Here is a 112,242-nt window from a genome sequence, read left to right as displayed (position 1 = left end):
CGGAACTTCATCCTCGAAGAGATGTTCGAGAACGGCTACATCGATCAGGCGACCTATGATGTGGCGGTGAATGAGCCGCTGCGCACGGTGCAGAATGGCGACTATGAAAGCTTTAAGTCGGACCTGCCGCCGCGCGATTACTTTACCGACGAAATCCGCCGCCAGCTGAGCCAGAACTTTGGCGAGGAAGAATTCTTTTCCGGCGGTCTGTCGATCCGCGCGACAATTGATCCCGAGATGCAGGTGGAAGCCGCCCATGCGCTGCAACGCGCGCTCGAGCAATATGATCGCGGGCAGGGCAAGTGGCGTGGCACCGGAGAGACGATCCCGGTTGAGACGCTGACCAGCGCGCCCGCGTGGCGCGAGGCGCTATCCAAAGTCAACGTGGCCCGCGATATCACGCTGGGCAATCGTTGGTATCCGGCGGTGGTGCTGGAGGTGGCGGAACAGACCCTGACGCTGGGTGCGGATGGGGTGAACGGCACGGTCGAGGTGCCGCGCGAGGACATCCAGTGGATGGCTGGCGATTTCTTTGAGAACTTCACCCCCGGCGACGTGGTGCATGTGCGTCAGATGACCAACGACAGCGACGGATCGCTGATCCGCTGGACCCTGCGGCAGGTGCCAGAAGTGCAGGGCGGGTTCATGGCAATGGACGTGAATACTGGCCGCGTTTTGGCGATGCAGGGCGGTTTCAGCTATCAGCACTCTGTCTTTAATCGCGCCACGCAGGCGCAGCGTCAGCCCGGTTCGTCGTTTAAGCCGTTTGTCTATGCGGCGGCGTTGGATTCAGGCTATTCGCCCGCCACAGTCGTGGTGGATGCACCGATTGAGATCAACACACCCCAGGGTGTCTGGCGGCCAAAGAACTATTCCAACCAGTTCTACGGGCCCACGCCGCTGCGCACCGGCATTGAAAAGTCACGGAACCTGATGACCATCCGACTGGCGCAAGAGGTCGGCATGGATACGGTTGCGCGCTATGCGGAAAAGTTCGGTGTTTACAACGATATGAACCAGGTGCTGGCGGCCTCGCTGGGGTCGGAAGAAACCACATTGTTCAAGATGGTTGCGGCCTATGCGATGTTTGCCAACGGGGGTGAGCGGGTGGAACCGACGCTGGTGGACCGGGTACAGGACCGTTACGGCCACACCGTGTTCCGCCACGATCAGCGCATTTGCGTGGATTGTAACGACCAGACCTTGCCCGCGGGCCAGCGCCCACAGATCACATCGGACCGCGAACGGGTGATGAACGAAATCACCGCCTATCAGCTGACCAGCATGATGGAAGGTGTTGTGGATCGCGGCACCGCGAGCGGCACGGTCAACCTGCCGGTGGCGATTGCGGGCAAGACCGGCACAACCAACGATGAAAAGGACGCGTGGTTCGTGGGCTTCTCTTCGACCATCGTGGCGGGCTGCTACATCGGTTTCGACACGCCGCGCCCGATGGGCCGGGGGGCCGGTGGCGGCGGCATCTGCGGCCCGGTGTTCACCGATTTCATGTCCGAGGCGATCCAGAAGTACGGCGGCGGCGAGTTTTTTGTCCCCGCAGATTGTCAGTTCATCAAGATCGACCGATTTACTGGCGCGCGTCTGCCTGACAGTGCCGGCGGCGAGAACGTGATTGCAGAGTGTTTCCGCCCCGGAGAAGAGCCTGTCTTTGGCATCACATTTGACGGTGGCTTTGCGATGGGGTCCGATCTGTCGCTGTTCGACGAGGTGCCGCGCGCGTCCCGTCAGGTGACCACCTCGACCGGGAGCACAGCAACAGTTGGACCCCGCGCCACCTTCGGTTCGCTGTCCTCGGGCGGGCTTTACTAGACAACGCGATGGGCAGATTGCCCACCCAACCTTGCCCGTGCCAATGGCGCGGGATATGACCCTTTGACAATCAGACAATCCAGGACCCGGGCCCATGCGCGCTGAGACCGAAAATACCGTTGAGGCCATCGAGAACTCGCTGCAATTGCTGGCGCAGCGGATGGACCACGAGACCGCAGCCCACCGGCTGGAGGAATTTAACGCGCGCGTCGAAGACCCCAACCTGTGGGATGATCCGGCGGCAGCGCAAAAGCTGATGCGCGAGCGGCAGATGCTGGTGGATGCGCTGGACAGCTACAACAGCATCAAGACCGATCTGCAGGACAATATCGAGCTGATCGAATTGGGTGAGATGGAAGAAGATGCCGAAGTGGTGTCCGAGGCCGAAGCCGCGCTTGAAACGCTCAAAGCCAAGGCCGCCAAGAAAGAGTTGGAGGCGCTGCTGAACGGTGAGGCCGACGGCAATGATACCTTCCTTGAAATCAATTCAGGGGCGGGTGGCACCGAAAGTTGCGATTGGGCCGCGATGTTGGCGCGGATGTATGTCCGCTGGGCGGAAAAGAAAGGCTATAAGGTCGAGTTGCAGTCAGAAAGCCCCGGCGAAGAAGCGGGCATCAAATCGGCGGCTTACAAGATCAGCGGGCAGAACGCCTATGGCTGGCTAAAGTCCGAAAGTGGTGTGCACCGGTTGGTCCGGATTTCACCGTTTGATAGCGCGGCCAAACGGCACACGTCCTTTACCTCGGTCAAGGTTTACCCGGTGGTGGATGACAACATCGAGATCGAGGTGAACCCCGCAGATATCCGCATTGATACCTACCGGTCATCGGGCGCGGGTGGGCAGCACGTGAACACCACGGATTCGGCGGTGCGGATCACACACCATCCCACGGGGATTGTCGTGACATCATCGGAAAAATCGCAGCACCAGAACCGCGACATTGCGATGAAGGCGCTGAAATCGCGGCTCTATCAGATCGAGCTTGATAAGCGGTCCGCATTGGTCAACGAAGCGCACGAAAACGCAGGTGACGCGGGCTGGGGCAACCAGATTCGATCTTATGTGTTGCAGCCTTATCAGATGGTCAAAGACCTGCGCACGCGGTTTGAAACCTCTGACACATCCGGCGTGCTTGACGGTGACTTGGACGGTCTGATGGCGGCCACGCTGGCGATGGACGTGAGCGGCAAGAGCCGGGCCGAGGCCACCGCCGAGGATTGATGCAGATCAAGGACGCGCCCCGTGCCATGCCTAATCTGATCCTATGACGTCGCACGACATCACAGACCCCGCACCGCTGCCCCGGATTGGGCGGGTGACGCTGAACGAACTTTGGGCCTGCCTTGCGATGGGGGTGGCGGATTTTCGACGCGCGCCGGCCTTTGGCCTGTTTTTCAGCGCGGTCTATGTCTTTGGCGGCTTTGGGATGTTGTGGATCGGCGCAGGGCATGTGACATGGACGCTGGCCACTGCCCTTGGCTTTCCACTGGCCGCGCCCTTTGCTGCCGTCGGTCTTTATGAAGTGTCGCGCCGGTTGGAGGCGGATCAGCCGCTGGTCTGGTCAGAGGTGCTGGGCGTGGTCTGGGCAGAACGCGGGCGGCAAATCCCGTGGATGGGGGCGCTCATCGTCTTTTACTTTCTGTTCTGGACGTTTCTGGCGCATATCATCTTTGCGCTTTTCATGGGGCTGTCGGCAATCACCAATATCTCGACCGATCTGTCCGTGCTTTGGACAGCAGCGGGCCTGCGGATGATCGCGGCAGAGGTGGTCGTGGGTGCGGTATTGGCGTTCTTGTTGTTCTCGCTGACTGTGGTCAGCCTGCCGCTGTTGCTGGAGCGCGAGGTCGATTTTGTCACGGCGATGATCCTGTCGGTGCGCACGGTGAACGAAAATCTGGGTGTGATGCTGGTCTGGGCGGGGGTGATTGCCAGCCTGACCTTTCTGGCGTTGGTGCCGTGGTTTCTGGGGCTGGTGGTTGTTCTGCCGGTGCTGGGCCATGCCACATGGCACTTATACCGCCGCGCGCTTTATGATGCGCCGCGCCGCGGGATGCCGACATAGGCCAAAGCTGCTGATAGGGCCGCCAGTGCGGCAGAGACCCAGGCAATCGCCGCAAAGGCCGCACCCATTGCCGCCACATGTGCCGGGTCATCCAGCGTTTCGCCGTAGCTGAACGCGCCGCCCGCACGGGCATAAGCAAAACCAACAAGCGCGCCCATTGCCGCCACCGCCACAAGCCCTGCGATCCGGCTGATCGCGTTGTTGACGCCTGATGCTGTGCCTGACTGGCTATCGGCCACAGCGCCCATCACTGCGGTGGACAAGGGGGCCACCACCATCGACATGCCGAACCCGGTCACCGTCATCGCGGGAAGCACGGCGAACCAGTAGTTCTGCAACGGGACCACAAGCGCCAGCGCGGTATAGCCCGCCGCCACGGTGACGCCCCCCATCGCGATGACCGGACCGGGGCCGATCTTATCCGACAATCGCCCGAAACGGGTCGAGAAGGCCGAGATGAAGATCGACAGCGGGGCAAAGGCCAATGCGGCCTCAATCTCTGATATCTGCCAACCTGCGACGGTGAGCATCGGCAGAAAGAACAGGATCGCAGACAGCCCAAAGTAAAGCGCAAAGGTCGCGGCATTGGCGGCGGCAAAAGTGTGGTCACGGAACAGTGCCAGCGGCATCATCGGGTGGGCGCTGCGGTGTTCCTGCCACAAAAACGCCAGCAGGGTCAGCGCGCCTAGGCCGCCGATGATCCAGGTGAGCGGGGTGGTGCCTGACCCCTCTAAATGGGTGAAGGTCCAGGCGATGGCGGCCAGACCCGCCACAGCGAGCACCGCGCCCGGGATGTCTACCGGCTGACCCGGTCGGCGGGTGTCGCGGGCGACGCCCGCACGGGTCATGAGAAATGCAATCAGCCCCAGTGGCAAGTTGATCGCAAAGATCCACCGCCACATCTCTGGCCCGCCAAAGGACAGCGCAAGCCCGCCCACGATCGGCCCCGCGGCGGTTGTGACAGCAGAGGCGGCGGCCCACAGGCCAATGGCGCGCCCGCGCACCTCGCGCGGGTAGGCGCGGCTGATCATGGCAAGGCTGCCGGGGATCATCATTGCAGCCCCGGCACCCTGGGCCAGCCGCGCAAGGATCAGTACATCGGGGTTGGGCGCTAGCGCACAAATGAGCGAGGTCGCCACAAAAACCGCGATGCCGAGCGAGAACACCCGCGCGAGCCCAAAGCGGTCACCAAAGGCACCGCCCACAAGGATCAGCGCGGCTAGGGTGACCATGTAGGCGTTGTTGATCCACGTGGCCTGATCCAGCGTAGCACCCAGCGTCTGGCGGATCGCGGGCATGGCGATGCTGACCACAGTGCCATCAATGAACCCCATGGAAGAGGCGAGCACAGCAGCGGTGAGGATCAGACGGCGATGCCGCTCTTCACAGAAGTCGGCATGAAAAACGGGCCGCGCCTTTGCCGGCGCGGCCCGTTGAGAAGGTGGTGTTGCGGCCAAGCCTAGCCTTTGGCGGCGTCGTTGGGCATTTTTGCCTTGCCACCGGAACCGGTGGACAGCGGATCATCCTGTCGCTGTACGGACCCTTCGAAATGGGCGCCGCTTTCGATGGCGATGGTCTTGTGAATGATGTCGCCTTCGACACGTGCCGTTGAAGTCAGGCGCACCTTGAGGCCACGCACGCGACCGATCACCCGGCCATTAACGACCACATCATCTGCCACAACCTCGCCCTTGACAGTGGCGCCTTCGCCCACGGTCAGCAGGTGGGCGCGGATGTCGCCATCCACCTGGCCTTCGATCTGGATGTCACCGGTCGTCTTGATGTTCCCGGTGATATGCAGGTCAGCAGAAAGTACCGATGCGGGCGGCTTGCTTTTGGGGGCCGTCGCTTTGAAGTCAGACGCAGGTGCGGATTTCGCCGGTTCCGCTGCAGCAGCAGGGGCCCCTTCGGCTTTGGGTCCGGGCTCGTTGATTTTGGATTTAGAAAACATCTTGTCCAGCTCTTATGTAGGTCATGGGATTAACGGGAGTACCGCCAACGCGCACTTCGTAGTGAAGGTGTGGTCCAGTGGACCGTCCGGAGTTGCCCATATCACCAATTCGATCCCCGCGCGAGACCCTTTGACCAACTGAAACACGCATCGCGTTCAAATGTGCATACCGGGTCTCGATCCCGAACTCGTGCTGGATCTTGATCAACCGGCCATACCCCGATGACCAGCTGGCGTGTGTGACAACGCCATCGGCGGTGGCATAGATTGGCGTGCCGACAGGCCCGGCAAAATCGGTGCCCGCATGCAGGCGGCCCCACCGTTGGCCAAAGCCCGAAGTGAAACGGAAGTTCGATTTGACGGGGATGTCAAAGGGCGCCTTTTCGGCGGCGATCCGATACAGGTTGATCCGGTCCATCGCATCCAGAATGCCATTGGCGCGGGCTGCATCAGGATCGGGCGCGCCGCCTTTCGTCGAAAACTGCAGCGGCGTCAACGGGCCTCCGGTGCCGGAATAGCCACGACGCACCGCAGAGATCAGGCTATCGGGCGAAAGCCCTGCGTTGCGGAACATCTTGTCGAGTGGCTCAACAGAGATGGTCATCGCCTCTTCAAGCTGACGGAAAATCTCGTCATTGCGTTCCTGCAGCAGACGCAGTTCCAGCTCCATCTCCGCGGCGTGGTCAAGCGCAAAGGCCGCGTCAGAGGCGATCATATCGCGTTCTGCTGTGGTCTCGGCAAGGGCAGAGGCCAACAGATCGACGGTGCTCTCTGCCTCTTCACTGATCACGGCAGTCGAGGGGCCGTTGCCATCTTCGTTTGTCAGCGAAGCGACCTGCTGTCGGGCCGCTTCACGCTGTTGCATGGTGTTGCGCAGAGTGGCCTGCACGACCTCCATCCCAGTTTCCAACTCGCGGCGCTCATCCTCCAGCGCCAGCAGTTCTGATTGCATGGTACTGATCTGTGCCAAGGCCGAAGAAAACCGCTGTTGTGCCGCAACCGCTTCTTCTGCGCGGGCGTCACGTTCGGCAGACAGGGCGTTGAGCCGCTGTTCATAGATCATTTGATCACGTTGCGCCTGTGCGCGGAAGTTGCCGGCACCGATGCTGTCCATGAGCAGGATTGCGGTAGAAATGATTGTCCAGCCGACAACGACAACCGCGCCGCCCCAGCCGATCAACTGTGTTTCAGGCTTGAGACGGATGAAACGGGTCTCGGTATCGGACCGCAAAAAGAGCCGTTTTTCAGGGAACCATTTTTCGAGCTTATGGTGAATTGCATGCGTCAGTCGTGATTTCACGGCTTCGTCCCTGTCCCGTCCCATTTCCCACCGGCAGGTCCCCACACCCTTTGCGCCGCTGAAAAGGGTCTAGCTTCCAAGTGCCGTTCCTGCAACCAATTATCAGATTTCATGACCTTTTTCGGCAGCTTGGGCAGCTTTTTGCCTACGATTTTGATCTCCCCGCCGGGGTTCCGGCAAGCGGCCAATAGAAATCGGGGGGAATTCCCGCCTCTGCGCGTTTTTCTTCATTGAACGGTGGTTTCAGCGCGCCGTGAAAATACCGGCGGACCAGATCGTGAAAGACCGGTGTCGGGTCAAGATTGTCGCGGCCACATAGAAAGTGGAACCATTTGGACCCATAGGCCACGTGGTGCACTTCTTCGGCGTAGATCACCTCGAGCGCGGCAACCGCATCAGGCAGCTTTGCGGACCGGAAAATCTGGATCATGCCCGGCGTCACATCAAGGCCGCGCGCTTCCAGCACCATCGGCACCACCGCCAAACGACCCATCAGATCATCCGCTGTGTCAGTGGCCGCGCGCCACATGCCTGCATGGGCAGGCAAGGCGCCATAATGTGATCCAAGTGCTTCAAGACAGTCGCACATCAGATTGAAATGTTTCGATTCTTCGTCAGCTGCTTTGACCCAATCGTCGTAGAACCCAATCGGCAACGGGACGTGCGAGAAACGCGCGATGATATCCCAGTGCAGGTCCACGGCGTTCAGCTCAATATGCGCCACCGCATGCAAAAGCGCGATCCGACCCGCAGGGCTGCCGGGTTTGCGATGCGGCACATCCCGCGGGTCCAGCAATGCAGGCTGGTCTGGGCGCGCCGGAAAATCCGGTGGGCTGGCAGTTCCAACTTCCGGTATCTCGCCCGTTTTGCGCGCCGCTTGCCACTGGGCCGCAAAGTCACGCGACAACGCGGTCTTGGCGCGCCCGTCGGCGGTTGTCAGCACCGCAACTGCCATTTCTGCCAATGGGATCATTGCATGACCCTTTGCTTTCTTTTGAATGAAAATATGCCCGCCGGAGGCAAACGATTATTCGATGAGTAATCGCGGTCCCCGGCTCAAAGGGCGCGCACCGCGTCCAACACCGCGTCCACGTGGCCAGGGACTTTGACCTTGCGCCAGACCTGCGCAATCTTGCCGTCGGCATCAATCAGAAAAGTCGACCGTTCGATCCCCATGTAGGTCTTGCCGTACATGCTTTTCTCTTTCCACACGCCGTAACGTTCACAGACATCGCCGTCTTCATCCGACAAAAGGGCGACGCCAAGGGTGTGCTTGGCCACGAATTTGTCGTGCTTTTTCACACTGTCCTTGGACACCCCCAGGACAACCGCACCTGCGGCCGCAAAGTCAGCGCTGTGATCTGTGAACCCAATCGCCTGCTTGGTACAGCCCGAGGTGTCATCGCGCGGATAGAAATAGAGCACGACGGCCTGACCCGCAAAATCGGCCAGATCAATCATTTCACCGCCGTCGCGGGGCAGGTTCACAGCGGGGGCGGGATCACCAATTGAGAGTTCAGACATCGGGTGTCTCCTTTTGCGGGCTGCATTGCGTTTCAATTTCGTTTTAGTGTGCGCTGAGCAAAGTTAAAGCCCGGACGGGCAAGCCATGACGCAAACAGACGAAAAACCGAAACCGCCGCGCAGGCGCAAGGTTGCCCGGGCGGCCTTGCACGGGGTGCGCGTGATCTGGCTTGTGGCCTGTCTGCCGGTGCTCTTTGCGATAGTGGCGGCGCTGATGATGATTGACCGCGACATCACCGCGCCGACATGGGTCACCAAACGGGTCGAGGCGCGCGCAGCAGAGATGTTGGGCGGCGGATCGCTGGCTTTTGGAGAAATCAGTTTGCGCATCGGGCGCGATCTGCATCCGCGCATGCAATTGCGCGACACGGTGCTGCGTGACGCAATGGGCGCAGTGTTGGCGCGCGTGCCACAGATTAGCGGATTGGTGTCGCCGCGCGGGTTGCTGTTTGATCGCGCAGCCCTTGTGCAAGAGCTGCAGCTTACGGGCGCACAACTAGACCTGCGCCGTGCGGCGGATGGATCGGTGGCCATTGCCTTTGATCAGGGCCGCGCGGTCACCGGACGCGCAGACGGCTTGCAGGCGCTTTTGGCCGAGGTGGATCAGGTTTTCGCACGCCCGGCGCTGGCGGCACTTGAGCAGGTGAGCGTCGACGGTGTCGTGATCAACTACAGCGACGCGCGTGCTGGCCGGGCCTGGACGGTGGATGGCGGCACTTTGATGCTAGATGTGCGTGGCGGGGCGACGCGGCTGGATGCGGACTTTGCCGTGCTCAGCGGCGGGTCGGTGGGTCAGATTGCATTGGGTTTTAGCAGCCCCGCCGATGACGCAAGTGCGGCGATCACCGTGGCGGTCAGTGATCTGCCCGCGCGCGATATCGCCACACAATCACCGGCCTTGTCGTGGCTTGGCGCGGTTGATGCGCCGCTGACGGCCAAAATGACAACCGGCATTGATGCCGCGGGCGACCTCACGGATTTGACCGCGACGCTTGAACTCGGGGCCGGACAATTGGCGCCACCGGGGGCCGCACCCTTGGGCTTTGACGGGGCAGAGGTAGCGCTGCGATTTCTACCCGCCGACCTGCGACTTGATTTTCAGGCTCTGACACTGCGCACCGAATGGGGCGTTGTGTCGGGCCGTGGTCAGGCCTTTGCCAGTGACCTGAGCGATGGGCTGCCCGATGCGCTGATCGGGCAGTTTGTCTTTCCTGACCTGCGCCTGAACCCCGCAGGCGTCTATGAGGCACCCGTTGCGATGGGTGATCTGGCCGTTGATGCGCGTCTGCGTTTGCAGCCCTTCGGGGTTGAGGTCGGGCAGGCCGTGATTGTGGGTGATGATGGCACGCTCGTTGCAAGTGGTGCGGCAAAGGCGGGCACGGATGGTTGGCAGGCCGCATTGGATCTGCGCGGCGATACGATCACCCGCGACCGGATCATGGCGCTTTGGCCGCAAGAGACTGCGACAGGTGCGCGCCGTTGGTTTGAAACCAACCTGACAGCTGCGCGGATCAAGGACCTGCATCTGGGCTGGCGCAGCGCCCCGGAACGGCCCTATCGGCTGGCGCTGCAATTTGGCTTTGATGCCACCGATCTGCGGATTTTCAAACGGATCGACCCGATCCGGGGCGGGTCCGGCCACGCCAGCCTGATCGACAACCGGTTCGTGCTGACCCTGGCCGAGGGCGAAGTGCTGGCCCCGCAGGGCGGTCAGTTGGATTTCGCAGGCTCAATCATGACAATCCCGGATGTGCGGATCAAAGACCCCCCGATCGAATTGGATTTGCAAGTTGCCAGCACCATCACAGGCGCATTGTCTGTGCTGGATCAGCCGCCGTTTGGGTTGATGTCGCGCAGCAATTTTCCAGTCGATGCGGTGGATGGCCGGGCTGAGACGGTGGCCCGTCTGGCGTTTCCGCTGAAGAACCCGGTGCCGCGTGAAGAGTTACAGTTTGACGTGACCGCCGGATTGCGCAGTGTCAGCAGTGAAACCTTGATCAAGGGGCGATCGCTGCGTGGGACAGGCCTGACGGTCGCGGTTGACCCTGCCGGGCTAACGATCAGCGGGCCGGTGCGGGTGGACGGGGTGCCGATGCGCGGTGCGTGGTCGCGGATTGCAGGCCAACCGGGCAGCTCTGTTGCGGCCACGATTGCCTTGTCCCAGAACACGCTGGATGCTTTTGGTGTGGCACTGCCACCGGGCACGGTCAGCGGCGAGGGGCAGGGGGAGCTGCAACTTGATCTGCAAAGGGGGGAGCCGCCGCGCTTTCGGCTGACCTCTGATTTGCGCGGGATCGGGCTGGCCTTGCCGCAGGTCAGTGTTCGCAAGCCGCAGGGCGAGGCCGGGTCGTTTGCCGTGGCCGGACAGCTTGGCACGCCGCCCCGGATCGAGACGCTAGAGATTGCGGGCGGCGGGTTGGCGGCCACCGGGCAGATCAATCTTGACCCGGGCGGCAGGCTTTCGGCGGCGCGGTTCTCTCGGGTGCAGGTGGGCAATTGGCTGGATGCGCCAGTCACGTTGCGTGGGCGCGGGGCCGGGCGGCCCGTAGGGGTTGAGGTCGCGGGCGGTGTGCTGGATTTACGGCGCGCGCGGTTTGGGCCCCCATCGGGTGGCGAAGGCGGGCCGATTGATGTGTCACTCGATCGGATGCAAGTGACCGAAGGGATTGCCCTGCGCGGGTTTCGCGGCACCTTCAGCAGCACAGGCGGGCTGGCTGGCGAATTCACGGCACGTGTGAATGACGGCCCCGGCGTGCGGGGCACGGTCGCACCACAAAATGGACGCACGGCGCTGCGCATTCAAAGCGATGATGCAGGCGGTGCGGTCCGTGCGGCAGGGTTCCTAAAAAATGGTGTTGGCGGTGATCTGGACCTGCGACTGTTGCCCGCCGGGGCCGCTGGCAGCTTTGACGGTTATCTTGCGATCCGGGACATCCGGGTACGGGATGCGCCATCCATCGCGGCCCTTTTGGACGCGATCAGCGTGGTTGGCCTGTTGCAGCAATTGGACGGGCAGGGGCTGGCTTTTGATACGGTCGACGCGCGGTTTCGGTTGACCCCCGCGCAGGTCATTGTGACCGAGGCGAGCGCCGTCGGGCCGGGGCTTGGCATTTCGCTGGATGGGATTTACACGCTCGCCAGCAAATCGGTTGATTTTCAGGGCGTCGTGTCACCTTTCTACATTCTCAACAGTATCGGCAGCGTGCTGACCCGCCGGGGTGAGGGGCTGATCGGGTTCAACTTTACGATCACCGGCACGGGCGATGCGCCGGATGTGGCGGTGAACCCGCTGTCAGCCTTCACGCCGGGGATGTTCCGCGAGATTTTCCGCCGCCCGCCGCCGCAGGTTACACCATGAAGCTATCGTCTTTTGATTTTGACCTGCCAGAGGATCGGATCGCGGTCCGCCCTGCGCGTCCACGCACAGCGGCCAAGCTGTTGGTGGCGGGGCCGGACCGGATTGACGATCTGACGGTTGCTGATCTGACAGACGTGCTGCGCCCAGGTGACCGGCTGGTGCTGAACGACACCAAGGTCATTCCCGCACGGCTGAGCGGTTTGCGCCGCCGCGATGGCGATGCAGGACCAACAGAGGCCCGGATTGAGGTCACATTGCTGGAACCGCAGGCGAGCGGGACATGGACCGCGCTCGTCAAGCCACTGAAGAAGGTACGCGACGGAGAGGTGATCACCTTTTCGCCCGATCTGTCAGCCACGGTTGAAAGCCGGGCTGAGGGGCAGGCGGTGCTGCGGTTTGGCGTGCAGGGCGATGACTTTGATGCTGCATTGCAAGCTGCCGGAGCCATGCCCTTGCCACCCTATATTGCCGCCAAGCGTCCGGCGGATGAGGCCGATAAACAGGACTATCAGACCTATTGGGCGCGGCATCAGGGGGCCGTGGCGGCCCCAACGGCATCGTTGCATTTTGATGGGGCTTTACTGGACGCGCTGGCAACGATGGGGGTCACATTTACCTATGTGACGCTGCATGTGGGCGCGGGCACCTTCCTGCCGGTCAAGGTGGACGATGTCACCCAGCACAAGATGCACAGCGAATGGGGCCATGTGTCAAAACAGGCCGCAGCAGAGGTGAATGCCACCCGCGCAGCAGGCGGTCGGGTGATCCCGGTGGGCACAACGGCGCTGCGATTGATCGAAAGTGCGGCGACCGATGCTGGCCTTGCCCCGTGGGAGGGGCCCACGGACATCTTCATCACGCCGGGGTTCGAATTTCAGATCGCGGATGGGTTAATGACCAACTTTCATCTGCCCAAATCCACGCTGATGATGTTGGTGTCGGCACTCATGGGGATCGACCGGATCAGGGCGATTTATGACCACGCAATAAAGTCCGACTACCGGTTCTTTTCCTATGGCGATGCCTCGCTTTTGCTGCCAAAGGGCCGTTGAGCGGCGCAAGCGACCAAAAACGCCGCAGATAGACCAGATGCTAACCTTCTCCGGTGCAAGATGCACCTGACCCCACCTTCTCGAAAGGGCTCGTAATGATACAGGTTTTTGGCGCATCATGGGCGCTGTTTCTGGGCATGTTCATGTTGATGATCGGCAATGGCCTGCAAGGGACATTGCTGGGTCTGCGCGGCGAGATGGAAGGGTTCACGACGCTGGAATTGTCGGTCGTGATGTCGGCCTATTTCGCAGGCTTCCTCTTTGCCTCGAAAATGGTGCCGAAAATGATCCAGCGGGTCGGGCATGTGCGGGTCTTCGCGGCGTTGGGGTCGACGATTTCGGCGGTCCTGATCCTATATCCGACGCTGGCAGAGCCCTGGGCCTGGACCATTGGGCGTGTGGTAATCGGGTTCTGCTTTTGCGGCGTTTATGTCACCGCCGAAAGCTGGCTGAATGATGCCAGCACGAACGAAACGCGGGGGCAGTCCTTGTCGATCTACATGATCGTGCAAATGGCCGGGATCGTCTTTGCGCAATATATCCTGAGCCGGGGCGACGTGGGCGGCTATATCCTGTTCATCATCCCGTCGGTGATGGTGTCGCTGGCCTTTGCGCCGATTTTGCTGTCGGTCAAACCGACGCCCGCCTTTGACCAGACCAAACCGATGACGATCCGCAAGATGATCGACGCCTCGCCATTGGCCTGTTTCGGGATGTTCATGCTGGGCGGCGTCTTTTCGGCACAATTTGGCATGTCGGCGATCTATGCTGCGCGTGCAGGGTTTACTGTGGCGGAGGTATCATTGTTCGTCTCGGCCATTTATGTCGCCGCATTGGTCGCACAATATCCCATTGGTTGGGCGTCCGACCGGATGGACCGGCGCCTGTTGATCGTCTGGGTCTGCGTGATCGGGGCGATAGGGGCGTTGATCGGTGCTGTGCTGCCAAGTTCGCTGTTTGTGGCGTTGGTGGCAGGCGCGCTGGTCGGCGGAACATCCAACCCGCTTTATGCGTTGCTGATCGCTTATGCCAACGACTATCTGGCGCGCGAGGACATGGCCGCCGCCTCTGGCGGGTTGCTGTTTATCAATGGGATCGGGGCGATCGCGGGGCCGCTGATCGTCGGGGCGATGTTGGATATCTATGGACCGCAGGGCTATTGGGTGTTTCTGGCGGTCTTGCTGGGCGGGGTGGCGATCTATGCGGTCTGGCGTATGGCCCGCCGTTCGCGCAGCGCCTTGGATTTGGACACTGTGCCATATGCACAGGTTGGCCCGTCAACCACGCCAATCGTCGCCGAGATGGCGCAGGAATGGTATCTGGATGGTGACGCTGCCGAAGAGGATCCGCAGCCCTAGAAAGTCAGGGGTTGCTTTTTGGGCTATGCCTCTGTTTGAGTGGAGAAAAGCGGTGCGGAGGGTTGTGTATGCGGACCCCACAAGAGGTTCTGGCGTATTGGTTAGACGAGATCGGCCCGAAGGGGTGGTACGCCGGTGGGGCGGACCTCGACGACGAGATACGCACACGATTTGGCGAAACATGGCAACTGGCGGCGGATGGTGCATTAGGTCTTTGGCTGACCTGCGCCTCTGAGACGCTGGCTTATATCATTCTCACAGATCAGTTTTCACGCAATATGTTTCGCGGTCAGGCCAAGGCCTTTGATACTGATCCGGCGGCCTGCATCGCCGCTAAGGTCGCCATTGCCAAGGATTGGGATCTGAAGATCGACGGCATGGCGCGGCAGTTCTTTTATATGCCGCTGATGCATTCCGAGAATTTGTTTGATCAGGACCGCGCGGTGCGGCTGATCTGTTCACGGATGCCTGACGGCGGCGAGGCGAACCTGCTTCATGCCAAGGCCCACCGCGAGATCATTCGCCGATTTGGACGCTTCCCGTTTCGCAATGAAGCCTTGGGGCGAGCCACAACCGAAAAGGAACGGCAATTCCTTGAACAGGGCGGATATGGGGCGATCATGCGCGAGCTTGAGGCCGCCGCCTGAGCCTTGCATTCATGTGATAGCGGCTTTGCCCCTGCACGGGTGGAGGTTTGCGGTAAATTAGTTTAACGTCAAACTATCTTATGCATTGGGAGAGAGACATGGCTGCGAAATCCTTTGATCTGATCGTGATCGGCGCCGGGCCGGGCGGCTATGTGGCTGCCATTCGCGGTGCGCAACTGGGGATGAATGTCGCCATTGTTGAACGCGAGCATATGGGCGGTATTTGCCTGAACTGGGGCTGTATCCCCACCAAGGCGCTGCTGCGGTCTTCAGAAGTCTACCATCTGATGCACCGTGCTAAGGAATTTGGCCTGTCCGTCGACAAGGCCGATTTTGATCTGGGTGCGGTCGTCAAACGTTCCCGTCAGGTTGCGGGCCAATTGTCGGGTGGCATTGGTCATCTGATGAAGAAGAACAAGATCACCACGGTGATGGGTGAGGCGAAGCTGACCGGCAAAGGTAAGGTCAGCGTGAAGACCGACAAAGGCACCGAAGAGCTGACGGCCAAATACATCGTGTTGGCCACGGGCGCGCGGGCGCGCGAATTGCCCGGTCTGGAAGCGGACGGCGATCTGGTCTGGACATACAAGCACGCGCTCGATCCGGTGCGGATGCCGAAGAAACTGCTTGTGATCGGTTCAGGGGCCATCGGCATCGAATTCGCCAGTTTCTACAACACGATGGGCGCTGACACGACCGTGGTTGAGGTTATGGACCGCGTGCTGCCCGTCGAGGATGCAGAGATTTCGGCCTTTGCCAAAAAGCAGTTCGTCAAGCAAGGCATGACGATCATGGAAAAGGCGATGGTCAAGCAACTTGACCGCGGCAAAGGCAAGGTTACCGCGCACATCGAAGTGGGCGGTAAGGTTGAAAAGCAAGAATTCGACACTGTGATCTCCGCCGTTGGAATCGTCGGCAATGTCGAGAATTTGGGTCTTGAGGAATTGGGCGTAAAGATCGACCGCACGCATGTGGTCACGGATGAATTTTGCCGCACCGGCGTTGAGGGGCTCTATGCCATTGGTGATATCGCGGGCGCGCCATGGCTTGCGCACAAGGCAAGCCATGAGGGCGTGATGGTTGCCGATTTGATCGCTGGCAAGCACGCGCATCCGGTGAAGCCTGAAAGTATCGCAGGCTGCACCTATTGCCATCCGCAAGTTGCATCCGTGGGCTATACCGAGGCGAAAGCGAAAGAGCTGGGTTACAAGGTCAAGGTCGGGCGCTTCCCCTTCATCGGCAACGGCAAGGCGATTGCACTGGGCGAGCCTGAGGGCATGATCAAGACCGTCTTTGACGAGAAAACCGGGGAACTGCTGGGCGCACATATGGTGGGCGCCGAGGTGACCGAGTTGATTCAGGGGTACGTGGTTGGCCGCCAATTGGAGACCACAGAAGAGGACCTGATGAACACGGTCTTCCCGCATCCGACCCTGTCAGAGATGATGCACGAAAGCGTGCTGGATGCCTATGGCCGCGTCATTCACATGTGATGTGACGTTGATCCAAGCGGACAAAAATGGTCAGGTTGCAGGCATTGCACCTGACCTTTTTGTTTGGAGTTCTTGATGAACCGCTTTTGTGCCCTTGTCGCAGCTCTTGGTCTGTCAGGCAGTCCAGCCGCCGCCGAAGACCTGATGTTTGATTACTTTTCGCATTTGGGGCCAACGGATGCCTTTAATTCGCGCGGTGTGCCGCTGGATGATCTGTGTGCACTTGCGCAGCAGGATCGCGCCAATTGGCATCGGTTCAAGAAGCGCGAGGAATTTGACAGCGCCGATCCTTACTTCACCACGCCTGCACGGCGCGCGCTGTTCGCGGACCGCTGCCAATATGATCGCAGCTATTTTGCAAACGCCGGGCAGCGCATCCGCAACGGCACCCGGCAGTTTTATGTTTACGTCGGGGTCTATGGCTCGGGCGGGCAGGTGACCCGGATCGTGATCGCTGAGGGCGCTGGCTAAGGCCTATTCGACCGTCACCGGCAGTTGCCCGATCACGCTGCGGTCCTGACCCAGAAAATAGCGGATCACATAGTCGCCGGGCGTCTCTGGCAAGGTGACCTCGACCGGGTTGCCGTCGCGGGTATAAGCGAAGGTTTCCCATTGGTTGCTGCCATCCGCATCAACCGCACCGATCCCGATATAATCGTTGCGGTAATCCGGACCGTCCCAGCCGATCACCAGCTTGCTGCCAGCGGCACCAGACGGGGCGGCCAGCAATTGCGCCTTGACCGGGGTGACGGTCATTGGTGTGGTGAACAACTGCGCGCGGTCTTGCCCCACGAAATAAGTAATCGCATAGTCACCGGGGGTCGTGGGCACGACCAGTTCTGCCGGGGTGCCGTCGCGGGTGTAGGCAAAGTTTTCCCAGCGCGCGCTGCCATCGGCATCGGCCAGCCCAATGCCGATATAGTCGTTCTGGTAATCAGGCCCCTCCCAGGTGACGCTGATCGTGTCACCTGCCACGGCCTCTGCCGGGGCGGTGATGGCGGCCTTGACCGGGGTCAGGGTGATAGGCACAGAGGCAAGGACAGCCCGGTCTTGTCCGACAAAGTAGGTCAGCAGGTAATCCCCCGGTGTGGTCGGCAGCTGCAGTTCCAGCGTTGCCCCGTCACGGGTATAGGCGAAATTGTCCCATCTTTCGGAATTCTCCGCATCCACTGTGCCCACCCCGATATAGTCGTTCTGATAGTCGGGGCCGGTCCAGCCCACATCAATCGTGCTGCCGGCCACCGCGGTCGCAGGGGCGGTGATGCTGGCGGTGATGTCGGTGATGGTGATTGGAACGGTCGCAAGAACCGTTCGATCCTGACCCACGAAATACTGGATCAGGTAGTCTCCGGTGGCCGTTGGCAATTGCAGGTCCAGCGGATCGCCATCACGGGTGTAGGTGAAGTTGTCCCACCGGGCCGAGCCATCGGCATCAACGGTTCCCACGCCGATATAGTCGTTGCGATAGTCCGGCCCGGTCCATGAGACAGAGATCGTGCTGCCTGCGACAGCCTCTGCCGGGGCGCTGATGCTGGCGGTGGCGTCCGTGATCGTGATTGGGTGCGTGGCCAGTATGGTGCGATCTTGGGCGGCGAAATACTGGATCAGATAGTCGCCCGTCGCGGTGGGCATTTGCAATTCCAGTGTGCTGCCATCACGGGTGTAAGTGTAATTGTCCCAAACCGCAGAGCCTTTGGCATCAACAGCCCCGATCCCGATGTAGTCGTTGCGATAGTCCGGCCCGGTCCAGGACACATCAATGGTGCTGCCTGCCACCGCCTCTGCAGGTGCTGTGATGCTGGCTGTGACCGGTGTGACAGTAATGGCCCGCGTCGCCAGGATCGTGCGATCCTCGGCCAGGAAGTACTGGATCAGGTGCTCACCCGGGGTGATTGGCACCTGCAATTCGACCGGAGTGCCATCGCGGGTGTAGGCAAAGTTCTGCCAGGCCGCAGACCCATCCGCGTCTACCGCGCCGATGCCGACATAGTCGTTCCGATAGTCGGGCCCGGTCCATGCGACATCGATCGTGTCACCGGCCACGGCCGTGGCGGGGGCGTCGATTGTTGCAAGAACCTGTGTCACCTCAATCGGCCGGGTGAAGATTTCCTGCCGGTCGAGGAACTTGTAGCGCAGCACGTAGGTGCCGGGTTCCGTGGGCGCGGTCAAAGTAACTGGGTTGCCGCGTTCGGTGTATTGAAAGTCGGAATAGCGCCCGTCGTCGGTGCCGATCTGGATGTTGTCGAACTTGGCATCGGGACCGGTCCACATTACCTCAAAATCAGAGGCGACAGGCACCGCATCTGGCGCATCAAGGCCCAGCGGGATTTCGGTGACCGTGATGGCGCGGGTGGCGATTTGCTTGCTGTCGCGCAGCCAATAGCTCAGCTCGTAGGTGCCCGGTTCAATTGGTGCGATGATCTGCACCGGGTTGCCTTCGTCGGTGTAGCCGAAGTCGAAGTAGCGTTTGCCGGGGGGCGAGATGCGGATCGTATCAAGGTTTTCGTCCGGGCCGACCCATCCCACCGGGAAGGTTGAGCCACCCGGCACGCTGTCGGGGGCCGTCAGGCTGGCGGTGGGCTCTGGTTCGGGAAAGGGGATCACGACCTGCACGGCAGAGGGACCTGCGACGGTGAACGTCGCCTCAAGCGTCATTTCGTCAACAACGCGGTAAGCGGTGACGGTATAGGCGCCTTCGGTCAGTTCTGCAGTCACCGGGTTGCCCTGCGCGCCGTTCAGTACGCCCGCAAGATCCCAGATCACCGGATCAGTCAGCAGCGGGCCGTTGGCGTCACCCAGTGTCGCGCGGAAGGTGCCCGTCACGATGACCGGTTCGGGTTCGGCCACGACAGTGTTTAGGGCTGCGCCTAATTCGGTGGCGTTGGATGCTGACAGGAATTGCCCGCCGGTTTCATCGGCGATGCATTGCATTTGGGTCAGCGCCTCGGCATCGCCCGATACATCAAAGCCGATCACATGGGCGGTAAAGTCGATCCCGGCCTCTTCCAGCAGGCGCGCCGCGGCGCAGGGGTCAGGGTTGCAGGTTTCCACACCATCCGAGATCAGGATGACCGTGGCGCTGTCTTCGGTATAGCGCAGCGCCTCTGCCGCGGCGATCACGCTGTCGGTCATCGGTGTCTTGCCCAAGGGCTTAATGCCGGCCACGGCGGCGGCAATCGCCTCGCGCGTGCCTTCAGCGGGATCAACAAGCGTTTCGATATCGGTGCAATTCCCGCGTTCGCGGTGACCATAGGCCATCAGGCCCAGCCGTTCGTCAGCGGGCAGGGTTTGCAGCAGGTCAGTGACCACGTCTTGCGCGATGGTGATCTTGGCCACGCCGTCAATCTGGCCCCACATGGAACCAGAGCCATCAAGAACTAGGATGGTATTGGGCCGGTCTTGCGCGGTTGCGGAGATCGCCAGAAACGCGAGTGAGAAGGCCGTGATCAACAACAAAAACAAAGCGCGCATTCAAAAATCCCCCGAAGCAATGAATCACCCAAACATAGCCATCCGGGCGGGCGCTTGGCTATCCTCTGATCGGCCTGGTCGGGAAATCCTGACCTCTTGGCGGCGTGCTGCGCGCCGCAGTTGCATCCAGCCTTTGGTTTTGTTCAGGCGGCGGGCCGCCACGCGCCCCGGTGTTGTCGCCAAAACACTTGCTGATGTTCGCTTTCTGTTCTAACTTTCTGCTGGCAATTTCGCGACGGGTCGCTATGTGGTGGACAGTCGATTTGCGGGGGTGGACATGGCCGAGCTCAAGAACATCGAAGTGCGCGGCGCGCGAGAGCATAATCTGAAGGATATCGACGTTGATATCCCGCGCGATCAGCTTGTGGTGATCACGGGCCTGTCGGGATCGGGCAAATCGAGCCTCGCGTTTGATACAATCTATGCCGAAGGGCAGCGGCGCTATGTGGAATCGCTGTCGGCCTACGCGCGGCAGTTTCTGGACATGATGGAAAAGCCAGATGTGGATCACATCAGCGGCCTGTCGCCCGCAATTTCGATCGAGCAGAAAACAACCAGCAAGAACCCCAGATCGACCGTTGGCACCGTCACCGAAATTTACGACTACATGCGTCTGTTGTTTGCCCGTGCGGGCACGCCTTATAGCCCCGCCACCGGCCTGCCGATTGAGGCGCAGCAAGTGCAGGACATGGTTGATCGTGTCATGGCGATGGAAGAGGGCACACGCGGCTATTTGCTGGCGCCCATCGTGCGCGACCGCAAGGGCGAGTACCGTAAGGAATTCCTTGAGTTGCGCAAGCAGGGGTTTCAGCGGGTTAAGGTCGACGGCGCATTCTACGAATTGGATGAACCACCGACACTCGATAAGAAGTTTCGTCATGACATCGACGTGGTTGTCGATCGGATTGTGGTTCGCGAAGGGCTGGAAACGCGATTGGCCGATAGTTTCCGCACCGCGCTTGATCTGGCGGATGGCATCACGGTGTTGGAAACAGCCCCAACCGAGGGCGAGCCGGAGCGGATCACGTTTTCCGAAAACTTCGCCTGTCCTGTCTCGGGATTTACGATCCCAGAGATCGAGCCGCGCCTGTTTTCATTCAACGCGCCCTTTGGGGCTTGTCCGTCGTGTGACGGGCTGGGGGTTGAGCTGTTCTTTGATGAACGGCTGGTGGTGCCCGATGTGACGCTGAAAATTGCGGATGGGGCCTTGGCGCCGTGGCGCAAAGGCAAGTCGCCCTATTTCCTGCAGACCATCGAAAGCATCGCCAAGCATTACGGGTTCAACAAGAACGCGCGGTGGAAAGATCTGGACCCGAAGATTCAAGACGTGTTCCTGCGCGGCTCTGGCAAGGAAGAGATTCAGTTCCGCTATGACGAAGGTGGCCGCGTCTATCAGGTCAAACGCCCGTTTGAGGGGGTGATCCCCAACATGCAGCGCCGCTATCGCGAGACTGACAGCAACTGGATTCGCGAAGAGTTCGAGCAATATCAAAACAATCGCCCCTGTGGCGCTTGCGGGGGCTACCGGCTGCGGCCAGAGGCGCTGGCCGTGAAGATCGGCAAGAAACACGTGGGCGAGATTGTACAGATGTCGATCCGCGAGGCGCATGAGTGGACAGAGCGTGTGCCGGGGCATCTGACGAACCAAAAGAACGAAATTGCCCGCGCGATCCTGAAAGAGATCCGCGAGCGGCTGGGGTTCTTGAACAATGTGGGGCTGGAATACCTGACGCTCAGCCGGAATGCAGGCACGTTGTCTGGCGGGGAAAGTCAGCGGATCAGACTGGCCAGCCAGATCGGGTCGGGGCTGCAAGGGGTGCTGTATGTGCTGGACGAGCCGTCGATTGGTCTGCACCAGCGCGACAATGACCGGCTGCTGACCACGCTGAAGAACCTGCGCGATCAGGGCAATACGGTGATCGTGGTGGAACATGATGAAGAGGCGATCCGCGAGGCGGATTACGTCTTTGACATCGGGCCGGGGGCCGGTGTGCACGGCGGGCAGGTGGTCGCAAAGGGCTCGCCTCAGCAGATCATGAAGAACAAAAAGTCGATTACCGGCCAGTACCTTGTCGGCAGTCGCGAAATTGCGGTGCCTGCCGATCGGCGCAAGGGCAACAAGAAAAAGCTGCAGGTTGTGAAAGCCACGGGCAACAACCTGCAGAACGTGACCGCCGATTTCCCATTGGGCAAGTTTGTCTGCGTGACAGGTGTGTCGGGTGGCGGCAAATCCACCTTGACGATTGAAACGCTGTTCAAAACCGCAAGCATGAAACTCAACGGTGCGCGTCAGACACCGGCCCCTTGTGAGACGATCAAGGGGTTGGAGCATCTGGATAAGGTCATCGACATTGACCAGCGGCCCATCGGGCGCACGCCACGGTCAAACCCTGCGACCTACACCGGGGCCTTTACACCCATTCGCGACTGGTTCGCAGGCCTGCCCGAGGCAAAGGCGCGTGGCTACAAGCCGGGGCGCTTTTCGTTCAACGTCAAAGGTGGCCGGTGCGAGGCGTGTCAGGGTGACGGTGTCATCAAGATTGAAATGCACTTTCTTCCGGACGTCTATGTGACGTGCGAGACCTGCAAAGGCGCGCGCTATAACCGCGAGACGCTTGAGATCAAGTTCAAGGGCAAGTCGATTGCTGATGTGCTGGATATGACGGTCGAAGACGCGCAAGATTTCTTCAAGGCGGTGCCAAGCATCCGCGAGAAGATGGATGCGCTGGTGCGGGTTGGTCTTGGCTATATCAAGGTGGGCCAGCAGGCGACGACCTTGTCAGGGGGCGAGGCGCAGCGGGTGAAGCTGTCCAAAGAGCTGTCCAAGCGGTCGACCGGCCGGACGCTGTATATTCTGGACGAGCCGACGACTGGCCTGCACTTTGAAGACGTGCGCAAGCTGTTGGAAGTACTGCATGAATTGGTCGATCAGGGCAATTCGGTCATTGTGATTGAACACAATCTAGACGTTGTGAAGACTGCGGATCATATTATCGACATCGGCCCGGAGGGTGGCGATGGCGGTGGCCAGATTGTCGCCGAAGGCACGCCAGAGGCGGTGTCAGAGGTCGCCGGTTCACATACCGGGCGCTACCTTGGGCCGATGCTGAAAGCCGCCGGACGGGTGGCCGCGGAATAGTTTTTCAACTTTTTGTGTGCTGACCTCTTCAAAGTTAAAGGTCGTAACATTACGTCTTCTGCATTGGAGTGGAGGACAGTATGACTATGAAGATGATCGCATTAAGTGGCTTGATTGTGATGGGCGGCGCACTGAAGGCCTATGCCGACGACCGCACATATGACGTGGATGGGTTCGACAAGATCGAGGTCAGCAGCGGTGTGACGCTGGACGTCGACGTCGGTTCGGCCTTTGAGGTGACGGCGGACGCACGGCGCGGTGATATTGATCGGCTGGTGGTCGAGGTTAAAGGCGACACATTGCATATTTCGCGCGAGGTTGGCTGGGGCTTTCTGGGCAGTGGCAAGCGGGACCACTTTGTCGTGACCGTGGCCATGCCAGCACTGTCAGAAGTGCACAGCAGTTCTGGCGCGACGGCGACCATTGAAGGGGCCACCGCAGTATTCGAAAAGGGCGAGGCGACGTCGGGGTCATCCATGCGGGTCAGTGGTGATCTGGGCAATCTGGCGCTTGCAGCGACGAGCGGGTCAACATTGCGCGCCGAAGGTCGATGTGAAGCCTTGGAAGCCGAAGCCAGTTCCGGTGCGTCGTTGGTCGCCGATGGGCTAAGCTGCGTGACAGCGGATTTGCAAAGTACCAGTGGGTCTTCGATCCGGGCTTTTGCGACTGACAGCGCAGAGCTGGCGGCCAGTTCCGGCGCGTCACTGCGGCTGAACGGCGGGGCGGATGTCACCAGCCGCGACGTTTCAAGCGGCGGCTCGGTTCGGGTGAACTAACCACGGCTCCGGGCGGCAAAGCGCGGCAACATCGCTGAGAAGTCTTTGTCGCCCTGACCTTCCGCCTCTACAAAGGTCGCATAAAGATCGCGGGCGTGCTGTCCCATCGGCGTGTCCGCATCGGCCATCTCTGCCGCCATCTGCGACAGGTTCAAATCCTTGAGCATCAGGGACGCGGCAAAGCCGGGTTGATAGTCGTTGTCCGCAGGGGATTGTGGGCCAATGCCGGGGGCTGGACAATAAGCATTCATCGTCCAGCTGTAGCCTGACGAGGTGCTGACGACATCGAACATCGCTTGCCGGTCCAAACCCAGTTTGTCGGCCAGCACAAAAGCCTCGCAGGTGGCGATCATGGTGACGCCCAAGATCATGTTGTTGCAGATTTTGGCGGCTTGGCCGTTGCCTGCATTGCCGCAATGCACAGCCTTTTGCCCCATGACGTCAAAAAGCGGTTTGACGGTCTCAAAGGCAGACGGAGGTCCACCGGCCATAAAGGTCAGCGTGCCAGCGGTGGCCCCGCCAATCCCACCGGACACAGGCGCATCAACGGCGGAAAGGCCAGCGGTTTCAGCGGCTTGTGCTACAGCGCGGGCGCTGTCGACATCGACGGTGGAACAATCAAGATGAACGGCACCCGCCATCATGGCCGGGTGCAGGTCAGCGGCAACAGTGCGCAGAATATCACCGTTGGGCAGCATGGTGATCACCACGTTGGCCGCGTTCGCCGCCGCCACGGCAGAGGCCGCCATTGGAATGCCATCGGGGGCGGCCGCGGTGTCAAACCCCAAGACGTCGTGCCCCGCGGCGATCAGATTTCGCGCCATTGGTGCGCCCATATTGCCCAGGCCGATAAAACCGATCTTCATGGCGTTTCCTCCAGTTTCAAGGCGTCCTTGCCCAAGGGCAGCGTCATTTTCAGGACATCACCGCCACTGACCTCTGTCCAGTCCTTGTGCGCCCAGGATGGGCTGCGGTCCTTGTCGATAATCGCGGCGCGGATGCCTTCAATAAAATCGCCCTGTGCCACGGCGCGATAGGTATAGCGGTATTCACGGTCGAGCGCGTTGGCGATGGTTGGATGCGCGCGGACGGAGTGGATCAATTGCGTGGCTACCGCCATGGCCAACGGCGCGTTGCGGTTCATCAGTTTGGCGGCATGCGCGATGACCTCTGGTAGCTCAGCGGGCAGGCCGCGCATGATGTCGCCAAGGGTTTCACCGGCAAAGCTGGCGTCGATGTCGGCCTGTGCGTCGGCCAGACGGCTGGCGGGGGCAGGGGATGCCGCCTGATCGACAATGCTGTGGTCGCCGGTACGGATCAACTGTTCCTTTAGCTCATCCCAACCTTCGGGGATAAAATAGTCGGCAAAGCCGCAGTGGATCGCGTCGCCGGCATCCATGCGGTCACCGGTCAGGCCCAGAAATTCGCCCAGCCGCCCCGGCGCCTGCGCCAACAGCAGCGAGCCACCGACATCTGGCACCAGACCGATCGTGCATTCGGGCATGGCGATCCGGCTGGAGGCATCAACGATCCGGTGAGAGCCGTGACAACCCACGCCGACCCCGCCACCCATCGTGAAGCCTTGCAGAAAGGTGACAACCGGCTTGGGAAACCGGAATATCTTGGCATTCATGCGGTATTCATCCGACCAAAACCGCCGCCCGTAGCTTAGATCATAGTTCTGGCCGGATGCATACATATCGGCAATATCGCCGCCAGCGCAGAACGCCTTTTCTCCAATTGCATCAATGATTAAGAGGGCGACCTTTGTGTCATTTTCCCAAGCGTTTAGCGCCTGTTCGATGGCCAGACACATCTCCCAAGTCAATGCGTTCAGCGCGCCGGGCCGGTTGAGCGTGATCCGCCCTGCGCAACCTTCGGTGCGGATGTGGATGTCATCGCTCATCGGTCATTGCGCCGCATCAGCGGCTCCCGATCAGGTGTCGCGCGGTAATCAGGCGCATGACTTCGTTGGTGCCTTCCAAAATCTGGTGCACGCGCAGATCACGGAGGATCTTCTCGATCCCATAATCGGCCAGATAGCCGTAGCCACCATGAAGTTGCAGGCAGTGGTCCGCTACCTGACTTGCGGTTTCGGTGCATAGCTTCTTGGCCATCGCGCAAAAGGCCGAGGCATCAGGCGCGCCAGTATCAAGTTTCCAAGCGGCCTGTCGCAAGAAGGTGCGCGCCGATTGCATGTCGATTTCCATGTCCGCAAGGCGAAATTGCAGGCCCTGAAATTGGTCAATGCTTTGCCCAAAGGCCTTGCGTTCGGCCATATAAGCCAGCGTCTGGTCAAACGCCGATTGCGCCGCCCCAAGCGAGCATGCGGCGATGTTCAACCGCCCGCCATCAAGGCTCTGCATGGCATAGGCGAACCCGCGACCTTCTTCGCCCAAAAGATTGTCGGCAGGGACAGCACAGCCATCCATCTGGACCTGTCGGGTGGGCTGGCTGCGCCAGCCCATCTTGTCCTCGAGACCGCCAAAGGACAGCCCATCTGTGCCGTCCTCGACCACCAAAGCGGAGATGCCGCGCGGGCCGTCGCCCCCTGTCCGGGCCATGACGATGTAAGCGTCCGAATAACCTCCACCTGAAATAAACGCTTTTGTTCCAGTCAGTTCGTAGCCTTCGTTCGTGCGATCTGCTCGGGATTTCAGCGCCGCTGCATCTGAACCAGAGCCGGGTTCAGTCAGGCAATAGCTCAGCACGGTTTCCATCGAAAGCGCCTGCGGCAGCATCCGGTCTTTCAGCGCGTCAGAGCCGTAGCTGTCAATCATCTTGGCGCACATATTGTGGATCGACAGGAAGGCCGCGACAGAGGCGCAGGAATGGCTAAGCGCTTCGAATACCAGTGTGGCATCAAGCCGGGTCAGGCCAGACCCGCCGCTGTCCTCGGACACATAAAGCCCACCGAAACCCAGTTCGGCCAGTTGCGGCCAAAGGGTGCGGGGGATCGTGCCCTCAGCCTCCCAGATGCGGGCATGGGGGGCGATGTTTTCGGCACCAAATGCCCGCGCCATGTCAAAGATGGCGGTTTGTTCGTCGGAGAGGGCGAAATCCATGAAAGCTCCACGGAATTGAACGGTTGTTTAGTTTTGGCGCGTCTCAGGGGATGGAGCAAGACAATTCTGGCACATTGGCGTGCCGTTGGCTGAGGTTGCTACGCGTACTTTTGATCAATTTCAGTGACAACCATCGACAAGTGACCGGATTGTCGCCAAATGCGGCCAAAATATAGCCAAAATACGAACTTGGAGTGGTTTAGCTGCCATCTTTATGTTACTAATTGAATGAACCGTAAGTTATTTTCGTTGTTTCTGGTGTTATCATGTTGAAATCTATATTTTTTTCCGCCGTGGCGATTTTTCCGTTTGTGGCGACTCAATCCAATGCAGCTTCGTTGACTTATGGCGCGTTTGTGTCGTCGAACGGCCCGGACATGCTTTCGCCGGCCGTGACAGTCAACGATAACACGGCAGGTTTCTTTGAAATTACCGTGTCGCACAACGGCTCGTCCGATGGTCATCTGAATCTGATTGCTTTCGATCTTGGCTCAGCAGTGGTCGGCGCATCGGACATCTCAGGTGTCAATAACGATGGCACCGCGATCAGTTACAATTCGAGCTGTAACAACACCAACAATCAGGTCAGCACCGGAGAGTATTGCTTTGGAACAACTGTTCCGGTCGGTGGTAACAGCAATGGACTGAATCCGTTCCCGACAGTTGATTTCGATTTCGCCCTCGCCTTTTTCAACAACGATGCGATTGCAGACAATGGATCGACATTAACCTTTCTGGTCTCGGATCAGGGCGGAACGATCGCGCTGACGGATTTTGCAAAGGTCGGTCTGCGTTATCAGTCGGCGAACAATAACGCCGGGAGTGATAAACTTATAGGTCTCCCGTTCCCTGACGGCACCATCGTTGGCGAAGTCCCACTGCCTGCGGCTGGCTGGATGTTGATCGCTGCCTTGGGCGGGATCGGTGCCATGAAGCGGCGCAAGTCGGCCTAAGCCAAACGGTCAGAACAATAAGAAAAGGGCGGTGCACTGCACCGCCCTTTGTCGTTCTTGCGTGTCGGATTAGCTGATCGTGATCGACCCGCGCATGTTGCCATGCGGGGTGCAGCGGTAGTTGAAGCTGCCAGCGGCGTTGAAGGTGATCGTGGCGGATTGACCATTGGCCAGCAGGCCGGTGTCCCAGGCCTTGTTCAGGTCAGTGGCGGAATGGCGCATGTTATCCATGTTGACGAAGGTCACACTGTCACCCGCTTTGATCGACAGATTGGCAGGCGTGAAGGCCATGTTCTGGATCGTCACGGTGTGGGTTTCATGGGCGGCATGGCTGGCCGCGTTTGCCGCTGTTGCCAGAACGGGCAGGGCGGCGGCAGAGGCAGCAAGGCGCAAGGCTGCGCGGCGTGTGATCATAGTCATGAAATTCTTCCTTTGTTGAACAACGATGGCGTAGTCACGACTGCGGGGCGCAAAGAGTTTCAGACAAAGTTCAACTTTCTTGTGCAAGCAGGCGCATCAGATCATCGGTCGTGGTTTCGGGCTGACCCAAAAGCGCCAGCGCTTGCGCCTCTGTTTCGGCGACACGCGGCACAACGGTGGTCACACCTTCCCATGACTTGCGTACCAGGTGCGCCATTTCCAGCGCCGGGCCGGACTGTGCCAGCATTACCAGCAGGATTTCATAGCCGTCCTGAACCAGCGCGGCGGCGACCTCTGCCTGCAGGGCGAAGACCTTGACGTAGTCGTGTTCGAACCCGGTGATCCTTGAGAAGTCCGCTAAATGCTTGTGGCCGGGGTGAAACTGAGGGTGGGCCTTGTATTCCTCGAGCGCGTCCATTGCCTCTGCCACAGTGACAAAGCCATCGTAGCGCAGGTAGACCAACCCACGCGAGGCCAGCAAATTGAAGTCAACCGGCATACGCGTCCCTCGTGTGCCGGGGCGGGCTTGAACGCCCGCCCCTGTTTTTTTATTCCATCACAGGAATGGAGAATTCGCCACCCTCTTTGATGCCGGACGGCCAGCGGGATGTGACCGTCTTGGTGCGGGTGTAGAATTTGAACGCATCCGGACCATGCTGGTTCAGGTCACCGAAGGCGGACTTCTTCCAGCCGCCAAAGGTGTGATAGGCCAGCGGGACCGGAATTGGCACGTTGATCCCGACCATGCCGATGTTGATCCGGTTGGCAAAGTCGCGGGCGGTGTCCCCGTCACGGGTAAAGATTGCGGTGCCGTTTCCATATTCGTGGTCCATCGCAAGGCCAATCGCCTCTTCATAGCTTTGGGCGCGCACAGTGGTCAGGACGGGGCCGAAGATTTCGGTCTTGTAGATGTCCATGTCCTTGGTCGCGTGGTCAAACAGATGCGCGCCGACAAAGAACCCGTCTTCATAGCCCTGAAGTTTGAAGTCGCGGCCATCAACGACCAGTTTGGCGCCTTGGTCGATGCCGGATTGCACCAGCCGTTCGATGTTGGCCTTTGCCGCAGCAGTGACCACGGGACCGTAATCGACGTCCTTGCCAGAGGTATATGGGCCAACCTTCAACGCCTCGACCCGTGGGACCAGTTTTTCGATCAGGCGGTCGGCGGTATCATCGCCCACCGGTACCGCGACGGAAATCGCCATGCAACGTTCGCCCGCCGCACCATAGCCCGCACCGACAAGGGCGTCTGCGGCCTGATCCATGTCGGCGTCGGGCATGATGATCATGTGGTTCTTGGCACCGCCAAAGCACTGCACGCGTTTGCCGTTGGAACACCCACGGCCATAGATATATTCCGCAATCGGGGTAGAGCCGACAAAGCCCACCGATTGGATTACATCGTGATCTAGGATCGCATCCACCGCTTCCTTGTCGCCATTGACGACCTGCAGGATGCCCTTGGGCAGGCCCGCCTCTTCCATCAGTTCGGCCAGCATCAGCGGCACCGAAGGGTCGCGTTCGGAGGGTTTGAGAATGAAGGCATTGCCACAGGCAATGGCGGGCGCAAACATCCACATCGGGATCATGGCGGGAAAGTTGAAAGGCGTGATGCCAGCGGTCACACCCAGCGGTTGTTTCATCGAATACATGTCGATGCCGGGGCCTGCGCTGTCGGTGTATTCGCCTTTCAGCATCTGCGGTGCGGCGATGCAGTATTCAACCACTTCCAGTCCACGCTGCACATCGCCTGCGGCATCAGGCAGGGTCTTGCCGTGCTCGCGGCTGAGCGCCTCGGCCAGTTTATCCATGTCACGGTTCAGAAGGTCCACGAATTTCATCATCACCCGCGCGCGGCGTTGCGGGTTGACGGCGGCCCACGCAGGCTGAGCTGCGGCCGCGACCTGCACAGCTTGATCCATTTCAGCGGCCGAGGCGAGCGGCACCTTGGCCTGCACCTCGCCCGTGGCGGGGTTGTAGACATCGGCAAAGCGGCCAGAGGTACCGGTTTGATGGGTACCGTTGATGTAATGGGTCAGCTCTTGCATGGAATCCTCCTGAGGTTTGTTGGCAGGATAGTCTTGCGGTTTTGCTTGCAAAAGGGGCAAGATGGCAAAGGCATTTTGCATTAATGCAAGGGTAGAGGGGGCGCTGCCTCCGCCAGCAAGCTGGCCCCCCGGGATATTTCTGGCCAGAAGAAGGATGGACAGATGCGCAATTGGGATGACGTGCGGGTGTTTCTGGCCGTAGCGCGGGCCAAGGGGCTATCGGGTGCAGCACCTGTCTTGCGGATGGATCCGGCCACCGTCAGCCGCCGCGTGGCCCGGTTGGAGGCGGCTTTGGGTGCGGCCCTTTTTGTGAAGTCACCGCAGGGCTATGCCTTGACCGATACCGGCCAGCGCGTCCGGGCCGAGGCTGAGGCGGCAGAGGGGCCGCTGGCGCGCGCGTTAGAGCAGGGGGCAGCCGATGGGCCCGGACTGTCGGGGCAAGTGCGGATCGGTGCGCCGGACGGCTGCGCCAACTTTCTGCTACCCCAGGTCTGCGCAGCCTTGCAGCGCGATCATCCCGATCTGGAGCTGCAGGTGTTGGCGCTGCCGCGTGTTGTGAACCTGTCCCAGCGCGAGGCGGATATGGCGATCACCGTCAGCCCGCCTGCTGCGGGGCGGTTGATGGTGCAGAAAATCACTGACTACCATTTGCATCTGGCGATGCACCGCGATGCGCCGCCGCCGCGCGCGCTGTCTGATCTCAAAGACCATGCGATTGTGGGCTATATCCCCGATATGATTTTTGACCGCGAGTTGGATTATCTGGGGGCGATGGCCGCCGACGGGGTGCAACTGGCCAGCAATTCGGTGGCGGTGCAATTGCAGATGCTACGGGCAGGCACCGGCATCGGTATTGTGCACGATTTTGCATTGCCATTTGCCCCTGAATTGCGCCGCGTCCTGACCGATGCGGTCAGCTTGCAACGGTCGTTCTATCTGGTGCGCCACGCGGTCGATCGCCCGTCAGAGCGGCTCATGCGCGTTGCGGAGGCCCTGCTGGCGGGCCTCCGGGCCGAAGTTTTCCGGTTGGAACAAGCCGTTGGCTTGACAGATGAGGTGGCGTGAGGGACGCTTGAAGTGACCAGCAGAAGGAGAGCGCCATGCTTGTGCAACAGATTTTGACATCCAAGGGTGGCGAAGGTGGTGTGATATCGGTCAAACCAGATGCAAAGGTGGCCGATGCAGCGCAGCTTTTGTCGTCCAAGCGGATCGGCACCGTTGTTGTCTCGGCGGATGGCAACAGCCTTGATGGGATCCTGTCCGAACGTGACATCGTGCGCGAATTGGGCAAACGCGGGGCGGGCTGTTTGAATGAGACCGTGGCAGGCATGATGACATCGACGCTGATTACCTGCACACCGCAGGATTCGGCGGATGCGGTGCTGAAAAAGATGACCGATGGCCGGTTCCGGCACATGCCGGTGGTCGACGACGGCAAGATGATCGGGCTGATCTCGATCGGGGATGTAGTCAAGGCGCGTTTGGCCGAACTGGCGATGGAAAAGGATGCCTTGCAAGGCATGATCATGGGCCACTAAGGGCAATCGGGGCTTGCCCCGGGCCGTGCAATATTGTTGCGTGCCACTCAGACAGAAGACAAGAGGTGGCCGATGCGCACTGGATTGTATCCCGGCACGTTTGACCCGCTGACCAACGGACACAGCGACATTATCCGGCGGGCCTGTTCGCTGGTCGACCGGCTTGTGATTGGCGTAGCGATCAATCGCGACAAGGGGCCGATGTTCTCGCTTGAAGAACGGGTCGAGATGGTGCGCGCAGAAGCCGTGCCCTTGGGCCAGAACGCGGGCTGCGAGATTGTCGTGCATCCATTTGAAAACCTGCTGATTGATTGCGCCCGCGACGTGGGGGCATCGGTCATTGTGCGCGGGCTGCGGGCGGTGGCGGATTTTGAATATGAATACCAGATGGTGGGCATGAACCGGGCGCTGGATGACAGCATTGAAACCGTGTTCCTGATGGCCGAAGCCCAGCATCAGGCAATTGCCAGTAAATTGGTCAAGGAAATCGCCCGTCTGGGCGGCGATGTCGGCAAGTTCGTCAGTCCAGCTGTGCAAGACGCGCTGATGGCGCGCCTGCGCTGACGTGAAGCGGGGTCTTGGGGTTTTGCTGGGACTCTACGCAATTTACGCAGCCGTCGCGGTTTGGATACATCCGGGTTTCATCTATCCTTTCACACAAGAAACATTTCAGATCGAAGGCTACGTTCAGCAGCAGTTTGTAACCGATCTGGGCCAGATTGATGTTGTTGAAACGCCAGGGCGCGAAGGTGCCCCGGCTGTCTTGTTCTTCATGGGAAATACCGGTGCGCTTGCACGCTTTCCCTCTGGGTTAAGCCTGCATCGTGACGCTGGGCGTCATACTGTTGCGCTGGCCTATCCGGGTGGCGGTGGTCTGCCGGGGCGTCCGGCAGAGCATGACCTGAAGGCGCGTGCGCTGGCGGCATATGACTGGTTTGATGCCCGCACCGATCAGCCGATTGCAGTACACGGGTTTTCGATGGGCACGGGGTTAGCACTGCATGTCGCGGCGCATCGCGACGTCAAGACGGTCATACTTGATGCGCCCTTTTTCCGGATGTGCGAGCAAATGAGCCGGATGGCAATCCTGCCTGCGTGTTTGCTGCCCGCAGTGCAGAAGTGGGACAATGCGGGATATGTTGGGGCGCTGATGGCGGATGTGATGATCCAGCAGGGGATTGAGGATCAGCTTGTCTTGCCAGACGACTCGCGACGGCTCGCCCGGCTGATGACTGACGCAGGGCTTGATGTCACCTATCACCTTGTGCCCGGTGCGACCCACAATAATCTTTTCAGACGCCCCGGCTATGGCCAAAGGGTTGCCGATTTTCTGAACCGCTAAAGCACGAAAGCCGCCCCGAAGGGCGGCCTGTGGCTTTGGTCTGGAGGCGGCTCTAACCGTAAACTGCGCGCGACGCGATCAGATGCGCGTCTTCGCGGTGGATGTCGAGGTCAAGGGCCACATCCAGCGGCATCATTTGCAATTCGCGCTTTGTGCGCAGGTAGAGCGCACGCTTGTGCACGGCATTCCGGACGGAGTTCAGGACGTTCATGGTGTGCTCCTTTCAAGGTTCACGTTGTTTTTCTGCTCCTCTTGAGATCACATTTAGGGATGCTGCATTGCAGCGCAAGTCACCAAATCGAAAAGCACCGTTGCAAGAAATGCATGGCGCGGTTCAAATTTTGTTCAAATTTTCAGCGTGTTACGCGGGGTCAAAGAAAAGGCCGCACCAAATGGCGCGGCCTTAAGCATGTCAGCGTTTGGGCTGGATCAGATCAGTTTGCCCATCGCAACGGCCGTGTCCGACATCCGGTTGGAGAAACCCCACTCGTTGTCATACCACGACAGGATCCGGACCATGTTGCCGTCCAGCACCTTGGTCTGGTCCAGATGGAAGATCGAGGAATGCGGGTCGTGGTTAAAGTCACAGCTGACCATCGGCAGGTCAGTATAGCCAAGAACGCCTTTCAGCGGGCCATCGGCGGCGGCGATAATGGCGTTGTTGACCTCTTCCACCGTGGTGGCCTTGGTGGCCTCAAACGTTAGGTCAACGACCGAGACATTGGGTGTGGGCACGCGGATCGCGACGCCGTCCAGCTTGCCATTGAGTTCCGGCAGCACCAGACCCACGGCCTTGGCCGCACCGGTAGAGGTAGGGATCATCGACAAGGCCGCCGCACGGGCGCGGTACAAATCCTTGTGCATTGTATCCAACGTGGGCTGGTCGCCGGTATAGCTGTGGATCGTGGTCATAAAGCCTTTGGTGATGCCCACAGTGTCGTTCAACACTTTGGCCACCGGCGACAAGCAGTTCGTGGTGCAGGATGCGTTCGACACAACAATGTCGTCCTTGGTCAGCATGTCGTCATTCACGCCGTAAACGATAGTCTTGTCCGCGTCTTTACCGGGGGCAGAGATCAGTACGCGCGAAGAGCCATTATCAAGGTGCGCCTGACAAGCCTCCTTACTGGTGAAAATGCCGGTGCATTCCAGCACAACATCCACGTCCGACCATGGCAGGTCAGCAGGGTTGCGGATAGCGGTCACCTTCATCGGGCCACGGCCCACGTCGATGCTGTCTTCGGTTGTCGTCACGGTGGCGGGAAACCGGCCATGCACGCTGTCAAAGCGCAACAGATGCGCGTTGGTTTCAACCGGGCCAAGGTCGTTGATCGCGACAACGTCGATATCGGTACGACCGGATTCAATGATGGCGCGCAGGACATTACGCCCGATACGGCCAAACCCGTTAATTGCTACTTTGACGGCCATGGAAGGTCTCCTTTGGGAGTTGAGGCTGGTGTTGGCGCTAACATTGCGATTTACGCCAAAAGGTCAAGCGCTGGCGGGCGCTTTAGCGCCAAAAGGCCAACCAGCCAATCAGGTCGGCCAAGGTCTTCATCAGGACGATATGCGCGTCCAGATGCAGCAGATAGGCATCAGCCACAAAGAAGGCCAGGATCAGGGCGGCAAGCCAGATGGCGATGGTGTTGGTCATAGGGCCGGTCTAGCGCGTGTGGCGCATAAACGCGAGGGTCAGCGGATCATTCACCGCCAGTCTGAGCATTGCGGCGGACGGTATTGCGTCGGGTTTCGTGTTCTTCATAGTCCACGAGCTGATCTGGTCAAAGGTGCGTTGGGCGCGCGTGCGACCTTAGTTCAGACGCCCCATTGCACCAGCGACATCTGCCATACGCGCCGAAAAGCCCCATTCGTTGTCATACCACGCCAGCACGCGCACGGTTTTGCCGCCCACCACCTTGGTCTGATCGGGGGCGAAGATGGACGACTGCGTGGTGTGGTTGAAATCAATGCTGACTTTGGCCTCGGCATCATAGGCCATGACCATGCCCATATAGCCCTGCGCCGCTTCAGCTACGACCGCGTTGACGTCCGCGACGCTGACCGATTTCGTGGCTTCAAATGTCAGGTCCACGGCCGAAACGTTGGGGGTGGGCACACGCATCGCAGTGCCGTCAAGTCGCCCTGCAAGTTCAGGCAGCACCTCGCCCAGTGCTTTAGCGGCCCCGGTCGAGGTAGGGATCATCGCCATGGCAGCGGCGCGGGCGCGGTAAAGATCAGCGTGCCGCCGGTCCAGTGTCGGCTGATCACCGGTATAGCTGTGAATGGTGGTCATGATGCCGCGCTCAATGCCAATCGCATCGTTCAGCACCTTCGCCAACGGGGCCAGACAATTGGTCGTGCAGGACCCATTGGAAACCATTTGCTCGGTCGCCAAAAGATCCCGGTGATTGACACCATAGACCACGGTGCGGTCGACGTTCTTGGCGGGTGCGGAAATCAGCACCTTTTTGGCACCTCGATCCAGATGCACGGCAGAGGTGTGGCCGTCGTTGAATTTGCCGGTGCATTCCAGCACCACGTCGCAGCCTGTCCAGTCCAGCTCTGTCGGGTCATAGGTGGATTGTACGGTGATCGGACCATTCCCAAGATCGAGCGTGTTGTCTGTGACCTTGATGTCGCGACCGAACCGTCCGTGCACGCTGTCGTATTTCAGCAGGTGCGCGTTGGTTTCAATTGGGCCGGTTGCGTTGATCTTGACGACTTGCACATCGTTGCGCGCGGCTTCTGCAATATGCGCCAAGGTGCAGCGCCCGATACGGCCAAAGCCATTGATGCCCAAAGTGACTGTCATGCTCTTCCCCAAGTCCTTGCCGCTGGTGCCACTTGTAGGTTCCGAAACCGCACGTGGAAAGAAAAAAGTCCAACAGGATCAGCATGTTAACGATAACATGCGGGGCAGACAGCGCGTTACCGCTAACCGTTTGCGATAGCAGTCGCGCGTGGCAAATCCGGTGGCGTGGACTAGGCTGATCCTCGAATCGATGAGGGCGAGAATGCAAAACAAGGGGATCAATGACGTGGCGCTTTTGCTGGCGCGGGTGCTGATTGGTGCGCTTTTCATCGGTGGAACTGTGCAAAAGGCTGTCTCGCCCGAAGACGCCGCAGGTCTACTGCGCGACTGGGGGCTGCCCGGTGGGCTGGTTTGGGTGGCACTGGTGTTCAACGCGGGTGCCGGGGTGGCCCTTTGGATTGGCCTGCAAGTCCGCGTCACGGCGGTTCTGCTGGCCGGTTACTGCGTTGTCACCAGCATCTTTCACCTGATCCCGGATGACCCCTGGCAGATGAGCATTTTTGTGAAGAATTTTGCGATTGCAGGCGGCTGTCTGGCGCTGTCTGTCGCCGGGTCAGGCCGCGTGGCGATACGACCCGATTCCAGATGAAAAAGGCCGGGCACGATGGCTCGGCCTCTTGTCTGAATTATGGCTTTGCGCTTACGCCAGCAGGTCACGGACCTTTTGCGCTGTCGCCTCTGCGGTGATGCCGAACTTTTCAAAGAGCGTGCCTGCAGGGGCGGAGGCACCAAAGCCCTCCATCCCGACAAAAGCAGCCTTCTTGGCGTTGCCACGTTCGCCCAGCAGGTAGCGGTCCCAACCTTGCTGCACGCCCGCTTCGATGGCGACGCGAACAGGTCCGGCGGGCAGAACGCGCTTGCGGATCTTTTCCTCTTGTTGGTCAAACAGCTCCCAGCAGGGCATGGACACGACGCGGGTCCCGATGCCTTCGGCCTCAAGGATGTCGCGGGCAGCCAGGGCAACCGAAACCTCAGACCCGGTGGCCATCAGGATCGCCTGCCGCTTGCCGGTTGCGTCGGCCAGCACATAGGCACCCTGTGCTGAGAGGTTCTTGGTCTTGTGCTCTGTCCGTACAGTCGGCAGGCCCTGGCGGGACAGGCACAACACATGCGGTGTCTTTTCAGAGGTCAACGCCATTTCCCATGCCTCTGCCACCTCGACCGCGTCAGCGGGGCGGAACACGTGGGTGTTGGGCGTGGCGCGCAGCAAGGCCAGATGTTCAACCGGCTGGTGGGTCGGCCCGTCTTCGCCAAGGCCGATGCTGTCGTGGGTCATCACATAGGTCACGGGCACACCCATCAGCGCGGACAGGCGCATCGCCCCGCGTGCATAGTCGGTAAAGCACATGAACGTGCCGCCATAAGGCCGCGCACCGCCGTGCAGCGCCATGCCGTTCATCGCCGCCGCCATGCCATGTTCGCGCACACCGTAGTGAATATAGCGGCCTTTGCGGTTGTCTGGGTTGAAGACACCCATGTCGGCAGTCTTGGTGTTGTTCGACCCGGTCAGGTCAGCCGAACCACCAATGGTTTCCTGCATGATCGGGTTGATCACTTCGAGCGTCTTCTCAGAAGATGCCCGCGTCGCCAGCTTGGGCGCGCTTTCGGTCATTTGCTTTTTGAAGGCGCGGATCGTGGCGGACAAACGCTTGGGCGCTTCACCGGCATAGGCGCGGTTGAATTCGGCCTGTTTGCCGGCCGACAGCTTGGCAAACCGGTCTTCCCACGCAGCACGGGCGGCCTTGCCGCGTGCAGCGGTGGCTTCCCACTGTGACTTGATCTCTGCCGGGATTTCGAAGGGGCCATAAACCCAGCCATAGGCCTTTTTCGCCTCAAGCAATTGTTCGGCATTGGTCAGCGCGCCGTGACCCTTAGAGGTGTCCTGTGCTGCGTGGCCCAGTGCGATATGGGTCTTGCAGGCAATCATCGAGGGGCGGGGATCAGCCTTGGCGGCCGTGATGGCCGCGTCAATCGCAACAGGGTCATGGCCGTCGATGTGCTGTACGTGCCAGCCAGAGGCGGCAAAGCGCGCGGATTGGTCGGTGACGTCGGCCAGATCGACGGTGCCGTCGATAGTGATGTTGTTGTCGTCAAAGAAAACGACCAGATGGCTCAGCTTTTGCATCCCAGCCAGGCCTATCGCCTCTTGGCTAACGCCTTCCATCAGGCAGCCGTCTCCGGCGATTACATAGGTGTGGTGGTTGACGATGTTCTTGCCGTAACGCGCACGCTGCACTTCTTCGGCTATGGCGAACCCGACTGCATTGGCGATGCCTTGACCCAAGGGTCCGGTGGTCGTCTCAATCCCGGTTGCATGGCCGTATTCAGGGTGGCCTGCCGTCTTGGCACCCCATTGGCGGAAATCTTTGAGCTGTTGCAGCGTCATATCTGCGTAGCCGGTCAGATGCAGCAATGAATACAGCAGCATCGACCCGTGGCCCGCCGAAAGGATAAACCGGTCGCGGTCGGGCCAGTTCGGGGCAGCAGGGTCAAAGTTGAGGTGCTTTTCATAAAGGACGGTGGCGACGTCAGCCATGCCCATCGGCATGCCAGAGTGGCCGGAGTTTGCGGCAGCAACCGCATCCAGCGTCAGCGTGCGGATCGCTGCAGCTTTCATCCAATGATCGGGGTGCTGGTCGCGGAGGGTCGCAATATCCAAGGGTCAGGTCCTGTTTTTGAAAGCTTTCAGTCCGGCACGTCATATCAGGGCGGGACCATAGTTCAAGCATTCCGGGCAGCCGCATGAAGCGTGACCGGTAAGCGCCTCAGAACAAAGCGCTTCATCTGGTTTGCGACCGAATGGTTGATCGCTTAGGCTTTCACCATCGAGGCGCGATTCGGCTGTGAACAGGGCGCGGGACAAACCACTGGCCAGCCGCAGGGACGATGCACCAGACAGGGCGGCCTGAAAGGTGCAAGCGGGTGCGTAAGAGGCGCGCAGGAAAGGACAGGCAAATGAGTGATATCAATGCATTAGAAGGTCGCATTACCGCGGCGCTGGAACGGATCAGTGCTGGGATGGCTGGTGTCAGTGGCACTGCTGTTGCGACTGATGATGGCGCGCTTCAGCAGCAGCTGGACGAAGAACGCACCGCCAATGCGCAGCTGGTCGAACGGGTGAAGGCGCTCAAAGACCGGCAAGACACCAAGATCGCCGAGCTTGAGGCGCGGGTTTCCGCCCAGGCAGAGCAGATGGCGCGGTTAGATGGCGAATTGCAGCGGATGCGCGCATCACACGCCGATTTGCGCGATCTGAACGCGCAACTGCGCAGCGTGGCCGCCGACGGTGCGGCTGATCCAGAGCTGATCAACCGCGCGCTGATTGCCGAAATTGACGCGCTGCACGCGCAACGGGGTGCCGACGCCGCCGAGGTCGACGCGATCCTGAATGAATTGAAACCCTTGATCGAGGAGGCGTCCTGATGCCGCAGGTCGAAGTTGCCATTGGTGGCCGCACATTCGAAGTCGCCTGTCAGGAAGGCGAAGAACATTTCCTTTATTCCGCAGCGCAGATGCTGGACAGCGAAGCAACCCATCTGTCCAGCCAAATCGGCCGGATGCCAGAGGCGCGGATGCTGTTGATGTCGGGCCTGATGCTGGCCGACAAGACCGCCGGGCTCGAAGAAAAGCTGAAAGAGGCTGAAACCCGCATGGCGGGGCTGCAGGCGCAGATTGATCAATTGCAGTCGCGCCAGCCCGAAAAGGTCGAAGTGCCGGTGGTCCCCGCAGAGATCACCGATACGCTGGCAGAAATTGCCGCCCGGGCCGAGGCGTTGGCCGATCAGGTGGAACAAAAGGCGGGTTAAGCCCCTGTACAGACAGCAAAAAGGGGACGGCGCATGTGCACCGTCCCCTTTTTCGTGTCTTGCCCCGTGATCAGGCGTTGGCTTCGCGGATCTTGTCGGCGGCGTCCTTGTCAAAGGCAACACCCTTGTCTGCAAACAATGTGTCCAACTCACCCGACAGGGTCATCTCGGTCACGATATCGCAGCCGCCAATGAATTCGCCTTTGACGTAAAGCTGCGGGATGGTGGGCCAGTCAGAGTATTCCTTGATCCCCTGGCGGATGTCGTCATCGGCCAGCACGTTCACATCGTCATAATCGACGCCCATGAAGTTCAGGACACCGGCCACGCGGGACGAAAACCCGCACTGCGGCATGGATTTGGTGCCTTTCATGAAAAGCACGACGTCGTTGGCGGCAACTTTGTCTTTGATTTGCGTCTCAGCGGTCATTTCTGCGTTCCTTGTTCTTAAGAAATTGCGCAAAGAAGGTCTGCGCATAACCCTTGTCATCATATTGTGTCGGTGTGGCGCGATCGGCGGCATTGAGGAAACTGGATCGCCCGCGCCGGTGTCGCGCGATATGCCCGTCATTTGTGGCTTCAAGCGCGTGATTGCGGCGTTGTGTCTGACGGATCAGCCCCATATCAAGCGCCTCCATCCCCAGTTCCGGCGTATCGTCGTCGGGAATATCAGCGCGCGCATCTTGACGGATATGCGACAGCGGCTTGTGCTGTGGGGTAATCAACCAATTCAGCCAGCGCAGAACCATTCAGTCCGGTGCCCGTGTGGTCAGCGCCAGCGCATGCAATTCGCCATTGGACCCGTCCATTTTGCCTTTGAGTGCTGCATAAACGGCGCGTTGCTGCTGCACACGGTTCTGGCCTGCAAAGCTGGCATCGACCACCTCTGCCGCGAAATGCGCGCCGTCATCACCTTGCACGGTGATCTGGGCCTCGGGAAAGCTTTCGCGCAGCAGTGTTTCGATGTCATGGGCTGTAATAGGCATGGGGCTCTCTTCAGTGACGTGCGCTTAACTTATGAACCGAAGGCGATTGCGGCAAGTGCAGGCGCCTCCGGCGAGGATACTAATAGCCAGAAAAAGACCCCGGTTTAGGCGACTGCGGCAGCGAATGCGCTGCGGTAGAGCGCCGCAAGCTCGGCCAGAGGGGCCGAGGCTGCGCCAAAACTGACAGCGTCGCTGCCTGCCTTGCCCACCGTGGTCAATGGTACGCTGGCCTGACCTGCAGCGATCATCAGCGCCTCTGCCTGATCGAAATTGCAGGCGATCAGATAGCGGCCCTGATCTTCGCCAAAGAGGGTCGGGGTGTCAGATGCATCTAGCGTGATCCCGACGCCAGCGGCCTCTGCCATCTCAAACGCGGCAAGCGCCAGCCCGCCGTCCGAGAGGTCCGTGCAGGCGCGGATCAGCATGTGGTTGGCGCGGATAAAGTCACCATTGCGCTTCTCGGCGGCCAGATCGACCGGGGGCGCTTCCCCTTCGGCGCGGTCGTAGACTTCTGCCAAGAGGGCGGATTGCCCAAGATGGCCCTTGGTGTCACCCACCAGCAGCAGGACATGCCCGTCGCGCAACTGACCTGCGATCATCTGATCGGGTTGGGCGATCAGGCCCACCGCGCCGATGGTCGGTGTCGGCAAAATGCCTTTGCCATCGGTTTCATTGTAAAGTGAAACGTTGCCCGACACGATGGGCATATCAAGTGCGCTGACGGCCTCTCCAATCCCTTGGATCGCCCCGACAAACTGGCCCATGATTGCAGGCTTTTCGGGGTTGCCGAAGTTCATGTTGTCGGTTGTCGCAAGCGGCGTGGCACCAACGGCGGTCAAGTTTCGGTAAGCCTCTGCCACAGCTTGTTTGCCGCCTTCGACGGGGTTGGCCGCGACATAGCGTGGGGTCACGTCAGAGGTGAAGGCGAGCGATTTGGGTGTGCCATGCACACGCACAATGCCCGCGCCAAGGCCTGGAATGCGCGCGGTGTCGCCCATGACTTGACTGTCGTATTGTTCATAGACCCAATGTTTGGCGGCATAATTTGGGCAGCCAATCAGGGCTTTCAGACCGTCGATGGGGTCCACACCCACCACATCGCCCAAAGGTGCGGCGGCCGGTGTTGGCTGCCAGGGGCGATCGTATTCCGGTGCGGTGGATGACAGTTTCGACAGCGGCAGATCGGCTTTCACTTCGCCGTTGTGCATGATGAGGAACCGGTCCTCGGGCAGAGTTTCGCCAACGATGGCAAAATCGAGGTCCCATTTTTCGAACACCGCGCGGGCCTCTGCTTCAAGCGCGGGCTTGAGAACCATCAGCATCCGTTCCTGGGATTCAGACAGCATCATCTCATAGGCGGTCATGTTCTCTTCACGCTGCGGCACCTTTTCAAGGTCAAGCCGGACGCCAAGACCGCCCTTATCGCCCATTTCCACCGCCGAACAGGTCAGGCCAGCAGCCCCCATGTCCTGAATAGAGATCACAGCGCCGGTGGCCATCAGTTCCAGCGTGGCCTCCATCAGGCGCTTTTCGGTAAACGGGTCACCGACTTGCACGGTAGGGCGCTTTTCCTCGATGGTGTCGTCAAACTCGGCAGAGGCCATCGTGGCCCCGCCCACGCCATCCCGACCTGTCTTGGCGCCCAGATAGACAACTGGCATGCCCACGCCCGAAGCGGCGGAGTAAAAGATCTTGTCGGTATCGGCGAGGCCGGCAGCAAAGGCGTTCACAAGGCAATTGCCATTGTAAGCCGGGTCAAAGCGGACTTCACCGCCAACCGTCGGGACACCAAAACAATTGCCGTAGCCGCCAACCCCCGCCACAACACCGTTGACCAACTGGCGAGTTTTAGGGTGGTCAGGTGCGCCGAACGACAAGGAGTTCATTGCGGCAATCGGGCGTGCGCCCATTGTAAAAACATCGCGTAGGATGCCACCAACACCAGTGGCCGCACCTTGATAGGGCTCGATGTAGCTGGGGTGGTTGTGGCTTTCCATCTTGAAGATAACGGCCTGCCCATCGCCGATGTCCACAACGCCTGCGTTCTCGCCCGGGCCGCAGATGACCTGCGGGCCCGTCGTCGGCAGAGTGCGCAGCCATTTCTTAGAGGATTTGTAAGAACAATGTTCATTCCACATTGCCGAAAAGATGCCCATTTCAGTGAAATTCGGATCGCGATTCAGGATCCGTTTGACTTCGGCATATTCTTCGACCGTAAAGCCATGTGCGGCGATGACATCTTCGGTGATTTCTGGATCGGACATGGCTTTCCCCTCGACTCGGCATGCTTTTAGGGCAGGGTGACACGAAGTGAAAGGCGGGTTTGATGATCGAATATGTGCTGATGTTGGATGTGGACGGCGTGTTGGTCACGGCCGGGCCAAATGGTGGCAGCTGGTCGGACCAGCTTGAGGCTGATTTGGGCATTCCGAAACGCGACTTGCTGGATGCGTTTTTCCACAAATATTGGGCTGAGATTATCATCGGCAAGGCGGAGATGATGCCGATGCTTGAAGCTGCTTTGGATGAGATCGGAACGGAGGTCAGCGCGACCGCGCTACGGGACTATTGGTTTGCGCAGGACGCAACGCTCAACACAGACATGTTGCGCGAGGTTGCCGAGATCAGGGCAGCGGGCGTGCCGGTCTGGCTTGCCACCAATCAGGAACATCTGCGTGCGGCCTATCTGCTGGACGATCTTGGCCTTGGTGACATGGTCGATGGTGCAATCTGGTCGGCGGCAGTTGGCGCGAAAAAGCCGGACCCGGCGTTCTTTGCGGCGGTAGAAGCACGTGTTGGAAAACCCCAGGCGACGTTCGTTTTTGTCGATGACAGATTGCCAAATGTTGAGGCGGCAAGGGCTTGCGGCTGGGTGGCCCATCATTGGACAGGTGACCAATCATTGCGCGCGGTCTTTGACGCGGTATAAGCCGATTGCGGCCAAAAAAAAATGCCGGGCACAAGGCCCGGCAAAGTCCAACAGGGAGGTTGAGGAGGAGAGCGCAAAAGCATCATCCGCCTCACGACTGCACATAGGGCTGGTTTTTTGACCATTCAAGAAAAACAGCGCATCTAAAGATGCAAACCCGCTATGCGGCAGGTGCATGGCTTGGCTAACCCGCTGCGGTCTCACGGATTTTGCGGCGATGCGCGATGATCTCGTCCTGAACGAAGTCCCGGAAGGCGCTGATCCGTTTGGATTGGCGCAATTCCTCGGGGTAGGCGAGGAAGACGGGCACTTCACCGGATTCCACATCAGGCAGGATGCGCACCAGTTCGGGGAAGTCTTCGGTCACGTAATCCGGCAGCACACCAATGCCCAGTTTGTTCAGCACACCTTGCAGCACGCCAAAGTAGTTGTTGACCGTAAAAAGCGATTGCACGTCATAGGTCAGCAGGTGCTGGACCATTGCGGCACCCGCCGCCACCTGCGTGGACGCGGGGCTTTGGCAAATCAGACGGTGATCGGCGACATCTTCGATGCTTTCGATTTCCCCCACTTCTTCAAGATAATTGCGTGATGCGTAAAGCCGCATCCGCACCGACATCAACCGCTTGCGGATCAGATCGGCCTGACTTGGCTCTTTCATGCGAATGGCCACGTCTGCCTCGCGCATGGGCAGGTCCAGCACCCGTTCCTCGAGCATCAGATCAATCTTGAGGTCAGGGTAGAGTTCATAAAGCTTGGGCAGCCGCGGGGCCAGCCAGAGCGTGCCAAAGCCGGTTGTCGTCGTGACCCGCAGATCGCCAAACACCTCTTCCTCGCTGTCGCGAATGCGGGCGCTGGCGGCCTCGAGCCGCTTGTTCATAGATTTGGTGGCGTCGAACAGCAATTCTCCCTGTTCGGTCAGAATCAGCCCCCGCGCGTGACGGTGAAACAGGGTGGTATTGAGTGATTCTTCGAGCGCGCGGATTTGCCGACTGACCGCCGATTGGGACAAATGCAGCGTGTCACCGGCATGCGTCAGCGATCCGGCATCCGCGACGGCGTGAAATATTCTTAGCTTGTCCCAGTCCATCACGTGTCCGTTGCAAAGGTTTTGATGCTCTTATGGCTCGTTCATTACGCTGATTACGTGCCACAATGCAAATGAACCAGATCAGCAATTCGTGCTTTATAGGTCAGAAAGTTTGACCTATCATCAGAGTAAGTTGGCGCATTGGGAGGTGCATCATGGGCCGGGAAGAGATCTCGCTGAACGACCGCTATGATCTGAACAAGCGGCACGTGTTGCTGAATGGCACTCAGGCACTGGTGCGGCTGATGCTGATGCAACGCGCGCGGGACGCGCTGGCGGGGCTGGACACAGCGGGCTATGTGACCGGCTATCGCGGATCACCACTTGGCGCGGTGGACATGCAAATGACCCGCGCGTCCGAGGTTCTGGTAAAGAACCAGATCACCTTTCAACCCGGTCTGAACGAAGACCTTGCCGCAACAGCGCTGTGGGGCAGCCAACAGGCCGAGTTGCGGGGCGAGGGCAAGTATGACGGTGTCTTTGGTCTGTGGTACGGCAAGGGCCCCGGTGTCGACCGGTCCGGTGATGTGATGCGCCACGCCAACATGGCAGGCAGCAGCCAGCACGGCGGTGTCATCATGGCGATGGGCGATGATCACACCGGCGAAAGCTCGACCACCTTGCACCAATCCGACTGGGCGATGCTGGACGCCTACATGCCCATCGTCAGCCCGGCTGGTGTGCAGGAGATTATCGACTATGGCCTCTATGCCTGGGCGCTGAGCCGCTATGCTGGTGTCTGGGTCGGTCTGAAAACCATGAAAGACACGGTTGAAGTCACCTCTGTTGTCGACGGCGACCCGCATCGCCTGACCTTTGAAACGCCTGATATACCGCTGCCAGAGGGCGGATTGAACATCCGGCTTGTCGACACGCCGCAGCTGCAAGAGGCGCGGATGATCGACCACAAACGCTTTGCGGCAGAAGCATTTTCGCGCGCCAACAAGATGGATCAGCGCAAATGGGGCAAGCCCGGTGCGCGCATCGGCTTTGTCGCGGCGGGCAAAAATTACCTCGACCTTGTGCACGCGCTGAACCTCTTGGGCATCGACGCGGATGAGGCGACGCGCCTTGGTATCACCACCTACAAGGTGGGGCAGGTCTGGCCGCTGGATATGGCCAGCTTTCACGAATGGGCCGAAGGGCTTGACCTGATTGTGGTCGTGGAAGAAAAGCGCAAGTTGATCGAAGTGCAGGTCAAAGAAGCGATCTTTGATGACCGGCAAGGGCGGCGCGTTTACGGCTGGCATAAGGGCGACGAGCATTCCGAAGGCCGCCGGGAAGAGGTGTTTCCGACGAAGGGCGACTTGAACCCGATCTGGATCGCCGAAAAGCTGGGCGGCATCTTGCAGGAAGAGGGCTGCAACGCGGGCGGTATCACCGCCGGGCTCGAGGCGATTGCCGCCGCCAAAAAGGCTGACAATGCGCCTGAACTTGCGGCGCGTCTGCCATACTTCTGTTCCGGCTGCCCGCATAATTCATCCACCAAAGTCCCTGATGGCAGCCGCGCCTATGCCGGGATCGGCTGTCACTACATGGTGCAATGGATGGACCGTGACACGGTTGGCTTTACCCAGATGGGAGGCGAGGGTGCCAATTGGGTGGGCGAGGCACCGTTCAGCAAGACCGGCCATGTGTTTCAGAACATCGGTGACGGCACATACAATCATTCCGGTGTGCAGGCGATCCGCTTTGCGCTGATGGCGGGCACCACGATCACCTATAAGATCCTTTACAATGATGCAGTCGCCATGACCGGCGGGCAGGGCAATGACGGTGATCTGACCGCAGATCAAATCTGCCACGAATTGGTTGCGATGGGCGTCAAACGGGTCGAGGTTGTCTATGACGACAAGGAAGACGTGCACGCCGAACTTTTCCCCAAATCGGTGATGTTTTCCGAACGTGCCGAATTGCCACGCGTGCAAGAGGAATTGACCAAGGTCAAAGGCGTCAGCGCGCTGGTCTACATCCAGACCTGTGCCGCAGAAAAGCGCCGCCGCCGCAAGCGCGGGCTGTTCCCGGACCCCGACAAGCGGGTCTTTATCAACACCGATGTCTGTGAAGGCTGCGGCGATTGCGGCGTGCAATCAAACTGTGTGTCGATCGTTCCGGCAGAGACCGAACTGGGCCGAAAACGCGCGATTGACCAATCATCCTGCAACAAGGACTTTTCCTGCGTGAACGGCTTTTGCCCATCATTCGTGACCATCGCAGGCGCGCAGATCAAGAAACAGGCAACCGCAGATGTGGACATCGGCGAATTGCCCGCACCGGTGCTGCCGCAGATCAACGGCACCCACAATGTGGTGATCACAGGCGTCGGTGGCACCGGGGTGGTGACCATTGGTGCAGTGATGGCGATGGCGGCCCATCTGGACGGCAAGGGGGCCGGCATGATGGAAATGGCCGGGCTCGCGCAAAAGGGTGGTGCGGTGCATATCCATTGCCGTCTGGCCGATACGCCAGAGGACATCGCCGCGATCCGGGTCAGAACGGGCGAATGTGACGCGCTGATTGGCGGCGATCTTGTGGTCAGCGCAGGTGCCAAGACGCTGGGCCTGATGCGCACCGGGCGCACCCGCGGGGTGGTCAACAGCCACGAGATTGTAACCGGAGAATTCACCCGCAACACGGATTTCAAACTGCCCGCCGAACAGCTTGCCCTGTCGCTTCAGGCGCGGCTGCGCGATGGGCTCGCGATGTTTGACGCCAGCGCGCTGGCCAAGGCGGTGATGGGCGACAGCATATATTCCAACATGATGGTTTTTGGGGCCGCATGGCAGCAGGGCGCGATCCCGCTGTCGGAAGATGCGATCCTGCGCGCCATCACGCTGAACGGCACCGCCGTGGAACGCAACAAACGCGCGTTTGCGCTGGGGCGTTGGGCGGTCCTGCATCCAGAAGAAGTGTCGCGGATCATCACACCCGACGTCACGCATTTGCCCAAAACGCTGGCAGAGCGGATCGCGTTCCGGGCGGATCATCTGGTGGCCTATCAGGGCAATCGGCTTGCAAAGCGCTATCGCAAATTGGTGGATCAATGCGACGGCCCGCTGCAAGAAGCGGTGGCAGAAGGGTATCACAAGCTCTTGTCGTACAAGGACGAATACGAAGTCGCGCGCCTGTTGCTGAACACAGAGGCCAAAGCGCGTGAGACCTTTGATGGGGACCTGAAACTGACCTATCACCTTGCGCCGCCACTGCTGGCCAAGACCGGTGCCGATGGTCGTCCGCGTAAGAAGGCTTATGGCGCACGCATGGCGCGGGCGTTTCCGGTGCTTGCGCGGTTCAAGCGGCTGCGTGGCACGCCCCTTGATCCCTTTGGCTACACCGCTGAGCGGCGCATGGAACGTGCGCTGATTGTCGAATACGAACGCGACATGGCCGAGGTGCTGCGCATTGTGACCCCGCAGACCCTGGACGCCGCGGTCGCTTTGGCGCGTCTGCCGCTCGACATCCGGGGCTTTGGTCCAGTGAAGGCGGCCAATGCGGCAAAAGCGGCCAAGCGCCGGGAAGAGTTGCTGGCACATTTACGCAACCCTGAGGGATTGAAGCGCGCAGCGGAATGATCGACTGTCGTAATTTCTTCATAGATGCGAAATAGAGTGTCGCACCAAGATGAGTGAGACGACAATGCGAACAGAACGGCGCATGGCCCGCGATATCAGCTATTCCCATTCCGCCGAAACTCGGCCCGGTCGTTTGATGATCCGCGCAATGGAGGCGGCAACAGGCCGCGGCAGGTTGATCCGCAAGGCCCGTGGTTACGGTCAAGAGGTTGCGCAGGGGGCTGATTTTTGGGACGTGATTACAACGCGTTACGGCATTGGACTTGATGTCGCCCGCGGATCACTCGACAATATTCCGCGCACCGGACCCGTGATCGTGGTCGCCAATCACCCTTACGGTATTCTCGATGGATTGATGCTGGGGCGGATCATGTCAGAACGGCGAGACGCTGATTTCCGCGTTCTGGCGCACAAAGTGTTTCGCGATGCGCCTGATCTGGAAAAGGTGATCCTGCCAGTCAACTTTGACGATACCAAAGATGCGATCGCCACAAACATCGCCACCCGCAAGGCGGCGCTTTGCTATCTGGAACAAGGTGGGGCAATTGGCGTCTTTCCCGGCGGCACCGTGTCGACGGCGGCCAGACCCTTTGCGCCACCGATGGACCCGGTTTGGCGCAACTTTACCGCCAAGATGATCCAGAAAAGTGACGCGATGGTGGTGCCGCTCTATTTTGACGGCTCAACCAGCCGTCTGTTTCAGGTTGCCAGCCATCTGCACACCACTTTGCGGATGGGGCTGCTGATCCGTGAATTCAAGACCCGGATCGGCACAGATGTGCGAATTTGCATCGGTGAACCGATCCCGGCAGCCACGCTGCGGCGTGCGCATCCCAACCCCAAAGACTGCATGGATTTCCTGCGCAAAGCCACGTATGACCTGTCTCCAGGGCCTGTTGTATCCACGACGCTGGGCCACGAATTTGAGGCGCGATACAAGGGCAAGACGCATGGCAGTCGGCATATTTGACAGCGGATTGGGCGGACTGACGGTTTTGGACGCGGTGCAAAAGCGCCTGCCAGACGTACCGTTGGTCTATCTGGGCGACAGCGCACACACCCCCTATGGCGTGCGCGATGCAGACAACATCTATGACCTGACCACTGCCGCTACGCAGCGGTTGTTTGATGCGGGCTGTGATCTGGTGATTCTGGCCTGCAACACCGCCTCTGCCGCTGCATTGCGGCGGATGCAGGAAGGCTGGGTGCCGCAGGACAAGCGTGTGCTGGGCGTCTTTGTGCCGCTGATCGAGGCGCTGACCGAACGGCAGTGGGGTGACAATTCCCCCCCGCGTGAAGTTGGCGTCAAGCACGTCGCCCTTTTTGCCACGCCAGCCACCGTCAGCAGCCGCGCATTCCAGCGCGAACTGGCGTTCCGCGCGATCGGCGTCGACGTAGAGGCACAGGCCTGCGGCGGCGTGGTCGACGCCATCGAAGACGGCGACCTGATCCTGGCAGAGGCGCTTGTGCGGTCCCATGTGGAGGCTTTGCAGCGCAAGATGCCAAAACCCGATGCAGCGGTGCTGGGCTGTACTCACTACCCGCTGATGGCCGAAATTTTTCAGGACGCCCTAGGCCCCGACGTCAAGGTGTTCAGTCAGGCCACATTGGTCGCGGACAGTCTTTCGGACTATCTGGAACGGCGGCCCGAAATGGTAGGGCCGGGGCAAGAGACCGCATTCCTGACCACCGGCGACCCGCGCCGTGTATCAGACCGGGCCACACAGTTCCTGCGACGAAAAATCGCTTTTGAAGCTGCCTGATTGATGCCCCTTGGGGGCTGCCTATATATCCGTATTGAAAGGGGTTGATCTGATGACCCATACCGTCGCTATTCTTGGCGCTTCTGGCTACACCGGTGCTGAACTGGTGCGGCTGATCGCCATCCATCCTGACCTGCATATCGCGGCCCTCTCGGCCGAGCGGAAAGCAGGTCAGCACATGGCAGATGTGTTCCCGCATCTGCGCCATCTGGACCTGCCAGGGCTGGTAAAGGTCGATGACATCGACTTTTCCACCATTGATTTGGTGTTTGCCGCCTTGCCACACGGGCTAAGCCAGGCGCTAGTCCGTGATTTGCCGGCGCATGTGAAAGTTGTGGATCTGGGCGCTGATTTCCGGCTGCGGAACCCAGATGCCTATGAACACTGGTACGGCAAGCCGCATGTGGCGGCTGATCTGCAAAAGACCGCCGTCTACGGCCTGACCGAGTTCTATCGCGACGACATCCGCACGGCGCGGCTGGTGGCGGGCACCGGCTGCAATGCCGCGACGGTGCAATTTGCGTTGCGGCCCTTGATGACCGGCGGGTTGATCGACCTTGACGACATCGTCTGTGATCTCAAATGCGGGGCGTCCGGCGCAGGACGGGCACTCAAGGAACAGATGCTGTTCACCGAGCGCGCCTCTGACGCTTCGGGCTATGCTGAAGGGGGCAAGCACCGGCATTTGGGCGAGTTTGATCAGGAATTCAGCGCCTTGGCCGGGCGCGATGTGCGCATACAGTTCACGCCGCATCTGGTCCCGATGAGCCGGGGCATCCTCGCGTCTTGCTATTTGAAAGGTGATGCGCATGCGGTGCACGCGGCGCTGACGGCGCAATACGCCAACGAGCCCTTCATAGTGGTGCTGCCCTTTGGCCAGACCCCCGGCACAGGGCATGTCGCGGGGTCGAACTTTTGCCATATCGGGGTGACAGGCGACCGGATTTCGGGGCGCACGCTGGTGGTGTCCACGCTGGATAACCTATGCAAAGGGTCCAGTGGGCAGGCGTTGCAGAATGCCAACCTGATGTTGGGGCTTGATGAAACGACGGCCCTGATGCAACCGGCGATGTTCCCATGAAGGGGCTCAAGAAAAAGCGGCGAATTCAGATCTTGGCGCTGTCAGGCGTCTGTCTGGCGGTGGTGCTGGTCATCCTTGCACTGCTGCCCGACGATTCCTTTCAATTCTTCCGTTCACCAAGCGAAGTGGCCGAAAACCCACCCGTCGCGACAGAGCTTTTCCGCATCGGTGGACTGGTGGCGGATGGGTCGATTGTGCGCGGTGAAGGGACCAAGGTTTCTTTCGCGGTGACTGATGGCGGGGCTACGATCCCTGTGACTTACGATGGCATTCTGCCCGACCTTTTTAACGAAGGCGAAGGCATGGTCGGGCAGGGACGCTACGTGAACGGCACCTTTGAAGCGGTTGAAATCCTTGCAAAACATGATGAAACCTACATGCCAAAAGAAGTCATCGACGCGCTGAAGGAACAAGGCACCTATGTCGCACCGGACGGTGCCGCAGTCACGAATTAACCAAGCGAGCGCAGATTGATTCCCAACGTGAGGGGATCATTATGCAAACAGTCAGACAAATCGCGTCAGAGATCGTGGCCCGCGAAGGCGGTTATGTGAACGACCCGTCCGATCCGGGCGGGGCCACAAACTTTGGCGTCACGATTCACACGATGCGCCGTCTTGGCCTCGACCTGGACGGGGATGGGCGCGTGACCACGGCGGATGTGCGCAGGCTTAGCCGCGATCAGGCCGAGGATATCTTCGTCAAACACTACTTTGAGGGACCACGTATCAACCTGCTGCCGGAACCGGTGCAGGCCAGCGTCTTTGATATGTACGTCAACGCGGGCAGCAATGCTGTCAAAATCCTGCAACGGCTGCTGAATTCCATGCGCATCGACGTCAGCGTGGATGGCGTGATTGGCCCGCAAACCGCGGCGGCCACAGCACAGGCTTTTGCGGCTGCACCTGACCACTTTGTTGATGCATACGGCATCGCGCGGCGCAACTATTACTACGCGCTTGCCGACCGCCGCGCGGCCAGCCGCAAATACGCGCGCCGCCGCGATGGTGGAAAAGGGGGCTGGATCACGCGCGCGGAAGAGTTCATTTCAGCCCGGTTTCACCTGACACCGGCGCAACATCAGCAAAGGATCGCGGCATGGGGTTGATCACGGGGGTAATGTCGATGCTGTTTGGCGATGGCCGCAATGCGGTCAGCCAGACGGTCGAGGCGTTTCGCGAGAACGCCGAAAACGCCGCACAGCGTGCCGCAGATGGCAAATCAGCCGCTCTGGCGCAATTTGCCACCGAGTTCGTGCAGCCGCGCAAGGGGCTGTTTGACCGGCTGGTGGATGCGATCAACCGCTTGCCGCGTCCCGCACTGGCGCTGGGGACCATTGCGCTTTTCGTGTCTGCCATGTGGCATCCGGTCTGGTTTGCGGATCGCATGATTGGCGTGGCACTGATCCCCGAACCGCTCTGGTGGCTGATGGGTGCGATCGTCAGCTTTTACTTCGGGGCGCGGCATCAGGCGAAAGGGCAGGATTTTCAACGCTCTGTCGTGCAATCGGTGGCCTTGACCCAAGCTGTAACCGCGCCCACTGGTACTCCTGATCCAAAAGACGAAAACGCCGCACTCGCCGAATGGTGGGCCAGCCATGGGCGTTGAGACGGGCAAGACGATTGAGGCGCGCGTTGCCGCTCTTGAAACCCATAACGCGGTCACTGCGGTGCATCAGGCCAATGTGGCCCGCCGTTTGGGCAGCATCGAAGATACGTTGAAATGGCTGGTGCGGCTGGTGATCGGCGGTTTGATTCTGGGCATGATCACCTATATCGTGCAGGGCGGCCTGATGCCCTGATTGGGCGCTGCTAAACCATTTTGCCGCAGTCAAATTCGCGCGGGTGGGCGTGTCAACCGCGCCCGCCTCGGCTATACAGCCCCCATGCTGATCGAGCTTGGACATTTCACCCTGATTCTGGCCTTTGCTGTCGCCATAGCGCAGATGATCCTGCCGCTGGTGGGTGCCCACAAGGGTTGGCGCGCCTGGATGGCCGTGGCCGAACCGGCCGCCACGCTGCAAGTGGTGCTTGTGGGCTTCAGCTTTGCGGTGCTGACCTGGGCATTTGTAGTCTCGGACTTCTCGGTAGAGCTTGTTTATCTCAATTCCCACACCGACAAACCGCTGCTTTACAAGATCAGCGGCGTTTGGGGGAATCACGAAGGGTCGCTGCTGCTCTGGGTGCTGATCCTTGCGCTGTTTGGGGCCTGTGCGGCGTGGTTTGGTGACAATCTGCCCCAGCGGTTGCGCGCCCGTGTGCTGGCGGTGCAGGGGGCCGTTTCGGTCGCCTTCTATGCCTTTATTCTGTTCACCTCGAACCCGTTTCACCGGCTTGATTTCGCGCCGCTCAATGGCCGCGACCTGAACCCGCTTTTGCAGGACCCCGGCCTCGCCTTTCATCCGCCGTTCCTATACCTCGGTTATGTGGGGCTGAGCATGACGTTCAGCTTTGCGGTGGCCGCCCTGATCGAAGGGCGCGTGGACGCCGCATGGGGCCGCTGGGTGCGGCCCTGGACGCTGGCTGCATGGATGTTCCTGACCGTCGGCATCGCACTGGGGTCTTGGTGGGCATATTATGAGCTGGGCTGGGGCGGTTTCTGGTTCTGGGACCCGGTGGAAAATGCCAGCTTCATGCCGTGGCTGATCGCCGCTGCTCTTTTGCACTCCGCCATTGTGGTCGAGAAACGCGAGACGCTGAAAAGCTGGACAATCCTGCTTGCGATCCTTGCTTTTGGGTTTTCGCTCCTGGGCACGTTCATCGTGCGCTCTGGTGTGCTTACCTCTGTCCACGCTTTTGCCAATGATCCGGAACGCGGGGTGTTCATCCTGTTGATCCTGGGGATCTTTTTGGGCGGTTCACTGGTGCTGTTTGCGTTGCGGGCCAGCGCGATGCAGGCCCAAGGCGTCTTTGGCACAGTCAGCCGCGAAAGCGCGCTGGTGCTGAACAATATCCTGCTGGCGGTCAGCTGCCTTGTGGTCTTTATCGGCACAATCTGGCCACTGGTGTCCGAACTGCTGTTTGATCGCACGCTGTCAGTCGGCCCGCCATTCTTTGATGCAGCTTTCACCCCCTTCATGGTGGCGCTGGCGGTGGTCATGCCGCTTGGCTCTCTGCTGGCGTGGAAGCGTGGGCGTTTGACCAAGGCGCGGGGCACACTGGGGGCCTTGGCGTTCCTGGCCGTTGCCGTGGCGGGGCTGGCCTTCGCGGTGCAAAGCGGGCGGTCCGCCCTTGGCCCGATTGGTCTGGCGCTTGGCATCTGGGTGATCGGCGGGGCCGCCCTTGATCTTTGGTTGCGCAGCGGGCGCGGCGGTGTCGCTGACCGGCTGCGGCGCATCACCCGGCTGCCGCGCGCGGACTGGGGTAAGGCCACGGCCCATGCAGGCATGGGTGTCACGATCATCGGGGTTGCTGGCATTCTGGCCTGGCAGGTCGAGGATATTCGCGTGGCAAACCCGGGCGAGACCTATGACGTCGGGGCCTATCAGGTGACCTTGCAGGATGTGCGCCGTGACCGCGGCCCGAACTTCCAGACCACCATCGCGGACATCGCCGTGGCCCGCGACGGGGCTCAGATCGCCGTGCTGCAACCTGAAAAACGGTTCTATCCAGTCGCCCAAATGCCCACAACAGAGGCAGGCATTCACAACGGTTTTCTGCGCGACATCTACGTTGTCATCGGTGATCCGCAACCTCAGGGCGGACACACGGTGCGTGTCTACGTGAAACCACTTGCGAACTGGATTTGGGGCGGTGCGATCCTCATGTCACTCGGCGGGCTATTGTCGTTGACAGACCGGCGATTGCGGGTCGGTGCAGCAGCGGCCAAGCCGGTGCCGGCAGAATGAAGCGTCTGGTCCTGATCCTGCTGTTTCTGGCTGCTCCATTGTGGGCCGTGGAACCCGATGAGATGCTGGACGATCCCGCGCTGGAAGCCCGGGCGCGCGAAATTTCGACCCAGTTGCGATGTCCCGTTTGCCAAAACGAAAGCATCGACGAATCTCACGCCGCCGTTGCGCGCGAGTTGCGGATCGTCCTGCGTGAACGGCTTGTCGCGGGCGACTCAGACGCCGAAGTTCTGGACTATATGGCCGCACGTTTTGGTGAATTTGTTCTGATGCGCCCCCGGGCTGCAGGGTCCAATCTGGTGCTTTGGTTGGCAGCGCCCGTGCTGCTGTTGGTCGGGCTTGGCATCGGTTGGTCGACGATCCGCAGACGCGACGTCGCCCCTCCTGTTGCGCTCAGCGATGCCGAAAAGGCCGAGCTTGAGAAAATAATTGGCTCGTGACGCAAAGGCGCGCTTTCCTAAACTGATTGGTTCACTAAGTTGTGGGCAACAGCATAAAGGACGCCGCCCATGGAATATTCTGCCATCACGCTTGTGACCCGCAACGACGTTGCGGTGCTGACGCTGAACCGGCCCGATGTGATGAACGCGCTGAATACGCAAATGCGGGCCGAGATCACCCATGCCGTCAACGCCGTCCAGACTGAGGCGCGGGTGCTTGTGATCACCGGCGCGGGCAAGGCGTTTTGTTCCGGCCAAGACCTTGGCGATGGTGGATCTGCGGCCAGCCTTGATCTGGAACGCACCTTGCGGGACGAATATGTGCCGATGCTGCGCGCCATTATCGACAGCAAAATCCCGACCATCAGCGCGGTCAATGGCCCGGCAGCGGGCGCAGGGGCGAACCTGGCACTGGCGGCAGATGTGGTCATGGCGTCTTATGATGCCTATTTCGTGCAGGCGTTCACCCGGATCGGGCTGATCCCGGACGCAGGCGGCACGTGGTTCCTGCCGCGTCAGGTGGGGCTTGCGCGCGCAATGGGGGCGGCGTTGTTTGCCGATAAGGTCACGGCCATTCAGGCCGCCGACTGGGGCATGATCTATGAAACCGCCCCGGCAGAGGAATTCACTGCCCATTGGCAGGCCCGTGCCGCACAACTGGCCGCCGGTCCCACCCAAACCTACACCTACGTCAAAGAAGCCATGCGCGCGTCCTTTGACAATGACATGGCCGGGCAACTGACGCTCGAGGCAAAACTACAGGGCAAATGCGGCCAGACCCGCGACTTTCAGGAAGGGGTCGTGGCCTTTCTTGAAAAGCGCCCCGCGAAATTCGAGGGGCGCTAGGGGTTAGACCTGCGCTGCCAACTGCCGTTCTGACAGCGCGCGGATGAACTGCCGTTCTTCGGGGGCGGGTGCGGCCTCCAACCGGCGATAGATGCGCCCATCGTTGGTCCGTTGCACAAGCCGTCCGTCAATCAGTGACCGGCGCAGCAGCACATGGTCGCCAAAGGCCTCTCCGGCTTGCAGCACGGTGTTGACCTCAGCCTCTGACAAGTCACGACGCGCGGGCAGGCGCGACCAGAACCACATCAGGCACAGGCGCTGCACGCTGGTTTTCTTGGGCCAGCGCTGCATGATGCCTTCCGCATCAAACACGCGCAACGCATCCTGCACGCGCTTTTGTGCGGCCTTGTCCGGTGCGTCCTGCACATCGGCATTGGCTTTCAGGTGTTGGTGATTGCGATAGCCTGCGGCGCGGGCAATCAGGGTCAGGGCTTGCGCTTGGCCCGGTGGGTCGGCAGGCCAGCTTTTCCGCAAGGCGCTGGTAAAGGCCGAAACATCCTCGATCAAGAGGGGAAGTGGGGACCGTGACATGGGGTTCCTCCAGTTCTGACGCGGTGTGTTGGGTCGAGAGCCGCCCTTGTCAACCGCAGCGTCACTGGCTGAACGGTCCGAAAGGTCAATGCAACAGGTTTAGCTTGGCCCCTGCGGGCTGGCGGCGTCTAGGCTTCCTGTCAGCCACGCACCGCCTAACGCAAAACGCCTTGCCGAAGCAAGGCGTTTTCACAAAGGCCGTCAGATCAGCCGTTGGGCCCACCGGGCCCGCCGTCGTCGGTGATGCCATGGACCTCTACGCAAAGTGTCTGTTCCAACCCGTCAACTTCGTAAACGAAAGTGGTCGTTTCGACATCGTTGTCGTTGAGATGGGCAAAGTCGTTTTCGAAAGAGGTGTTCAATGCAGAAAAGTCAAATGTGCCATCCGCATAGATCACAATCGTGCCGCCATTGCTGCCGGTGATGACCTGACCAACGTTGCTAGCATCGCCGCCCACTGACGTGACGCTGCTGCCCACTTCATTGTTGTAAAGAAGACTAAAGAACGCGTCTTGCGTGTCGGGATCAACGATCTGATCTCCGGGAAGAGGCGGAAAACCGGGAAGGATCGGGGCCGAAAAATCAGCCTCGGTGGTGATGTAGATATCGTCGCACCCCGGCTCGACTGGTGGATCCACGGGGAACAACGGTGCTGTGGTGCCCAGTTTCAACGATCCGTCACGGCTGCCACCTTCAACACCAACAGATGTCAGGCGCACACCAAAATCCTGCATACTGAAGTCAGCAAGGCTTAGCGCAGAGCCGTCAGATGTGGACAAGGTAAACGAGACGGACTGATAGTCGTCTGTCCCAATGCCTTGGGTTCCAAACTGCACGCCACCGTCAAATTTGCCCGCTTCCTTGATCACTTCGCCGTTCATGTTGGTAAAGCTGTCAACCTTGGTGATGCTTTCCTCTTTGAACGCATCCTCCAAAAGGACAGTGTCCAGCCCGGTGGACCCCAGATCGGTGCCGTCCGAGGTTTCCAGAAGACTGACGTCGATATTGTCGGCCACGTCAAAAAACAGCGCGTTAATGTCGCCGATCAAACCCGTCGCATTTTCGCCTTGAGTGATGACGGAGGTCGTGAAAGTCAGTGTGCCATCCATATTTTCGGTGATGGTCACCGCGACGTTGACATCGCCATAGATGATGAAGGATGAGCTTGCCATGTGTGTATCTCCAGTTTTTGCTGACGAGGTTTTGGGTGCCACACGCGGCCTCACTGAGGCTCAACCCGGACATTGTCAGCACGATACTGTGGCTTTGTTCTAAAAGAATGAACTGTCTGGCAAAAACGGGCGAATTAGCCACGTTTCCGTCGGAAATACACGCTGTCAGACCAAACACCCTCAATGCAGAACGTATTCTTGGCCCTGTGCGTTTCGTCAAAGCCAAGACTTCGCAGCAATCCGACAGAGGCTGTGTTCAGCGGGTCTGCGTCAGCGGTCAGGGCAGGGGCATCGGTCACTTTGAAAAGATGTGGGATGATCGTCTGCATCGCCTCGCGCGCGAACCCTTGCCGCCAGTAATCGGGATGCAATAGGAACCCGATTTCATAGTCCTTGTGCATCCCGCCGACACCGATCGCGTGGCCATCTTTTTCGAACACGAAATAGACCAGCCGCCGTGCTGCACTGGCGATCAGCCGGTCCAGATTGCCCTGCGTAGTCGCGCGATCGGGATGCGGTGGCGTGGACCAATAGCGCATTGCGCGCGGATCACTGTAAATCGCGTGCAGATCGTCCAGATCATCGGGCCGCGCTGCCCGCAGGATCAGCCGCTTAGTCGTCAGCATAGCAAAAGGGCCGCGCTATGGCGGCCCTGAAACTTAGCGGTTTTCGATGTCGACATAGTCGCGCGCTGTGCTGCCCAGATACAGCTGCCGGGGCCGCCCAATCTTGAGCTGTGGATCGTCAAGCTGCTCTTTCCACTGGGAAATCCAGCCCACCGTGCGCGACAGCGCAAAGATCGGTGTGAACATCGAGGTGGGGAAACCCATCGCTTCCAGAATGATACCGGAATAGAAATCCACATTCGGGAACAGTTTCTTCTCGGAGAAATACGGATCGGCCAGCGCCTGCTTTTCAAGTTCCTTGGCGACCTGCAGGGTCGGGTTGTTTTCGACACCCAGAAGGTCCAGCACCTCATCGGCACTTTCCTTCATCACCGTCGCGCGCGGGTCAAAGTTCTTATAGACGCGATGCCCAAAGCCCATCAGGCGGAACGGGTCATTCTTGTCCTTGGCACGGGCGATGAATTCGGGGATGCGGTCCACTGTGCCGATCTCGCGCAGCATTTCCAGACAGGCCTGGTTTGCGCCGCCATGCGCTGGTCCCCACAGACAGGCGATGCCTGCGGCGATACAGGCGAACGGGTTGGCGCCAGACGACGATGCCAAACGCACGGTCGAGGTCGAGGCGTTCTGCTCATGATCCGCATGCAGCGTGAAAATCCGGTCCATCGCGCGGGCCAGAATAGGGCTGACGTTGTAGTCGTCAGCGGGCACGCTGAAACACATGTTCAGAAAGTTCGACGCGTAATCCAGGTTGTTGCGCGGATACACGAACGGTTGACCGATGTGGTACTTATAAGCCATCGCGGCAATTGTCGGCATCTTGGCAATCAACCGGATCGAGGCGACTTCGCGCTGCCAAGGGTCATTGATATCGGTACTGTCGTGATAGAACGCCGACATCGCACCCACAACGCCGACCATGATCGCCATCGGGTGCGCATCACGGCGGAAGCCACGGAAAAAGTTCATCATCTGCTCGTGCAGCATCGTGTGATTGGTCACACGGAACTCAAAATCCTCAAGCTGCGCGGCAGAAGGGAGTTCACCGTATAACAGCAGATAGCACACTTCGAGGTAGTGCGATTTACCTGCCAACTGGTCGATGGGATAGCCGCGATGCAACAGCTCGCCCTTGTCGCCATCAATGAACGTAATCGTGCTGTCGGTCGACGCGGTCGAAGTAAAGCCGGGGTCATAGGTGAACACGCCCGCCTGACCGTACAGCTTGCGAATGTCGATGACGTCCGGGCCAGACGTCGGCGTATGGACAGGCAATTCGTAAGATTTTCCATCTACGGTCAGTGTCGCGGTCTTTGTGGTATCGGCCATGTATCTTCCCCATGTCAGCGCCGGGTGTGTGCCGGGCGTTAGTGTCGTGCAATCCGCCCATCGTTCACCATAAAAGCGTAACGAAAAGGTTTCAGGCCGATGCATCCTGAAGCCGGGCGAGTGTTTCCTCACGCCCGAGGACCAGCATCATGTCGAAAACACTGGGGGAAACCGCGCGACCTGCCAAAGCTGCACGAAGCGGCCCGGCAAGCTGTCCCAATTTCTTGTCGTGGCGCGTGGCCACATCGGAAACGGCTTCCTCCAGCGTGCTGCGTGACCAGCTATCACTTTGCAGGTGCGGCGTCAATTCTGAGAGTATACCACGGGATACCGAATCCAGCTGTTTTGCCGCTTTCTCATCTGGTGTGATCGGGCGAGATGTCAGGACAAAGTGTGCCTTTTCAATAAGTTCCGGCAGCGTCTTCGCACGTTCTTTAAGGCAGTACATCGCTTTCAAAAATCCGTCCGACTGCGTTTCCGTCAGCATTTCCGCACCGGTCGCGGCCAGAAAACCCTGCACTTCATGCAGCAGCGCAGCATCGTCAGCCGCCGCGATATGCTGGCCGCAGATATTATCCAGTTTTTTGAAATCAAAGCGCGCCGGTGATTTGCCGATCCCGTCCAGATTAAACCACTCGCGCGCCTGCGCGTCCGTGAAGAATTCGTCATCCCCGTGGCTCCACCCCAATCGGGTCAGATAGTTGCGCATCCCGGCAGCCGGATACCCAAGCGCCTGATATTCCGCCGCCCCCGTCGCACCATGACGCTTTGACAGTTTCTTGCCATCCGGCCCAAAGATCAGCGGCACATGCGCCAGCACCGGTGCGGTCCAACCCATCGCGGCATAGATCATGTTCTGCCGAAACGCATTGGCCAGATGGTCGTCGCCGCGGATCACATGGGTCACGCCCATATCGTGATCATCAACAACCACCGCCAGCATATAGACCGGCGACCCGTCAGAGCGGAGCAGGACCATGTCGTCAAGCTGCTCATTCTGCCATGTCACATCGCCCTGCACCTCGTCATGCAAAGTGGTCTGTCCTTCGCGCGGTGCTTTGACGCGCACGACAAAGGGCGCATCGGGGTGCTGATCTGCGGGCACATCGCGCCAGGGCGACCGAAACAGAGTTGATGTCTTTTCGGCGCGCGCCTTTTCGCGAAACGCTTCAATCTCTTCGGGCGTGGAATAGCACTTGTAGGCGGTGCCGCTCGCCAGCATTTGCTGTGCCACTTCGACGTGCCGGTCCGCGCGTGCGGCCTGGCTGATCGGCTCTCCGTCCCAATCCAGCCCCAACCATGTCAACCCGTCCAGAATGGCCTGCCGGTTTTCCTCCGTTGACCGCGCCTTGTCGGTATCCTCGATCCGCAACAGGAACTTGCCACCCCGGCCACGGGCATAAAGCCAATTAAACAAGGCCGTGCGAGCGCCGCCAATGTGCAAAGCCCCGGTCGGGGAAGGCGCGAAACGGGTGACAACGGACATGGGCGTTAACCTTTGGTTTACCGAAAATGGGGCAGTCTTGCAGCGCGGGATAAGCCTTTGAAAGGGCGGTGACAAGTGCAGCTCCTGACACAGATGGTCGATGCGGCACTGGCCCAGCGGGGAAACCTGATTGGGTGGGTGCCGGTCTGTCTGGGGATCGGGATCGCGGGTTACTTCAGCCTGCGGGTGGAACCGGAACTGGTGGTCTGGGCATGGGTCGCCGGGGCCGCCTGTGGGGCTTTGCTGCTGGCGCGGTTGATCCCATACGCAGCACAGCCGCTTGCCATCGGTCTGGCGCTGGTGCTTTGCGGTGCGATGCTTGCCAAGTGGCAGGCTGTCGCGGTGGACGCGCCCATCCTGACGTTCCGCTACTATGGCCCGATCGAGGGGCGCGTGGTCAATATCGACCGCTCTGCAAGCGACGCACCACGCCTGACACTCGATCAGGTCCGACTGGACCGCATCGCGCCCGACAGGATGCCCACCCGGGTGCGCATTTCCGTGCACGGCGATCAGCCGCTCACACAGTATCAGCCGGGCGAGGTTCTGATGACCACTGGCCATCTGTCACCGCCATCAGGCCCGGCAGAACCGGGTGGGTTCGACTTTCAGCGCCATGCCTATTTCGACGGTCTGGGCGCTGTCGGCTATACCCGCAACCCGGTGCTGCGGGCGGCCCCCGTCAGCCCCGGCAGTTGGCGTCACTGGATCTTTGCCAAACGCATGGCGATTTCGACAGCCGTGCAGCAGGCCATGCCCGGTGAAACCGGGGCCTTCGCGGCGGCCATCATGACCGGCGACCGCTCTGCGATGGGGCAGAGCACGCTGCAAGACCTGCGCGCGTCAAACCTTGCCCATCTGCTGGCGATTTCGGGGCTGCACATGGGCCTTTTGACGGGCTTTGTCTTTGCGGCCCTGCGGTACGGGCTGGCCCTTTGGCCGCGCGCGGCCCTGCGCTGGCCGGTCAAGAAAATCGCCGCCGTCTGCGCGCTGATCGTTGGGGCATTCTACCTTGCGCTGTCGGGCGGCAATGTCGCGACCGAGCGTGCCTATATCATGGTCTCTGTGATGTTCGTGGCCATCCTGCTGGATCGACGTGCGCTGACATTGCGCGCCGTGGCGATGGCCGCGATCCTCGTCCTTGTCCTGCACCCAGAGGCGTTGCTGGGCCCAGGATTCCAGATGTCCTTTGCCGCGACCACGGCGCTTGTGGTGGTATTCGGGCAAATGCGCCATCTGGACCTGCAGCGCCTGCCCAAGTGGACGCGCCCGGTGTTGTCAGTCGTGATCTCTTCCTTTGTGGCAGGCCTCGCAACGGCCCCGATCGCCGCTGCACATTTCAACCAGATCGCGCACTACGGGCTGATCGCAAACCTGCTCAGCGTGCCGCTCATGGGCACGCTGGTGATGCCCGCCGCCGTGCTGGCGGTCTGTCTGGCACCATTCGGCCTTTGGGGCATCGGCCTGTGGCTGATGGAGCTTGGCTTGCGCTGGATCCTCTGGGTCGCCCGCACGGTCGCGGCACAAGACGGCGCGCTCAGCCATGTGCCGTCCCCGGCGGGCTATGTGCTGGGCATTCTGACATTGGGCCTGCTGTGGTCGGTGCTGTGGCACGGCCGCGCCCGCTGGGCCGGATCGGTGGTGGCCGGCCTCGCGCTGCTGCTTTGGACCCAGACCCAACGCCCGCAATTGTTGATCGCCGACAATGGCGCATTAATCGGAATGATGACCCCGCAAGGCCGTGCCCTGTCGCGCGGCAAGGGATCGGGCTTTGTCGCCGGCATTTGGCTGGAGAATGATGGGCAACCGGTGGATCAGGCGAACGCCGCAAGCCGTCCGGGGCTCGATGTGCAGGGCAGGGTGGTGCGTGCCGCGCTTGGGGATTGGGAGGTGCTGCAGGTCTCGGGCAAGACCGCCCTTGCTGAATTGCAGGGTTGTGGTGGCGCCGACATTCTGATCAGCAATCAGTCCGAGGTGACAGACCGGCCCTGTCTGGTGCTCGACGCCCGGCAATTGCGGCAACACGGGGCGATTGCGGCCTCGCTTGATGCAGAGGGTGCGCTGGTGCTGACCACAGCACGGGACGTCACCGGCACACGGCCCTGGAATGCCCATGCGGCGCGGGGTGGCGTCCCTGATCTGAACGCTGCAATCGCAAAAGGACCGCAAACTGCGGCCCCTTTGTCGCGCATTGCGTTGGGTCAGTAGGTGCGGATCAAGCCCACCAACCGGCCCTGTACCTTGACCTGATCATCATTGAAGATGCGGGTTTCATATGCGGGGTTCGCCGCTTCAAGCGCGATTGTGCTCCCCTTGCGACGCAGACGTTTCAGCGTCGCCTCCTGATCCTCGACCAGGGCCACGACGATATCACCGTCGTCTGCTGTCGCGGTCTCGCGGATCACGACGACATCACCATCATTGATGCCTGCGTCGATCATTGAATCGCCCTTCACCTCAAGCGCGTAATGCTCGCCCTTGCCCAGCATCGACTGCGGGACGGCCACCGAATGCGACACCTCTGAAATGGCAGCAATCGGCACACCGGCAGCAATCCGGCCCATCACGTTGATCTCAATCGCGGCGGCAGTGACCGCCTGTGACTTCGGTGGAATGCTGTCCGGCCGGTCGCCGTCAATCACACGCGGGGCGAAGCCCGGCTTGTCCGCCATCGCATCGGGTAGCTTCACAATTTCCAGCGCACGCGCACGATGCGCCAGACGCCGGATAAAGCCGCGCTCTTCCAATGCGGTGATCAGGCGGTGAATGCCCGATTTGGACCGCAGGTCCAACGCCTCTTTCATTTCGTCAAAACTGGGCGGGACACCATCGCGTTGCACGCGCTTGTGGATGAATTCCAACAGATCGAGTTGTTTTTTCGTCAGCATCAAAGCCTCACAATTCAGGTCACGTGTGGCGGCACGTTTTGCGTATGTTCTACGCATGTTCCCGTTTTGTGTCAACAATCAGTGTGTCAGGTCGATAATCTCTAGCAAATCACCGGGCAGGCGCGCACCGTCATTCGGCGGGCGCACGGCGAGCGCATTGGCCGCGGCCAGCACCGTCAGAAGCGCGCTGTCCTGACGTTCGAACACGGTGACAGTGCCATCTGCCACCTGCGCGCGCATATAGTGTTCGCGCGGGCCGTTGCCGGGCAGGGCGTTCGCCAGCGGCAGGCGGCGGCGCGGGGCAGCCTGCGCGGGCATCCCAAGCATTGCGCGCAAGACCGGCAATACAAAGATATGGCCGCACACCATGGCAGAGACCGGGTTTCCGGGCAGGCCGATCATCATCGCACCATCCAGACGTCCGGCCATCAGCGGCTTACCGGGCCGCATCGCGATCTTGTAGAACGCACGTTCCATCCCGCGCGCCGCGGCCACACCACCGACCAGATCATGATCACCGACAGAGGCACCCCCGATCGTGATCACCAGATCAGCTCCCTTTGCCAGATCAAAGGCAAGGTTCAGCGCCGCATCCGTGTCGCGGGCGATGGGCAACAGGCGCGGCGCGCCACCATGCTGCGCGATCAATGCGGCCAATCCATGGGAATTCGAGGCGATGATCTGATCCGGCCCCGGCACTTCACCGGGTTGCACCAGTTCATCCCCCGTGGCGATGATCGCCACCTGCGGTTTGCGGGTCACGTCGAGCTGCGCGATATTCATCGCCGCCAGCAGGGCAATGTCCGATGGGGTCAGCAGGCGCGGGGACAAGGCATCGCCCTTGGCGAAATCGGCACCGGCGGGGCGAACATAAAGCTTGGTGTCATGCTCTGGCTGGACGGTAATCACATCACCTGCGCGCGTCACATCCTCTTGAATAATCACCCGCTGCGTGCCTTCGGGCATCGGCGCGCCGGTAAAAATTCGCACCGCTTGACCCGGACCGACGCGGCTCGCAAACCCATGCCCGGCAGCAGATTCACCAATCACGTCTAAGCTTTGGCCCGATGTAACCTCTGCATCTGGCACCGCATAACCGTCCATGGCAGAGGCGGCAAAGGGCGGTTGGGTGCGCGTCGCATGAACCGCCTGCGGCATATAGCGACCGGCAGCCAACCCCAATGGCACGGTTTCCACATCCAACGGCCGGGCCAGCGCAAAAAGCGCATCCAGCGCCTGGCTGGTTGAGATCATGCCTCGAACCGGCCTGATTTGCCGCCGTCTTTCAGCACCACCCGCACACCGCCGATGACCATGTCCTTTTGCACCGCCTTGACCATGTCATGCACCGTCAGTGCGGCGACCGAGACTGCTGTCAGCGCCTCCATCTCAACACCGGTCTGACCTGTGGTCTTCACGGTCGCGCTAATCCGCACACCGGGCAGGGCATCATCAGGCACCAGATCAACGCTGACCTTGCTGATCGGCAGCGGATGGCACAGCGGGATCAGCTCTGCGGTTTTCTTGGCGGCCATGATGCCCGCCAGACGTGCGGTGCCCAGCACATCACCCTTGGCCGCCGTGCCGTCCTTGATCAGCGCCAACGTGGCGGGCGTCATGGTGATATGCCCCTCGGCCACTGCGATCCGCGCGGTGACGGCCTTGTCCGAGACATCGACCATATGCGCCCTGCCGCTGTCGTCGAAATGGCTCAGCGGCATCTTATAGACCCCCGCCAGTCAGCGGATTGGCAAGCAATGTGCGCGTGGCACCGGCCACATCAGCCTGCCGCATCAGGCTTTCGCCAATCAGAAAGGTCCGCGCGCCATAGCGCGCCATATCGGCCAATTCCGCAGGCGTGTTCAGCCCGCTTTCACAAACGATCATCCGGTCGTGCGGCACCTGTTTTGACAGGGTCCGCGTGGTATCAAGCGTGGTCTCAAAGGTGTGCAGATTGCGGTTGTTGATCCCCATCAAGGGGCTTTTGAGGTGGCAGGCCCGCTCCAGCTCTGCCGCATCATGCACTTCCAGCAGCACATCCATGCCCCAGCTGATCGCTGCATCCTCAAGCTCTGCCGCTTGCGCGTCTGATACACTAGCCATGATGATCAAAATGCAGTCCGCATGCAGCGCCCGCGCCTCAGCCACCTGATAGGGGTCGTACATGAAATCCTTACGCAGCGCGGGCAAATCACACGCTGCGCGGGCAGCTGTCAGAAAGCTGTTGTCGCCCTGAAAAGATGGCCCATCGGTCAGCACTGACAGGCACGTCGCCCCACCTGCGGCATATGCCTGCGCCAAAGCGGGTGGGTCAAAATCTTCGCGGATCAATCCTTTGGACGGGCTCGCCTTTTTGATCTCTGCAATCAACCCGTACCCCTCGCGCGACGCGCTTTGCAACGCTGCCGCAAAGCCGCGCACGGGCGGGGCGTCCTTGGCCGCAGCCTCAACCGCGGCCAGCGGGGTCTGCGCCTTGGCAGCGGCGACCTCTTCCAGCTTGTAGGCTTTGATGTGTTCAAGGATCGTCGCGGTCATGGATCAGCCCAATGTATCGGAGTTTGCCCCCGCTCAATAAGCCATTGATTGACGGTTGAAAACGGGCGCGACCCGAAAAACCCGCGATAGGCTGACAGGGGGGACGGATGCGCGGTCTTTAGAACCAGATTGCGGCCTGCCTCTGGCGCAAACCGCTGTGCCGGGCCACCCCACAGCACATAGGCGCGGGGTGCGTCCTGCAGATGGGCAATGACAGCGCGGGTCAGCTTGTCCCAGCCCAGTTTGGCGTGGGCCTTGGCCTGACCCTGCGGCACAGTCAGGGCGGTGTTCAGAAGCAGCACACCCTGTGCCGCCCAATCCTCAAGATCTGTCTTGCTACGACTTTGCCCTGTATCACTTTGAATTTCCTTGAGGATATTTCCAAGGCTGTCCAGCCTGCCGCCGAAATCCCCTGGGATTGAGAAGGCCAGCCCGTCCGCTTTGCCAGGTGTATGATAGGGGTCCTGACCCAGAATGATCACACGCGTCTGGTCGGGTTGGCACAGTTCCAACGCACGAAACACGCGGTCCACCGGCGGAAAAATCGGTCCGGCCTCTGCAGTCAGCGCCTTCGCAATTTCCGGCAATTCGTTTCTAAAGAACGGCAGATCGGCCCAGGCCCCCAGCCGCGACAGATCAAACATCACGCCGCCGTCGTGATCTTCGCCATCTTGGCAAGTGCGGTCTTCGCGTGGCCTGCATCAATGCTTTCCATAGCCATTTCAACACCTTGCCGAAGGTTGATCGCCTTGTCTGCCACCACCAATGCCGCCGCGGCGTTCAGCAGCACCGCGTCGCGGTAGGCACCGGCAGCCCCATCCAGCAAGGCGCGGAAGGCGGCGGCATTGTCCTCGGGCGTGCCACCCAGAATGTCCTTGAACGGATGCACAGGCAGCCCTGCGTCCTCGGGGTGAATCTCCAACGACGTGATCTGACCTTCTGCAAGGGCGGCCACTGCCGTAGGTCCACAAATCGTGATTTCGTCAGTGCCGTCCGAACCATGCACCAACCAGGCCTTTTCGGACCCCAGATCGCGCAGGGTTTCGGCCATCGGAAAGATCAGATCAGGCGCAAATGCACCAGTCAACTGGCGGGTGACACCTGCGGGATTTGTCAATGGTCCCAAGATGTTAAAGATCGTCTTTGTGCCAAGTTCGACCCGCACCGGCCCCACATGCTTCATCGCGGGATGATGCATCGGCGCCATCATGAATCCGATGCCAGCCTCGGCAATCGCGCGTTCCACTACTTCTGGGCCGACCATCACGTTGATGCCCATCGCCCCTTGCACATCCGCGGTGCCGGATTTTGACGACAGGTTCTTGTTGCCATGTTTGGCCACCGGCACGCCTGCGCCCGCGACAACAAACGCCGTCGCAGTCGAGATATTCAGCGTATGTTTGCCATCGCCACCAGTGCCTACGATGTCGATTGCGCCTGCCGGGGCCTTCACCGGCACGCAGTGCTCACGCATCACATGGGCAGCAGCGGCATATTCGGCCACGGATTCGCCCCGCGCCCGCATCGCCATCAAAAAGCCGCCGACCTGCGCGGGCGTCGCTTCACCGCGAAACAGAATACCAAAGGCCAGTTCGGCCTGTGTGCGGGACAGGGGACCTTCGCTTGCCGCGAAGATCAGTGGTTTCATCGCGTCGCTCATGCCGCCACCGGCACGATATCAAGGAAATTCTGCAGCAACTTATGTCCGTGCTCCGACGATATGCTTTCAGGATGGAACTGCACCCCGTGGATCGGCAGCGTCTTGTGCTGCAACCCCATGATCGTGCCATCGTCCAGCTCTGCTGTGATCTCTAGGCTGTCAGGCAGGCTCTCGCGTTCCACAATCAGCGAATGGTAACGCGTCGCAGCAAAGGGGCTGGGCAGATCGCGGAACAGACCCTTGCCGGTGTGGCGCATCTGGCCCAACTTGCCGTGCACGATCTCGTGGCAGCGCACGACCTTGCCGCCAAAAGCCTCGCCAATCGTCTGATGCCCCAGACAGACCCCCATCAGGGGTGTCTTGGTCTCGGCGGCGGCTTCGGTCAGCGCAAGGCAAATGCCTGCCTGCGCAGGATCACAGGGCCCCGGCGACAACAGAATGGCGCTGGGGTTCATGCCCATCGCCTCTTGCACGTCCAGCGCGTCATTGCGGCGCACAACCACCTCTGTCCCCAACTCGCCCAGATAGTGAACAAGGTTGTAGGTAAAGCTGTCGTAGTTATCGATCAGTAAGAGCATGCAAACCACCGCCGGTTTCGAAATTGGGGCTACCGCTTCGGGTGATTGAAGCGGTATAATTGCGCTATTCATGGCCAAGGGGCAGGTAAGCGTCAAGGCCGGGGCAGTGCGTGAATTGGGGCAAAGGGCAGGTATCGTGGCAAAAGGCGTCATTCGCGGAACGGTTTGGGGGTTGGTGCTGGGCGGTGCTGGCGTTGTGTCGGCATCTTTGGTGGCACCGCAGCCTGCGGGCAACACCCCGCCTGCGCCGCCACAGGTCGACGTGGCAGAAACACCGACCGTGGCAACGCCCAATCCATCCATGCCCGAATCCACTGCTGCGACAGAGCCGACAGAGGTGGCGGCGACACCGCGCGTGGCAGCGCCCCAGCAATCGGTGACCGCGCCGATCGCAGACAGTGATCCGCTCGCGCTGCCTGAAACACCCGATATCGCCGTGACCCTCGCCTTGCCCGATGCGCCTGACGTGCCCGACATCGCACCCGAGGCGGAAGAACCTGTGCTTCCCAACCCGCAATCGCTCGCCCCGCAGGTGCCCACAAACGAAGGCGATCTGGTGATCGAAACCACGCCCGCCACGCCGGTCGAAGTGGTGGATGCGGAACCTGCTGACACCGATGCACCCACGCCTGATGTGCAAGAGGTGCTGCCCGTTGAAACGCCGCCCGCCGTGGCAGAGGCCGCCCCGGCAGAGATCATTGATACATCGCCCGACCGCGCCACCCCGGTCGAAGAACCCGATGTGGCAGAACTTGCCGATGTGGCACCAGAGCCCGCGCCGGAACCGAATGCGCCGCAAGAGGTCGCGATGGCCGATGTGGCCGCACCAGCCACACAACCCGCCGCTGACGTCGCCCCGGTCGCACCAGCCGAACAACCTCAGGCCGAAACCGCTCCGGCCGCGCCCGCAAACCAACCCGAGGCCGAAGCCGCGCCAGCAGCACCGACTGAGACGCCCGAAGTGACCACACCAGAAATCATCACAGCGCTGCCAGAAGAAGACTCCGCACCAGACCTGCCCGAAGCCGAAGTTGAAACTACACCAGAGGCCCCCGCGACCCCCACGCCCGAAGGTCCGGTGAAAACAGACGCACCGGATGCTCCGGCAACACAGGATGCCCCCGTCGTGGTCAGCATCATCGACGCGCCCACCAACAGCCTGCCGCAAGGTGCGGGTGGGGTGAAGATCAACCGCGTCGGTGGCAGCACCGCAGTCGAAGAGGCCCCAGAAGATCCAGCGCCCGCGCCACCAGACATCCCCGACGATGCCCCGGCGCTGCAACGCTATGCCGCCACCTTTGAGAACCCCGATGACAAGCCGTTGATGGCGCTGATCCTGCTGGATGATCCCAACTTTGCCGAAGCCCTGCGTGCCCTGTCAGAGGTGCCGTTTTCCGTCACTGTCCTGATTGATCCCGCATTGCCCGGCGCGGCAGAGCGGATGGCCGCCTACCGCGCCAACGGCATCGAACTGGGTGTCGCGCTGTCCCTGCCGCAAGGCGCGCAGCCTGCGGATGTTGAGGTCGCACTCGAGGCCAGCTTTGGGACGCTGCCGGAAACGATTGCGCTGGCCAACACCGGCGCTGCCAACCGCACGGCCACAGGCCAGATGCTGGCGGCGCTGGCCGCAGAAGGGCGCGGCTTCATCAGCCTGTCCAGCGGCCTGAACAGTGGGTTGCGGGCGGCAGACGCCGCCGGTGTGCCTGCGGTTGAAGTGTTCCGCGATCTGGATGGTGACGGCCAAGACGCCCGCGTGATCCGCAGGTTTCTCGATCAGGCGGCGTTTCGCGCACGCCAGAACAGCGGCGTGGTGGTGCTGGGCCGGATGCGAGCCGATACTCTGTCGGCGCTGATCCTCTGGGGCACCGCCAACCGTGCGGGGCAGGTGGCCATGGCACCAGTCTCGGCCCTGATGCAAGAAGATCCGAATTAGCGGGGCCAAAGCCCGGCCGACACCCGCTTAGCTGTTGCCGCGTCCGGTGAACATCGCGGCATCCGCCGCGGCCTTGCGGATGGCATTCGATTTGTGAACCGTTTCCTGATACTCCGCTTCGGGGTCGCTGTCATAGACCACGCCGCCGCCTGCCTGAATATAAAGCTTTTGATCCTGTACCACGGCAGTCCGCAGCGCGATGCACATGTCCATATCCCCGTTGGCCGAAAAATAGCCGCAGCCGCCGCCATAGACGCCGCGCTTTTCGGGCTCCAGCTCGTCAATGATCTCCATCGCGCGCACCTTGGGCGCGCCGGAAACGGTGCCTGCTGGCATGCCTGCGAAAAACGCAGATAGCGCGTCCTGATCGTCGGCCAACTCGCCCACCACGTTGGACACGATGTGCATCACATGACTGTAGCGCTCGATGATGAATTTTTCGGTCGGTCGCATGGTCCCGACCTTGGTCACCTTGGCCGTGTCATTGCGCCCCAGATCCAGCAGCATCAAATGCTCGGCCAGTTCCTTTTTGTCCGCCAGAAGGTCTGCCTCGTTGGCGGCATCCTCTGCCGGGGTGGCACCGCGCGGGCGTGTGCCGGCAATGGGGCGGATCGTCACCTCTTTGTCGAACACCCGCACAAGGATTTCCGGGCTGGCCCCAATCACCTGAAAGCCGCCGAAGTTGAAATAGAACATAAAGGGCGACGGGTTCGTGCGCCGCAAGCTGCGATAAAGCGCAAAAGGCGGTTCGCGAAAATCTTGCGTCCAGCGCTGGCTGGGGACCACCTGAAAGATGTCACCGGCCTTGATGTAATCCTTGGCCGTCTCGACCGCATCCAGATAACCCTGATGGGTAAAGTTCGACTGTGGTGGGGCTACCGGCGCGGGGTCGGCCAGCGTGCGCGGCTCGGCCAGTGCGCGGGTCAAGGCGCGTTCGGCGTCCATCACCCGCTCTGCGGCTTGCGCATAAGCGGCCTTGGCTGACAGATCGCCACCTGCCCAGGCCGGGGCCACAAGGATCACATCACCCTTGACCCCATCCAGAACCGCCACAACCGAGGGCCGCAGCATCATCGCATCAGGCAGGCCCAAAGGGTCGGGGTTCACATCCGGCAAATGCTCGACCAGCCGGATCATATCATAGCCCAGATAGCCATATAACCCGGCTGCCGCTCCGGGCAGATCAGCGGGCAGATCAATCCGGCTTTCGGCGATCAGCGCGCGCAGGGCGGCCAGTGGCGGCTCTGTGCTTTCGACCCAGGCATCCGCATCATAGCGGGCGTTGCGGTTCGTGCGGCTGGTGGTGCCGCGACACTCCCAGATCAGATCGGGGTTCATGCCGATGATCGAATAGCGCCCGCGCACCTCGCCACCGGTCACGGATTCCAGCATGAAGGTGTTCAGCCCGGCATCACCCAGCTTCAGCATCAGAGACACCGGAGTGTCCAGATCAGCGGCTACGCGGGTATAGACCACCTGATTGTGGCCCGCGTCGTAACCCCGCGCAAAGGCGGTCATATCAGGTAGCAGTGACATCTATTGCAGCTGTGCGTTGACCGCATCCAGTGCCGATTGGTTGATCGAAACATCAGTGCGGGTCTGCACGGCGGTGTTGTAGGCCTCAAAGATATCTTGCGCGATACCTTGGGCGGCCTGCGCACCGGCCTGTTCCAACTGGGCTGCGACTTGCGGATCCGCCGGATCAGGCGGTGCAGTCGCGTCCAGCCGCACGATCAGCGCACCGGCTGCCGCACCATTGTCAATCACCTCGACATCGCCCACTTCCATCTCGGCCAATACCTCGCCAAAGCCCGGCGGTGTGCCTTCGACAAAGGTCGTGCGGGTGACCTTCTCTGCGGTTGTCGGCGTCAGGCCAAGGGTCTCGAACCCGGTCAGCGGGCTGATCTGATCTGCAAGGTTTTGTGCTTCTGCCAAAACCGCGTCATGGGTCGATTGCACCTGCCAAGCAGCATCCACTTCCTGCCGCACCTCGGCAAAGGGGCGCACAGCAGGCGGTGTGATCCCGTCCAGCCGCAGCGCAAAGACGCCACCATCGGCCAGCGGGATCAGTTCCGGGAACGCGCCTTCTTCGGCGGTGGCGGCCGCGTTGCGAAACGCCTCATAGGCCGCGATCCCATCTTGTGTGTCAGCGGTCCAGCTGATTGTGCCCATGGTCAAGATCGTGCGCTCGGCCAGATCCTCCAGCGTTGCACCGCCCGCCATCAGGTCGTTGATGCCTTCGGATGCGGCGTCAATCTGGCGGATCGCGCGTTGTGCCGAAAGCTCTGCGTTCAGATCGGGCCGCGCTTCTTCAAAGCTGATGTTTTCGGCGGCCAGAACCGCGTTCATGCGGAACAATGCCGGGCCAAGCGAGGTGTTGAACGGCCCTACAACGTCACCTGCGTCTGCGGCAAAAACCGCATCGCCAGCCGCACCCAGATCACCTTGTGCCACATCGCCCATATCCACGTCCGACAGGTCAAGCCCGCGGTCTGCGACCAGCGTGTCAAAATCGGTCTCGCCCGCGTCGAGGGCTGATTTGGCGTCATTTGCAGGTGTCTCTCCGGCAAAAACCAGCCGTTCGACCAGTCGCCGCTCGGGCCGGATGAAATCGGCCTGACGCTCTTCATAGAGCGCCCGGATCTCAGATTCGTCCACGGTGATGTCGTCCTGCACCATTTCTGGCGTGATCCAGGCATAGCTGATCGCGCGCTGCTCTGGTGCGGTGAAAAGGTCGGGGTTGGCATCGTAGAAGGCCTGTAGGTCAGCCTCTGTTGCCCCCGGCAGCGGCGCGGTCAGCATGCTGGCCGTGACCGGTGCAAAACTGATGTCGCGGGTCTCTGATGCGAATTGCACAACCGCCTCGGCAAATGCGTCGGGCGTGGGCGCACCGCCCACCACAGCGCCCTGCAACAGCGTGCGGGCCACCTCGTCGCGGATCGAGGCTTCAAAATCCGCCTCTGACAGGCCAGAGCGTTCCAGCGTCAAGCGATAGGCTTCGCGGTCAAATTCGCCCGACAGGTCGCGGAAGGCGGGCACACGCAGCACCTCTTCGCGGACCCGTTCGTCGCCCACCGAAATGCCCAATTGCGCGGCTTCATTGTCCAGCGTCCGCTCTGCAATCAACTGTTGCAACACAGCGCGATCAAGGCCCAGTTCGCGCGCCTCTTGAAAGGTCACGCGACGGCCAGCCTGCGCCTCGAACGCCCGCAATTGCTGGTTCAAACCGTTCTGATAGGCGGCAATGGCGACATCCTTTTCGCCCACGGTGCCAAGGCTGCGGATATTGCCACCCAGACCGCCCGTGCCAAAGCCCAACAGGCCGACAAAGAGCAGGATCATGATGATCCAGACAAAGGGGTTTCTGCCTTTTTTCGCAGCCATAGGTCGTTCCTTTTCCACGCAGATCGGCGGGTTTCGCAGATGTGTATGGAAGGGGCCGGAAAGGTGCAAGCCTTAGGGCTGAAATGCCGCCAGCCGGTCGAACAATTCCGCGATACCGGCACGGTCGATATTGGCAAATGCGATCCGCAATTCGGTCTTGCCCGATGGATCGTCTGCCGGGCGGAACATTGTGCCGGGCAGGGTCAGGACAGAGGCATCCTGCACCAGCCGCGGTGCCAGTTGATCGGACGGCAGATCAAACGGATGGCGCACATAGGCGAAATAGGCACCTACTCCCATCAGCTCCCAGTCCTTGGCCGCCAACACCGGAAAATGGTCCGAAATGGCCGCCCGCCGATCCAGAATTTCCAATCGCTCGCCTGCCAGCCAGTCGCCCAGATGCTGCATTCCCCACAGGGCCGCGCGCTGGCCCAATTGGTTGGGGCAGATCGTCACCGTGTCGAGGAACTTTTCCACCTCTGCCAGCAAAGCCGGTGACGCCGTGATCGCACCGACCCGATGGCCGGTCAGCCGGTAGGCTTTGGAAAACGAATAAAGCTGGATCAGCACGTCATCCCAATTTGGGTCCTGAAACAGGTGGTGTGGCGCGCCGCTGCGGCTGTCAAAGTCGCGGTATGTCTCATCCACGATCAGTTTCAACCCACGCGCGCGGCAAAGATCCCGGAACGCGGTCAGGGTCTCGGCAGGATATTCCACACCGCAGGGATTGTTGGGGGTGACAAGCGCGATGGCACGGGTGCGATCGGTGATCAGATCAGCGGCATCGGTGACACGTGGGATCAGGCCGGGGCCGGCGGGCAGGGGGGTTACGTCAACGCCGGCCATATCCAGCCACATCGCGTGGTTGAAGTAATAAGGCGTGGGCAGAATGACGCTGTCGCCTTCACCACATAAGGCTGAAATGGCGGCGGCAAAGGCCTGATTGCAGCCAGAGGTGATGGCCACATGCGCAGGCGTGATCTCTCCGGCATAGGCGGCGCTGAATTGCTGCGCCACCTCGGCCCGCAAGTCTGGCAGACCAAGCACCGGACCATAAAGATGTGCGCTTGGATCGTTCAGCACGATCTCTGACATGGCGGCCAACAGGGGCGGCGGCGGCGGATCAACCGGGGCGGCCTGGCTGACGTTCAGCAAGGGCCTGTCAGCCGGATGCGTGACCCCGTCCAGCCAGCGCCGTGCCTCCATCACAGGGGGCGGAAAGGTGGCGGCGGTGCGTGCGGTCATGCGATGTCTTTCCAAAATGTGCGGCTGCGCCGCGCGCGATTCTATTTTTTTGATGAGGGACGCTGTCCCTCAAACTCCCTGGGATATTTTTGGCCAGAAGAAGCAAAGTGGGGCGTCCATCTTCTTCTGGCTCAAATCATCCCCGCCGGAGGCTCCTGTCCTGTCAGTCTTTGCCACGATAGGGTTCGACGTACTGCAGTGCCATGTCCCATGGAAAGAAAATCCAGGTGTCCTGACTGACGCCGGTAATGAAGGTATCGACCTGCGGTTCGCCCTCTGGCTTGGCGTAGACGGTGGCGAAATGCGCCTTGGGGTAAAGCTGGCGGACAAGTTCCAGCGTTTTGCCGCTGTCCACCAGATCGTCAACGATCAGGATGCCGGTGCCGTCGCCCATGATGTCGGTGTCAGGGGATTTCAGCACCTTTGCTTCGCGTCGCTGGTCGGCTTTGCCGCCGCCTGAATGATAGGACATGACCGAAATCGTATCGACGGTGCGGATGTCCAACTCTCGTGCTACGATCATGGCTGGCGCCATACCGCCCCGGGTGATCGCGACCACCGCCCGCCATGCGCCGTCATCGGGGCCCTTGCCGTCCAGCCGCCACGCCAGCGCGCGGCTGTCGCGGTGAATCTGGTCCCAGGAGATGTGAAAGCCTTTTTCGTGGGGCAGGCGGTCTGTCATGGTGTGGCCTTTCAGGTGGTGGCGATTTTGAGCCCGAAGAGGGCGATAAGCGTGCCAAAACTGCGATCAATCCAGGTCTTGGCGCGGACATATGCCGCGCGGGCCTGCGGCAATGAAAAGACGCGTGCGACAGCCAGAGACCATAGGGTTTCATTGGCAAAGACAGCCGCGATGATGGCCGCCTTCCATGCCAGCGACGCCTCGGCCGGGACAAGCCCGACGAAGACCGCGCCAAAGAAGATCGCAGGTTTCGGGTTGGTGGCGAAAGTCAGAAAGCCAAAGCGCACAGCGCCCCAGGCAGAGCGGGGGGAAGCAGCGCTGTCGGGCTCTGCCATCGGTGCATTGGCGTGGCGCCACATCATGACTGCAATGAAAATCAAGAAGGCCGCACCGACCAGTTTCATCGCCGCAAAAAGTGCAGGAACCAGTTCAAACAGCAGCGCAATCCCCGCCATTGCGGCTGTGGCCCACAAGATGGCCCCAAGGCCAAACCCAAGGGCAAGTGCTGCTGCAACCCGAAACCCTTCGGCTGCGGCCACGCGCAGGGCCACCACAAACGACGGGCCGGGGCTGATCGCCGCGGCCAGATGGATCAGCACCACTGACAGAAATGCGGCCAGCGTCATAACGCCGCCTCGCGCGCTGTTGCAGAGGCCGCCGCCACGCTCATTCCTTGGTGATATCGGGCGCGTCGACCGCCTTCATCCCGACCACGTGGTAGCCCGCATCCACATGCAGCACTTCGCCGGTGGTGCCAGAGCCGAGATCGGACAGCAGATAAACTGCGGATTTGCCTACGTCCTCGATCGTCACCGTGCGCCGCAGCGGTGAGTTGTATTCGTTCCACTTCAGGATATAGCGGAAATCGCCAATCCCCGATGCGGCCAGCGTCTTGATCGGCCCTGCCGAGATGGCGTTCACGCGGATGCCATCCTTGCCCAGATCTTCGGCCAGATAGCGCACTGACGCCTCCAAAGCGGCCTTGCACAACCCCATGACATTATAGTGCGGCATCACCCGTTCGGCGCCATAGTAGCTGAGCGTCAGGCAGGACCCGCCTTCGTTCATCATCTTTTCGGCGCGGTTCACCACGGCGGTAAACGAATAGACCGAGATATCCATCGAGGTCAGAAAATTCTCGCGGCTGGTGTCGACGTAACGGCCGCGTAATTCTGATTTGTCAGAAAAACCAATGGCATGCACGACGAAGTCAAGCTTGCCCCACTTTTCTTCGAGGGCCGCGAACATGGCGTCCACGCTGTCCATATCGGAGACATCGCAGGGCAGCACAATGTCTGACCCCACGCTGTCCGCCAAGGGCCCCACGCGCTTTTTCAGCGCCTCGCCCTGATATGAAAACGCAAGCTCTGCTCCTGCGTCGGCACAGGCTTTGGCGATGCCCCATGCGATGGATTTGTCGTTGGCCAGACCCATGATCAGGCCTCTTTTGCCAGTCATCAGTTGTGCGGACATTGCAATTCTCCTGCTCCGGTTTGCCGGTCGCGTTCGGTTTAGGGCATGTCTGAAAGAGCAGCAAGCGGTCGTGTCAATTCCGCGACGTATGCGTTGTCAGCCATTTTTCGCCCATGCCTGTGCCGCAATGCAGCAATCACATCAGTCGGGTTGCGGCAATTCCTGCGCTGATTTAAGTGTAAGCCCCTAAGGGATTGGGACGCTAACACCACGATGGACGGACGGGACGGTATTTTTGCAGGGGATGACCCCCTTGCAATCGCACAGCGCTGGCTGGGCGAAGCGGCCGATGTGGAACCGGCTGATCCGAACGCGATTGCGCTTGCGACAGTCGACGCTGATGGGTTGCCCAACGTGCGCATGGTGCTGTTGAAAGACATCGAACCTGACTCATTTGTCTTTTATACGAATTATGAAAGCCAAAAGGCACGTGAATTAGATGGCGCGGGCAAGTGCGCTTTTGTGCTACACTGGAAATCAATCGCGCGGCAGATCCGGGTGCGTGGCCTTGTCAGCAAGGAAGACGGGGCGCAGGCGGATGCGTATTACGCCTCGCGGTCGTTAAAAAGCAGACTGGGGGCCTGGGCCTCGCGTCAGTCGCAACCGCTTGCCAGCCGCGCCGCCTTGATGGCGGATGTGGCAAAGATGACGGCCAAGCACGGCACAGACCCGGCGCGGCCGCCCTATTGGGGCGGGTACAGGATCACCCCCTTGGAAATAGAGTTCTGGGCCGATGGTGCCTTTCGCCTGCATGACAGGTTTCGATGGACACGAGATGGCGCAGCGAAGAAATGGGTTGTTAATCGGCTCTCACCCTGATCTGCATTAGGGGGAATGTGCAGGGCGGCACAGTTTGTGTTGTGTGTCATGAGTGAGCTGTCAGAATGAAGTTAACGGAAAGCCGGCCAAATCCGGCAATGGACGACGATGCAAGAAAGCGACGCGCAAGAGGGCAAGACAGTCACCGGACGAATCAAATGGTTCGATCCGGTCAAAGGGTTTGGCTTTGTGACAACCGAACCGACGGGACCGGACGTGCTGTTGCACGCCAACGTGCTGCGCAACTTTGGTCAGGGATCCGTGGCAGACGGGTCTGAGGTGGAAATCGTGGTGCAGAAGACGCCGCGCGGCCTTCAGGCCTCTGAGGTGCTGGGGATCACACCGCCGCCGCCCGATGAAAACGTGCATTTGGCCGACATGGCCGCCGTGTCCCCGGAAGAGATCGCAAGTTACACGGTGCAGCCCGCACGGGTGAAATGGTTTGATAAGGGCAAGGGCTTTGGCTTTGCCAATGTGTTCGGCGACAGCCGCGACGTCTTTGTGCATATCGAAGTGGTGCGCCGCTCTGGTCTGGCTGACCTTGCCACCGGCGAGGCGGTGGGCCTGCGCGTGATGGAAGGCAACCGGGGCCTGATGGCGATTGAGGTCAGCGGCTGGGAAGCCTCTGACGCATGATGCGTCTGGCTTTGGCGTTTTGCCTGACCGGGCAGGTGGCATCTGCCGCCTGCAGCGATGACAAGGTCTCGGTCAAAGGCGATTTTGGTCTGGCGCATTTCAGTGTTGATCTGGCCGATGACCCGCAGGAACGCGCCCAGGGGCTGATGTTTGTCGAAGAGATGGGCACGCTGGAAGGCATGCTCTTTATCTACGAGGCGCCGCGCAACGCGACATTCTGGATGCGCAACACACTGATTCCCCTCGACATGCTGTTTACGGATGACACCGGGGTTATCACCCACATCCACGAAAACGCGGTGCCGCTGGATGAAACCACCATTGATGGTGGGGACGATGTGCTTGCCGTGCTTGAGGTTAACGGCGGTTTGAGCACCCGTTTGGGCATCAAGGTGGGGGATGTGTTGCAACATCCTGCATTTGGCGCGAATGCGGTCTTGCCCTGCGAATAATTGCGGTTTAGAGAACCCGCAGTCGGGGCGTAGCGCAGCCTGGTAGCGCATCTGTTTTGGGAACAGAGGGTCGGGAGTTCGAATCTCTCCGCCCCGACCACTTCACCACAATCAGCTTATGATTTGGCGCGGCCGCGTCTTTTGGCGCGATTCTGACGGCTGGTATCTGTTTGCACCGTTGGGGTGCGATTATTTGACCAATAATTGATACCTTCAGCAGCGATAATTTTGGCCAGAAGAAAGGATGACCCGCTAGATATGGGGGGTCCGGCAACGCTTGCATACCACCAGCGGTGGTCAGAGTGGCGCGACCGACACATTATTTTTGGGCCGCAACAGCGGGGGCAGATGCGCGCCGACTTCACCCAAAGTCTTAACCGATCTTGCTAAAGGTGCGGGTTCATTCGGTTTTCGCTGTGGAGAATTCTGTGGGGGAATCGCAGCGCTTTGGATGGGTCAGGCAGAGCCGCTTCGGTCAACAGCAAAATCCCAAGATTTAGTGAATAATCCCGTTGACCCACTAGGTGTAGTTGCGTCAAGTTGTGCAAGCCGATTGGGACGACACAAGATGTAGATCGGCAGGGACGGGGAGTGTTCCGCTGACAACCAGATCGACCAGCGTGGCTGCTTGGGCTGCGCACGGGTGATTTGCGGCCTGACGCACCCCATTCCAGAGGCATCGCACCGGCATCACCGGGGCAGGTTATTTTGATCATACGCCGCAACGACGGCAAAGAAGACGGGGCTGACGCAATGAAGATTGAACGCAATTTCACCACCGCAGGCGAAGATGCATATGCCGGGATCGGGTTTCGCAGCGCGACATCCGAAATCAGGAATCCTGACGGCACCATCGTCTTCAAGCTGGAAAATTGCGAAATCCCCGAAGCTTGGAGCCAGGTCGCCTCTGACGTGATTGCACAGAAGTATTTCCGCAAGGCCGGCGTGCCCTCTGAGATCAAGCGCGTGAAGGAAAAGGGCGTGCCAGAGTTTCTGTGGCGCGGCGAACCTGCCAAAGGGGCCACCATGAGTGGTGAGACTTCCGCCAAACAGGTGTTTGACCGTCTGGCCGGGGCTTGGGCCTATTGGGGCTGGAAGGGTGGCTATTTCACCACCGAGGAAGACGCCCGCGCCTACTACGACGAAATGCGCCACATGCTGGCGACCCAGCGCGCGGCCCCCAACAGCCCGCAGTGGTTCAACACCGGCCTGCACTGGGCCTACGGCATCGATGGGCCTGCACAGGGCCACTACTATGTGGATTATCAGACCAAAGAGCTGACCAAATCCGCCTCTTCCTACGAACACCCGCAACCGCACGCCTGCTTCATTCAGTCAGTGTCCGACGATCTGGTCAACGACGGCGGCATCATGGACCTCTGGGTGCGCGAGGCGCGCCTGTTCAAGTACGGCTCTGGCACCGGCACCAACTTTAGCTCGCTGCGTGGCGAGGGTGAGCCGCTGTCGGGTGGTGGTAAATCCTCTGGCCTGATGGGTTTCCTGAAAATCGGCGACCGGGCTGCCGGTGCGATCAAATCGGGCGGCACAACTCGCCGTGCGGCCAAGATGGTGATCGTCGATGCCGACCACCCCGACATCGAGGAATTCATCAACTGGAAGGTCATCGAAGAACAAAAGGTCGCGTCCATCGTTGCTGGCTCCAAGATGCACGAGCAAAAGCTGAACGCGATCTTTGCGGCGATCAAAGCATGGGACGGGGCGGAAGCTGACGCCTATGACCCCAAGGTGAACAACACCCTGCAAGCCGCTGTGCGCGATGCAAAAAAAGTGATGATCCCCGAAACCTACATCAAGCGCGTGCTGGACTACGCCAAGCAGGGCCACACCAGCATTGAATTTCCGACCTATGACACCGATTGGGATAGCGAAGCCTATTCCAGTGTTTCCGGCCAGAACTCCAACAACTCCATCCGCGTCACGGATGCTTTCCTGAAAGCGGTCGAAAATGGCGAGCAGTGGAAGCTGCGCAACCGCAAGAACGGCGAAGTGGCGAAAATCATCGACGCCCGCGAGTTGTGGGAAAAAGTGGGGCACGCCGCATGGGCCTGTGCCGATCCGGGCATCCAGTACCACGATACCGTCAACGCTTGGCACACTTGCCCAGAAGACGGTGAGATTCGGGGATCAAACCCTTGTTCTGAATACATGTTCCTCGATGACACGGCCTGTAACCTGGCCTCGATGAACTTGCTGACTTTCTACAAGGACGGCCAGTTTCAGGTCGAAGACTACATCCACGCCACACGCCTCTGGACTGTGACGCTCGAAATCTCTGTGATGATGGCGCAGTTCCCGTCCAAGGAAATCGCGCAGCGGTCTTATGACTTCCGCACGCTGGGTCTGGGCTATGCCAACATCGGCGGTCTGCTGATGAATATGGGCTACGGTTACGACAGCGCCGAAGGCCGCAGCATGGGCGCAGTCCTGACCGCGATCCTGACAGGCGTGTCTTATGCCACATCCGCCGAAATGGCTGGTGAGCTGGGGGCATTCCCCGGTTACAAGAAAAACAGCAAGCACATGCTGCGCGTGATCAAAAACCACCGTCAGGCTGCTTTGGGCAAGACCGATGGCTATGACAATCTGGACATCAAGCCAGTAGCACTTGACCACGCCAACTGCCCCGATGATCGCCTGTGCGACATTGCGGTCGGTGCATGGGACGAGGCGCTGAAGCTGGGTAAAAAGCACGGCTACCGCAACGCGCAAGTGTCGGTGATTGCGCCGACCGGGACCATTGGTCTTGTCATGGATTGTGACACAACCGGGATTGAGCCTGACTTTGCGCTGGTGAAGTTCAAAAAACTCGCCGGTGGCGGTTATTTCAAGATCATCAACCAGTCGGTACCTGCAGCCCTTGAAACACTCGGCTACGGTTCTGCCCAGATCGAAGAAATCATTGCCTATGCGGTTGGCCACGGGTCATTGGGCCAAGCACCTGCGATCAACCACACCAGCCTGATCGGTCATGGTTTTGGTCAGGCCGAGCTGGAAAAGATCGAAGGCGCGCTGAAGTCAGCTTTCGACATCCGGTTCGTGTTCAACCAGTGGACGCTGGGGGAAGAGTTCTGCACCCAGACGCTGGGCATCCCTGCGGCCAAGCTGAACGACCCGACCTTTGATCTGCTGCGCCACCTTGGCTTCTCCAAGCAGGACATCGACGCGGCCAACGACCACGTCTGCGGCACCATGACGCTGGAAGGCGCGCCGTTCCTCAAGGACGAGCACCTGAACGTCTTTGACTGCGCCAACCCCTGCGGCAAGAAGGGCAAGCGTTTCCTGTCCGTCGACAGCCACATCCACATGATGGCCGCCGCGCAATCGTTCATCTCTGGCGCGATCTCCAAGACGATCAACATGCCAAACGATGCTACGATCGAAGACTGCCAGAAGGCCTATGAACTCAGCTGGTCGCTCGGCATCAAGGCCAACGCGCTCTACCGTGACGGCTCCAAGCTCAGCCAGCCACTTGCCGCCGCACTCGTCGAAGACGACGAAGAGGCGCAAGAGGTGCTGGAAAGCGGCAGCCAGCAGGAAAAAGCCGCCGTGCTGGCTGAAAAAGTGGTCGAGAAGATCATCGTCAAAGAGATCCTCAAAGAGCACGAGCGCACCAAGATGCCCCAGCGCCGTCGCGGCTACACCCAAAAGGCCATCGTCGGCGGGCACAAGGTCTACTTGCGCACCGGTGAATACGAAAGCGGCAAGCTGGGCGAAATCTTCATCGACATGCACAAAGAGGGTGCGGGCTTCCGGGCGATGATGAACAACTTCGCCATCGCGGTCTCCGTGGGCCTGCAATACGGCGTGCCGCTCGAGGAATTCGTTGACGCCTTCACCTTCACCAAGTTCGAACCCGCAGGCATGGTGCAGGGCAACGACAGCATCAAGACCGCGACGTCGATCCTTGACTACATCTTCCGCGAACTGGCTGTGTCCTACCTCGACCGCACCGATCTGGCGCACGTCAAACCCGAAGGCGTCAGCTTTGACGAGCTGGGCCGTGGCGAGGAAGAGGGTGTCTCGAACTTCACCGAACTGGAAGGCACCCGCGCGTCGTCACAGGTGGATGTGCTGAAAAAGGTGGTGTCCACGGGCTACCTCCGCAACCGCGCACCGCAAGAGCTGATGGTGCTGGATGGCGGCATGAACCCGGTCGCAGCCCTCAACACGCTTGTGCCAGAGGTGGCCGACGCCGCCGTGGCTGAGGCCGTGACCTCAACCACCGGACTGACCCTGCGCGACAAGGCCAAGATGCAGGGCTACGAGGGCGACCCCTGCGGCGAATGCGGCAACTACACGCTGGTGCGCAACGGGACATGCATGAAGTGCAATACCTGCGGTGGGACAAGCGGGTGTAGCTGATGAAGAAACCCACGTCCATCACCATAAAAAATAGTGGTTCGTTTGACGACGAATTGGGCTGGAAAATCGAAGGCATTGATGAAGTTACAATTGACGGCTTCACAGGCAAAGGCACAAAGGGTGGACCTGCGCTGACGATTATCGATGTCGGACAAGCTGATTTGTCGAAGGTGTTCACAGAAGGAACGAACGGACAAGGTGTAAGGATTGTCGGTTACGACATTGAAATACCTAGTGAAATCGCTTCAGAAATCTCGGACATAAGGAAGAGCTCCTCATCTCTGGATGAATTTACCGACAAACTTAAGCGGTCGGGCGCAGGGAGATGGCTGATGAACCAAAAGGGGATAGATTGGGCTGTTTTGGCAGCGTCGATCTTCGGATGAGAATACCAGAGACCCAAAGTGGCTGAGGTCACTTTCGGCGCGGATCGGGCCGCAGGCAATAAACCGGGCGGTACATAAACACGAGCCTGATCAGCGAAACTAAAGGGCGGCCTTCGGGTCGCCCCTTTTTTTGGTGCGTGGGTGGGGTGTCCCTAACCCCGCAGGGTGTCGCTCCTTGGCGCGCCATTGTCACCGGGTGACGGCCGCAACTTTGCAAGCAAAGTCGCTTTCCCGCACTGCTGCATTTGCCTGCGTCAAATGCACTTCTTCTGGCCAAAAATATCCCAGGGAGTTTGAGGGACAGCGTCCCTCATCCGCGCCGCCACGCGGCGCAAAAGATCGCGCGCGGCGCAGCCGCACATTTTTCGAAACCATGCCGTTGTTTGCGCCCCACACCGTCACTATCCTTTTGTTATCATTGAAACGAAAGGACATTGGATGCGATGCCATGAAGTAGATTACGAAATTTTCGGCGATGACATGCAAATCGTCGAAGTTGAACTCGACCCCGGAGAGAAGCTGATCGCCGAGGCCGGTGCGATGAACTACATGGAAGACGGCATCGGGTTTGACACCAAGATGGGCGATGGCACCACGCCGACCTCCGGGGTGATGGGCGCGCTGATGAACGTGGGCAAACGGGTGCTGACCGGCGAATCAATCTTTTTGACCCACTTTCGCAACGACGCCCCCAGCGGCAAGCGCCGCGTGGCTTTTGCGGCACCCTATCCGGGCAAGATCATACCCATCGACATGGCCACTGTCGGGGAAGAGCTGATTTGCCAGAAAGATGCTTTTCTCTGTGCGGCCTTCGGCACCACCACCGACATCGCCTTTCAGCGCAAGCTGGGGGCGGGGTTCTTTGGCGGTGAAGGATTTATCATGCAGCGCCTGCGCGGCGATGGCATGGCCTTCATCCATGTGGGCGGCACGGTGATCAAACGCGAATTGGCCGCGGGTGAAACCTTGCGCGTCGATACGGGCTGTTTTGCGGCCTGCTCCAGCACGGTCGACTACAACATCGAACGCGCAGGCAACCTCAAGTCGATGGTTTTCGGCGGCGAAGGGCTGTTTATCGCCACGCTGCACGGTCCGGGCACCGTCTATCTGCAATCGCTGCCGTTCTCGCGCTTGGCGAACCGGGTGCTGCAAGCCGCAGGCGGCGGCAAGGGCGAAGGCTCGGTCCTTGGTGGGCTGGGGGATATGTTCGGCGACCGATAAACGGCAGGACCGGGGGCTGTCTGCCCCCGGACCCCCGAGGATTATTTTGGCCAGAAGAAGTTAGGGCGTGGCGTTAAAGGTAAAAAGCTGTGCGCCTTTGATCGTGTAGCCATTGATCAGATCGGCCGCGCGCGGGCTGGTCAGCCAAGCCTCAAGCTTTGCCACGGCACCGACGGCCACATGCGGGTGCTGCTCGGGATTGACCGGCAGCAGGCTGTACTGGTTGAACAACATCGGGTCGCCTGCATAAAGCAGCGCCAGATCGCCCGGATTGCCAAAGTTCAGCCAGCTGGCCCTGTCGGCCAAAACGTAAGCGGGCAGCCCAGCGGCGGTGTTCAGCGCGGCCCCCATGCCGGACCCGGTTTCCAGATACCAATCGCCTGCAGGCGGATCGGGCCAAAGGGCTTGTTCCGCTTTATGGGTGCCGCTGTCATCGCCACGACTGACAAACAGGGCCTTGGCCTGCCCAATCCGCGCCAGCGCATCACGGGCCGACGTCGCATCACGGATGCCAGCGGGGTCATTTGCGGGGCCGATCAGGACAAAATCGTTATACATGATCTCGCGCCGATGGGTGCCGTAGCCCGCGGCGACAAAATCCTCTTCGGCGGCGCGCGCATGCACCAGCACCGCATCCACATCACCCGCCGCACCCAGCCGCAGGGCCTGCCCAGTGCCGACGACCAACAGTTGCACCGTGATCCCGGTATCAGCAGCAATCGCGGGCAGAAGCACATCTGCCAGCCCTGAGTTTTCAAAGGATGTGGTGACTGCAAGCTTGAGCGTCTCGGCATGGGCAAGAGGTGCCGAAAGCAGTAGCCAAAGGGCAGCGATCAGGCGCATCACAGGATGTCCCCCCGTAAAAAGGCCGCAAGCTCAGGAGTTTGCGGGGCGTTCAGAATGTCGTTCCCGCGCTCGTGGATCTGGCCCTGCACCATGAACAGCGCGTCACTCGCCAGCCTGCGGGCCTGCCCCATGTCGTGGGTGGCAAGGATGATCCGCGTGCCGCGTGACGCCGCGTCCAGCAGCAAGGCTTCAATCGCACGGGTCGCAGCCCCGTCAAGACTGGCGCAGGGCTCATCCAGAAACAGCACCTTGGGGGCGGTGATCAGCGCGCGGGCGAGTGCTAGCTTTTGCCGCTCGCCCCCCGACAGGCGCGACGCTTGCAGGTGCAGCTTGGCCGTCAGCCCCGCACGGGCCGCCCAATCCGCAACGCGGGCCTCTTGGTCGGGCGCTCGCGACAGGGTCAGCGGATAGCGCAGATTGCCTGCCACCGTGCGGCGCAACACCACGGGGGCCTGGAACACGAAGGACTGGTGCTGATGCGCCACGGCAGCGGGAACAGCCCAGTCCAAGGTGCCATCCGACAACCGCTCGATCCCGTGCAGCGCGCGCAACAGCGTGGTCTTGCCTGACCCGTTTGGCCCCATGACCACGGTGATCCCGGCACCCTCCAGCGTCAGATCAATTGGGCCAAGCAGCACCTTTCCCTTGCGACGCACGATCAGCCCCTTGGCGTTCAGCGGCAACATCACCAGCGCCCCCGCCGTTCCGTGCCAGACAGCCAATGGATCGCCAGATTGATCACCAGCGCCAGCCCGATCAGCACAAACCCCAACGCCAGCGCCAAGGCGAAATCGCCCTTGCCGGTCTCAAGCGCGATCGCGGTGGTCAGCACCCGTGTCGCATTGTCGATGTTACCGCCCACGATCATGATCGCGCCGACCTCTCCGATGGCGCGGCCAAATCCGGCCAGTGCAGCCGTCAGCAACGCGCGCCTGCCATCGGTGATCAAGGTGACGATCCGCTGCCACTTTGTAGCATTCAGCGAGATCAGCAGGTCATGATACTCGGCCCAAAGCTCTCGCATCGCCTGGTGGGTGATCGAGGCGATCAGCGGCGTGATGATGATCACCTGTGCGATAATCATGGCGGTGGGCGTGAACAGCAGGCCCAGGACACCAAACGGACCGGACCGGCTCAGCAAGATGTAGACGATTAGACCGACCACCACAGGCGGCAGGCCCATCAGCGCGTTCAGAACGGCAATCACAAGGCGCCGCAGGCGGAACCGCTGCACCGCCAGCGCCGTCCCCAAGGGGATCGCAATCAGGCTGGCAACCATCAGCGCACTGATGCTGACCTGCAGTGACCGCAAGCTGATTTGCACCAGATCGGCATCCAGCGTTGCGACCAGCCAAAAGGCGGCCACCAGTCCATCAAGGATATCATTCATCTGCCAGACGCCGCGATCATGGCATTCCTGCTAGGGCGGCCCTGCGCCCTTGTCCAGCCACCTATCCGACGCGCGGGATATCAAAACCGGCATCCGCCAGCACGAAGGTTTCGAATAGGAAACCGGGGGACACAGTGCAACTGACCAGCGTGTAGTCGCCGGTGGTGCGTGCGGCCTGCCAATGACCCGGCGGGACGATCAATTGCGGGGCTTGACCCGCCGCCAAATCGGGGCCCAACAGATCATCCGTTGCAGGGCCCTTGGCCTGCGCCGCGCGCGACAGGACCAGCGGCGCACCTGCGTGATACAGCCAGATTTCAGCGGCATCCACCGTGTGCCAATGGCTCGATTCTCCGGCTTTCAACAGGAAGTAGATACAAGTCCCTGTCGCGCGGCCCGCATTCTTTGCAGCCCATGTCTGGCGGTAATAGCCACCTTCAGGATGCGGTTGCAGGTCCAGATGGGCAATGATCTCATCAGCTGTCATGCCGCCACGTTACGGGATTGCGCGCGTGCGGCAATAGGGCGAGGGTGCAGGCATGAAAGATATCGTGATTGTAGGGGCCGGGCTGATCGGGGCGGCACTGGCCTATCGCCTGTCAGCGGCAGGGGCAAAGGTGACGATTGTGGACATGGCTGGGCCCGCTGCGGGGGCCTCGGGTACTTCTTTTGGCTGGATCAACGCCAGCTTTTATAAGGATGCGGAACACTACCGCTTGCGTGCGGCCGGCATTGCCGCGCATCAGCGGCTGCACCAGATCCTTACCACCGGTGCCTACACATGGCAGCCCGCGCTTTGGTATGAAGAACAGGGCGATGCGCTCACCAAGATGGCCGACGATCTGCGCGCGCTTGACTACCCGGTGAGCCAATTTGATCAGGCCCAGATCGCGGATTTGGAACCCAACATCGTGGCCCCCGACGCAGGCCTTTGCTTCGCGGCAGAGGGCGTGGTCGATGCCGCCGCATTAACCCGCGATCTGTTCGCCGCCGCTCAGGCGAACGGTGCGCGCGCCGTGCTGGGCGTGACCGTGCAGGCAGTGCACCGGACCGCCGGAAAGGTGACTGGCGTTACAACGCACCAAGGTGTCATCCACGCCGATCAGGTGGTCGTCGCCGCTGGCACCGGGGCGGCAGATTTGATCGGTCTGCCGATGCTGACCCGACCGGGATTGCTGATGAAAACCAATGCCTTACCGCCGGTTCTCGCCCATATACTGGTCAGCCCCGCGGGCGAGGTAAAGCAAGACGCCGAGGGTCGCTTGGTCATGCCGACAGCGATTGGGCATCAGGCCGATGACAGCACGCAGCTTGCCCAAACCCCTGTGCTGGCGGCCGATGCCGCATTGGCGCGATTGCAGGCGATGATTCCACAGCACGATCTCTGTTGGACCGAAGTGGCGCTGGCCTACCGCCCGGTGCCGCAGGATGGATTGCCGGTGATTGGGGCCGTGGAACCGGGGCTTTATGCCTGCGTGATGCACTCTGGCGTGACCTTGGCGGCCATCTCGGCTGAATACGCCACGCAGGAATTGCTGCATGGCGATATGGTCAATGCGCTGGGGCCATATCGCCCGACACGGTTTGACTAAGGCGCGTCCCATACTGGCCCGCCACCATCTTGGACCGTCACAGCAAAACAAGCGCCTCGGGCAGTGCTGTGTTGTTGACCATTGCCCGGACCATCTCTGCGAAAAGTCGCGGGTTCTGACCTGACCAACCATGCCCAAGCCCCGGCGCCTGCGCCGCTCTGCCATGTGGGACCATGGCAGCGATCTTGGTTTGGCTGTCGCGGATCAGCGCATGTTCCTTTCCGCCCGCCGCGATCAACAAGCGACCGCCAAACCCGGAAATATCCGGCGCTTCGAAATCAACGGCGTTGTTGCTGGCGCGGCGAAAGGCCTGCGGCGTTGTCAGGCGGGCCGCAGCGACATATCCGTCGATCCTGTCGTCGGGAATGCCCAGATTTGCCGCATTCATGCGGGCAAGGCGGGGCAGACGGACAAAGGGTGACATCAGCGCGCCCATGACTTTCATCAGGGTCTTGTTGGGCATACCGTCTGCATGAACACCCGACAACGTGGCCGACGCAAAGCGCCCCGGCGCATGGTGTAACAAGTGCAGACGGACGTAACTGCCAAGTGACAAAGTCACCAGATGAACCGGTTTCTGGCTTGGTATGACGCTCAACACCTGTTCTGCCACGGCTGGCAGCGACTGCCATCGCATCTGCGCAGAGCGTCCGTGACCCGGCAGGTCCACCGTATGACAGCGCAGATCGGGCAGGGCGGCGATGACGTCCTGCCACATCCAACCTGATGTCCCGACGGCGTGCAGAAACACGACGTCGGGTGCATCAGATGGGCCAGCACTTTCGATGTACGGAAACACTAGTTCTTGAGGATGGACCGGCCCGCATAGGTTGCCGTTTCGCCCAGCATCTCCTCGATACGAATGAGCTGGTTGTATTTTGCCAAACGGTCGGAACGCGAAAGAGATCCGGTCTTGATCTGCCCGCAGTTGGTCGCGACCGCCAGATCAGCAATCGTGGCATCCTCGGTCTCGCCGGAACGGTGCGACATTACATTGGTGAACTGCGCGCGATGCGCCATGTCCACTGCTTGAAGTGTTTCCGTCAAGCTGCCGATTTGATTGACTTTTACCAGCATAGAGTTGGCGCTGCCCTTGGCGATCCCATCGGCCAGACGCGCAGGGTTGGTGACAAACAGATCGTCACCGACCAACTGGATCTTGTCACCGATCTTGTCGGTCAACAGCTTCCAGCCGTCCCAGTCATCCTCGGCCATGCCGTCTTCGATGCTGATAATCGGATAGTCGGCGCAGAGGGCGGCCAAATAATCGGCATTCTCGGCACTGCTCAGCACCTTGCCTTCGCCCTTCATGTCGTACTTGCCGTCGCGATAATACTCGGTCGAGGCACAGTCGAGCGCCAGATAGATGTCCTTGCCCGGCTCATAACCGGCCTTCTTGATCGAGGTCATGATGAAATCGAGCGCATCGCGCGTGGACGCCAAATTGGGGGCAAAGCCGCCTTCATCACCGATACCGGTGTTATGTCCCGCCGCCGACAGCTCTTTCTTAAGCGTGTGGAACACCTCAGACCCCATGCGCACCGCCTCGCGGATGTTCTCGGCGGCCACCGGCATGATCATGAATTCCTGAATATCAATCGGGTTATCCGCATGTTCGCCGCCATTGATGATGTTCATCATTGGCACGGGCAGGGTGCGGGCCGAGGTTCCGCCGATATAGCGAAACAGGGGCTGTGCAGTGAAATCTGCTGCCGCCTTGGCCACCGCCATCGACACGCCCAGAATTGCATTGGCCCCCAGACGACCCTTGTTTGCGGTGCCGTCGAGTTCAATCATCGCCATGTCGATGGCAACTTGCTCGGTTGCGTCAAAGCCCACGATGGTGTCCGCGATCTCGCCGTTCACGGCGGCCACAGCCTCCAGCACACCTTTGCCCATGTACCGGCCCTTGTCGCCGTCGCGCTTTTCCACCGCTTCATGCGCACCTGTCGACGCACCCGATGGCACGGCCGCACGGCCCATTGTGCCGTCTTCAAGGATCACATCCACCTCGACCGTCGGATTGCCCCGGCTATCAAGGATTTCGCGGGCGTGGATATCGACAATGGTGCTCATGGAAGAGGCTCCTTTCAGGGAGGTGTTAGCGGTATCGGCGCGTCTATAGCGCGGGTTTGTGACGGTTTAAACGGGATTCGCGCCAAAGTGTATAAAGACCTGACCCCACAATGATCGCAGCCCCCAGCAGCGTCAGGGCATCGGGGCGCTCGGCAAAGAAGATCGCCCCGATGATCAGCGCAAAGACGATCCGGGTATACCGGAACGGCGCAATGGCCGACAGATCACCAATCCGGGTGGCTCCGATAATAGCGAAATAGGCACCAATGACGATGGCGATGGCCAGTGCCAGCTGACCGGTCAGGGCAGGGGGCGGCGTGACCCAATCTTGTCCTGCCATCAGCATCATCGCCCAGCCGGTTGGGATCAGGAACAAGAACGCATAGGCCGCCAGATTGCTTGACGGGATCGACTTGGGCACCATCCTTGTGATCAAATCCCGCGCGCCCAGTCCTAGTACGCCGCCGATGGCAAAAAGCACATTGGCGTCAAACCCCTCTAACCCCGGTCTGAGGATCATCAGCACCCCGGCCAGCCCCACGGCAATGGCCGTCCAGCGTCGCCAGCCAATCGCCTCGCCCAGAAACAGGCCTGCGCCAATGGTGACGATCAGCGGTGTGGCCTGCAACACCGCAGAGGCTGTGGACAGCGGGATCAGCGACAGCGCGGTCACAAAGCACAGCGATCCCAGCGCCTCGCTCAGATTGCGCAGAATGATGAGCGGTTGCCATGCATGCGGCACAAAGGCGCGCGGGTTCTGGCGCAGTGCTACGGCCGACAGGACCACCGCACCACCCGTGCCCAAGATCATCACGATCTGGCCAACGGGCAGGGTATCAGAAGTGGCCTTGATGATGGCATCCACAATCGCAAAGGCCAGCATCGCCAGCACCATCAACACGCTGCCCCGGAAATTGTCCAAACCCTGTCCTATCTTGTGGTCGCTCGTGGCTGCGATACCGAAAGTTGTAGAAAATGAAAAGAAGTCAGGATTTCCAGCATTGAGGGAATCGCAACCAATTGCGACGATCCTTGCATTGAACAGACATGGGGATGTCGAAAATGCGTTTTGTTGTGTTGATGTGTGGTTGGGCGACGGCGACCGGGTTTGCAACCCTGATTGCCGGTTAGACCTCAGCCCTTGGTCTTGGTGCCGTATAATTCCAACCGGTGCCCGATCAATTTGTAGCCAAGTTTCGCTGCGATTTTTTCCTGCAGGGCCTCGATCTCGGGGTCCAGAAATTCAATCACCTCACCTGATTGCATGTCGATCAGGTGATCGTGGTGTTCGCGGTCCGCGGTCTCGTACCGGGCGCGGCCATCACAAAATTCGTGCTTTTCCAGAATGCCTGTCTCTTCCAGCAGCTTTACGGTGCGATACACCGTTGCCAGCGAAATGCGCGGATCGGCGGCAGCGGCCCGATTATACAACTCTTCCACATCGGGGTGATCATCGGCGTCTTGCAGCACAGCTGCAATCGTGCGGCGCTGATCGGTCATGCGCAGGCCAGCAGCCTCGCAACGGGACAGGATGGTGGTGGTCATTGGGCCCCCGAGCAGTGAAACTCCCCTGCCATAGCGTGCAATCGGGGCCAAGACCAGATGCGGGCTTGCGCGAAAGGTTGCTCTGCTGCGGTTTTTCCCCTTTGGGCCAAAGATGCGGCCTGTCAGGCTGGCAGCCATTGAAATCTGGGGGAATGACATGAGCTTGATGAAAACGCTGGCCAAGGTGGCCATTGGTGTCGCCGTCGCCAAGGGCGCGCAAAAGATGATGCAAGGACGTGGCAACACGCCATCCGGGCAGGTCGCGGATGACGGGCTTTTCCGTGGTGCGCATTCCCCCAATCAGGCTGATGCACAGGCGGGCAACCCGCTCGAAGGGATGATGGATAACATCCTTGGCGGTGGTGCCGCGCAGGGCGGGCTTGGCGGCCTGCTTGACCAATTTGCCGGCAGTGACGGCGTCGATACGCGCGCGCGCCCTTCGTCGCCTGCGGGGTTAGAGGATTTGCTGGGCGGGTTGACAGGCGGCGCCGCTGGCGGCGGTCTGGGTGGCCTCTTGGGCGGTCTGGCCGGTGCGCTCGGCGGTGCCAGCGGTGGCGGCGGCGGTCTGGGGGACGTGCTCGGCTCGCAATTCGACAGCACCCCGCAAAAGGCCAAGACCTCCAGCCAGGATCAGGAAGCCGCCGCAGGCCTGATGCTCGCCGCCATGCTGCAAGCGGCCAAATCCGATGGCACCTTTGATCAGGGCGAACAGGCCAAGATCATGGACAAGCTTGGCGATGTCAGTCAGGCAGAGCGTGATTTCGTGAACCGCGAGCTACAAAAGCCGATTGATGTGGCAGGGCTGGCCAATGCGGTTCCGCAAGGCATGGAAAGGCAAGTCTACATGATGTCTGTGCTGGGCATCGACCTAGATAGCCAGGAAGAGGCGAAGTACCTGCACGATCTCGCAAGCGCGCTGCATATCCAGCCGCAGGCGGTCAACGCGGTGCATGACAAACTGGGCGTGCCGCGCATCTACCGCTAGGGATCGTCACGGGGTCAGACCAGCAGCCTGCCGTCCATGACACGCACGGCCTGACCAGAGATTGTGACCTGCACCGGATCACCGTGGCTTTGCGCGGTAATCCTTGACGTCCGTCCCATATCTTCACCTTGGGTGATGTGCAGGGTTTGCGGCTGGCGCAAATCCTCGTGCAGCAGGGCGGCCAAGGTGGCGCAGGCGCTGCCGGTGGCTGGATCTTCCGGGATGTTGTCGAGCGGGGCAAACATGCGCGCATCGACCTGCGCACCCTCGCGGACATAGGCAAAGATCGCAAAATCGAGCCCCGCCGGGTGCCGCTGTGCCCCGTCGCGGCAGGCTGCAATATCGGGCTGGCAATGGGCCAGGGCCGCGCGGTCGGTCAGTTCCACAATCACAAAAGGCAGCCCAAGCGAGGCTTGCACCGGCCCATGCACCGTGGCGGAAATTGCCGACCGTGATGTGCCCAGCGCGCGGGCAACAAGGGCCGGATCGGGGTGCGAAAGACGCGACAGCGGGGCGGTGGTGGTAAACGCTGCACCTTCGGGTGTCACCGTGCAGGCAATCGGGCCGACCCCAAGTTCCAGCACCAGATCGGACCCGCGCCCCAGATCATACAGCGCAATTGCTGTGCCAATGGTTGGATGCCCGGCAAAGTCGATTTCCTGTGTCGGTGTGAAAATGCGGACCTTGGCCGTATGGGCCGGGTCTTCGGGCGGATAGACGAGGGTGATTTCAGAGAATTTGAACTCGACCGCAATGGCCTGCAACTGGTCCTCCGACAGGCCCGTGGCGTCAGGGAACACTGCCAATTGGTTCCCGCCAAAGGGGCGGTCGGTAAAAACATCATAGACAAGGTATTGGGTCATCACATCGGATCCTTTGGCGCGCAGGGCCTTTGGTCCAGCTTTGCCCGCAAATCGCGCGGGCGATCAAGGGGAAGCGCAGGGGCATTTCCGCACAGGCAGCGGCTTAGCGGCACCACGGCAACCGTACCCACGTGCCACCCAAGGTGACCGGTTGCGCACCAGCACCCAACTTGAACCGTGCCAACCCGGGCGCGCGGCGGGTATCAATCTGCCCCAGATCAAGCGTGGTCATTCCGCGCGCAGACAGATCGCGCGCCGCTTGGATCAACAGCAACCGATGCGCATTGCAGCGCCGCCCATCCTCTCCGGTCCAGCCAATGTGATAGGTGGCCGTCGGGGCATGCAGCAGAAAGATCATTGCGGCGATCTGACTGCGCTCCTGATAGGCTACGTAACATAAGGCAGCATCGGGGTTTTGGGCAGCAAAAGCATGGGTAAAGGCATGCGGATAACCGCGAAAGCCCCGCACACGCTGTTGCGCTCCATCCAGCGCCAGGATCCAATTGTCGCGCGCAGGCTCAAACGGGCCGGACTGGACACGCAGATCTGCGCGCGCGGCGCTGCGCCAGGCGTTGCGCCACTTGCCGTGCATGGCTGCGACCGGATCACGGGTCAGGTCCATCAGGCCCACGGTGCCGGGGGTCATCACCTGCCAAAAGCCAGCCGCGCGCATGGTATCGGGGGCGTCGTCCTCTGGATTGTGCAGATGCACCCGGTGGCGGCGCAGAAAATCCACCCGGTCGCGCGGATCGGGCGTTTCCCAGAGCGGCCCGCGCATCGCTGCGCGCAACGGACCAAAGGGCGTCTGCCGTGTCACTACCGCCATCTGCCCCACGCCATCGCCGTGCACAATCCGTGCTTTCTGGCCCAGCGCGCGCAGCGTCCGGGCATAGGCGGGGCTTTGTTGCAGCGGCAGCGTGCGCGCATGGGTGGGCAAAGGCATGTCAAACATGCCCTTGTTAAGACAGATGAAACCTAAAGTGGGGTTAATCGGCGCATGGAACACCGCTTTCGCCGCCTGCGCGACACCGATATCCCGCCGCCGCGCCTGACGCTGACGGCCCTGACACTGTTGGCCACCGTGCTGTCGGTGCCGGTCTGGCTGGTCCTGACGTTACTGACCTAACCCAATTGCACCAGCGCATGCCGCTTCTTGCCCGCCGACAGCTTGATCGGCTGGGCCAGCGCATCCGCATCCAGCATCAGGCCCGCATTGGTCAGCGGCTCATCATTCAGCCGCGCGCCATTTTCAGCAATCAGCCGCTTGGCCTCTTTGCCCGATCCGGCCAGCCCGGATTTCACCAGCGCCTGCACAATCGACAGACCCTCGCCCAGCTCCGACGCGGGGATGGTCAGGGTTGGCAAATCATCCCCCACGCCGCCTTTCTCAAAGACCTCGCGCGCGGTCGCCTCTGCTGCGGCGGCGGCATCGGCCCCGTGCAGCAAGGTGGTGACCTCATTGGCAAGGATCACCTTGGCCGCGTTGATCTCTGACCCCTCCAGCGCACCCAGCCGGTCGCATTCCGCCACCGGCAATTCGGTGTAAAGCTTCAAGAACTTGCCCGTGTCCGCATCCGTGGTGTTGCGCCAGAACTGCCAGAATTCATAAGGGCTGCACAGGTCTGCATTCAACCAGACCGCACCGGACTGCGACTTGCCCATCTTTTTGCCGTCGGACGTGGTCAGCAAGGGCGAGGTCAGCCCGTAAATCTCTTGCTCCAGCACCCGCCGCGTCAGGTCGATCCCGTTGACGATATTGCCCCATTGATCCGATCCGCCCATCTGCAACAGACAGCCATAGCGACGGTTCAGCTCAAGGAAATCATAGGCCTGCAGGATCATGTAGTTGAACTCAAGGAACGACAGGCTCTGCTCGCGATCCAGCCGCGATTTCACACTTTCAAACGACAACATCCGGTTGATCGAGAAATGCCGCCCGATGTCGCGGAGGAAATCAAGGTAATTCAACCCGTCCAGCCATTCGGCATTGTTCAGCATCAATGCGCCGGTCGGCCCATCGCTATAGTCCATGTAGGCGGCAAACACCTGGCGGATGCCCGCGATATTGGCGTCAATCTGCTCTGCCCCCAGCAAGGGGCGCTCATCGGCGCGGAATGAGGGATCACCCACCTTGGTGGTACCGCCGCCCATCAGGGTGATCGGTTTGTGCCCGGTCTTTTGCAACCAGCGCAGCATCATGATCTGGATCAGGCTGCCCACATGCAGCGACGTGGCCGTGGCGTCAAAGCCGATGTAGGCGGGCACCGGTCCCTTCGACAGCGCCTCATCCAGCCCCTGATAATCGGTGCAATCGGCCAGAAAGCCGCGTTCCATCATCACGGCCATGAAATCGGACTTGGGGTGGTAGGTCATGCTTGTTCCCGCGCTTTGCTTGGCGCACTCTATAAGCGCCGATGGGGGCAAGGGAAAGAGCATGAAGATCAAAGGGCCGATCAGGGCAGTCGGGGCGATGTCGGGAACCTCGCTGGATGGTGTAGACGCCGCAGAGATTGAGACCGATGGCGTGACCATCACCGGCTTTGGTGACAGCACCTACCGCGAATATTCTGACCGGGAACGCGCAATCCTAAAGGCCGCATTGGGCCGCTGGCCCGGCGATGATCTGGCAGAGGCCGCGGCCGTCATTGCCAAGGCCCATGCCATCGCCTTGGCCGGGTTTGAAGACGCGGCACTTGTGGGGTTTCACGGCCAGACCCTGGCTCATGACCCGGGCGGGCGCGGTACGCATCAGCTGGGTGATGGGGCCGCCCTGGCCGAAACGCTGGGCAAACCCGTGGTCTGGGATTTTCGTAGCGCTGATGTGAAACTCGGCGGGCAGGGCGCGCCCTTGGCCCCTTTCTATCACTGGGCACTGGCCCGGTTCATCGGGGCGACTGCACCTTGTGCCTTCTTGAACCTCGGCGGGGTCGGCAACCTCACGTGGGTTGATCCCACCGCTGACCGGCCAGAGGCGGATGGCGCGCTCTTGGCCTTTGACACCGGCCCTGCCAATGCCCCGCTCAATGACATGATGCAGTCCCGTGTGAATCTGCCTTACGACATAGGCGGCAGACTGGCCGCACAAGGTCAGGTGGACGAAGACATCATCACCCGTTTCATGCAGCACCCATTTTTCTTCCGCATGCCGCCCAAATCTCTGGATCGCGATGCTTTCGCCGCGCTCGCAAAGGACTGCGCCGGGCTCAGCGATGCTGACGCCGCCGCAACCCTGACGGCGGCTGTCGCGATCGCGGTCAGCGAAGGGATGCAACACTGCCCGCAATTGCCGCAAACGCTCTGGGTGACAGGCGGCGGGCGGCACAACCCCGTGATGATGCAGATGATTGCAGCAGCTGTGGATTGCGCCGTGAAACCGGTCGAGGATGCCGGTCTTGATGGTGACATGCTCGAAGCGCAAGCCTTTGCCTACCTCGCCGTGCGCGTGGCGCGCGGACTTCCGACGTCCTGTCCGGGCACAACAGGCGTCCGGGCTGCGGTCTGTGGCGGGACGTTGAGCGTGCCGCGCGGGTAGGGGTGATGGGCCGGTTGGAATGGCAGAGCTTCATTGCCACCGGGTGATGGCCGTTTGCGCGCTATTACCACCGGGTGACGGCCGCAACTTTGCAAGCAAAGTCGCTTTCCCGCACGCGTCAGGTCGCTGCGCGACCTGACGGGCTTTCCCGCACGCGGCGGGCTACTGCGTGTCCCCTGTTCTTCTGGCCAAAATAATCCCGGGGGTTCGGGGGCTGGCCCCCGAGACAGATTTTTCAAAAAATCTGGCGCCCCGCGCAGCCGTCAGTTTGACAGATGAATGTTGAACCGCGCCCGGATCGCCTGATCGGTCACCGGGTCCAGCCGTGCCGTGGCGCGTTTGCCCAGGATCTTCTCTTTGCGCGCAATTGCATTGGCGATCAGATCAGGCTTGTCCCGCTCTTCCCATTCCTTGGGCGATGACCGGTCCGCCGTCGCGGGATAGACATATTCGGTCTGCATCAAGGCAAGCGTCTGATCCGACCCCAGATAATGCCCCGGCCCGTTCAGACAGACATCGCGCATTGTCTCCAGCCCCAGCGTCTCTTCGTTGACCTCGATCCCGCGGACACAGCGCATCGCTTGGCCCAACAGATCATCGCCCAATATCAGCGACTCGTGGCAGAACCCCAGCAAAGACGCATGCATGCCCGCCGCCTCATAGACCATGTTCAACCCGGCAAGCCCCGCCATGACGTTGGAACCCATCTGTTCCCACCCGGCCTGCATATCGGGCAGCTTGGCGTCCGCGATCCCCGCTGCGGCCCCGCCGGGCAGCCCGTAGAACCGATGCATCTGCGCGCAGCCTGCGGTCAGCAGCGCCTGCTCGCCCGATCCACCTGACATCGCACCTGTCCGCAGGTCCGACACAAACGGCCATGTGCCAAAGATCGCCGGATGCCCCGGTGCGATGCTGTTGACGTAAACCACACCGGCCAGACACTCTGCCACCGCCTGCACGATGGCCCCGGCAATGGGCGCAGGCGCCGTGGCACCCGCCTGACCGGCAGACAGCAACAGCACAGGCATCCCACCGGCGATGCACGCCTCCATCACTTGACAGCTTTCGGTCGCAAACTTCATCGGCGGCACCACAAAGCAGTTGGAATTGCTCACAAATGGTCGCGCACGCCAGGTCGCCTCATCCCCGGCCATCATGTGCAACATCTCGATCGCATCGGGCACAAAATCCGGCTCGGTAAAGGACGTGCCGATGTGCTTGGTCGTGCCCGACACGGTCGCGTAAACCGTGTTGAGGTCCATCTCGCGGTTATCGACAATATCGCGCGCCACCATCGGGCGCTGCAGGAAATGGATGTTGTCCAGCTGGTCCACAATCCGCGCGGCATCATGCAAATCCTGCAAAGTGCTCTCGCGGTAAATCCGGCCCAGCACATCCACCATATGCACGGCCGCGCCAGCGGTGCCGTAATGCACGCGGGTGCCGGTCAACTGCAGATCATGCCTGGGGTCGCGGCCATGCAGCGTCAGATCGGTGCAGGCCACGGCCAGCATGTCCTCGACCAGCGCGCGGGGGAACCGCAAGCGTCCATCATCGCCAAGGATCGCACCGGCCGCCGTCATGGCGTCAATGCCTGACTGCGGGGCCTGGCTCAGGCCGATGTCTTCCAGCGCCACAAGCGCGGCATCATGAATGGCGGCGACATCCGCCTCGGACAGCGGGTTATAGCGCCCGCCGCTCAGGCCCGCGCGGATCGGGCGCAATGCCTCGGCCAGAGGGGCGGCGCGGGCGGCGGTGCGCGCGGCGCGCCCGCCAGAGCGGGTAGGGCGGCCTGCGGGTTTGGTATCGGTCATGTGGTGTCTTTCGCATGGAAGTAGGAACAGTCAGAAACGGCGCACCACTGCCGGTCGTCCCCGTGCCGCACGCCCGCGCCGCGCACCGATGGTGCGGGTGATCACTGCGAATAACACGCGATCAGGGCGCATCGGACCTCCTCTTCCTCATGCACCCCCAGTCTGGCGCGGGCAGCAGCGGGGTCTGTCCTGTCTGCGACATCGGGCTTTGTTTGCGACATCGCGGCTTCAAGGGGGGTGGCGTGCGATGGGCAAAGGCTTGCCAGCGCCCGCTCACGCCCGGCGAAACATCGCACAGGCCCAAGCCGATGCGCCTTTTTCCGCCCAGCATATCTGCGTAATCGCAAGTTTTTGCTGGCGAAAATTCACACCCCCGTGAGGCGGTTGAACGTGCAGGTGCGCGCACAGATGTGAGGGGCACGCAATGTTCCAGAATGGAGAATATGATGAAACAGCGTCTTTTGATCACCAGCGCGGCCCTTGGGTTCTTTGCCGCCCCCGCCATCGCCGGTGGCATCACTGAACCTGTGATGGCCCCGCCGCCCGCCCCCGTGGCCGTGGCCCCCGCACCGGTCTACACCGGCGGCAATTGGACCGGGTTCTATGCTGGTGCCAACCTCGGCTATGGCCAGCTGAACGCCGACGGCTTTTCTGACGACACAGAAGATTACACCTACGGTGTGCACGCTGGCTACCTTTACGATCTTGGGTCCTTCGTGCTGGGCGGAGAGCTGGAATATGACGCAACCGAGATCACCGATGCCGCCACCGGTATCAACCTTGATGGCGTCGCCCGGGCCAAGGTCCGCGCCGGTTACGACGCAGGCCAATGGCTGCCTTACGTGACCGCCGGTGCGGCACAGGCCTATTCCTCTGGCGCGCTTGAGGCGGATGATACAGGCTACTTTGCCGGTCTGGGCGTGGACTATCAGGTCGCCCCGAACATCCGTCTCGGCGCCGAAGTGCTGCAACACCAGTTTGACGACTTCAACGGCGGCGGCACCGATATCGAGGCGACAACCGCCAGCGTCCGCGTCGGCTTTACTTTCTAACTTTGATCTTTCAGCAGCGCGTCAATCGTCGCGCTGCTGATCCCCGCCTTCAGGCCTGTGAAATCCCCACCGATCATCGCGGCCCCGATGTCATGGATCGCGCGGTGCGTGACCCGTGCCAGTGACGACCCGATCGACAGGCGCGCCACCCTAATGGCCGCGAAATCGGCGCGGCTTTGCTTGGTGAACCGCCCCGCGACCAATGCGTTGACCGGCTTGTCGGTAGCGGCCACGATCTGCGCCAAAGCATCCATATCAGGCGGCAAAGGCGCATACAGGCAATCGGCCCCGGCTGCGGCAAAGGCCACGATGCGGCGGATCGCCTCGTCCGTGTCATAAGCGCCCGTCAGAATGCCATCGGCCCGTGCGGTCAGCACGAAATCCCCCGGCAAGGCACGCGCTGCCGCACTTGCGGCGCGCATCCGTTCAACCGCCAAATCAAAGGCGTAGGCATTGCCACTGGGAAACATCGTGTCTTCGATGCAAATGCCCGCCAGCCCCACCTCTGCAGCCATGCGCACGGTCTCTGCGCAGGTGTCGGGATCATCGCCAAAGCCGTTCTCGAAATCGCCCTGTACCGGCAGCGGCGTTGCCGCCACGATGTCCTGCGCATGGGTCAGACTGTCCTCTCGGCTGATCGTGCCGCCATCGGGGCGGCCCAATGTATAGGCCAGTGCTGCGGATGATGTTGCCAGCGCCTGCGCGCCCAGCCGGTGCATCACGCGCGCACTTCCCGCATCCCAAACATTCAGCATGACCAGCGGGTTGCCGGGTTGATGGAGGTCACGAAAGCTCATGGTGTCGTCCTTTGTACTGGTGTTCTGTTGCGATCAATCGGTCCTTGCGCCACAGCCCGCCGCCATAGCCCGTCAGGCTGCCATCCGCGCCCAGAATTCGGTGACAGGGGATCAATATGGCAATCTGGTTGGCGCCGTTTGCGCGGGCCACGGCACGGGTGGCGGTGGGGCGCCCCATGCCCGCCGCAAGTGCCGCATAGCTGCGAGTTTCACCCGCCGGGATGTCCTGCAGGGCCTGCCAGACCGACCGGGTAAAGGGCGTGCCATGCAAGGCCAGCGGCACGGTGAACCGGGCGTCGCGTCCGGCAAAATACGCGGCAAGCTGGGTTTCTGTCTGATCGGTGACGCCCGTGCGACCAAAGCCGATGTCACCCCTGATCAGCTTGTACAGCCGCGCCATCTCTGCAGGCAGGGCCTTGCGGTCGAAGAACTCCAGCAGGTGCAAATGCGTCGCGTCAGCGGCGGCGACCATCGTGCCCAAAGGCGTGCTGATCTGATCGACGCGGATGCGCGCATTGCGCCGAAACGCACCGGGGTTCAGCCCAATCTGTCGGGCAAAGGCGTCGCGAAAGGCCTGCGCGCTTTCAAATCCCGCATCAATCTGCGCATCAATCACCCGCGCACCTGACACCAGCGTCGTAAACCCGGTGGCAAGCCTGCGCTGGCGCGCCATTTCAAGGAACGTCATGCCGAACTGCCGCTGAAATGCGCGCCGGATGGTTGCGACATCATATCCGCGCGCCGCCACATCCGCCGCCGTCCAGCGGTGGTCCGGGGTCGCCTCAAGTGCCGCCAGCAAATCCGTCACCGCCGGATCGGTCTGCGCCAGCGGATTGCACCGCTTGCAGGGCCGAAAACCGCCCGCGATGCAGGCCGCAAGACTGTCATGAAAGGCGCAGTTTTCGCGCTTGGGCTTGCGTGCGGGGCAGGTCAGCCTGCAGAAAACGCCAGTGGATGCGACAGTGACCCAAATGCGCCCCTCATAGGCGGCATCGCGCGCCAATAGCGCGTCATAAAGGGTCTGATCATCAGGCATCAACAAGGTCATGGCAGCAGATTAAGCGATTCCCGGCAGGGCTGCTGCCGGAAAACGGGCGTTTATTCCGCGTGTTGCGCCGCCAGCGTCCGGGCAAAGCCCACAAGCGTGTCCAGCGCGGCGGCAAAGGCATCATCGTCGACTGTCATCGCCACGCGGATATGACCCGCCGCCGCCGCGCCAAAGCTTTCGCCGGGCATGACCGCGATGTGATGCGCGTCCAGCAAGGCATTGGCAAAACCCTCGCCGCTCAGCCCCGTGGCACGGATATCCAGCATCACATACATCGCCCCCTGTGACGGGATTTGCCGGATCACATTCTGCCCCGCCAGCGCCTGTGACGCGAGCGCCCGGCGGCGGCGAAACGGGGCGGCAACTTTGTCTTCCAGCGCGCTGCCTTGTTCCAAGGCAAATAGGGCGGCTGCCTGCACAAAGCTGGCGACACCATAGGTGGTGTTGTTGGCAAGGTTGAAAATCGCCTCGATCACATCAGGCGCGGCGCAGATCCAACCGATGCGGCTGCCGGTCATCGCATGGCTTTTCGACATCGACCCCACCACCAACGTGCGGTCCACCATGCCGGGCAAGCTGCGCGGGCTAACGTGGCTGCCCTCCCAAATTTGGGTGTCATAGACCTCGTCCGAGATCAGCCAAAGATCATGATCCCGGCAAGTCTGTGCAATCGCATCCAGCGTTGGCGTGTCATAGACCACGCCCGTGGGATTGTTGGGCGTGTTGATCAGTAACGATCTTGCGCCCGGGGCGGCTGCGCTCAAATCATCGGGCTGGGGTTGAAAGCTGTGGCGCGCATATGTCGGCACCGCGCGTGGCACCGCACCGACCGACCGCAAGGTGCCGGGGTAGGTGGCGTAATAGGGGTCAATGAACAGGGCGGTGTCGCCTTCATCCAGCACCGCGTGGTGGGCGGCGAACAGTCCCGCTTGCCCGCCGGGTGTGATCTGGATGTTGGCCGGGGTCGTCGGCACGCCTGACGCCTCGGCGATCCGGTCCGCGACCGCCACGCGTAAGGCGATGTCACCTTGCACCGGGGCATAGCCGGTGCGCCCCGCTTTGGCTGCATCATGCATCGCCTGAAGAATGACGGGATCGGTGCCGATGTCGTGTTCACCTTGGGTCAGCTCCAAAACAGGCGTACCTTGGGCAATCATCCGGCGGGCACGGTAAAACACGTCCCACCCGTCAGAGCCGCCGCCGGTGATGCGGGTGATGCGATCAGATAGCTTCATGCGCCATGACGATCACGCCATTGGGGCGCGGTCAAGCCATCAGCTTGCGCGGCCCCGGGCCGTCACGCCCCTGCACGTCAGCGGGGTTGTAAAGCGCGCAGGATTTCAAGCTCAGACAGCCGCAGCCGATACAGCCATCCAGCGTGTCGCGCAGGGTTTCAAGGGCTGTGATCCGCGCCTCGATCTCGGCGCGCATCAGGCGGCTGATGCGGGTCCAGTCGGCCTTGGTCGGGGCTTTGTGCGCGGGCAGATGCGCCATGTGGCCCGCGATGTCAGACAGGGCGAACCCCAGCTTTTGGGCTGCCATCACAAAGGACAATCGCCGGATATCGGCGCGGGCATAGCGCCGGTGGCCACCTGCATTGCGCACCGGATGCACGATGCCGTGGGTTTCATAAAACCGGATCGCGGACACGGCCAAGCCGGTGCGCCGCGACAGATCGCCGATCGTCAGGCCCTGGGACATGAAGAAACCTCTTGATCTCAAGTGCACTTGAGAAATTACAAACAGATTCGCAAAGGTTTGAATAGAGGAGAATGACAATGACCAAGGAACGGACAATGCGGGTCTGCGTGGACCCCGGTGCCATCAACGCCCTGCAACGCGAGGGCATCGGCTGGGGCCATGACCTTGATTGTGGGTGCTTTCATGTGGAACGATCAAAACTGCCGCCGGGACCGATCGCCCGGTTTCGCAACTGGATGAAGAAGGGTGTGGTCTGATGGCATATCTTGAGCATGTGAATATAACCGTGGCCGACCCGCGCGCCACTGCGGCACTTCTGTCGGACCTCTTTGGCTGGCACACCCGCTGGGAAGGCGAAAGCATGAATGGCGGTGGCTATACGGTTCATGTGGGCACCGACACCAGCTATGTCGCAGTCTATTCGGGTCACGCGCCAGAGCAAACTGTGCCCAAGGCGGATGCCAGCTATGCCACCCGTGGTGCGATGAACCACATTGCGGTCGTGGTCGAGGATCTGGATGCAACGCAGGCCAGGATTGAGGCGAAGGGTTATCAGACACATTCCCATGCGGACTATGAACCGGGCCGCCGCTTTTATTTCCACGAGGACAACGGCGTAGAGATCGAGGTTGTGCAATACGACTGAGGTTTGACCAAACAGAGCGGCTGCGCCGCACACGATCTTTTGCGCCGCCCTTCGGCGGCGCGGATGAGGGGGCTGTCTGCCCCCTCATACTCCCCCGAGGATTATTCTGGCCAGAAGAAGTGCGTTTGACGGAGGCAAACGCAACAGTGCGGGTCAGCGGCTTTGCTTGCAAAGTTGCGGCCGTCACCCGGTGGCAATGGCACGCATGCGGCCATCACCTACCCACAATCTCCGCCTGCGCCTTCTTCGTCAGGCTCGCAAAGATGATGTCATAAGACACCGCGACCCGGTGGCGGAGCTCGTCTTCGTCGGCGCCCAACGGTACCGATATCCAAGACCGGTGCAGATAACGCGCCTTGCTGCCGGCACCGGCATCAATCAGCATCTGTGCGGTTTCCACGCTGTCGGTTTTGACCGACACTACATCCCCCAACGCGCCAATGATCGCAAACAGCTTGCCGCCGATTTTTCAGCTGTCATGGCCTTCGCCAAGGTTGTGATCCAGCGTCGCACCGGGATGGGTGGCACAGATGGCGTTGACCGTTTTGCGTGACATGGCTGGCCTCTGACTTGCAATTGTTCTATTTTTGTTCATGGGGGCGATGGTGTCAATGAAAGGATCAGCGATGCGGCATGTGGCGCTTTTGCGTGGGGTGAATGTCGGCGGTGGGAACAAGCTGCCCATGGCCGATTTGCGGGCGCAGGCGGCGGATCTGGGCTGGCAGGACATCACGACCTATATCGCCTCGGGCAATCTGGTGTTCAGTGCAAGCGGGTCGCCGGATGATCTGGCAAAAGCCTTGCGCGCAAAGCTGGCTGTGGATGTCGCGGTGCTCGTGCTTACTGGTGACGATTTGCGCGCCGCGGTCCTTGGCTGTCCGTTTCCGCCGGACCCCGGCAACCTTGTACACGGGTTTTTCTGCTTTGATCCGCCCGCGATGGACGAGGCGCGCGCCGCCAGCTTGCAAGCCCCGACAGAGGCGCTGGCGGTGATGGACCGCATCGTCTGGCTGCACGCGCCAGAGGGGATCGGGCGGTCGAAACTGGTGGAAAAGATGGACAAGGTCATCACCGGCACCACGTTCACCGCGCGCAACTTCAACACCATCCGCAAACTGGCGGCATTGGCCGCAGACTAGATCAATGCTGGACGCAACCGTCATGGCCTGCTATTCCGGCCCCATGAAAAAGACCTGCATCATTATTTGCTGCATTATTCCCTGCTGATCTCCAGCGGGCTGCTTTTTCACGTTTCACATTGATCCTGATTTCGCTAAGCCCGCCGGCAAAACCCGTGCGTGAGGCGCTATGACACCGATCCGTTTCCATAACACCAAGACCCGCCGCAAGGTGGATTTTGAACCTGTCATCCCCGGCAAAGTCAGCATGTATTTGTGCGGGCCGACGGTCTATGACCGCGCGCATCTGGGCAATGCGCGCAATGTGCTGCTGTTTGACGTGCTGTTTCGGATGATGCGCCACGTCTATGGCGCTGGGAACGTCACTTATGTGCGCAACTTCACCGACGTCGATGACAAGATCAACGCGCGCGCTGCTGAAACGGGCCGTGCGATTGGTGACATCACGGCAGAGACCATCGGCTGGTATCACGCGGATATGGACGCGCTGGGTGCGATGCGCCCGACGCATGAACCCCGCGCGACAAACTACATCCAAGAGATGATCGAGATGTCCGCTGATCTGATCGCCAAGGGCCATGCTTATGAGGCGGAAGGCCATGTGCTGTTTTCGGTCGCCAGCGACCCGGACTATGGCAGCCTCTCGGGCCGCTCGGTTGACGACATGATCGCAGGCGCGCGGGTCGAAGTGGCGCCCTATAAACGCGACCCGATGGACTTTGTGTTGTGGAAACCTTCACCCGATGGGGTGCCGGGATGGGACAGTCCTTGGGGCTACGGGCGACCCGGTTGGCACATTGAATGCTCAGCAATGTCCAAGGCGCTGTTGGGTGAAAGCTTCGACATTCACGGCGGCGGCAATGACCTGCAATTTCCGCACCACGAAAACGAGATTGCCCAGTCCCGTTGCGCGCACCCGAATGGCGAATTTGCCCGCGTCTGGCTGCACAACGAGATGCTGCAGGTCGAAGGCAAGAAGATGTCCAAATCCTTGGGCAACTTCTTCACCGTGCGCGATCTGCTGGATCAGGGCGTGCCGGGAGAAGTCATTCGCATGGTCTATCTGACCACCCACTACGGCAAGCCTATGGACTGGACCGAAGCCAAGCGCACCGAGGCAGAAGCGACCCTGCGCAAGTGGTATGGCATCCTGCACGGCCATGGGTTTGGTCCGCAACTGGTCGCGGCACTTCAGGCGGATGGCAAATGGCAGGCGGATGACGAATTTATCGGCGTGCTGGCCAATGACATGAACACCCCCGGTGCGATTGCCCGGCTCCATGTGCTGTCCAAAGGGCGCACGCCGCAGGCACTGGCCGGTTTCGCGCATGGGCTAGAGATGTTGGGGCTGGTCAACGACTGGTCCGCCATCCCGATGTTTGAGGGTGGCGAGGCAGGGCCAGATGTCACGCCCGCCGTTGCCGCGCGTGTCGATGCGCTGTTGGCGACCCGTGCGCAGGCGCGCGCGGATAAGGATTGGGCAACCGCCGACGAGGTGCGTGATATCCTCAATGCTGCCGGTGTGCAGGTGACGGATGTCGGCGGGCAGGCCACCTGGTCCGCTGGCCCCGGATTCGACGCTGCCAAACTGGGGGATCTGTAATGACCCGCGAACGCCTCTACCTTTTCGACACAACCCTGCGCGACGGACAGCAGACCCAAGGTGTGCAGTTTTCTACGACCGAAAAGCTCCGCATTGCCGAGGCGCTGGATGATCTGGGGGTCGACTACATCGAAGGCGGCTGGCCCGGGGCCAACCCCACCGATAGCGAGTTCTTTCAGGCCGGGATCAAAACCCGCGCCACCATGACCGCCTTTGGCATGACCAAGCGCACCGGGCGTTCTGCTGAAAATGACGATGTGCTGGCGGCGGTGATGAATGCGGGCACACCGGCCGTCTGTCTGGTTGGCAAAAGCCACCCGTTCCACGTGGAAACCGCCCTTGGCATCACGCTTGCGGAAAATACCGAAAACCTAGCGGCCTCTTTCGCGCATCTGGTCGCCAATGGGCGCGAGGCGCTGTTTGACGCCGAACATTTCTTTGACGGCTACAAGGCCAACCGCGCTTACGCGCTCGAAGCGATCCATGCCGCTTATGACGCTGGCGCGCGCTGGATCGTGCTGTGTGACACCAATGGCGGAACCCTGCCAGAGGAGGTCTCTTCCATCGTCACCGATGTCATCGACAGCGGTATCCCCGGCAGTCATCTGGGCATCCACACCCATAACGACACCGAAAACGCCGTGGCCAATACGCTGGCCGCCGTGCTGGCGGGCGCGCGACAGATTCAAGGCACGCTCAACGGTCTGGGCGAACGCTGTGGCAATGCCAACCTGACCAGCATCATCCCGACCTTGCTGCTGAAAGAGCCCTTCGCCAGCCGCTTTGAAACCGGCGTGACGCTGGACGCGCTCAAGGGTCTGCGCCGCGCCAGCCGCACGCTTGACGACATCCTCAACCGGGTGCCGACGAAACAGGCGCCCTATGTGGGGGCCAGCGCCTTTGCACATAAGGCGGGCCTGCACGCCAGTGCGATTGCCAAGGACCCAACCACCTACGAACACATCGACCCCGGCCTTGTGGGCAATGCCCGCATCGTGCCCATGTCTAATCAGGCGGGCCAGTCCAACCTGCGCCAGCGGCTGGCAGAGGCGGGGCTCGACGTCGCGCCCGATAACCCCGCGCTGCCGCGCATCCTGGAACGGATCAAGGAACAAGAGGCGCGCGGCTATTCGTATGACACCGCACAAGCCTCGTTTGAGCTGCTGGCCCGCGCGGAACTGGGCACCTTGCCCACCTTCTTTGAGATCAAGCGCTACCGCGTCACCGTTGAGCGCCGCCGCAACAAGTACAACCAGATGGTCAGCATCTCAGAGGCTGTGGTCGTGACCAAGGTCGACGGCCATAAATTCCTCAACGTCAGCGAAAGCATCGGACCAGATGGATCCGATCAGGGCCCGGTCAACGCGCTGGCCCGCGCACTTGCCAAGGATCTGGGTCGCTATCAGGGCATGATCGCGGATATGAAGCTCGTTGACTTCAAGGTCCGCATCACCGACGGCGGGACAGAAGCCGTGACCCGCGTCATCATCGACAGTGAAGACGGGCAGGGACGGCGCTGGTCCACCGTGGGCGTCAGTGCCAATATCGTGGATGCCTCCTTTGACGCATTGGTTGATGCAATCAACTGGAAACTCATTCGGGATGGGGCCGTTGGCTAAACCAAGCGCCTTTTTCACGCTGCACCGCGACTTGCCGCGCGAAGGGCCGGGGCTGCCTGCGGACATCGCTTGGGTCGCGGACCACGCGCATGTCCCCAAGGGTGGGCGCATCCTTGACGGGGCCTGCGGGCCGGGGGCCGACATCGGCACCCTTCTCGACACTTTCGCACCCGCCACACTGATTGGCGTCGACTGGCAGGCGCATTTCGCCGCCGAAGGAGCCGCAACCTTTGCTGATGATCCCCGTGTCACCGTCACCCAAGGCGACATGTTTGCCCAACCCGGCCCTTTTGACCTGATCTGGTGCGCCGGGGCGATCTACTTTGCCGGCATCACGCAAAGCTTGCAGAACTGGAATGCAGCCCTGGCACCGGGCGGCACCATCGCCTTTACGACACCGGCCTATTTCACCGACACGCCTTCGGCCACCGCACAGGCCATGTGGGCGGGCGAGGGCGAGACCCCCAACCGTCGCCAGATCACCCAGCAGATCACCGCCGCCGGGTTCCGCCTGACTGCCAGCCGCCCGCTAACCGATGCCGCATGGCACGCCTATTACGACCCGATGATGGCGCGGATCGCAAAGCTCCGTCCCGGTGCCGACACAGCCCTAATCAAAGTGCTTGACGAAGGCGCACAGGAACTGACCGATTGGCAAGCCGCCAAGGATGAAACCGGTTATGAGCTTTGCGTGGTGACCCGGGCATGAGCCTGACCGCCTGCGCCGCATTGGTCGAACGCGCCGACCCGGACCGCTTTCGCGCCGTCATGGCCGCACCCGTACCCGCGCGCCGCGTGCTCTTTCCGCTTTTTGCCTTCAACGTCGAAGTCAGCCGCGCCCCTTGGGTCACGCAGGAACCGATGATCGCGGAAATGCGCCTGCAATGGTGGCGTGACGCGCTGGACGAAATCGGCAGCGACGCCACTCCGCGCAAACACGAAATCGTCGATGCCCTTGCCGATGTGCTGGACCCCGCCGGGGCCGCAAGCCTAGACGCGCTTGTGGCCGCGCGCCGTTGGGACGTCTACAAAGACGCCTTTGAGGACGCAGCCCACCTGGATGAATATATCAACGCCACCTCAGGCGGGCTCTTGTGGACCGCCGCGCGCCTGCTGGGACCGGCAGAGGAACAACCCGTGCGCGATTTTGCCACCGGGGTGGGCATCGCCAACTTGCTTCGGGCTGTGCCGGAACTGGAAAGCCGCAGCCGCATTCCGCTGATCGACGGCACCCCGCAAGGGGTGCGGGATCTGGCGCAAAAGGGCCTTGATCACCTCAACCGCGCCGCTGCCGCCCGCGCGACGATCTCGCCCGCGGCCGCACCTGCGCTGCTCTCGGGCTGGGCCGCACGTCCGGTCCTGCAACAGGCCATCGCCAGCCCGCAGCGCGTTGTTGACGGGGCGCTGTCACCCGGTAACCTGCGCTTCACCTATGTAGCTTTGCGCGGATGGATGCGATGACGTCAAAACAGGTGGCGAAACTGGCCGCAGCACTTTGCCTGATTGGCACGGCGACATGGGCAGACCCGCTTTTTGACAGCTCTGTCACGTCCAACGACATCGACTTCATCCACAGCGATGATCCCAGCGCCTTTCACTGCCTGACGGCCCTTGGCGCATCCCGGCAGGAAATGCCTGACAAGCGCAACGATCAGCTTTTCGTGGACAACGTGCAGGTGTTCTCTGCCAGCTTTACCGATGGCACCACCATCGAAATCTGGACACATCCCGACCTTGGCGACCGGGCCGAAACCGTCGCCCGACAACTCACCGGCCCGCTGGGCCGCTTGCCCAGTTTCATGCGCGGACGGCTGAACCACGTCGTGGTCCACGCCGGCGATGAAACCGCTTTTGAAGAGGCCGAGGGCGGGTTTTTCGTGGTCTATGATGCCAATGTGGCCAAACGCATCGCCACCAACGATTTGGAAGAAACCGTCTTTCACGAAAGCACCCATGTCACGCTCGATCTGACATTTGGCCGATCACGGCCCTGGATCGCGGCCCAGCGCGGCGATGGTGTCTTTGTGACGGAATACGCCGCTGCAAACCCGGAAAAAGAGGACGTGGCCGAAACT

110 protein-coding genes and 1 tRNA gene (2 of these 111 only partly in view) are annotated in these 112,242 nt (G+C 60.7%); 54 read left to right on the top strand and 57 right to left on the bottom strand.

The annotated features are described in order from the left end of the window. The 3 genes from AB3Y40_RS08880 to AB3Y40_RS08870 all read left to right on the top strand — a co-directional run. Positions 1–1,827, top strand: the 3' portion of a protein-coding gene (locus AB3Y40_RS08880) for a penicillin-binding protein 1A (protein ID WP_369438433.1). The gene continues 681 nt to the left of window position 1, outside the view; the window shows 1,827 of its 2,508 coding nt (coding positions 682–2,508); its start codon lies beyond the left edge, outside the window; it ends in the stop codon at positions 1,825–1,827. Positions 1,828–1,921: 94 nt separating this feature from the next. Further along, on the top strand, positions 1,922–3,049 hold the full coding sequence (gene prfB / locus AB3Y40_RS08875; RefSeq protein ID WP_369438432.1) for a peptide chain release factor 2: 1,128 nt from the start codon (positions 1,922–1,924) through the stop codon (positions 3,047–3,049). A gap of 43 nt (positions 3,050–3,092) precedes the next feature. Further along, positions 3,093–3,890 carry a DUF2189 domain-containing protein gene (locus tag AB3Y40_RS08870; RefSeq protein WP_369438431.1) on the top strand — a complete coding sequence of 266 codons (798 nt, stop codon included), beginning with the start codon at positions 3,093–3,095 and terminating at the stop codon, positions 3,888–3,890. On the opposite strand, the gene AB3Y40_RS08865 is transcribed toward AB3Y40_RS08870, so the two are convergent. The 5 genes from AB3Y40_RS08865 to bcp all read right to left on the bottom strand — a co-directional run bounded on the left by AB3Y40_RS08865 (position 3,857) and on the right by bcp (position 8,665). Continuing rightward, complete coding sequence (locus tag AB3Y40_RS08865; protein ID WP_369438430.1) at positions 3,857–5,347, bottom strand: MFS transporter; 1,491 nt, start codon at positions 5,345–5,347, stop codon at positions 3,857–3,859. The genes AB3Y40_RS08870 and AB3Y40_RS08865 overlap by 34 nt on opposite strands. 2 nt (positions 5,348–5,349) lie before the next feature. Next, positions 5,350–5,841, bottom strand: a complete 492-nt coding sequence (locus tag AB3Y40_RS08860; RefSeq protein ID WP_369438429.1) for a bactofilin family protein — start codon at positions 5,839–5,841, stop codon at positions 5,350–5,352. Then, positions 5,831–7,141, bottom strand: a complete 1,311-nt coding sequence (locus AB3Y40_RS08855) for a DUF5930 domain-containing protein (protein ID WP_369438428.1) — start codon at positions 7,139–7,141, stop codon at positions 5,831–5,833. The genes AB3Y40_RS08860 and AB3Y40_RS08855 overlap by 11 nt, the downstream gene beginning before the upstream one ends. Before the next feature lie 145 nt (positions 7,142–7,286). Beyond that, positions 7,287–8,114 (bottom strand): ferritin-like domain-containing protein, encoded by an 828-nt coding sequence (locus AB3Y40_RS08850; RefSeq protein ID WP_369438427.1) that lies wholly within the window; start codon positions 8,112–8,114, stop codon positions 7,287–7,289. Between the two features lie 83 nt (positions 8,115–8,197). Next, positions 8,198–8,665: a thioredoxin-dependent thiol peroxidase gene (bcp, locus tag AB3Y40_RS08845; RefSeq protein ID WP_369438426.1), complete on the bottom strand. Its 468-nt coding sequence runs from the start codon at positions 8,663–8,665 to the stop codon at positions 8,198–8,200. An 85-nt stretch (positions 8,666–8,750) separates the two neighbouring features. Here bcp and AB3Y40_RS08840 point away from each other — a divergent pair, with 85 nt between their 5' ends. The 6 genes from AB3Y40_RS08840 (at position 8,751) to AB3Y40_RS08815 (ending at position 17,044) form a co-directional block, all read left to right on the top strand. Further along, complete coding sequence (locus tag AB3Y40_RS08840) at positions 8,751–12,023, top strand: AsmA-like C-terminal region-containing protein (protein ID WP_369438425.1); 3,273 nt, start codon at positions 8,751–8,753, stop codon at positions 12,021–12,023. Further along, positions 12,020–13,075, top strand: coding sequence for a tRNA preQ1(34) S-adenosylmethionine ribosyltransferase-isomerase QueA (gene queA, locus AB3Y40_RS08835; protein ID WP_369438424.1), 1,056 nt, complete (start codon positions 12,020–12,022; stop codon positions 13,073–13,075). The genes AB3Y40_RS08840 and queA overlap by 4 nt, the downstream gene beginning before the upstream one ends. 95 nt (positions 13,076–13,170) lie before the next feature. Next, entirely contained in the window at positions 13,171–14,433 is a 1,263-nt protein-coding gene (locus tag AB3Y40_RS08830) for an MFS transporter (protein WP_369438423.1), read from the top strand. A 68-nt stretch (positions 14,434–14,501) separates the two neighbouring features. Further along, positions 14,502–15,080: a DUF924 family protein gene (locus tag AB3Y40_RS08825; RefSeq protein WP_369438422.1), complete on the top strand. Its 579-nt coding sequence runs from the start codon at positions 14,502–14,504 to the stop codon at positions 15,078–15,080. 98 nt (positions 15,081–15,178) lie between these two features. Then, a complete protein-coding gene (lpdA, locus tag AB3Y40_RS08820) occupies positions 15,179–16,573 on the top strand; it encodes a dihydrolipoyl dehydrogenase (RefSeq protein ID WP_369438421.1) in 1,395 nt (464 codons plus the stop codon). Between the two features lie 75 nt (positions 16,574–16,648). After that, entirely contained in the window at positions 16,649–17,044 is a 396-nt protein-coding gene (locus tag AB3Y40_RS08815) for a hypothetical protein (RefSeq protein WP_369438420.1), read from the top strand. Between the two features lie 3 nt (positions 17,045–17,047). On the opposite strand, the gene AB3Y40_RS08810 is transcribed toward AB3Y40_RS08815, so the two are convergent. Continuing rightward, entirely contained in the window at positions 17,048–20,044 is a 2,997-nt protein-coding gene (locus AB3Y40_RS08810; RefSeq protein WP_369438419.1) for a VWA domain-containing protein, read from the bottom strand. A gap of 277 nt (positions 20,045–20,321) precedes the next feature. Between AB3Y40_RS08810 and uvrA the strand changes: the two genes are divergently transcribed. Further along, entirely contained in the window at positions 20,322–23,183 is a 2,862-nt protein-coding gene (gene uvrA, locus AB3Y40_RS08805) for an excinuclease ABC subunit UvrA (RefSeq protein WP_369438418.1), read from the top strand. Between the two features lie 80 nt (positions 23,184–23,263). Next, complete coding sequence (locus tag AB3Y40_RS08800) at positions 23,264–23,959, top strand: GIN domain-containing protein (protein ID WP_369438417.1); 696 nt, start codon at positions 23,264–23,266, stop codon at positions 23,957–23,959. On the opposite strand, the gene mmsB is transcribed toward AB3Y40_RS08800, so the two are convergent. Genes mmsB through AB3Y40_RS08785 form a run of 3 tightly spaced genes read right to left on the bottom strand, consistent with a single transcriptional unit; the run spans position 23,956 to position 27,024 of the window. After that, positions 23,956–24,825: a 3-hydroxyisobutyrate dehydrogenase gene (mmsB, locus tag AB3Y40_RS08795; RefSeq protein WP_369438416.1), complete on the bottom strand. Its 870-nt coding sequence runs from the start codon at positions 24,823–24,825 to the stop codon at positions 23,956–23,958. The genes AB3Y40_RS08800 and mmsB overlap by 4 nt on opposite strands. Continuing rightward, positions 24,822–25,865, bottom strand: a complete 1,044-nt coding sequence (locus AB3Y40_RS08790; protein WP_369438415.1) for an enoyl-CoA hydratase/isomerase family protein — start codon at positions 25,863–25,865, stop codon at positions 24,822–24,824. The genes mmsB and AB3Y40_RS08790 overlap by 4 nt, the downstream gene beginning before the upstream one ends. 16 nt (positions 25,866–25,881) lie before the next feature. Further along, complete coding sequence (locus AB3Y40_RS08785) at positions 25,882–27,024, bottom strand: acyl-CoA dehydrogenase family protein (RefSeq protein ID WP_369438414.1); 1,143 nt, start codon at positions 27,022–27,024, stop codon at positions 25,882–25,884. A 266-nt stretch (positions 27,025–27,290) separates the two neighbouring features. On the opposite strand from AB3Y40_RS08785, the gene AB3Y40_RS08780 reads away from it, so the two are divergent. Further along, on the top strand, positions 27,291–27,977 hold the full coding sequence (locus AB3Y40_RS08780) for a VPLPA-CTERM sorting domain-containing protein (RefSeq protein ID WP_369438413.1): 687 nt from the start codon (positions 27,291–27,293) through the stop codon (positions 27,975–27,977). Between the two features lie 69 nt (positions 27,978–28,046). On the opposite strand, the gene AB3Y40_RS08775 is transcribed toward AB3Y40_RS08780, so the two are convergent. The 3 genes from AB3Y40_RS08775 to AB3Y40_RS08765 all read right to left on the bottom strand — a co-directional run bounded on the left by AB3Y40_RS08775 (position 28,047) and on the right by AB3Y40_RS08765 (position 30,445). After that, on the bottom strand, positions 28,047–28,397 hold the full coding sequence (locus AB3Y40_RS08775) for a cupredoxin domain-containing protein (protein WP_369438412.1): 351 nt from the start codon (positions 28,395–28,397) through the stop codon (positions 28,047–28,049). A gap of 70 nt (positions 28,398–28,467) precedes the next feature. Beyond that, positions 28,468–28,896: a hypothetical protein gene (locus AB3Y40_RS08770; protein ID WP_369438411.1), complete on the bottom strand. Its 429-nt coding sequence runs from the start codon at positions 28,894–28,896 to the stop codon at positions 28,468–28,470. A gap of 49 nt (positions 28,897–28,945) precedes the next feature. After that, on the bottom strand, positions 28,946–30,445 hold the full coding sequence (locus AB3Y40_RS08765) for a CoA-acylating methylmalonate-semialdehyde dehydrogenase (protein ID WP_369438410.1): 1,500 nt from the start codon (positions 30,443–30,445) through the stop codon (positions 28,946–28,948). Positions 30,446–30,607: 162 nt separating this feature from the next. Between AB3Y40_RS08765 and AB3Y40_RS08760 the strand changes: the two genes are divergently transcribed. The 4 genes from AB3Y40_RS08760 (at position 30,608) to AB3Y40_RS08745 (ending at position 33,325) form a co-directional block, all read left to right on the top strand. Beyond that, positions 30,608–31,510, top strand: coding sequence for a LysR family transcriptional regulator (locus tag AB3Y40_RS08760; RefSeq protein ID WP_369438409.1), 903 nt, complete (start codon positions 30,608–30,610; stop codon positions 31,508–31,510). Positions 31,511–31,545: 35 nt separating this feature from the next. Further along, complete coding sequence (locus AB3Y40_RS08755) at positions 31,546–31,983, top strand: CBS domain-containing protein (RefSeq protein WP_369438408.1); 438 nt, start codon at positions 31,546–31,548, stop codon at positions 31,981–31,983. Between the two features lie 72 nt (positions 31,984–32,055). Next, entirely contained in the window at positions 32,056–32,547 is a 492-nt protein-coding gene (coaD, locus tag AB3Y40_RS08750; protein ID WP_369438407.1) for a pantetheine-phosphate adenylyltransferase, read from the top strand. Between the two features lies 1 nt (position 32,548). Next, positions 32,549–33,325, top strand: coding sequence for an alpha/beta hydrolase (locus tag AB3Y40_RS08745; protein ID WP_369438406.1), 777 nt, complete (start codon positions 32,549–32,551; stop codon positions 33,323–33,325). A gap of 52 nt (positions 33,326–33,377) precedes the next feature. On the opposite strand, the gene AB3Y40_RS08740 is transcribed toward AB3Y40_RS08745, so the two are convergent. The 4 genes from AB3Y40_RS08740 to gap (AB3Y40_RS08725) all read right to left on the bottom strand — a co-directional run bounded on the left by AB3Y40_RS08740 (position 33,378) and on the right by gap (AB3Y40_RS08725) (position 36,140). Further along, positions 33,378–33,536, bottom strand: a complete 159-nt coding sequence (locus tag AB3Y40_RS08740; protein WP_369438405.1) for a hypothetical protein — start codon at positions 33,534–33,536, stop codon at positions 33,378–33,380. 218 nt (positions 33,537–33,754) lie between these two features. Continuing rightward, positions 33,755–34,756, bottom strand: a complete 1,002-nt coding sequence (gene gap, locus AB3Y40_RS08735) for a type I glyceraldehyde-3-phosphate dehydrogenase (RefSeq protein WP_369438404.1) — start codon at positions 34,754–34,756, stop codon at positions 33,755–33,757. A gap of 82 nt (positions 34,757–34,838) precedes the next feature. Then, entirely contained in the window at positions 34,839–34,982 is a 144-nt protein-coding gene (locus AB3Y40_RS08730; RefSeq protein WP_369438403.1) for a hypothetical protein, read from the bottom strand. 156 nt (positions 34,983–35,138) lie between these two features. Continuing rightward, the gene (gene gap, locus AB3Y40_RS08725) at positions 35,139–36,140 is read right to left on the bottom strand and encodes a type I glyceraldehyde-3-phosphate dehydrogenase (protein WP_369438402.1); all 1,002 of its coding nucleotides are present in this window, start codon (positions 36,138–36,140) and stop codon (positions 35,139–35,141) included. A 202-nt stretch (positions 36,141–36,342) separates the two neighbouring features. On the opposite strand from gap (AB3Y40_RS08725), the gene AB3Y40_RS08720 reads away from it, so the two are divergent. Next, a complete protein-coding gene (locus AB3Y40_RS08720) occupies positions 36,343–36,729 on the top strand; it encodes a DoxX family protein (protein WP_369438401.1) in 387 nt (128 codons plus the stop codon). Between the two features lie 51 nt (positions 36,730–36,780). Here the strand turns inward: AB3Y40_RS08720 and tkt are convergent, their stop codons facing one another. After that, a complete protein-coding gene (tkt, locus tag AB3Y40_RS08715; protein ID WP_459553974.1) occupies positions 36,781–38,757 on the bottom strand; it encodes a transketolase in 1,977 nt (658 codons plus the stop codon). A gap of 338 nt (positions 38,758–39,095) precedes the next feature. Between tkt and AB3Y40_RS08710 the strand changes: the two genes are divergently transcribed. After that, entirely contained in the window at positions 39,096–39,563 is a 468-nt protein-coding gene (locus tag AB3Y40_RS08710; protein WP_369438399.1) for a hypothetical protein, read from the top strand. After that, on the top strand, positions 39,563–39,946 hold the full coding sequence (locus tag AB3Y40_RS08705) for a cell division protein ZapA (protein ID WP_369438398.1): 384 nt from the start codon (positions 39,563–39,565) through the stop codon (positions 39,944–39,946). Before AB3Y40_RS08710 ends, AB3Y40_RS08705 begins: the two co-directional genes overlap by 1 nt. A 70-nt stretch (positions 39,947–40,016) precedes the next feature. On the opposite strand, the gene grxD is transcribed toward AB3Y40_RS08705, so the two are convergent. From grxD to purL, 4 genes are all read right to left on the bottom strand, one after another. Next, positions 40,017–40,376, bottom strand: coding sequence for a Grx4 family monothiol glutaredoxin (grxD, locus tag AB3Y40_RS08700; RefSeq protein ID WP_369438397.1), 360 nt, complete (start codon positions 40,374–40,376; stop codon positions 40,017–40,019). Beyond that, positions 40,366–40,695 carry a hypothetical protein gene (locus AB3Y40_RS08695; protein WP_369438396.1) on the bottom strand — a complete coding sequence of 110 codons (330 nt, stop codon included), beginning with the start codon at positions 40,693–40,695 and terminating at the stop codon, positions 40,366–40,368. Before AB3Y40_RS08695 ends, grxD begins: the two co-directional genes overlap by 11 nt. After that, positions 40,696–40,932: a BolA/IbaG family iron-sulfur metabolism protein gene (locus AB3Y40_RS08690; RefSeq protein WP_369438395.1), complete on the bottom strand. Its 237-nt coding sequence runs from the start codon at positions 40,930–40,932 to the stop codon at positions 40,696–40,698. It abuts the gene before it with no gap. Between the two features lie 104 nt (positions 40,933–41,036). Further along, positions 41,037–43,196, bottom strand: a complete 2,160-nt coding sequence (gene purL, locus AB3Y40_RS08685) for a phosphoribosylformylglycinamidine synthase subunit PurL (RefSeq protein WP_369438394.1) — start codon at positions 43,194–43,196, stop codon at positions 41,037–41,039. Between the two features lie 62 nt (positions 43,197–43,258). Here purL and AB3Y40_RS08680 point away from each other — a divergent pair, with 62 nt between their 5' ends. Next, positions 43,259–43,861, top strand: coding sequence for an HAD family hydrolase (locus AB3Y40_RS08680; protein ID WP_369438393.1), 603 nt, complete (start codon positions 43,259–43,261; stop codon positions 43,859–43,861). Positions 43,862–44,045: 184 nt separating this feature from the next. Here AB3Y40_RS08680 and AB3Y40_RS08675 read toward each other — a convergent pair whose 3' ends face one another. After that, positions 44,046–44,951 (bottom strand): LysR family transcriptional regulator, encoded by a 906-nt coding sequence (locus tag AB3Y40_RS08675; RefSeq protein ID WP_369438392.1) that lies wholly within the window; start codon positions 44,949–44,951, stop codon positions 44,046–44,048. 155 nt (positions 44,952–45,106) lie between these two features. Here AB3Y40_RS08675 and AB3Y40_RS08670 point away from each other — a divergent pair, with 155 nt between their 5' ends. The 11 genes from AB3Y40_RS08670 to AB3Y40_RS08620 all read left to right on the top strand — a co-directional run bounded on the left by AB3Y40_RS08670 (position 45,107) and on the right by AB3Y40_RS08620 (position 56,500). Further along, positions 45,107–48,523, top strand: a complete 3,417-nt coding sequence (locus tag AB3Y40_RS08670) for an indolepyruvate ferredoxin oxidoreductase family protein (protein ID WP_369438391.1) — start codon at positions 45,107–45,109, stop codon at positions 48,521–48,523. 64 nt (positions 48,524–48,587) lie between these two features. Further along, the gene (locus AB3Y40_RS08665) at positions 48,588–49,493 is read left to right on the top strand and encodes a lysophospholipid acyltransferase family protein (RefSeq protein ID WP_369439627.1); all 906 of its coding nucleotides are present in this window, start codon (positions 48,588–48,590) and stop codon (positions 49,491–49,493) included. After that, on the top strand, positions 49,474–50,286 hold the full coding sequence (locus tag AB3Y40_RS08660; protein ID WP_369438390.1) for a glutamate racemase: 813 nt from the start codon (positions 49,474–49,476) through the stop codon (positions 50,284–50,286). Before AB3Y40_RS08665 ends, AB3Y40_RS08660 begins: the two co-directional genes overlap by 20 nt. A gap of 52 nt (positions 50,287–50,338) precedes the next feature. Beyond that, positions 50,339–51,367 (top strand): N-acetyl-gamma-glutamyl-phosphate reductase, encoded by a 1,029-nt coding sequence (gene argC, locus AB3Y40_RS08655; protein ID WP_369438389.1) that lies wholly within the window; start codon positions 50,339–50,341, stop codon positions 51,365–51,367. Beyond that, positions 51,364–51,822, top strand: a complete 459-nt coding sequence (gene ccmE / locus AB3Y40_RS08650; RefSeq protein WP_369438388.1) for a cytochrome c maturation protein CcmE — start codon at positions 51,364–51,366, stop codon at positions 51,820–51,822. Before argC ends, ccmE begins: the two co-directional genes overlap by 4 nt. A gap of 41 nt (positions 51,823–51,863) precedes the next feature. Beyond that, positions 51,864–52,475: a holin-associated N-acetylmuramidase gene (locus tag AB3Y40_RS08645; protein ID WP_369438387.1), complete on the top strand. Its 612-nt coding sequence runs from the start codon at positions 51,864–51,866 to the stop codon at positions 52,473–52,475. Further along, complete coding sequence (locus AB3Y40_RS08640) at positions 52,466–52,975, top strand: holin family protein (protein ID WP_369438386.1); 510 nt, start codon at positions 52,466–52,468, stop codon at positions 52,973–52,975. Before AB3Y40_RS08645 ends, AB3Y40_RS08640 begins: the two co-directional genes overlap by 10 nt. Next, positions 52,965–53,168, top strand: coding sequence for a hemolysin XhlA family protein (locus tag AB3Y40_RS08635; RefSeq protein WP_369438385.1), 204 nt, complete (start codon positions 52,965–52,967; stop codon positions 53,166–53,168). The genes AB3Y40_RS08640 and AB3Y40_RS08635 overlap by 11 nt, the downstream gene beginning before the upstream one ends. 84 nt (positions 53,169–53,252) lie before the next feature. Then, positions 53,253–55,214, top strand: a complete 1,962-nt coding sequence (locus AB3Y40_RS08630; protein ID WP_369438384.1) for a heme lyase CcmF/NrfE family subunit — start codon at positions 53,253–53,255, stop codon at positions 55,212–55,214. Further along, the gene (locus AB3Y40_RS08625; protein ID WP_369438383.1) at positions 55,211–55,654 is read left to right on the top strand and encodes a cytochrome c-type biogenesis protein; all 444 of its coding nucleotides are present in this window, start codon (positions 55,211–55,213) and stop codon (positions 55,652–55,654) included. The genes AB3Y40_RS08630 and AB3Y40_RS08625 overlap by 4 nt, the downstream gene beginning before the upstream one ends. 69 nt (positions 55,655–55,723) lie before the next feature. Next, the gene (locus AB3Y40_RS08620) at positions 55,724–56,500 is read left to right on the top strand and encodes an enoyl-CoA hydratase-related protein (protein WP_369438382.1); all 777 of its coding nucleotides are present in this window, start codon (positions 55,724–55,726) and stop codon (positions 56,498–56,500) included. A 3-nt stretch (positions 56,501–56,503) separates the two neighbouring features. On the opposite strand, the gene AB3Y40_RS08615 is transcribed toward AB3Y40_RS08620, so the two are convergent. The 5 genes from AB3Y40_RS08615 to gltX all read right to left on the bottom strand — a co-directional run bounded on the left by AB3Y40_RS08615 (position 56,504) and on the right by gltX (position 61,644). Further along, positions 56,504–57,031, bottom strand: a complete 528-nt coding sequence (locus AB3Y40_RS08615) for a DUF2087 domain-containing protein (protein WP_369438381.1) — start codon at positions 57,029–57,031, stop codon at positions 56,504–56,506. Positions 57,032–57,237: 206 nt separating this feature from the next. Further along, the gene (locus AB3Y40_RS08610; RefSeq protein ID WP_369438380.1) at positions 57,238–58,203 is read right to left on the bottom strand and encodes a VCBS domain-containing protein; all 966 of its coding nucleotides are present in this window, start codon (positions 58,201–58,203) and stop codon (positions 57,238–57,240) included. A 134-nt stretch (positions 58,204–58,337) separates the two neighbouring features. After that, on the bottom strand, positions 58,338–58,829 hold the full coding sequence (locus AB3Y40_RS08605; protein ID WP_369438379.1) for a GNAT family N-acetyltransferase: 492 nt from the start codon (positions 58,827–58,829) through the stop codon (positions 58,338–58,340). 33 nt (positions 58,830–58,862) lie between these two features. After that, positions 58,863–60,158, bottom strand: a complete 1,296-nt coding sequence (gltA, locus tag AB3Y40_RS08600; RefSeq protein WP_369438378.1) for a citrate synthase — start codon at positions 60,156–60,158, stop codon at positions 58,863–58,865. 91 nt (positions 60,159–60,249) lie between these two features. After that, a complete protein-coding gene (gltX, locus tag AB3Y40_RS08595) occupies positions 60,250–61,644 on the bottom strand; it encodes a glutamate--tRNA ligase (RefSeq protein WP_369438377.1) in 1,395 nt (464 codons plus the stop codon). A gap of 75 nt (positions 61,645–61,719) precedes the next feature. Here gltX and AB3Y40_RS08590 point away from each other — a divergent pair, with 75 nt between their 5' ends. Next, entirely contained in the window at positions 61,720–63,852 is a 2,133-nt protein-coding gene (locus AB3Y40_RS08590; RefSeq protein WP_369438376.1) for a ComEC/Rec2 family competence protein, read from the top strand. Here AB3Y40_RS08590 and lexA read toward each other — a convergent pair. The 7 genes from lexA to AB3Y40_RS08555 all read right to left on the bottom strand — a co-directional run bounded on the left by lexA (position 63,846) and on the right by AB3Y40_RS08555 (position 69,305). Next, positions 63,846–64,532, bottom strand: a complete 687-nt coding sequence (lexA, locus tag AB3Y40_RS08585; RefSeq protein ID WP_369438375.1) for a transcriptional repressor LexA — start codon at positions 64,530–64,532, stop codon at positions 63,846–63,848. The genes AB3Y40_RS08590 and lexA overlap by 7 nt on opposite strands. Before the next feature lie 78 nt (positions 64,533–64,610). Next, on the bottom strand, positions 64,611–65,786 hold the full coding sequence (locus AB3Y40_RS08580) for a molybdopterin molybdotransferase MoeA (RefSeq protein WP_369438374.1): 1,176 nt from the start codon (positions 65,784–65,786) through the stop codon (positions 64,611–64,613). Beyond that, positions 65,783–66,253 carry a cyclic pyranopterin monophosphate synthase MoaC gene (gene moaC / locus AB3Y40_RS08575; protein ID WP_369438373.1) on the bottom strand — a complete coding sequence of 157 codons (471 nt, stop codon included), beginning with the start codon at positions 66,251–66,253 and terminating at the stop codon, positions 65,783–65,785. The genes AB3Y40_RS08580 and moaC overlap by 4 nt, the downstream gene beginning before the upstream one ends. A 1-nt stretch (position 66,254) precedes the next feature. Further along, positions 66,255–67,067: an indole-3-glycerol phosphate synthase TrpC gene (gene trpC / locus AB3Y40_RS08570; RefSeq protein ID WP_369438372.1), complete on the bottom strand. Its 813-nt coding sequence runs from the start codon at positions 67,065–67,067 to the stop codon at positions 66,255–66,257. After that, positions 67,064–67,711, bottom strand: coding sequence for a uracil-DNA glycosylase (locus AB3Y40_RS08565; RefSeq protein WP_369438371.1), 648 nt, complete (start codon positions 67,709–67,711; stop codon positions 67,064–67,066). The genes trpC and AB3Y40_RS08565 overlap by 4 nt, the downstream gene beginning before the upstream one ends. Then, a complete protein-coding gene (gene trpD / locus AB3Y40_RS08560; RefSeq protein ID WP_369438370.1) occupies positions 67,711–68,727 on the bottom strand; it encodes an anthranilate phosphoribosyltransferase in 1,017 nt (338 codons plus the stop codon). The genes AB3Y40_RS08565 and trpD overlap by 1 nt, the downstream gene beginning before the upstream one ends. Next, on the bottom strand, positions 68,724–69,305 hold the full coding sequence (locus AB3Y40_RS08555) for an anthranilate synthase component II (RefSeq protein ID WP_369438369.1): 582 nt from the start codon (positions 69,303–69,305) through the stop codon (positions 68,724–68,726). Before AB3Y40_RS08555 ends, trpD begins: the two co-directional genes overlap by 4 nt. Positions 69,306–69,375: 70 nt before the next feature. On the opposite strand from AB3Y40_RS08555, the gene AB3Y40_RS08550 reads away from it, so the two are divergent. Then, on the top strand, positions 69,376–71,238 hold the full coding sequence (locus AB3Y40_RS08550; RefSeq protein ID WP_369438368.1) for a divergent polysaccharide deacetylase family protein: 1,863 nt from the start codon (positions 69,376–69,378) through the stop codon (positions 71,236–71,238). Between the two features lie 27 nt (positions 71,239–71,265). On the opposite strand, the gene trpE is transcribed toward AB3Y40_RS08550, so the two are convergent. The 6 genes from trpE to fabI all read right to left on the bottom strand — a co-directional run bounded on the left by trpE (position 71,266) and on the right by fabI (position 78,022). After that, positions 71,266–72,774, bottom strand: coding sequence for an anthranilate synthase component I (gene trpE, locus AB3Y40_RS08545; protein WP_369438367.1), 1,509 nt, complete (start codon positions 72,772–72,774; stop codon positions 71,266–71,268). Next, on the bottom strand, positions 72,775–74,622 hold the full coding sequence (locus tag AB3Y40_RS08540) for a peptidyl-prolyl cis-trans isomerase (RefSeq protein WP_369438366.1): 1,848 nt from the start codon (positions 74,620–74,622) through the stop codon (positions 72,775–72,777). It abuts the gene before it with no gap. A 72-nt stretch (positions 74,623–74,694) separates the two neighbouring features. Continuing rightward, positions 74,695–75,867: an aminotransferase gene (locus tag AB3Y40_RS08535; protein ID WP_369438365.1), complete on the bottom strand. Its 1,173-nt coding sequence runs from the start codon at positions 75,865–75,867 to the stop codon at positions 74,695–74,697. Positions 75,868–76,030: 163 nt separating this feature from the next. Beyond that, complete coding sequence (gene gpt / locus AB3Y40_RS08530; RefSeq protein WP_369438364.1) at positions 76,031–76,549, bottom strand: xanthine phosphoribosyltransferase; 519 nt, start codon at positions 76,547–76,549, stop codon at positions 76,031–76,033. 11 nt (positions 76,550–76,560) lie between these two features. Further along, a complete protein-coding gene (locus tag AB3Y40_RS08525; RefSeq protein ID WP_369438363.1) occupies positions 76,561–77,175 on the bottom strand; it encodes a LysE family translocator in 615 nt (204 codons plus the stop codon). 40 nt (positions 77,176–77,215) lie between these two features. Continuing rightward, a complete protein-coding gene (fabI, locus tag AB3Y40_RS08520) occupies positions 77,216–78,022 on the bottom strand; it encodes an enoyl-ACP reductase FabI (protein ID WP_369438362.1) in 807 nt (268 codons plus the stop codon). 213 nt (positions 78,023–78,235) lie between these two features. On the opposite strand from fabI, the gene pdxH reads away from it, so the two are divergent. The 6 genes from pdxH (at position 78,236) to AB3Y40_RS08490 (ending at position 84,698) form a co-directional block, all read left to right on the top strand. Further along, the gene (gene pdxH, locus AB3Y40_RS08515) at positions 78,236–78,841 is read left to right on the top strand and encodes a pyridoxamine 5'-phosphate oxidase (RefSeq protein ID WP_369438361.1); all 606 of its coding nucleotides are present in this window, start codon (positions 78,236–78,238) and stop codon (positions 78,839–78,841) included. A 108-nt stretch (positions 78,842–78,949) separates the two neighbouring features. Next, positions 78,950–79,477 carry a cold-shock protein gene (locus AB3Y40_RS08510; RefSeq protein WP_369438360.1) on the top strand — a complete coding sequence of 176 codons (528 nt, stop codon included), beginning with the start codon at positions 78,950–78,952 and terminating at the stop codon, positions 79,475–79,477. Continuing rightward, complete coding sequence (locus AB3Y40_RS08505) at positions 79,474–79,929, top strand: DUF192 domain-containing protein (RefSeq protein WP_369438359.1); 456 nt, start codon at positions 79,474–79,476, stop codon at positions 79,927–79,929. The genes AB3Y40_RS08510 and AB3Y40_RS08505 overlap by 4 nt, the downstream gene beginning before the upstream one ends. A 23-nt stretch (positions 79,930–79,952) precedes the next feature. Continuing rightward, positions 79,953–80,029, top strand: a tRNA-Pro gene (locus AB3Y40_RS08500). A 653-nt stretch (positions 80,030–80,682) separates the two neighbouring features. Beyond that, positions 80,683–84,312 carry a vitamin B12-dependent ribonucleotide reductase gene (locus AB3Y40_RS08495; RefSeq protein WP_369438358.1) on the top strand — a complete coding sequence of 1,210 codons (3,630 nt, stop codon included), beginning with the start codon at positions 80,683–80,685 and terminating at the stop codon, positions 84,310–84,312. Next, positions 84,312–84,698 carry a hypothetical protein gene (locus tag AB3Y40_RS08490; protein WP_369438357.1) on the top strand — a complete coding sequence of 129 codons (387 nt, stop codon included), beginning with the start codon at positions 84,312–84,314 and terminating at the stop codon, positions 84,696–84,698. Before AB3Y40_RS08495 ends, AB3Y40_RS08490 begins: the two co-directional genes overlap by 1 nt. A 189-nt stretch (positions 84,699–84,887) precedes the next feature. On the opposite strand, the gene AB3Y40_RS08485 is transcribed toward AB3Y40_RS08490, so the two are convergent. Continuing rightward, positions 84,888–85,133 carry a hypothetical protein gene (locus tag AB3Y40_RS08485; RefSeq protein WP_369438356.1) on the bottom strand — a complete coding sequence of 82 codons (246 nt, stop codon included), beginning with the start codon at positions 85,131–85,133 and terminating at the stop codon, positions 84,888–84,890. Between the two features lie 3 nt (positions 85,134–85,136). Here AB3Y40_RS08485 and AB3Y40_RS08480 point away from each other — a divergent pair, with 3 nt between their 5' ends. Continuing rightward, positions 85,137–85,919 carry a TIGR00266 family protein gene (locus AB3Y40_RS08480; protein WP_369438355.1) on the top strand — a complete coding sequence of 261 codons (783 nt, stop codon included), beginning with the start codon at positions 85,137–85,139 and terminating at the stop codon, positions 85,917–85,919. Between the two features lie 60 nt (positions 85,920–85,979). Here AB3Y40_RS08480 and AB3Y40_RS08475 read toward each other — a convergent pair whose 3' ends face one another. The 4 genes from AB3Y40_RS08475 to AB3Y40_RS08460 all read right to left on the bottom strand — a co-directional run bounded on the left by AB3Y40_RS08475 (position 85,980) and on the right by AB3Y40_RS08460 (position 88,642). Further along, entirely contained in the window at positions 85,980–86,762 is a 783-nt protein-coding gene (locus AB3Y40_RS08475) for an ABC transporter substrate-binding protein (RefSeq protein WP_369438354.1), read from the bottom strand. Then, positions 86,762–87,451 (bottom strand): ABC transporter ATP-binding protein, encoded by a 690-nt coding sequence (locus AB3Y40_RS08470; RefSeq protein ID WP_369438353.1) that lies wholly within the window; start codon positions 87,449–87,451, stop codon positions 86,762–86,764. Before AB3Y40_RS08470 ends, AB3Y40_RS08475 begins: the two co-directional genes overlap by 1 nt. After that, complete coding sequence (locus AB3Y40_RS08465) at positions 87,451–88,155, bottom strand: ABC transporter permease (protein ID WP_369438352.1); 705 nt, start codon at positions 88,153–88,155, stop codon at positions 87,451–87,453. The genes AB3Y40_RS08470 and AB3Y40_RS08465 overlap by 1 nt, the downstream gene beginning before the upstream one ends. A 61-nt stretch (positions 88,156–88,216) precedes the next feature. Beyond that, entirely contained in the window at positions 88,217–88,642 is a 426-nt protein-coding gene (locus AB3Y40_RS08460; protein ID WP_369438351.1) for a cupin domain-containing protein, read from the bottom strand. A gap of 52 nt (positions 88,643–88,694) precedes the next feature. Between AB3Y40_RS08460 and AB3Y40_RS08455 the strand changes: the two genes are divergently transcribed. Then, positions 88,695–89,747: an NAD(P)/FAD-dependent oxidoreductase gene (locus AB3Y40_RS08455; RefSeq protein WP_369438350.1), complete on the top strand. Its 1,053-nt coding sequence runs from the start codon at positions 88,695–88,697 to the stop codon at positions 89,745–89,747. A 37-nt stretch (positions 89,748–89,784) separates the two neighbouring features. On the opposite strand, the gene AB3Y40_RS08450 is transcribed toward AB3Y40_RS08455, so the two are convergent. The 4 genes from AB3Y40_RS08450 to AB3Y40_RS08435 form a co-directional block, all read right to left on the bottom strand. Continuing rightward, positions 89,785–90,498, bottom strand: a complete 714-nt coding sequence (locus AB3Y40_RS08450) for an alpha/beta fold hydrolase (protein WP_369438349.1) — start codon at positions 90,496–90,498, stop codon at positions 89,785–89,787. A 47-nt stretch (positions 90,499–90,545) separates the two neighbouring features. Continuing rightward, positions 90,546–91,823: a phosphopyruvate hydratase gene (eno, locus tag AB3Y40_RS08445; RefSeq protein ID WP_369438348.1), complete on the bottom strand. Its 1,278-nt coding sequence runs from the start codon at positions 91,821–91,823 to the stop codon at positions 90,546–90,548. A 43-nt stretch (positions 91,824–91,866) separates the two neighbouring features. Continuing rightward, positions 91,867–92,745 carry a DMT family transporter gene (locus AB3Y40_RS08440; protein WP_369438347.1) on the bottom strand — a complete coding sequence of 293 codons (879 nt, stop codon included), beginning with the start codon at positions 92,743–92,745 and terminating at the stop codon, positions 91,867–91,869. Positions 92,746–92,957: 212 nt separating this feature from the next. Continuing rightward, complete coding sequence (locus tag AB3Y40_RS08435; RefSeq protein WP_369438346.1) at positions 92,958–93,368, bottom strand: Fur family transcriptional regulator; 411 nt, start codon at positions 93,366–93,368, stop codon at positions 92,958–92,960. A gap of 157 nt (positions 93,369–93,525) precedes the next feature. Between AB3Y40_RS08435 and AB3Y40_RS08430 the strand changes: the two genes are divergently transcribed. Then, positions 93,526–94,353, top strand: a complete 828-nt coding sequence (locus AB3Y40_RS08430) for a tellurite resistance TerB family protein (protein ID WP_369438345.1) — start codon at positions 93,526–93,528, stop codon at positions 94,351–94,353. 14 nt (positions 94,354–94,367) lie between these two features. Here the strand turns inward: AB3Y40_RS08430 and AB3Y40_RS08425 are convergent, their stop codons facing one another. Then, positions 94,368–95,216 carry a PhzF family phenazine biosynthesis protein gene (locus tag AB3Y40_RS08425; RefSeq protein WP_369438344.1) on the bottom strand — a complete coding sequence of 283 codons (849 nt, stop codon included), beginning with the start codon at positions 95,214–95,216 and terminating at the stop codon, positions 94,368–94,370. A gap of 103 nt (positions 95,217–95,319) precedes the next feature. Next, complete coding sequence (locus AB3Y40_RS08420) at positions 95,320–96,168, bottom strand: GNAT family N-acetyltransferase (protein ID WP_369438343.1); 849 nt, start codon at positions 96,166–96,168, stop codon at positions 95,320–95,322. Between the two features lie 45 nt (positions 96,169–96,213). Between AB3Y40_RS08420 and AB3Y40_RS08415 the strand changes: the two genes are divergently transcribed. Beyond that, on the top strand, positions 96,214–96,342 hold the full coding sequence (locus AB3Y40_RS08415) for a hypothetical protein (RefSeq protein ID WP_369438342.1): 129 nt from the start codon (positions 96,214–96,216) through the stop codon (positions 96,340–96,342). Here AB3Y40_RS08415 and tyrS read toward each other — a convergent pair. Further along, a complete protein-coding gene (tyrS, locus tag AB3Y40_RS08410; protein WP_369438341.1) occupies positions 96,339–97,589 on the bottom strand; it encodes a tyrosine--tRNA ligase in 1,251 nt (416 codons plus the stop codon). The two genes, AB3Y40_RS08415 and tyrS, sit on opposite strands and share 4 nt — an antisense overlap. Positions 97,590–97,650: 61 nt before the next feature. On the opposite strand from tyrS, the gene AB3Y40_RS08405 reads away from it, so the two are divergent. Beyond that, positions 97,651–98,748 (top strand): anhydro-N-acetylmuramic acid kinase, encoded by a 1,098-nt coding sequence (locus AB3Y40_RS08405; protein ID WP_369438340.1) that lies wholly within the window; start codon positions 97,651–97,653, stop codon positions 98,746–98,748. A gap of 263 nt (positions 98,749–99,011) precedes the next feature. Here the strand turns inward: AB3Y40_RS08405 and AB3Y40_RS08400 are convergent, their stop codons facing one another. After that, a complete protein-coding gene (locus AB3Y40_RS08400) occupies positions 99,012–100,562 on the bottom strand; it encodes a trimethylamine methyltransferase family protein (protein ID WP_369438339.1) in 1,551 nt (516 codons plus the stop codon). Positions 100,563–101,008: 446 nt separating this feature from the next. On the opposite strand from AB3Y40_RS08400, the gene AB3Y40_RS08395 reads away from it, so the two are divergent. After that, positions 101,009–101,614 (top strand): outer membrane protein, encoded by a 606-nt coding sequence (locus AB3Y40_RS08395; RefSeq protein WP_369438338.1) that lies wholly within the window; start codon positions 101,009–101,011, stop codon positions 101,612–101,614. Here AB3Y40_RS08395 and AB3Y40_RS08390 read toward each other — a convergent pair. The 4 genes from AB3Y40_RS08390 to soxR are packed head-to-tail and all read right to left on the bottom strand — an operon-like array spanning position 101,611 to position 105,160. Further along, entirely contained in the window at positions 101,611–102,411 is an 801-nt protein-coding gene (locus AB3Y40_RS08390) for an isocitrate lyase/PEP mutase family protein (RefSeq protein ID WP_369438337.1), read from the bottom strand. The two genes, AB3Y40_RS08395 and AB3Y40_RS08390, sit on opposite strands and share 4 nt — an antisense overlap. Further along, positions 102,398–103,459 carry a bifunctional transcriptional activator/DNA repair enzyme AdaA gene (locus AB3Y40_RS08385; RefSeq protein WP_369438336.1) on the bottom strand — a complete coding sequence of 354 codons (1,062 nt, stop codon included), beginning with the start codon at positions 103,457–103,459 and terminating at the stop codon, positions 102,398–102,400. The genes AB3Y40_RS08390 and AB3Y40_RS08385 overlap by 14 nt, the downstream gene beginning before the upstream one ends. Before the next feature lie 50 nt (positions 103,460–103,509). Continuing rightward, complete coding sequence (locus AB3Y40_RS08380; RefSeq protein ID WP_369438335.1) at positions 103,510–104,694, bottom strand: pyridoxal phosphate-dependent aminotransferase; 1,185 nt, start codon at positions 104,692–104,694, stop codon at positions 103,510–103,512. Positions 104,695–104,725: 31 nt separating this feature from the next. Then, positions 104,726–105,160: a redox-sensitive transcriptional activator SoxR gene (gene soxR / locus AB3Y40_RS08375; RefSeq protein ID WP_369438334.1), complete on the bottom strand. Its 435-nt coding sequence runs from the start codon at positions 105,158–105,160 to the stop codon at positions 104,726–104,728. 77 nt (positions 105,161–105,237) lie between these two features. Here soxR and AB3Y40_RS08370 point away from each other — a divergent pair, with 77 nt between their 5' ends. The 9 genes from AB3Y40_RS08370 to AB3Y40_RS08325 form a co-directional block, all read left to right on the top strand. Further along, on the top strand, positions 105,238–105,417 hold the full coding sequence (locus AB3Y40_RS08370) for a hypothetical protein (protein WP_369439663.1): 180 nt from the start codon (positions 105,238–105,240) through the stop codon (positions 105,415–105,417). Next, positions 105,414–105,806 (top strand): VOC family protein, encoded by a 393-nt coding sequence (locus AB3Y40_RS08365; protein WP_369439626.1) that lies wholly within the window; start codon positions 105,414–105,416, stop codon positions 105,804–105,806. The genes AB3Y40_RS08370 and AB3Y40_RS08365 overlap by 4 nt, the downstream gene beginning before the upstream one ends. Positions 105,807–106,002: 196 nt before the next feature. Further along, positions 106,003–106,359, top strand: coding sequence for a hypothetical protein (locus tag AB3Y40_RS20410; protein WP_459553973.1), 357 nt, complete (start codon positions 106,003–106,005; stop codon positions 106,357–106,359). Between the two features lie 49 nt (positions 106,360–106,408). Next, positions 106,409–106,945 (top strand): DUF1697 domain-containing protein, encoded by a 537-nt coding sequence (locus AB3Y40_RS08350; RefSeq protein ID WP_369438331.1) that lies wholly within the window; start codon positions 106,409–106,411, stop codon positions 106,943–106,945. Between the two features lie 169 nt (positions 106,946–107,114). Continuing rightward, complete coding sequence (gene cysS / locus AB3Y40_RS08345) at positions 107,115–108,548, top strand: cysteine--tRNA ligase (protein ID WP_369438330.1); 1,434 nt, start codon at positions 107,115–107,117, stop codon at positions 108,546–108,548. Then, complete coding sequence (cimA, locus tag AB3Y40_RS08340; RefSeq protein ID WP_369438329.1) at positions 108,548–110,167, top strand: citramalate synthase; 1,620 nt, start codon at positions 108,548–108,550, stop codon at positions 110,165–110,167. The genes cysS and cimA overlap by 1 nt, the downstream gene beginning before the upstream one ends. Next, positions 110,160–110,876, top strand: a complete 717-nt coding sequence (locus tag AB3Y40_RS08335) for a class I SAM-dependent methyltransferase (protein WP_369438328.1) — start codon at positions 110,160–110,162, stop codon at positions 110,874–110,876. Before cimA ends, AB3Y40_RS08335 begins: the two co-directional genes overlap by 8 nt. Further along, positions 110,873–111,628 (top strand): phytoene/squalene synthase family protein, encoded by a 756-nt coding sequence (locus AB3Y40_RS08330; protein ID WP_369438327.1) that lies wholly within the window; start codon positions 110,873–110,875, stop codon positions 111,626–111,628. The genes AB3Y40_RS08335 and AB3Y40_RS08330 overlap by 4 nt, the downstream gene beginning before the upstream one ends. Then, a protein-coding gene (locus AB3Y40_RS08325) for a hypothetical protein (protein WP_369438326.1) crosses the window boundary here: on the top strand, positions 111,625–112,242 show its 5' portion. The gene runs 168 nt beyond the window's last position; 618 of the gene's 786 nt are visible here — the first part of the coding sequence; it begins with the start codon at positions 111,625–111,627; its stop codon lies off the right edge, out of view. Before AB3Y40_RS08330 ends, AB3Y40_RS08325 begins: the two co-directional genes overlap by 4 nt.

It is taken from the genome of Yoonia sp. R2331 (assembly GCF_041103235.1).
GTDB lineage: Bacteria > Pseudomonadota > Alphaproteobacteria > Rhodobacterales > Rhodobacteraceae > CANMYO01.
This window is presented reverse-complemented; position numbering and strand designations above follow the sequence as displayed.

What these genes read in the sequence shown, in the direction of transcription:
- prfB (WP_369438432.1), top strand. Translation starts at nt 1,922, where the DNA reads ATGCGCGCTGAGACCGAAAATACCGTTGAGGCCATCGAGAACTCGCTG.
- AB3Y40_RS08870 (WP_369438431.1), top strand. Translation starts at nt 3,093, where the DNA reads ATGACGTCGCACGACATCACAGACCCCGCACCGCTGCCCCGGATTGGG.
- AB3Y40_RS08860 (WP_369438429.1), bottom strand. Translation starts at nt 5,841, where the DNA reads ATGTTTTCTAAATCCAAAATCAACGAGCCCGGACCCAAAGCCGAAGGG.
- AB3Y40_RS08850 (WP_369438427.1), bottom strand. Translation starts at nt 8,114, where the DNA reads ATGATCCCATTGGCAGAAATGGCAGTTGCGGTGCTGACAACCGCCGAC.
- bcp (WP_369438426.1), bottom strand. Translation starts at nt 8,665, where the DNA reads ATGTCTGAACTCTCAATTGGTGATCCCGCCCCCGCTGTGAACCTGCCC.
- AB3Y40_RS08840 (WP_369438425.1), top strand. Translation starts at nt 8,751, where the DNA reads ATGACGCAAACAGACGAAAAACCGAAACCGCCGCGCAGGCGCAAGGTT.
- queA (WP_369438424.1), top strand. Translation starts at nt 12,020, where the DNA reads ATGAAGCTATCGTCTTTTGATTTTGACCTGCCAGAGGATCGGATCGCG.
- AB3Y40_RS08830 (WP_369438423.1), top strand. Translation starts at nt 13,171, where the DNA reads ATGATACAGGTTTTTGGCGCATCATGGGCGCTGTTTCTGGGCATGTTC.
- AB3Y40_RS08825 (WP_369438422.1), top strand. Translation starts at nt 14,502, where the DNA reads ATGCGGACCCCACAAGAGGTTCTGGCGTATTGGTTAGACGAGATCGGC.
- lpdA (WP_369438421.1), top strand. Translation starts at nt 15,179, where the DNA reads ATGGCTGCGAAATCCTTTGATCTGATCGTGATCGGCGCCGGGCCGGGC.
- AB3Y40_RS08815 (WP_369438420.1), top strand. Translation starts at nt 16,649, where the DNA reads ATGAACCGCTTTTGTGCCCTTGTCGCAGCTCTTGGTCTGTCAGGCAGT.
- AB3Y40_RS08810 (WP_369438419.1), bottom strand. Translation starts at nt 20,044, where the DNA reads ATGCGCGCTTTGTTTTTGTTGTTGATCACGGCCTTCTCACTCGCGTTT.
- uvrA (WP_369438418.1), top strand. Translation starts at nt 20,322, where the DNA reads ATGGCCGAGCTCAAGAACATCGAAGTGCGCGGCGCGCGAGAGCATAAT.
- AB3Y40_RS08800 (WP_369438417.1), top strand. Translation starts at nt 23,264, where the DNA reads ATGACTATGAAGATGATCGCATTAAGTGGCTTGATTGTGATGGGCGGC.
- mmsB (WP_369438416.1), bottom strand. Translation starts at nt 24,825, where the DNA reads ATGAAGATCGGTTTTATCGGCCTGGGCAATATGGGCGCACCAATGGCG.
- AB3Y40_RS08790 (WP_369438415.1), bottom strand. Translation starts at nt 25,865, where the DNA reads ATGAGCGATGACATCCACATCCGCACCGAAGGTTGCGCAGGGCGGATC.
- AB3Y40_RS08785 (WP_369438414.1), bottom strand. Translation starts at nt 27,024, where the DNA reads ATGGATTTCGCCCTCTCCGACGAACAAACCGCCATCTTTGACATGGCG.
- AB3Y40_RS08780 (WP_369438413.1), top strand. Translation starts at nt 27,291, where the DNA reads ATGTTGAAATCTATATTTTTTTCCGCCGTGGCGATTTTTCCGTTTGTG.
- AB3Y40_RS08775 (WP_369438412.1), bottom strand. Translation starts at nt 28,397, where the DNA reads ATGACTATGATCACACGCCGCGCAGCCTTGCGCCTTGCTGCCTCTGCC.
- AB3Y40_RS08770 (WP_369438411.1), bottom strand. Translation starts at nt 28,896, where the DNA reads ATGCCGGTTGACTTCAATTTGCTGGCCTCGCGTGGGTTGGTCTACCTG.
- AB3Y40_RS08765 (WP_369438410.1), bottom strand. Translation starts at nt 30,445, where the DNA reads ATGCAAGAGCTGACCCATTACATCAACGGTACCCATCAAACCGGTACC.
- AB3Y40_RS08760 (WP_369438409.1), top strand. Translation starts at nt 30,608, where the DNA reads ATGCGCAATTGGGATGACGTGCGGGTGTTTCTGGCCGTAGCGCGGGCC.
- AB3Y40_RS08755 (WP_369438408.1), top strand. Translation starts at nt 31,546, where the DNA reads ATGCTTGTGCAACAGATTTTGACATCCAAGGGTGGCGAAGGTGGTGTG.
- coaD (WP_369438407.1), top strand. Translation starts at nt 32,056, where the DNA reads ATGCGCACTGGATTGTATCCCGGCACGTTTGACCCGCTGACCAACGGA.
- AB3Y40_RS08740 (WP_369438405.1), bottom strand. Translation starts at nt 33,536, where the DNA reads ATGAACGTCCTGAACTCCGTCCGGAATGCCGTGCACAAGCGTGCGCTC.
- gap (WP_369438404.1), bottom strand. Translation starts at nt 34,756, where the DNA reads ATGGCCGTCAAAGTAGCAATTAACGGGTTTGGCCGTATCGGGCGTAAT.
- AB3Y40_RS08730 (WP_369438403.1), bottom strand. Translation starts at nt 34,982, where the DNA reads ATGACCAACACCATCGCCATCTGGCTTGCCGCCCTGATCCTGGCCTTC.
- gap (WP_369438402.1), bottom strand. Translation starts at nt 36,140, where the DNA reads ATGACAGTCACTTTGGGCATCAATGGCTTTGGCCGTATCGGGCGCTGC.
- AB3Y40_RS08720 (WP_369438401.1), top strand. Translation starts at nt 36,343, where the DNA reads ATGCAAAACAAGGGGATCAATGACGTGGCGCTTTTGCTGGCGCGGGTG.
- tkt (WP_459553974.1), bottom strand. Translation starts at nt 38,757, where the DNA reads ATGAAAGCTGCAGCGATCCGCACGCTGACGCTGGATGCGGTTGCTGCC.
- AB3Y40_RS08710 (WP_369438399.1), top strand. Translation starts at nt 39,096, where the DNA reads ATGAGTGATATCAATGCATTAGAAGGTCGCATTACCGCGGCGCTGGAA.
- AB3Y40_RS08705 (WP_369438398.1), top strand. Translation starts at nt 39,563, where the DNA reads ATGCCGCAGGTCGAAGTTGCCATTGGTGGCCGCACATTCGAAGTCGCC.
- grxD (WP_369438397.1), bottom strand. Translation starts at nt 40,376, where the DNA reads ATGACCGCTGAGACGCAAATCAAAGACAAAGTTGCCGCCAACGACGTC.
- AB3Y40_RS08695 (WP_369438396.1), bottom strand. Translation starts at nt 40,695, where the DNA reads ATGGTTCTGCGCTGGCTGAATTGGTTGATTACCCCACAGCACAAGCCG.
- AB3Y40_RS08690 (WP_369438395.1), bottom strand. Translation starts at nt 40,932, where the DNA reads ATGCCTATTACAGCCCATGACATCGAAACACTGCTGCGCGAAAGCTTT.
- purL (WP_369438394.1), bottom strand. Translation starts at nt 43,196, where the DNA reads ATGTCCGATCCAGAAATCACCGAAGATGTCATCGCCGCACATGGCTTT.
- AB3Y40_RS08680 (WP_369438393.1), top strand. Translation starts at nt 43,259, where the DNA reads ATGATCGAATATGTGCTGATGTTGGATGTGGACGGCGTGTTGGTCACG.
- AB3Y40_RS08675 (WP_369438392.1), bottom strand. Translation starts at nt 44,951, where the DNA reads ATGGACTGGGACAAGCTAAGAATATTTCACGCCGTCGCGGATGCCGGA.
- AB3Y40_RS08670 (WP_369438391.1), top strand. Translation starts at nt 45,107, where the DNA reads ATGGGCCGGGAAGAGATCTCGCTGAACGACCGCTATGATCTGAACAAG.
- AB3Y40_RS08665 (WP_369439627.1), top strand. Translation starts at nt 48,588, where the DNA reads ATGCGAACAGAACGGCGCATGGCCCGCGATATCAGCTATTCCCATTCC.
- AB3Y40_RS08660 (WP_369438390.1), top strand. Translation starts at nt 49,474, where the DNA reads ATGGCAGTCGGCATATTTGACAGCGGATTGGGCGGACTGACGGTTTTG.
- argC (WP_369438389.1), top strand. Translation starts at nt 50,339, where the DNA reads ATGACCCATACCGTCGCTATTCTTGGCGCTTCTGGCTACACCGGTGCT.
- ccmE (WP_369438388.1), top strand. Translation starts at nt 51,364, where the DNA reads ATGAAGGGGCTCAAGAAAAAGCGGCGAATTCAGATCTTGGCGCTGTCA.
- AB3Y40_RS08645 (WP_369438387.1), top strand. Translation starts at nt 51,864, where the DNA reads ATGCAAACAGTCAGACAAATCGCGTCAGAGATCGTGGCCCGCGAAGGC.
- AB3Y40_RS08640 (WP_369438386.1), top strand. Translation starts at nt 52,466, where the DNA reads ATGGGGTTGATCACGGGGGTAATGTCGATGCTGTTTGGCGATGGCCGC.
- AB3Y40_RS08635 (WP_369438385.1), top strand. Translation starts at nt 52,965, where the DNA reads ATGGGCGTTGAGACGGGCAAGACGATTGAGGCGCGCGTTGCCGCTCTT.
- AB3Y40_RS08630 (WP_369438384.1), top strand. Translation starts at nt 53,253, where the DNA reads ATGCTGATCGAGCTTGGACATTTCACCCTGATTCTGGCCTTTGCTGTC.
- AB3Y40_RS08625 (WP_369438383.1), top strand. Translation starts at nt 55,211, where the DNA reads ATGAAGCGTCTGGTCCTGATCCTGCTGTTTCTGGCTGCTCCATTGTGG.
- AB3Y40_RS08620 (WP_369438382.1), top strand. Translation starts at nt 55,724, where the DNA reads ATGGAATATTCTGCCATCACGCTTGTGACCCGCAACGACGTTGCGGTG.
- AB3Y40_RS08615 (WP_369438381.1), bottom strand. Translation starts at nt 57,031, where the DNA reads ATGTCACGGTCCCCACTTCCCCTCTTGATCGAGGATGTTTCGGCCTTT.
- AB3Y40_RS08610 (WP_369438380.1), bottom strand. Translation starts at nt 58,203, where the DNA reads ATGGCAAGCTCATCCTTCATCATCTATGGCGATGTCAACGTCGCGGTG.
- AB3Y40_RS08605 (WP_369438379.1), bottom strand. Translation starts at nt 58,829, where the DNA reads ATGCTGACGACTAAGCGGCTGATCCTGCGGGCAGCGCGGCCCGATGAT.
- gltA (WP_369438378.1), bottom strand. Translation starts at nt 60,158, where the DNA reads ATGGCCGATACCACAAAGACCGCGACACTGACCGTAGATGGAAAATCT.
- gltX (WP_369438377.1), bottom strand. Translation starts at nt 61,644, where the DNA reads ATGTCCGTTGTCACCCGTTTCGCGCCTTCCCCGACCGGGGCTTTGCAC.
- lexA (WP_369438375.1), bottom strand. Translation starts at nt 64,532, where the DNA reads ATGCTGACGAAAAAACAACTCGATCTGTTGGAATTCATCCACAAGCGC.
- AB3Y40_RS08580 (WP_369438374.1), bottom strand. Translation starts at nt 65,786, where the DNA reads ATGATCTCAACCAGCCAGGCGCTGGATGCGCTTTTTGCGCTGGCCCGG.
- moaC (WP_369438373.1), bottom strand. Translation starts at nt 66,253, where the DNA reads ATGCCGCTGAGCCATTTCGACGACAGCGGCAGGGCGCATATGGTCGAT.
- trpC (WP_369438372.1), bottom strand. Translation starts at nt 67,067, where the DNA reads ATGACCGCGACGATCCTTGAACACATCAAAGCCTACAAGCTGGAAGAG.
- AB3Y40_RS08565 (WP_369438371.1), bottom strand. Translation starts at nt 67,711, where the DNA reads ATGTTTGATCTGTCGCGGCTGGGGGCCTGGGCCGATCTGCCGTTCTTT.
- trpD (WP_369438370.1), bottom strand. Translation starts at nt 68,727, where the DNA reads ATGAGCGACGCGATGAAACCACTGATCTTCGCGGCAAGCGAAGGTCCC.
- AB3Y40_RS08555 (WP_369438369.1), bottom strand. Translation starts at nt 69,305, where the DNA reads ATGCTCTTACTGATCGATAACTACGACAGCTTTACCTACAACCTTGTT.
- AB3Y40_RS08550 (WP_369438368.1), top strand. Translation starts at nt 69,376, where the DNA reads ATGGCCAAGGGGCAGGTAAGCGTCAAGGCCGGGGCAGTGCGTGAATTG.
- trpE (WP_369438367.1), bottom strand. Translation starts at nt 72,774, where the DNA reads ATGTCACTGCTACCTGATATGACCGCCTTTGCGCGGGGTTACGACGCG.
- AB3Y40_RS08540 (WP_369438366.1), bottom strand. Translation starts at nt 74,622, where the DNA reads ATGGCTGCGAAAAAAGGCAGAAACCCCTTTGTCTGGATCATCATGATC.
- AB3Y40_RS08535 (WP_369438365.1), bottom strand. Translation starts at nt 75,867, where the DNA reads ATGACCGCACGCACCGCCGCCACCTTTCCGCCCCCTGTGATGGAGGCA.
- gpt (WP_369438364.1), bottom strand. Translation starts at nt 76,549, where the DNA reads ATGACAGACCGCCTGCCCCACGAAAAAGGCTTTCACATCTCCTGGGAC.
- AB3Y40_RS08525 (WP_369438363.1), bottom strand. Translation starts at nt 77,175, where the DNA reads ATGACGCTGGCCGCATTTCTGTCAGTGGTGCTGATCCATCTGGCCGCG.
- fabI (WP_369438362.1), bottom strand. Translation starts at nt 78,022, where the DNA reads ATGTCCGCACAACTGATGACTGGCAAAAGAGGCCTGATCATGGGTCTG.
- pdxH (WP_369438361.1), top strand. Translation starts at nt 78,236, where the DNA reads ATGGACGGACGGGACGGTATTTTTGCAGGGGATGACCCCCTTGCAATC.
- AB3Y40_RS08510 (WP_369438360.1), top strand. Translation starts at nt 78,950, where the DNA reads ATGCAAGAAAGCGACGCGCAAGAGGGCAAGACAGTCACCGGACGAATC.
- AB3Y40_RS08505 (WP_369438359.1), top strand. Translation starts at nt 79,474, where the DNA reads ATGATGCGTCTGGCTTTGGCGTTTTGCCTGACCGGGCAGGTGGCATCT.
- AB3Y40_RS08495 (WP_369438358.1), top strand. Translation starts at nt 80,683, where the DNA reads ATGAAGATTGAACGCAATTTCACCACCGCAGGCGAAGATGCATATGCC.
- AB3Y40_RS08490 (WP_369438357.1), top strand. Translation starts at nt 84,312, where the DNA reads ATGAAGAAACCCACGTCCATCACCATAAAAAATAGTGGTTCGTTTGAC.
- AB3Y40_RS08485 (WP_369438356.1), bottom strand. Translation starts at nt 85,133, where the DNA reads ATGTCCTTTCGTTTCAATGATAACAAAAGGATAGTGACGGTGTGGGGC.
- AB3Y40_RS08480 (WP_369438355.1), top strand. Translation starts at nt 85,137, where the DNA reads ATGCGATGCCATGAAGTAGATTACGAAATTTTCGGCGATGACATGCAA.
- AB3Y40_RS08475 (WP_369438354.1), bottom strand. Translation starts at nt 86,762, where the DNA reads ATGCGCCTGATCGCTGCCCTTTGGCTACTGCTTTCGGCACCTCTTGCC.
- AB3Y40_RS08470 (WP_369438353.1), bottom strand. Translation starts at nt 87,451, where the DNA reads ATGTTGCCGCTGAACGCCAAGGGGCTGATCGTGCGTCGCAAGGGAAAG.
- AB3Y40_RS08465 (WP_369438352.1), bottom strand. Translation starts at nt 88,155, where the DNA reads ATGAATGATATCCTTGATGGACTGGTGGCCGCCTTTTGGCTGGTCGCA.
- AB3Y40_RS08460 (WP_369438351.1), bottom strand. Translation starts at nt 88,642, where the DNA reads ATGACAGCTGATGAGATCATTGCCCATCTGGACCTGCAACCGCATCCT.
- AB3Y40_RS08455 (WP_369438350.1), top strand. Translation starts at nt 88,695, where the DNA reads ATGAAAGATATCGTGATTGTAGGGGCCGGGCTGATCGGGGCGGCACTG.
- eno (WP_369438348.1), bottom strand. Translation starts at nt 91,823, where the DNA reads ATGAGCACCATTGTCGATATCCACGCCCGCGAAATCCTTGATAGCCGG.
- AB3Y40_RS08435 (WP_369438346.1), bottom strand. Translation starts at nt 93,368, where the DNA reads ATGACCACCACCATCCTGTCCCGTTGCGAGGCTGCTGGCCTGCGCATG.
- AB3Y40_RS08430 (WP_369438345.1), top strand. Translation starts at nt 93,526, where the DNA reads ATGAGCTTGATGAAAACGCTGGCCAAGGTGGCCATTGGTGTCGCCGTC.
- AB3Y40_RS08425 (WP_369438344.1), bottom strand. Translation starts at nt 95,216, where the DNA reads ATGACCCAATACCTTGTCTATGATGTTTTTACCGACCGCCCCTTTGGC.
- AB3Y40_RS08420 (WP_369438343.1), bottom strand. Translation starts at nt 96,168, where the DNA reads ATGTTTGACATGCCTTTGCCCACCCATGCGCGCACGCTGCCGCTGCAA.
- AB3Y40_RS08415 (WP_369438342.1), top strand. Translation starts at nt 96,214, where the DNA reads ATGGAACACCGCTTTCGCCGCCTGCGCGACACCGATATCCCGCCGCCG.
- tyrS (WP_369438341.1), bottom strand. Translation starts at nt 97,589, where the DNA reads ATGACCTACCACCCCAAGTCCGATTTCATGGCCGTGATGATGGAACGC.
- AB3Y40_RS08405 (WP_369438340.1), top strand. Translation starts at nt 97,651, where the DNA reads ATGAAGATCAAAGGGCCGATCAGGGCAGTCGGGGCGATGTCGGGAACC.
- AB3Y40_RS08400 (WP_369438339.1), bottom strand. Translation starts at nt 100,562, where the DNA reads ATGACCGATACCAAACCCGCAGGCCGCCCTACCCGCTCTGGCGGGCGC.
- AB3Y40_RS08395 (WP_369438338.1), top strand. Translation starts at nt 101,009, where the DNA reads ATGAAACAGCGTCTTTTGATCACCAGCGCGGCCCTTGGGTTCTTTGCC.
- AB3Y40_RS08390 (WP_369438337.1), bottom strand. Translation starts at nt 102,411, where the DNA reads ATGAGCTTTCGTGACCTCCATCAACCCGGCAACCCGCTGGTCATGCTG.
- AB3Y40_RS08385 (WP_369438336.1), bottom strand. Translation starts at nt 103,459, where the DNA reads ATGACCTTGTTGATGCCTGATGATCAGACCCTTTATGACGCGCTATTG.
- AB3Y40_RS08380 (WP_369438335.1), bottom strand. Translation starts at nt 104,694, where the DNA reads ATGAAGCTATCTGATCGCATCACCCGCATCACCGGCGGCGGCTCTGAC.
- soxR (WP_369438334.1), bottom strand. Translation starts at nt 105,160, where the DNA reads ATGTCCCAGGGCCTGACGATCGGCGATCTGTCGCGGCGCACCGGCTTG.
- AB3Y40_RS08370 (WP_369439663.1), top strand. Translation starts at nt 105,238, where the DNA reads ATGACCAAGGAACGGACAATGCGGGTCTGCGTGGACCCCGGTGCCATC.
- AB3Y40_RS20410 (WP_459553973.1), top strand. Translation starts at nt 106,003, where the DNA reads ATGGCACGCATGCGGCCATCACCTACCCACAATCTCCGCCTGCGCCTT.
- AB3Y40_RS08350 (WP_369438331.1), top strand. Translation starts at nt 106,409, where the DNA reads ATGGTGTCAATGAAAGGATCAGCGATGCGGCATGTGGCGCTTTTGCGT.
- cysS (WP_369438330.1), top strand. Translation starts at nt 107,115, where the DNA reads ATGACACCGATCCGTTTCCATAACACCAAGACCCGCCGCAAGGTGGAT.
- cimA (WP_369438329.1), top strand. Translation starts at nt 108,548, where the DNA reads ATGACCCGCGAACGCCTCTACCTTTTCGACACAACCCTGCGCGACGGA.
- AB3Y40_RS08330 (WP_369438327.1), top strand. Translation starts at nt 110,873, where the DNA reads ATGAGCCTGACCGCCTGCGCCGCATTGGTCGAACGCGCCGACCCGGAC.